This window comes from Saccharicrinis sp. 156 (assembly GCF_050589685.1).
Lineage (GTDB): Bacteria > Bacteroidota > Bacteroidia > Bacteroidales > Marinilabiliaceae > Saccharicrinis.
In genome coordinates this window covers 1-115,343 of record NZ_JBNGOS010000010.1, presented here as the reverse complement: position 1 = coordinate 115,343, position 115,343 = coordinate 1, and the positions used below count along the sequence as shown (strand labels likewise).

The window sequence follows — 115,343 nt, the reverse complement described above, 5'->3', positions numbered from 1 at the left end:
TGAACATCTAAAGGGTAATTTTACCCTGAAGAATATTACAGATGAAAAAAGTGTAGACTTGACCCACCAAACCGTATATCTGTATTTCATTTCAACAAAAGGTAAGTATATTTTAGAACTGGACTACGATCGGTGGGGTAGGTTTGTCACTATTTCTAGGGATGGTAACGAGACACGGATTATTCAACTCGATGATATTTTCAGGTATAATGTGGCGAAATATCTGTGTGACGAAACTGAAGTATATGCCGTTAAGATATCCAGGGATGCCGAATTATACATTGATGAAGAACAGGAAGACAACATTGTACGTAAAATAAAACGGAGCCTTAAAAAAAGGGAAACAGGTCTTCCCAGTCGCCTGCTGTTTAACGAAGACATTCCTTTTAAGCACATTGACTATCTAAGAAAAAAGATCGATGTGGATATGACGGGTCTGTTGCCAGGAGGGAGGTATCACAATTATTACGATTTCTTTAAATTCCCATTTTTCACCAACAAGCCGCACCTTTACAATGAGGATTATCAAACGATACCTTGTGAGAAACTAGAACAAGCAAGGGACTGTTTTGAAGAGATTCGGAATGGGAATGTTTTTTTGAGCTATCCATATCAGGAATTTTCGTATGTTTCACGGGTGTTACACACGGCAGCGTACGACCGCGATGTGGAAGAAATAAACATCACGCTTTATCGTGTAAACAAGACTTCTGAAATTTGTAGGGCAGCAGAAATCGCGGCGCAACAAGGCAAACGAGTGTTCGTATTAACCGAAGTGTTGGCACGTTTTGATGAAGAGTCAAACATATACTGGGGAGAAAGACTGGAAAAAGCCGGGGCAACAGTTAAATATGGCGTGAAAGATTTAAAAGTTCATGCCAAGATATTTACCATTAAACGAAAAGAAAAAGATTCAACGATAACATATGCCTACCTGGGTACCGGTAATTTAAACGAAAAAACGGCCAGAATATATGGAGACCATGGATTGCTGACCACGGATAAAAGGTATACCAAGGATCTGGACGAAGTATTTTCTTATTTAAAGAATGAGAAATACAAACCGGAATTTGAGCATTTGCTGGTCGCTCCATTTGTTTTGCGCAAAGGCGTTTACCAGTTAATAGATGAAGAAATAGTTTGGGCGAAATCAGGTAAGAAGGCTGAAATGCTGATAAAGCTAAACAGCCTCGAAGATCCTAAGATGATTGATAAACTGAGAGAGGCTGCCGATGAAGGGGTAACTATTAATATGGTGGTCAGGGGGATTTGTTGCTATTATCCTTTAACAGAAAAGCAACAAAACAATATTAAAATCGTTAGTGTAATTGACCAATTTCTTGAACATACCAGAATCTATCATTTTAACCATGGTGGATCACCCGTAACGTATTTGGCTTCGGCCGATTGGATGACAAGGAATCTTTCCGGCAGGATTGAGGTAGCATTTCCAGTCTTTGACGACCGAACGCAACAATTCCTGGTTGATGAGATAAACTGTCAACTATCCGATTCCTTGAAAGGGCGATATGTTACGCAAGATGGTGAAAACGCATACGTGGAGGGTAACAATGATAAGCCATCACAACAAATCATGTTCGATTTAGTTAAAAATACATGTAAGATATTAGTATAAAACAATGGTAGAAACGACTTACAGCACATTGGTTAACGAATGCATAGTGATTGCATCTGACGAAATAACAGCTAACCAAAACGGAAAATTGTATCATCATAACCTGGAACATACATTAAATGTGCTTGAAGTTGTGACATTTTTTGCTGAGAACATACCCGAAATATCAGAAAAAGAAAAGGAGCTGTTGCAAATTGCCGCTCTTTTTCATGATGTTTGTTTTTGTAAAGGTGTGGTTGGGCATGAAAAAAATTCTGCCGCATTTGCCCGAAGAATTCTGAAATCAAAAAATATGAACCATATTGATATTCTTACTGTTGAGCGTATCATCATGTCAACCAAACTTGGCTATAAACCAACAGATCTTTTGGAAAAGACCATAAAAGATGCGGATATAGCACACATTGGTAAAAAAGATTATTTTAGGAACCCATTTATAAAACTATATAAGGAAATTAACAGTTTTAAGAAAAAAACGCCTCAAGAATGGATTAACGATTGTATTGTGTTTTTTGAAGAGCACCCGTTTTACACCAAGTTTGCACAGGAAAACCTAAACCCGCAAAAGGAAAAAAATAAAGAAAAACTTAAAGCTCTATCGGAAATGGAAATAAACTCAGAGGAAGAATTAATAGAACAAACAGCAAAGAAAAAGGATAAGAAAAAGAAGAAAAAAGTTGGAGGTGTCGCCGGAAAAACCGAAAAACCAGACAAGGGTATCGAAACAATGTTCAGGGTAAACCTAAGAAATCATGTGAATTTAAGCAGGATTGCCGATGACAAAGCCAATACCTTAATTAGTGTAAACGGTATTATTATTTCCATAGTTCTTTCAACACTTTTTCCTAAGCTGGACAATAACGAGTATTTAATTTGGCCAGCGCTAATTTTAGTTGCTTTTAGTATTGTAACCATTATTATTGCTATTATTTCAACTATACCGCGTACCACGCACGGATTCATTTCTAAAGAGGATATAAGTCATAAACGGGGTAACCTGACTTTTTTTGGCAACTTCCACCGGATGGAACTGGAGGATTTTGAATGGGGTATAGGCGAATTAATGAAGGATAGGGATTACTTGTACAACAGCATGAGTCGTGACCTTTACTTTTTAGGAAAAGTACTTAATAAAAAATATGCCTATTTAAGGTGGGGCTATATTGTTTTTGTCACGGGTCTGGTATTTTCCATCCTTTTCTTTGTAATCGGAATCATGAACTATCAACAATAATAAACCCGCAAGCTATTGTTTATTTAGCTGGCGGGTTATTCTTAATTACGCGTGTCAGTATTTTATTATCTAACCGTTAAATTTACATCTAATGTAAAATCGTCATAAATAACTTTGTCACCTAAATTATCAAAGAATGATTTGGAACCGTATCTCACATCGTATTTGGCACGGTCCACGATAAGTGTGGTTGTGTATTTGTTTCCACTTTTGGTAACTTCAAATTCGATAGGGTGAGTGTTTTCTTTAATGGTCAAATCACCTGTTACCTTGGCAACGTTATTTTTAAAGGTAGTACTGCCAGTTATTTTTAATTGGGCTGTTGGAAATTTCTCTACACCAAAAAAATCATCCGACTTTAAATGGCCAATGAGTTTTTTTCTGTACTCGTCGCTCTCAATATCCGCATTGGTAATCGTGCTCATGTCTATCAAAAAAGTTCCGGCAGTAATTTGGTTTCCTTGGACGGTAAATGAACCCTCTTTCAGTTTAATATCTCCGTTATGGGTGCCTCCTATTTTTTTTCCTTCCCATTTGATACTGGTTCTGCTGGCATCTACCTGATACGTCTGCGCAAAAGTTGAAGAGGCTACTAATAAAGCCGTAACTGCAAATAATAATTTCATTGCTTTCATAATTCTTAGTTTTTGTATTTGTTATTGTTTTAATTTTCAGATGTTAAATATAAGGTGGTGGCATTTGTGTTTTTACCCATGCGCTCATGTCTTACTTCGTATCACTTAGGGCTCTCTTCTACATGCTTCTGACCCCTTGGCTACTATTGTCAAACAATCTATTATAACTTAATAGTTCATTGGAATTTCTATTAACAACAAACTACTGTTGCTTTGGGTTTCCAATTCTATTTTTTGTATTTCAGTAATGCCGATGGCATCCCGTTTGTTAAGTGTTTCTCCTGCAATTTGGATACTACCTTCTATAACCATAAGGTATATGCCATTGTTTGGTTGATGTATCTGATAGTTCACTTTTATCCCCTTATCAAAATCACCCATGTTAAACCAGGCATCCTGATATATCCATACGCCCTGGTCATTTTTATTAGGGCTCAAGACTTGAATAAAATCATTTTTCTTTTTTAGTTTTTTCAGGTTGATTTGATCATATCTGGGTTTAACATTTTTCGTATGTGGAAACAACCAAATTTGAAATAACCTCAGCTCTTCCTCCTCACTGTTATTAAATTCACTGTGGAATATTCCTGAACCTGCGCTCATCACCTGGATTTCTCCTGCATGGATAACTGATGCATTACCCATACTGTCTTTGTGGGCAATGGATCCTGACAAAGGGATTGTAATTATTTCCATATTATCGTGCGGATGTTCCGGGAATCCCGCACCTGGCGCAACGGTGTCATCATTTAATACCCGTAAAGCACCAAAGTGAACCTTTTGAGGGTCGTAGTAATTCGCAAAGCTAAACGAATGCTTTGCATCTAACCAACCATGATTTGCATGCCCCCTCTCGTCTGATCTGTGCAGTACTGTATTCATAGCTTAATTTTTTAGTTTAACCCGCCATATTGCATTAGGAATCCTGTTACACACCTCTAATATATCATCCGGGTTTAATACAAACATACAGCAAATTTTAAGGCGAGGGGTTGCGAAAATTAGTTGAGGTATTGCAATAATCAGATTTATGGATATTTTACTCTTTTAATAATGATCGAACTTCTAAAAGATATTTGATCTTAATAGTAAAAATTTAAAGGGTTACCACAATCTAACAATACTGTGGGATGATTGAATATAATTGAGAACAGTGGCTGATCCGAGGGTGAATATTTCGCTCGCAATTATTTAGTCTCTAACGTTTTTCTCAATATCGAATGCCAGGGCTATTTTCTACTCTCTAATCTAAATGTGCCAGGGGTTTGGCTGGTTAGTTTTTTAAAGAAATTGCTGAAATGTGCGGGCTCCTCAAAGCCTAAATGGTATGCCAACGTTTTGTTGCTTTCTTCGGTGAACAATAGCATTCTTTTGGCTTCTACAATAATCTTTTCCTGTATATATTCCTTAGCCGATTTATTGGTCTGCGATTTTACGTACTTATTCAGGTAGTCCCCGCTAACGGATAGTTCTTTCGCATATTCCGATACTTTATGCCATTGTTTATAATGTTGTTCGATCAATTTTTTAAAATTAACGAATAAATTGTTCACTCCATTGCTATGAACCGATTCTACCTTTGGAACAGAGCACAACGAGCTTACCTGGATGAAAAACAGCTTTAAAACAGCTCCAAGGGCTTCATATTTATAGGGTGTATCATTATTGCTGTAGAATTGAAACTGCCGGATGATGTTTTTAAAACGGTCAAACTCATGGCGGTTTAATTGAAGGGGAGGAGAATCACCAAACGTATTATATAGGTATACCTGATTAATAAGTTCTTGCATAATATGATTTTTTAGCAGAAACTCCCTGGTAAAGTTCATGACCCAACCGGTTGGCCTCTCGGGATTGAAAACATTATGTACCTGACCCGGATAAACAAAGTGTACGGAAAGATCGGATATTGCAAACTCTTTAAAGTCAATCATGTGTGTCCCGCCGCCATTCTCATTGACAATGATGGTATAGTAATCGTGTCTGTGCGGCGAATCGCTGATCCCATTGTTTTGGTCGAAGATTGCCCCTGTATCTTTGATGATAAAATCGACCCGTTCGCCTTCGGGATTGGTGAGCCCGTATGTGACAATATCTTGCATTCGCTTTACTTTTTTACCTGTTTAGTATCTATAAATACCTTAAGAATCAGTGCCAATTTCATGGACGTTCTTTTGTGCCCAATTGTTTGTTCCGACCATGTTGGTTACAAGCTGTAAAATAGTTTAAAAAGCGCACAAAAAAAAGGCCGGCAACGTATCTTATACGCTCCGGCCTTACCATATCCCACACTTCAGTTAAGAAGTACCTTTAATCCCCAGCTGTCGTAACTCCCCAGTATTGACAGCTGGCGTTTCTTTATTCATTATTTTTCGCAGTACCAATTTACCCACCAGCTCTGCTTCTTTTTTGCTGGCAAAATGTTTGTTTCCTGCCATGGCCGGTATACAATCCTGATGAATGTATACCTTGTTGTTTACCTTTATCTCGTAGCCCCAATTCCCGTTTTCATGGAATGTTTCCAGATACGCCTTTTGATTGGAGGACTGGCAAGAAACAAGGCTTGTGAAAACAATGAGTATGGCAACATATTTAATCCTTGCTTTCATATTCATCATCCGGGCTTAATTTCCAAACGTCGTCAAAAGAGTAGCTTCCATTTCCTCCAGTGGCTACATACCCTTCGTTGTTAATTGTAAAAGCAACCGCTCCGTTTCGTGAAGTACCTTCAAAATCGGTTTTTTCTTCCCAACGGTCTGTACTTGGTTCATATTCCCATGTTTCAACGTTGTTACCTCCTCTTATTCCTGTAGTTACGTACGCTTTACCGTCCATAACAAAAGTAACACCACTATATCTGTCAATCGTGTAATCGTCATCGTAACTATCATCTTCATAATCACTGATATGTCCTAGTTCAGTCCAGTTATTTTCCTGGGAATTGTATTTGTACATATCGTCCAGGTATTCGTTATCATAGCCACCTAAAACATAAGCCTCTCCATTTATTACAAAGCTCATGGCATCCCTTCGTTTGGAACCGTTAAAAGTGGCTATCTCTTGCCAAGTGTCTGCCTCAATATCATAACTCCAAAAATCTTTATTGGTAGCACTAATTTCTTCAGAGTTAACCTCTATATCACAATAACCAGTTCCCACATGACCTTTACCATTGATATAAAATGCTGTTGCTCCATATCGGGCATCACCTCCAAAATCATTTTTCTGTGTCCAGGTATTGGTGGTTGGGTTATATTCGTAGAAATCTTTTAGTTTGTCATCTCCATCATAACCGGTGCCTACGTAACCTTTTGTGCTCGAACTAAATGCGATAGCTCCATTTCGGCCAACGCCAGGTAATTCTGCAATTTGTTTCCAATAGCCATTATCGGTATTGTAGGACCAAAAATCCTTTAAGCGAATTTCTTCCTCCGTATAGTACCCCGTGCCTATATAAGCTGTATTCTCAATCGTAAAGCAAACAGCTTCCGTTCTTGGCACTCCGCCAAAGTCTCCCATTTCGACCCAGTTACCCAAATAATCGTCATCGTCGTTGCTACAGCTCACAAATGAAATACTAGTGATAAAAATAGCCGATAGTATAAATAGTGAATGTTTAATCATCTTCTTTAGTAATTGTTTATTGTTTTTGATAATTAATAACCCTGCAAACATACGTTACCGTGTTGCACGATGTGGCATAGCTTAGACACTAGATGGGATTTTATCGACGAATATTGCCTTTTCTTCTACGAATTGGCGCTTAACAGGATTTTTTACTGGAAACCAGTTAGGCACTGGTAGTGTAAGATGCAGATTAACTATGGCAAACGGGATTGGCTATTATAAAACTATTTTAGCAAAAAAATAAATAAACGATAAAATCGCCTATTTCGTCGATAAATAAGTCCAGTTAGCCTTACTTGTTCGTGTTTTAAGTTGAGTATCCTTTTTTTTGCATTTTAAAATTAATTGAAATGTATAAAATATTATTGCTATTAACAATAACTGTTGGATTAGTGCTCTACTCATGCGACGACATGAGTGTCGATGAACTTAAGATGGGACAAGAATACATCAACGATGAATCGGGTATCATGCTTATTGACACATTTTCTTTAGAACTAAGCACTGTTGTCATTGATTCTATCCAAACATCGGGGAGGTCGTCTGTATTGGTGGGAGATTATACAGATGAAACATTTGGTGAAATAATTTCAGAACCGGTATTTAGGTTAGGAATACCTAGCACAAGTAACTTTGATGATGATGATGTTTTCGATTCGCTTACTATTTGCATGTATTACAACAATTATTACTTAGGTGATACAACTGATGTTTTTAATATGAATGTCATGGAATTGGCCACCAATTGGGATGATTTGGACCAAACAACTTTCTATAATATTACTGAGGTGGATGTTAAAGAGGAAAGCCTGGGACAAATAGAATTTTTACCACACCCATATAAGGGTAAGGAGATGGAACAACGGTTAAACGACGCTTTTGGACAGAAGATATTCGATTTATTTATTGAAGATGCCGATGAAATTCTGACAGCTGATGATTTCCAGGATTATTTTTATGGATTGGTGCTTCAAGGCAACCCAGAAAACGGGACGGCCCTCGGTTTTGCGTATAGCGATACCTCACTGTGTTTGAAAATGTATTACCATAGAACGGATCTTGAGAAAGAGGAGCTGGAAGCAACTTTTAGCATCGACAATGCATCGTATATGTTTAACAAAGTGAAAGCGGATAGAAGTGAAACACGGTTTGCGCCATTGGTACAGCAAAAGGAACATATAAGATCCACAGAAACAAATGATGAAACACTGGTACAGGGAAGTTCAGGCCTGATGACCAAGATAAGGTTTCCCGGTTTGAATAATGTTTTACAACTTGTTGAGCTCGACCAGATTATAAAAGTGGAACTGGTTTTGATGCCAACGGATAAAGCAGAGGATATTAATGATTTGCCTTCAGAACTTATGCTGTACGAATCTAACCGGATTAACAGTCTGGTTTCGTATTATACCGATAATTCAGGTAATACTGTTAATTTGGTAATCAATGATGCTGTCGACAATTATGAAAGTAATCCGTACTACAGTGCTGATATTACCGACTATATCATCGAAAATTTATTAACCGGGGAGTTTAATTCTGAATATTCCGATCAATGTATTTTGGTTGGGTTGCCAACGGATTATGAGCGGGAAACGTTTACTACCGTTTTATTGGGAGGCGAAAAGAACAAGGACTATGAGCCTAAATTAAACATCTATACCTATTACTATTAAACCTGGATTAACGTAGCAAGCAATTAATTGTACAAGCTAATTGGTTTAAAGGGTTTTAATAAATATTCAACGCATGAAACAAAGCATAATACACTTATTTACAATAGTTATCATAGTTCTGTTATTCACAGAAACGATTGCGGCCCAAAATGGAGCCCCTTCAGCCTACACAAACTTTGGGGTTGGTAGAATAGAAAGCGCTGCCACGGTTAAATATCAGGGCATGGGTGGTGCAGGCATTGCTTTGCCATCGCAATATTCGGTTAATTCATTAAATCCGGCTTCGCTAAGCAGCATAAAATCTGAGCAGATGCTGATTGATTTCGGAATACGGTCGAGTTACACCAACTATGAGCATGACACAGAGTCGGGCAACGGACTCTCGGGCGGATTAAACAATATTAACCTGGCTTTTAGGTCAGGTAAGCGATGGGTGACTTCATTTAATATTTCACAGTATTCATCGGTGGGCTACAATATTTTATCGACTGATTACATTGAGGGTACCACAATGCAAATATCGAAAAGCTACGAAGGATCCGGGGGGCTGAACAAACTGGCCATGAGTAATTCGTTGACGTTGGGAAAAAACCTTTCGCTGGGATTGGAGTTGTCCTATATTTTCGGGAAACTGACAAAGCAGGAAAACTATTACTCAAGCGTTATTGGAGGTGAATTGGATATAGAATATGCCGATTTCTTACAGCAGATATACCTAGAAGCAGGTTTTCAGTACAAAATTCCTTTGGCGAAAAGCAATGTGTTTGTTGGCGCCACATACAGTCCCGAGGCAAACTTTAAAACCAGCCGCGAGGTAGTGACTTCCAGCACCAGTGGAGCAGGTATCTACGAAGATTTAGATCGGGAAAGTTATAAAATACCCGCTACCTACGGAGGTGGACTGGGATGGATGAATCATCACGGTATACAGGTTGCCGTAGATTATCGGTTTCAGAATTGGGCCAATATAGATTATGGCAATTCGCTGGCAAATTATAAGGATAGTCATCGGTTCAGTGGCGGTTTGGAGTACCAAAGACGGAAAAGCAGAAGGGCAAACCCATACACCTGGCGGTTAGGGGGGTATTACGAAGATTCCTATATAGAAGTTAAAGGGAAAACTATTCTGGACAGAGGGATTACCGCAGGTATCGGAATTCCGATGCGTTCTAAAAATTCATATTTAAATATGAGCATCAATTATGGGCAAAGAGGTACCGCCAATAATACGCTTATCACCGAAAATTATTATGGAATTAGTGTCAGTATGTCGATGCTGGAAGGCTGGTTCCGGAAAAGACAGTTTGAGTAAGCTTTAGAATAAAATTCATCCTGAACAAATTAGTGTTATTAAAGGTTAAACAACAAACCTTGAGATGATGCGAAAAATTAAAAAAGAAGATGTTAAACAGGAGGTGTTTGACTTATACGATGCCTATGCCCATAATAAATTAGATAGAAGGCAGTTTGTTGAAAAACTGGCTGTTTATGCGGTAGGTGGTGTGACCGTATCTGCGCTGCTCAGTTTTATAATGCCCAACTATGTTAAGGCCATTCAAATAAAACCTGATGATGCCAGATTAGATTCAAAAACTATAAGCTATGAATCGACTTTAGGCGGTGGACAGATAAAGGGGTTATTGTCCAAGCCTTCCAGCCCCAAAATAAAATTGCCGGGCATTATTGTGGTGCACGAAAACAGGGGGCTTAACCCGCACATAGAGGATGTAGGAAGAAGAGCCGCCCTCGCCGGATTTATTTCGCTTGCACCTGATGCGCTTTCTCCATTGGGAGGTTATCCGGGAAATGATGACGATGGCAGAACGATGCAGCGCAAACGGGACCGCAACGAAATGTTGGAGGATTTTATCGCTGCGTATGAATATTTGAGAGCGCATAAGGACTGTAACGGAAAAGTAGGGGTTGTCGGATTTTGTTTTGGTGGATGGATTTCGAATATGATGGCGGTTAAAGTTCCTGGTTTGTCTGCGGCCGTGCCGTTTTATGGCGGTCAGCCGGATACAAAATTGGTGCCTCAAATAAAAGCGCCCTTATTGCTTCATTTTGCCAGTCTCGACAATAGGGTGAACGAAGGGTGGCCGGCCTATGAAGAAGCGCTTAAAAAACATGGCAAAGAATATACAGCTTATATTTATCCCAATGTAAACCACGGTTTCCATAATGATACCACACCACGTTACGATAAAAAAGCTGCTCAACTTGCCTGGAGCAGAACCGTTGCTTTTTTTAAGGAAAAGCTAAAATAATTCAATAACTTATAGCAATTAGCTAATAATATTCGGCTAATTGTTATATTTTCCTTTCCACAACCTTTTTAACCTTTCCAAAATTTTATTCTCTTGCGCATTGTTTTGGGGTTGGTACAACCTGGCATTCTTAATTTCATCGGGCATAAAATCCTGTTCTACAAAATTTTCCGGATAGTCGTGCGAATATTTGTATTCCTTACCGTAGCCCAGGTCCTTCATCAATTTGGTTGGCGCATTGCGTAAATGCAAGGGTACCGGCAAGTTACCGGTTCTTCTAACCAATTCCTGTGCTTTTTTAATAGCCAGGTAAGATGCATTACTCTTAGGGCTTGTTGCCAGATAAATAGTGGTTTGGGACAGAATTATCCTTCCTTCCGGCCACCCCACCATCTTGATAGCTTCAAAGCATTGGTTAGCCAACAATAAGGCATTGGGATTGGCCATACCGATGTCTTCCGCCGCTGAAATAACCAATCTACGGGCAATAAATTTGGGATCTTCACCACCCTCCACCATGCGAGCCAGCCAGTACACTGCAGCATCCGGATCGCTGCCTCGGATAGACTTGATAAAGGCCGAGATGATATCATAATGAATCTCTCCGTTTTTATCGTAGGCAGCCGGGTTCGATTGCAGGCACTTGGTGACGCTCTCATTGGTGACTTCAATCTTGTCGCCGTCATTGGCATTCACAACCAACTCTATAATATTAAGCAGTTTACGCGCATCACCCCCGGAAAAACGGAACAGTGCCTCTTCCTCTTTAATGTCGACTTCTTTATTTTTCAGGAGTTCATCCGTGTTCAGGGCTTTTTTTACCAATTCCCGTAAATCTTCAACCTCCAATGATTTAAGCACATACACCTGACTTCGAGATAGGAGGGGAGATATCACTTCAAAAGAAGGGTTTTCGGTAGTAGCTCCAATCAAAGTAACGATTCCTTGTTCCACAGCTCCTAAAAGTGAGTCCTGCTGCGATTTGCTAAAACGATGAATCTCGTCGATAAACAGAATAGGATTGGGGCTATTGAAAAACTTGCTTTTCTTTGCTTTTTCAATCACCTCCCTAACATCCTTTACACCGGAGTTAATAGCTGAGAGGTTATAGAAGGGGCGGTTGAGTTGTTGCGAGATAATTTTTGCCAAGGTGGTTTTTCCTACCCCCGGAGGTCCCCACAAAATAATGGACGATATCACACCCGAGTCAATCATCTTGCGCAAAACAGCATCCTTGCCAACAAGGTGCTTCTGTCCTATATATTGATCCAAAGATGTTGGGCGTTGGCGTTCTGCCAAGGGAGGATATCCGTTACTCATATTTTTGTTTTTAATGCAACAAATTTAATATTTGTCAACGGATTTACCCTGTGTAATGTTATTATAAGTTTTATATTCATCCGATGAGTTTTGTAATAATTGAGTGTAATTAGTGGACGGTGAACCCTTCTGGATAAATATTGTTTCATCTTTAACAATGAAAGCTTATTATTGTACTCCTTTATGTGCATGGTAGGCTTATTAAAGAAGAGGGAAATGAAGGGACTATTTTTAATTTCGATAGTATTATTTTTATTTATGAGTTCAGAAGCAAAAAATAAAGAAAAGGCCACGCTGGGAGCGGGCTGTTTTTGGTGTGTGGAAGCTATTTACGACCAATTGGAAGGCGTTATCTCCGTGGAATCCGGATATTCCGGGGGACACGAGGCAAGTCCTACTTATAAGGAGGTGTGCACCGGTAGCACAGGGCATGCCGAGGTTTGCCAAATAACCTATGACGCCGATGTAATATCCTTTGGCGAATTACTGACCGTGTTTTGGTCCGTCCACGACCCCACGACCCTAAACCGACAAGGAGCCGACGTGGGCACACAATACCGATCTGCCATCTTTTACCATAACCAGGAACAAAAGCGAATAGCCGAGGAGCAGATAAAAGTGGTTAACGCACAAAAATTGTATGATGACCCCATTGTAACAGAAGTAACCGCTTTTACTAAGTTTTACCAGGCCGAGGATTATCATCAGGAATACTTTGCCAACAATCCCAATCAGGGTTATTGCCGAATGGTGGTTGGTCCCAAGGTGGAAAAATTTCAAAAGTTGTTTAAGGATCAGTTGAAGAAATAATCTGATATATATCCTGGAACTTACATAATATGAGAGCAATATGGTCATACGAAGCATGGCTTTAGCAGTCTTTCAATTGATTGGATAGCCTCCCTGACTATAAAAATCCCATCATTCATCTATGAACAAAAATTGTTATCTCTGGTTTTCTAATTGTTAATTTATAAAGACAAAAAAATGAAATCGACTACTAAAATTTTTAGCGTACTTATCTTGACAATTGCACTTGTTAGTGTTTCAAACAAGGTTAAGGCGCACTGCGAAATACCTTGCGGAATTTATGGGGATTCTACCCGTGTTGCACTTTTGTATGAGCATATAGAAACCATTGAAAAATCTATCAATCAGATTGTTAAGTTATCAGAAGAGGATGAGAAAGATTACAATCAGATGGTACGTTGGGTGGTTAACAAAGAGGAGCACGCCACTAAAATTCAGGACATTGCCAGCCAGTATTTTATGCATCAACGAATCAAGGTGAAAGATCCCTCAGAAACGGAGGCTTATGCCAAATATATCAAGCAGCTAACGCTAATGCACAAAATACAGGTATATGCCATGAAGGCCAAACAAGGAACCGATTTAAAGTATATCAAATTGCTTCGGGAAACGCTCCATGATTTTGAGCATGCTTATTTTGGTGGACATTAGCGATTGTAAATTAAGTCGATCAATTATGACAACATAAATGCCGGTTAAGACGAATTATTCTTAATCGGCATTTTCGTTTTGTAAGCGACAGAAGGTATTGGGTATGATACGCTCATTTTAGAATCAGTCATCTTCGATTAGTGCACTTGTTTATTTTCATAAAAAATCAAAAGACTCAGCTAACAAGGAGCTGGCTTTGTATTTGACGTTTTCTTAACAAAAGACATAAGAAAAGTTTCTTTCCTTGCAAACACAAACTAAAGAAAAATGAATTTTTAAAGCTTTTTTAACAGTCTTTTTGCACGGGCTGCAAAAGCAACCGTATTGTTAGGAATTTGTTCTTGGATAACAAGTTTCAGTTCTGGCTTTAGTTCCGGAAATTTTGTTGAAATATTATATACCAGTTGCATCGCATGAACCTTTACTGCGACCGGAATTGTTTGTGAAGTAAGCATATCAAAGCAGATATTAACAAAACTACCATCGACTTTGTCTGTTATATCGTTAAACGACAATAATTTGCCAACAATTCTCTGGATGCTGCCTGATTTTGTAGTTTGGAAAAGTTCGATCATTGGGTCCATGTATGGCAGGAGCAATTCAGGACTTTCCTCAAAAACATGATCCAGTACCCATGCCGCAAGCCAGTATTTTTTGTTTTTGTAGTTCCGCATTAAAACGAAAAGTTCCTCTATAAATACCGGATTTTTAACAATAAAGGAGGAAAGCAGCAGAGCGTCCTGTTTCGACCTGCAATTGAGTACCTTCTCCCTTATTTCTTTCTGGTCCATAAACCAAACGTGCATTTCATTTAAAAAGGCCGGTAATAATGATTTACCGACCCAAAAAAAAATTATATCAAATAGTTGAATAAAGGTGGTCACCCAGGCAGTTCATCTCCAGGATGGTCCAAGGCTACCGATATATGCGATTGTACAATTTTCCATTCGCCATTATTCTTTACCATTACCCCGCTGTGCCTGAATCCCTCCAGCCTGAATGGGTCTCCTTTGGTTTCGATACTGGTATCAATCAGTTGCGTATACCAAGCAGTATCACCAATATCCGATATTTGTATACGGGTGTTGTCCGACATTATTTTTAGGCCTTTCCGCCTATCGACCATATGCTTCATGTGATTCATGAAATTGGACCTGCTTTCCCAATACTCATCCAGGTCTGTACCAATGTGAACCACATCTTCTTGGTTTGCAAAACAACTTGAAAAAAGAGCGAAATCCCCTTTTTCCTGAGACAATAGCAGTGAATCTAATACCAATGCCACATCCTTTTTTTGCTGTGATTTCATAACCTCTTTTGTATTCATTACGTATGTTTATAAGGTTTCTTGATTTAATAGGCGCTTTGTTTGTGAATCCTGTTGTAAGCTATAAAATTACGACACAAACGAGAACTTGTCAAGATACAAGATGCAAACAAATTAAGGGGCTTAGAGAAATATATGTTGATAATATAAATATGTTCGATTATTGAATTGATTTGCACATTTGTCTTATTTTTGCTTGAACAAACTATAATATGGAATCGCTAGTAAACCGAATTATACCAAAATATATAAAGTTTTTGGGATTAATAGCTGTATTAACCCTGTCGTTGATGGCAGATGCCCAGAATTTATCTACCCAATCAAAAAAAGCAGCTACACTTTACAAAAAGGGATTGTCCTTTTACAAATCGCATAAATATGAATTAGCAGAGAGGCCTTTGGTCCAAGCTATAAATAAAGACCCTCAGTTTATCGAAGCTCACCTGTTACTGTCAGAGGTGAGTTTCGAAAAAAAAGACTATTCATCACAAATAGATTACCTGGAGAAAGTGGTTGGCTTGGATTCTACCTTTTTTATTTTTAGTTATTATAATTTGGGAGTAGCCAATTTTAAGATCAAAGAATTTGAAAAGGCCGAGGGTTGGTTTAAGAAGTATTCTGCCAAAACAAAGGATGATGAGCAGAAGAAGAAAGCAGAAGATTGGTTGGCAAGGGTTAGGTTTGCACAAAAAACGATAGAAAAACAGTTGGTCATTGAAGCTGAAAATTTGGGCCCTGCCGTTAACAGCAAAAATAACGAGTATTGGCCAAGTATTACGGCCGATGGGCAAACATTGGTATATACGGTCATGGTGGAACGCGATTCCCTGGTTACAAAAATGCCTTATGCAAATGCCATGGCCAATCGTTATCATGAGGATTTCTTTAGGTCGGTAAAAGATGAATCAGGGGAATGGAGTAACAGGACACAGCTGTCGGCACCCTTAAACAGCATGAGTAACGAAGGCGCCCAAACCTTGTCGTCGGATGGTAACTGGATGTTTTTCACGGCCTGCGGAAGAAGTGATAGTAAAGGGTCTTGCGATATTTATTTTAGCCAAAGAACCGCAACAGGCTGGAGTTCGCCTAAAAATATAGGTGCCCCTGTGAATACACCGTATTGGGAATCGCAACCTTCGTTTGCGTCGGACGGTAAAACCCTGTATTATACCAGCAGCCGGCCCGGAGGCAAGGGGGGCAATGATATTTGGCGGGCATCGTTATTGGGCATAAAGTCGGACGGTACGCCATTCTTTGGAAAGCCGGAAAACCTGGGCGATAAAGTCAATACCCCTTCAAACGAGATATCTCCTTTTATCCACCCCGATAACAAGACTCTGTATTTTGCGTCGGAAGGCTGGCCGGGCATGGGCAAGGCCGATTTGTTTATGTCCCGGATGAAAGATGATAAAATCGATTCAGATCCCATTAATTTGGGAGTTCCCATAAATACCGAGGGCGATGAAGTGGGATTGATCGTAACAGCCAGTGGTGATAAAGCTTATTTTTCATCGGACAGGTTAGGCGAATCTTTTGGTGGAAAGGATATTTATAGTTTCGATATGCCTAAAGAAATCAGACCGTTGTCAGTGTCGTATGTGAAGGGACGGGTGTTCGATATCCGAACCGGGGAAAAGCTGAAAGCATCTTTTGAACTGAAGGACCTTAGCAACGGAAAAATGGTGGTGCAGGCATTGTCTAACGGGTTTTCTGGTGAGTTCCTGGTTTGTTTGCCTGCTGACGGATCCTATGCTTTAAACGTTTCTAAAAAGGGCTATCTGTTTTATTCCGATAATTTTCGGATGGATTCGACGGCCACGGCCAACGATCCCCAAATACTCGATATATATCTAAAACCGTTGGAAGTGGGTGAACAAATAGTGCTCAACAATATCTTCTTCGAGACTGATTCCTATGAACTGAAGCCTGAATCGGAAGTGGAACTAAAAAAGTTGTTGTTGTTCTTGAAGGAAAATGCTCAAACAAATTTTCAATTATTGGGGTATACCGATAATGTGGGCTCTGCGGCCTATAACCAAAAGTTGAGCATGCAAAGGGCGCAACAGGTTTACCAATACCTTGTGGATGCCGGCGTTGATACAAGTAGGTTGTCGTTTAAAGGCGAAGGCATGAACAACCCCGTAGAAAGTAACGAAACCGAGCAGGGTAGGGCTAAAAACCGCAGGACCGAAATGAAGATTGTAGAATAGTCCGATACTCAATTTCCATGAATAAAATACAGCCCATAAAATTTGATTCTATCGAAGATTTTATGGGCTTCCTTCCTGAAGATGAATTAAGGATTGTTCGTTTTTTGTAGGATCTTATTTTTAGTTGTATGCCTTACTGCACGTAAAATTGACTTATAGCGTGCCTTATTTTTATATCCGCAAACGAGTAGTTTTTATCTGGCCGTCGTCGGTACCTGGGGGGAGGGTTGATAAGGATGCTGTGAGAATCGGTTTTTGCAGGGGTAACTTGATTCCCGATGAAATAGTTTTTTGGGAAAAAGGTTATCGCGGGCAAATAAATTCCCAAAAGTACTTTTCGATAAATGATATTGAGTTGATCTTTTGAAAGCTTACTTTTTTTAGCGCCGTCGAAATTGATAAAAAGCATGGTTAGCGGATTCCAAGATATGGCATAAATAATCGCGATTATTATATTCCGAAAACAAACAGTACATCTACAAGATGTTCATTTGTATTTTTATAGTCTTAAAAATCAAGGTTTTTAAGACCCTAATTTTGTCGACATACTGTGGTTAAGGAATAAACAAAACGATTGGATGAATATAAATGTTTTAAACCAAACAAATCCTGCCTTACGATGAAATTTAACTTATTAAGGATACAGAAAAGCATACTATCCAAAAGATATTTCAGAATTTCAGAACCATTTTTACAATTGCTTGTTTATGTATCGAATAACCTAAACAAAATGTTATATGATAACCAAGAGTGTTTGATTATTCCTTCAATATTTAAACAAAACACATTACTTTTTTAGATTCGGTTCAAATAAAAACTGTAGATTTTTGACCGATTCTTATTTAGAACAAATATAAATAAAACAATATGTCAACATTTGAAATTCTTATGCCCAAGATGGGCGAGAGCGTTGAGGAAGCAACAATTACAAAGTGGTTCGTGTCGGTTGGAGATAAAATAGAGGAAGATGATGTGCTGTTGGAAATAGCCACGGACAAAGTAGATTCCGAGATACCATCCCCGGTGTCCGGGATTGTAAAAGAATTATTTTACGAAACAGATGCGCTGGTACCTGTGGGCAAAGCCGTAGCCATTATCGAACTGGAGGGCACGGAATCCGCAGGTGAAGCAAAATCGGAGACGGTTGAAGTGAAGGCTGTAGAGGAAGTAAAAGAACAACCTTCAAGTGCACCTGCGTCATCAATGTCAACATTCGAAATCCTTATGCCCAAAATGGGCGAGAGCGTCGAGGAAGCAACCATCACAAAATGGTTCGTGTCCGTGGGCGACAAAATAGAAGAGGATGATGTGCTGTTGGAAATAGCCACGGACAAAGTGGATTCCGAGATACCTTCTCCCGTAGCCGGAACCGTCCATGAAATCTTGTTCGAAACCGATGCATTGGTTCCGGTTGGAAAAGCAGTGGCAATTATAGCGTTAGAAGGATCTGAAGGAGCCGCAAACAGTTCCTCGTCTGAACCCAAAGAGGCGAAAGAAATAGAGAAAAGCGTTGTGGCTGCGTCGCAAGTATCTGGCGAACATGACTTTAGTGTATCGGATAAGTTTTATTCCCCGCTTGTTAAAAGTATTGCCAAAGAAGAAGGGGTATCTGTACAAGAACTTGATTCGATGAAAGGTACTGGGCAAAACAACCGGGTTACCAAAGCAGATATATTAAACTATATTAAAACCAGAGGAGCGAGTACTCCTGCTCAGGCAGCAAGTAAACCGTCGCCTTCCGCTTCCGCACCTAAAGCTAAGGCTCCTGTTCAAAGTCCCCCTGTTTCGGTCAATGCCGAAGATGAGATTGTTGAAATGGACCGCATGCGGAAGATGATCGCCGATCATATGGTCATGTCAAAACAGGTTTCGCCTCATGTTACTGCTGTTGTGGAAGTGGACATGACGAATATTGTATTGTGGCGCAACAAAAACAAGGCTGCCTATCAGGAGAAATATGGTGAGAAGATTACATTCACACCCATATTCTTTGAGGCAACTGCACGGGCACTTCGCGACTTCCCTGGAGTGAATGCATCAGTGGACGGACATAACATTATTTACCGCAAAAACGTGAATATCGGAATGGCGGTCGCACTCCCTAGTGGCAACTTGATCGTTCCGGTAATCAAGCAGGCCGACCATAAAAACCTGGCCGGACTGACCTCTGACGTAAACCGGTTGGCAGGCCTGGCCCGGGACAACAAACTTTCCCCTGACGATATTCAGGGAGGAACATTCACCATAACCAACTTTGGCTCTTTCAAAAATATCATAGGTACCCCAATAATAAACCAACCTCAGGTGGCTATCCTGGCAGTAGGCTCAATCGAAAAGAAACCTGCCGTCATTGAAACTCCAACGGGTGATATGATCGGTATCCGACACAAGATGTTCTTGTCCCTTTCCTACGACCACCGCATAGTGGATGGAGCTCTGGGAGGGAACTTCCTTCGTAGGATTGGTGATTACCTGGAACAATTTGATATCAATAGAGCAATTTAAAACCTGGACAGACGTATAACAAAAACTAAATCAGTATGAAATCAGAAGTAACAGAAACATATAAGATAAAAACCGCAGAAAAGGATACGCTTTTAAAATGGTACTACCTATTGAAGCTAGGTAGGAGTCTCGACGAACGCGCTCCCAACTATTTGAAACAAGCCATAGGTTGGTCGTACCATGCACCCGCCGCAGGGCACGACGCAATACAATTGGCTATCGGGCAGAATTTTGATAGGAGCAAGGACCACCTTTTTCCGTATTACAGAGATTTACAGACTTGTGTTTCAGCAGGAATGACGGCGGAGGAAATCATTTACAACGGTATATCCAAAGACGCGGATGTTGCCGGTGGTGGCCGCCATATGTCTAACCACTTTGCCAAACCTGAATGGAACATTCATAACGTGTCCTCATGTACCGGCAACCATACCTTGCATGCAACGGGAATAGCCAGGGCCATCAAGACCTATAAGTCAAAGGGGGTAGCTATCAGTTCACAAGGAGAATCTTCTGTGTCGGAGGGGTATGTGTATGAGGCCATAAACGGAGCTTCCAATGAGCAGTTGCCGGTAGTCTTTGTGTTCCAGGACAATGGGTATGGTATCTCGGTGCCCAAGAAAGATCAAACCGCAAACCGAAAAGTCGCCAAGAATTTTGAGGGGCTAAAGCACCTTAGGATATTATATTGCAACGGAAAAGATGTATTCGATTCCATGAACACCATGGCAGAGGCCGTAAAATGGGCCGAGGAAGAACAAAAACCGGTCATCGTGCATGCCAACTGTGTTCGTATTCATTCGCATTCGAATTCCGACAGGCACGAATTATACCGTGATAAAGCAGAATTAAACTACGTACAGGAATACGACCCGATTGCGAAGTTCAGAAGATTGCTGACCCGTTACGAACGTGCGACCGAAGAAGAGCTGAACGAGATTGACGAAAAAGTAAAGGCCGAGGTGAAAGCCGCCCATAAAGCCGGTCTCGCCGCTCCGCATCCGACACCGGAAAGCATCCATGACTTTGTGTTTGCACCGGCTTATGTTCCGAAAAAATATCCCGATGGTTTACATAACGAACAAGGAGAACCCAAAAAACTGATTGAAGCGTTAAACGGGACACTGAAAGAAGAGTTCAGGAAAAACCCGGATACCTATATCTGGGGCCAGGATATGGCCAACAAGGACAAAGGAGGTATCTTTAACGTTTCTAAGGGGATGCAACAAGAGTTTGGCCATCAACGTGTTTTCAATGCACCAATAGCTGAGGATTATATTATGGGAACGGCCAACGGTATGTCCCGTTTTAACAAGAAAATCCGCATAGTTGTGGAAGGGGCCGAATTCGCTGACTATTTTTGGCCGGCCATGGAACAGTTTGTTGAAACTACCCATGAGTACTGGCGGACAAAGGGGCAGTATTCTCCAAATATTACGGTAAGGCTGGCTTCTGGGGGATATATCGGTGGAGGTCTTTATCACTCCCAAAATATTGAAGGCGCCTTAACCACGTTCCCCGGCGTACGGGTGGTATATCCTTCATATGCGGATGATGCAGCTGGCCTGTTACGCACAGCCATGCGTTCCGAAGGGATGACCTTGTTTTTGGAACCCAAGGCCTTATACAATTCTCCTAAGGCCGCAACACCTATTCCCGATGAATTTGAGGTCCCGTATGGAAAAGCCCGTATCAGACGAGAGGGAGCAGATTTGACCATTATTACCTACGGAAACACAACGCATATGTGTGTGGAAGCAGCCGATGCACTGAATGAGGAAGGTAAGGGCAACATAGAGGTGATCGACCTGAGATCCTTAATTCCGTTGGACAAGGAAACGATATTGGAATCTGTCAAAAAAACATCTAAATTGCTTGTTGTGCATGAGGATAAGGTTTTTAGTGGTTTTGGCGGAGAGGTAGTCGCAACAATAGCCGAAATAGGCTTTCAGTACCTGGACGCACCCATCAAACGAGTGGGTTCCACATTTACGCCAGTCGGATTTAACAGAACCTTAGAGGCGGCAACCTTGCCTAACACCCAGAAAATAAAGGATGCAGCGGCAGAATTATTGGCTTATTAATCAAACAGACTACTTATGAAGAAAATAGGATTATTTTACAGTTTTAATTCAGTTAAAACCAGACAGCAGGCTCAAAAAATGAGTAAAGCTTTGGGTGAAAATAATATTGAAGAAGTTAATGTGGAAGAAGCTACACAGAAACAGTTTATGGGCTTCTCAAATTACATATTGGCCGTACCAACGTGGTTCGACGGAGAGCTGCCTAATTATTGGGACGAGTTTTTACCTTCGGTAGAGGATGATTCGTTGGAAGGAAAAACATTTGCCCTTTTTGGAGGCGGAGATCAAAAAGGCTATCCTGAAAATTTTGTGGATGGAATTGGTATCATGGCCGACTTTCTCGAAGCAAGAGGAGGAAAGGTGGTTGGTTTTACATCGACCGAAGGATACGAGTTCGAAAGTTCAAGGGCTCAACGCGGGGACCAGTTTGTGGGACTGGCATTGGATATTGAAAACCAGGCAGCACTTTCTGATGAAAGAATAGAAAAATGGGCGGAAGTACTCAAAAAAGAGTTCAAGTAATAATATTGCTAAAATCTAGTTGAAAGGTCTTGTTTATCACAAGGCCTTTTTTTTGCTTCTTGTTCTAAAATAAACTTAACATAACGAATACGGTGAGAGTCTTTTGTAAAATGATCTGTTTGTCACAGGTTCATAATATAGAACTTAAGCATTAAGTCAAATGCTGTATGACATTATGTATAATATATGGAGAATAAGTATAATTTCGACAGATAATAATAAAGTCTTTACAAAAGTATACTATTTAAGACTGTAACTTGTCACAGACAAAGACATTAGTAGCCAAGAGAAAGAACAGGTAACAGAATACGTTACTACCTGAACAACTAGCTTTGTCTTAATGATTCAGAATTCCAGAATATAGTTACATATGTAACATTCAATGAATTCAGGAATATTAAATATGTTGTATCGAAAAGTTACATATGTAATCTATACTTTTACGAAAATCATCGATGTGATCGTTTCCTGAGTTACATCAAATAACCTTTCATATATTTAAGCGACTATTCAAAAAGGGGAGGGATGTGTTATTGTAAACAATTATGCAACCTTAAAATTTACTGTCCCAATAAGCTGACTTTATGCTTTAGTATTTTTATACAATATACATAATATACTGTATTACAGTCATATATAATGTTTATACAAATTTATACATTAATAAATATAGGCAACAGATGGATAAAGTCCGTTATAAATGTGTATTTGATCGCTCGTAAAACATATAATACCCTGTATACCATTCGTATATGAGGTTTAATTAAACATATGGTTTACAGAACACAAAAAACGTACTTTATTGCATAATAATCAGTGCAATAGATAGGAAAAGCCAGTATAAGCAGAAGCTTTAAAAATGCTTTTAATAACTGGTTAATTTTGGTAAAACTAAATGTTATGTATCTTTTATTGTGCTATTTATGGTATTCGTTTAAAGCTTTAGTTTAATATATTATTAATGAAACATATAGATAGTCTGAAGTTTAGGTATAGAAGTATTTGTACACGACTAATATCATAGGTGTAATAGAATTTTTATGCACATATTAATTTTACAATTTGTAAATTGTTGTTACATTTGTATAGAGATTATTGGAGATTGATATTTACACATGTACGCACCTGCTTTAAATTAAATATTGCAATTAATGTTTACAATGGTCACATATACATTTGTAACACACACAGGTTTTCAATCTAACGTATCGCACATTTGGCAAAAGCCAGTCCCAAACTTGAATCAGGAATTAAATATTCTCGGGAGTTCGGTGCTGGCAACGAATGTCGGGACAGGTAATGACCGTTGAAAGAAAAATACACATATGAAACAAAGACTACAGACATTATTGGCTACAGAAAAGCTCGCATCGTCCAAGTTTGCCGACATTGTGGGCGTAAACAGATCCAGCATATCCCATCTTTTATCGGGAAGAAACAATCCTAGCCTGGAGTTTTTGCAGAAAGTGTTGGTTAAATTCCCCCATATTAATCCAGATTGGCTGCTGCTGGGACAGGGCGCGATGTACAGGAACAGCACGAACAATAATTCCATACCGGTTCCCGATCCTACCTTATTCGAGGAGAAAAAGCCTGAGAAGGAAGTGACGAAAGAAGAAATAAAGCCGATTAAGCAACAAAAAAATAATAATACAGAACAGGCCAAAGAACCCGAAGAAAGGGCACCATATCTATCGCAAAAGGAGCCTAAGGTAATTTCTCCATTAAATTCACGCAAACAACTGGATCATATCGTGTTTTTTTATAACGATGGAACTTTCGATACCTACAGGCCTAATAAAGGTGAGTGACCGGAACGTATGGATTACTTTTTTAATTTTTGAAACTCCAATAGGCCGTAAAACCTTAAATAAAGGGCTTCCTTATGCCGGTACCCCCGGGTGTCCCGCTAAAGGATGGGTGAGTTTACATATGTAACACTTACAATTAGTGCAATGTTTTACATTAAAAATGGTTTAAACAGTCCGATTAAAAAATTGATGTTTCATTAAAAATACCTGAGAAATCTTCCGGTGGTTTTTGGGTACCATTCGATATTGGTTACAATAAAAGACCTTCTTTGGATATCATCCGTAATTACTTACCTTTGTGCGATTTTTAAATAATTGAGCAATGTACAAATATCTTATCCGACCCATTTTTTTCAAATTCGACCCAGAAAAGGTACATCACTTTATAGTAGCTACAATAAAAGTAACCTTTAATTTGCCAGGTATAGGTTTCCTAATTAGAAGATTATATCGATTAGAGGATAAAAGGCTGGAGAAGGTGGTCATGGGATTAAAATTTAAAAACCCTGTTGGTTTAGCTGCCGGTTTAGATAAAAACGCCGAAGTATATAACGAACTTGCAGATTTGGGCTTTGGTTTTATAGAAATTGGAACAGTTACTCCCAACGCTCAAGATGGAAACCCTAAAAAACGTTTATTTAGATTGATTGAAGATGAAGCCATTATAAATAGGATGGGATTTAATAATGATGGTGTTCAAAAAGCGGTTGAGCAATTAAAGAAAAATAAAGGAAAAGTTGTAATTGGAGGCAACATCGGCAAAAATACGGGTATTCCGGAACAACAAATCACCAGCGATTATCTTACATGTTTTAGGGAGTTACATGATTATGTAGATTATTTTGTTGTAAACGTTAGCTGCCCCAATGTTGGGGTTACTGCTAAATTACAGGATAAATCATATTTGATAGAATTATTAAATACATTGCAAAATGATAGCCTACAAAGTACAAAACGTAAACCAATTGTTTTAAAAATTTCCCCAGATCTCAATAATAATCAACTTGATGAAATAATTGAGGTGGTTCAGGAAACAAAAATCGATGGTGTAATAGCTAGTAATACATCCGTAAACAGAACCAATTTAACTACCCCTAGCCAGATGTTAAACAATATTGGAAACGGGGGATTGAGCGGTAGGCCAATTGCCGACAGAAGTAATCATGTGATTAAATACCTGGCTGAACGCTCCGCTAAGTCATTTGCTATCATAGGCGTGGGCGGAATTCACAGTGAGGAAGATGCCAAAAGAAAAATTGAGGCAGGTGCTGATTTAATACAGATTTATACTGGTTTTATATATGAAGGTCCTGGACTCATCAAAAGAATCAATAGATCTTTACTAAACCAATAAAATCAAAATAAATTATTCCCGGATTCGCTTTGGGATTGCAATAACCGGATAATATGATGGGTTGTTACATATGTAATCCAATCTCAAGTGTCCACTTGATGATTGTTGTGTAATGTTATAACCTGAGTTATTGTTTTGCAGATAAACGCCTTGTTTAATACAGTGATAGATGACCAACAGTCTTGGCTGCTCATTTCTGCAAGCAGTCCATGAATCGCTCACCGAACAATCAATTTTATCATATTACTATGGTTGCCTAAGGACACCTTTTTACATCCAACTCCTGGATTGATTGTTAGTGCGAGAGGTCACGTTGATAATGGACTTAAAATTATTTCTGATAAAGCCCCATTTGTTGGGGTATTTCTCAAAGAGGAGGTTGATACGTTCCTTGTTTTTGCCAACATAGTCCGATATAGCCGCTGCTGTTATCGGTTTATCTTCCATGGCGTTACCTATATTTGTCCCTGTAAGGTTAAGTTCCATGCGATCCACCTTGAGACCGGCCGTTTCTAGTCGGTCCAAAAATTCATATACACGTTGCAATCGTAACGAAAGATGTGTTGTCTCATGTAAACCACCTTTGTTTATGGTGTAATTCACATCTGTAACATATTCAATATATTCAGCTTGCACCTTCTTGTTTACTCCTGTAACTATCAATTTTGTATATTCGATGGCTTCTTTTATTGCTTTTTGTAATGATGAGAATTCTCCTTTAAATTCTTTTATCTTATTAATGGCTTCTCTTGAGTAAACATAATTAAGGCCATCAGAATTGCTACAATTGAGCAGGTATTGGTCAGCCCCAGGAGAAAATGATGGCTTCTAGCTCTTCTTTTCTCGCATCACCTTTATTCACAGAACGTTGTTGTTCTAATATCCTGCTTGTTTTTTGGGTAAAAAGGTTAAACTTTTCTTTTTCCTGCCAAAAAAGCTTGCAATATGAATGAACCGATCCGGAAAGTAAATGCCCGATGATGGATTTGTTGTCCGTGCTCAAAGATGATTTTTGGTGTTGCACACCAAAGGCATTGATATCGTCTTTGAAGTAAATCAACAATATATCTTTTTCTTGTCTTATAGCTCCCGGAATTGTAACGAGTAATATCAGGTGGTTCAACTCATCAAATATGTTCAACTGCGATTTCGCCTCGTAATGCGTGTCAAATGGTACCTGGGAATTATCTATCCACCTGTATTTATTGTTTTCGTGTCTGAGGCCGTGAAGTTGGTCTTCTATACCTGAAAAGTTCAGTTCATGCTCCTGCAACCGGTTGTTCCGGTATTGTAAAGTAATACCGCGTACGTCTTCTGTTTCGGGATGTGTGTATATTCCGGTTATCTTTTCCACACCTACCACCATTTCCGAGATATGGTTGATTATGGAAAAAATCAAGTCTTCCGACAGTATGTGCAGGTTCCCGGACATAATAAGACGATTAAGTACAAAGATAAGGTTTTTAAGTTAATATTAAGTTTATAATTAAGTTTAAATTAAGCTGTTAGGTTCGGCTTTATTTGAGCTTACATACAGCTTAAACTGCTTAAAAAACTATGTATCAGTTTATAGCGTTCTTATCTTTGTGAGATGAAATTTTAATCGTCTTAAATTATTAAGTTATGATAGCAATAAAATTAAGTATGGAAGAAGTCCTTATTAAGTGGGCCGAATTTTGTGTAGATTGGTTTATGAACCTGTTTGCCGATCCCGAATATTACTGGGTTGAAGAAACTTATCCTGGTAAAAACGTTTCAACCAATAATGAGGTAGTACATGAGAGTGGGACAAAAACTAAGATCGTTCTTGCTATTAAAGCTATAAAAGAGGCCATTGACCGGGTTCAGGGAATAACTGCGCATACAGGAAACACATTCCATCTGGTGCCGTCAACCTTGCGCGTTAAGTGGAATGTACCCAAAGTGTTCGCCCTTAAAAATTCATGGTTAAAGTATACTGTCATTAATATTTAGTTTTTTTTCCTGAGCTATTCAATTTGTCTATATTTGAGACAAATTGAATATGATGACAAGAATTGTATGTCTGTACGTATTTGTGACGTTTATCGCGCTAAATATTGATGCCCAAAGAATACTGTCGCAGCAATCAAAAATATCTGTCTTGACCTGTTCCCAGGGCGACGAATTATATGCCGCTTTCGGGCATACGGCCCTGCGGGTTAGCGATGCTGAAAACAATATCGACTGGGTTTTTAACTATGGTACTTTTGATTTTAACACGCCTAATTTTTACTTAAAATTTGCCAACGGGAAACTCAATTACATCCTCAGCATAAGCAAATTCGAGCATTTTTTGCCCGAGTATTTCAGGAACAACCGAACCGTTACCGAGCAGATATTAAACTTACCGCTCGAAGACAGGCAAAGCATATTTAATGCCTTGATGGTCAACTACCGTCCCGAAAACCGTAAGTATAAATACGACTTTTTCTACGATAATTGTGCTACGCGTATTGTGGATATGGTTGCAGATAACATCAAAGGTGAGCTTGTCCTTGAAACAGAAAAATCAAAGGAGTTATCGTTTAGGGAATATCTGCATCATTACCTTGTTTATTCACCTTGGATTGAAACCGGTTTAAACCTGTTACTGGGATTGCCTGCCGATAAAAAGGCTTCCCTAAGAGAGTCGACTTATCTACCTGATTTTTTAATGGAAGCTTTCGATCGTGCTACGATTAGTAAAGGCAGCGGGGTTAGCGCTTTGGTCGGCGAAAAACATCTACTGTTGGATCTGGATGCTTCAAGAAGCCAAAAAAAGACTGTTTTAAGTCCCGTACGGGTATGCTGGGCGTTCTTACTGTCAGTGTTAGTTTTAAGCATTGTAATGCAAGGTAATTCGCTGATCTATTTTGATCGTTTTTTGTTTTTAATAAGCGGATTGGTGGGCATGCTCATGGCATATCTGTGGCTCTTTACCGACCATAGTGTGCCTGCGAATAACCTGAATATACTTTGGGCTGTTCCTACGTTTGTCTACCTGGCGTTTTCGAAGTTGGATTCAAAGATTTCCATGTGTTTGATATACTTTAATTTGGCCTGTTTGACGATCTTCTTGTTAGGGTGGAAATACATACCCCAATCTTTTCCGTTGGCAACAATTCCCTTGGCTTTGTTGTTAGTGTTTCGGTTGTACACAAAACTTAACGCGAATACAAAATTTATTTAGGTATGGAAAATGATGGAAAAAAGAAAAAACTTGGGGTACTTGTGGTTTTATTTTGGGTTACAGTGGTATCCTGTGCATTTTCGCAAAATAACGTCCCTAAAGTGATTGACTTCAAGCAACTGAACGAAAGAATTGATTTGGTTGGCCGGGATTCCATATTGGTCGTCAACTTTTGGGCAACATGGTGCAAGCCATGTGTTGAAGAAATGCCTGTTATTGAAAGTATTGCCACCATGCAAAAGGAAGTACCCGTTAAAGTGCTGTTGGTAAGCCTTGACTTTCCGGAGAAAATTGAAAGCAAGCTGGTTCCTTTTATTAAGAAGCGCGCGATTCTCAGCGAAGTTGTTGTTTTGGACGAGAGAAATCCCAACGATTGGATTCCAAAAATAGACGACCAATGGAGCGGCGGCATTCCCGCTTGTTTGTTTATTTATAAAAACAAAACCATTTTCCACGAGGGACAGGTTAGTCCGGAATTCATTGAAAACACATTGAACTCTTTATTGCTTTGAGTGTTTCTATGCTAGTTCTCTTTCCACATTCCATTGTTGAAGGAAAGATTTTTTTACTAACAAAAAGCAATATACATGAAAAAACTAGCATTATCCGCAATTTTTGCATTAGCTGTGCTTACCGCACAAGCACAGCTGAACATTGGCGATGTAGCACCGGGTTTTAAACTGAAAAGTACCGATAACAAAGCTGTGTCCCTGGACCAATATAATTCCCAAAAGGGTGTCGTGTTAATTTTTACCTGTAACCATTGTCCTTATGCCAAGTTGTACGAAGACAGGATTATAGCATTGGACAAGGAATATAAAGCAAAAGGATTCCCGGTTGTTGCCATCAATCCCAACAATCCAGAGGAATTCGAGGATGATTCCTTCGAAAATATGATAATCAGGGCTAAGGACAAAGGGTTTACTTTTCCGTACCTGGTGGATGACGAAGGATTATATGCCAAATATGGCGCCACCAAAACTCCGCATATTTATTTGCTTAAAAACGCGTCTGGTAAGTTTAAGGTAAGTTATATCGGTGCAATAGACGATTCTCCAAGGGATGCCTCGCGGGTTAAGGAGAAATATCTGGCACAGGCTATTGATGCTTTGCTTGCCGGTAAGGAGCCCAAAGTAAAGAATACCAAGGCAATAGGATGTAGCATCAAACCTTATTGAACATTTTTTCAGGTAAGGCTTTAAGTGGTAAATTACTACTTGAAGCCTTAAACACCTGTTATGCTGCCAGTTGAAATAACCTTTTTGACTTTTATGCGTATATAGACGTATTTAATAGAGGTTGGTAATGTTTAAGCATTGATATTTTGTGGTTTAAATTGCTTTTACCTATTTTTACCAACATTAAAGTGAATATTAGATGACATTTATATATAAAGCAAGCATCGCATTGTTGGGGGTTATTTCGCTAAGTGTCGCGAACCTAACTTTTTTCAATTCTGGCGATTCTTTTGGTGGGGACTTTGTTCCACCAGCACCTTCTGTTGCTTCACATAGAATTTCCAACGCTTTTTCCGATCAGGAGAAATTCGAGGTTATCGATTACAATATAAACCGCTTTCTCAGAAGAAATCATTTGGCCGGCGCCTCCGTGTCGGTGGTGAAAGATGGTAAGCTTGTGTTTACCAAGGGATACGGTTATGCCGACAAGGAAAAATCCATTCAGGTACAACCATATAACCTGTTCAGGATCGCCAGTGTTTCCAAATTGGTTACTGCCGTGGCGGTGATGAAACTGGTTGAAAACGGAAATTTAACATTGGATAGTAAAGTGTTTGGAAAAGACGGTATTTTAAACGACTCTATTTTCTTGGGCTATAGGGACCGAAAAGTGGAAAGAATAACTGTAAAACAGTTACTTAATCACTCTGCCGGTTTTACCAACAGGTACGGGGATCCGATGTTTATCCCAAATGTAATCGCAAAAAAAATGAAGGTCGATTACCCGGTTGAGAAAGAGGATATTATTCGTTTTATGTTGACTAAGCGCTTGCATTATCCGCCAGGGACAATGTCTTCTTACAGCAACTTGGGCTATGCCATTCTTGAAGAAGTGATAGAAAAGGCTTCAGGAATGGATTACGAACTTTATGTAAAAACCAACGTGTTGTATCCTTTGGAAATTTTCGATATGCAGATTGGCGGGAGCTATCCTTGGGAACGTTTTGACCTGGAAGTTAAATATTATGAGCCGGACGATGCTTATTTGGTAGACGACCATATGGGGAGCAAAAATATGGTGCCCAGAAGTTATGGAGGCAACGATATAAAAACCTTGGGGGCTGCCGGCGGTTGGATAGCCTCGACAACCGATTTGTTGAGATTGGTAGTTGCCATCGATGGATTCGATACCCCGAACGATATACTCTCTAGCAATAGCATTCACGAAATGAGCTCTACCGAACTTTTAGGTGGAAGCCCGCTGGGATGGCGCGGGGTCAGAAAACATTATTGGTACAGGACAGGTACGCTGGCCGGAACATCTGCATTGGTTGTTCGCCAGGACGATGGTTTGTCATATGCCATCGTGTTCAATACCAATTCCTGGAAAGGTCCTGAATTTGCGAACGATGTAAAGTGGATGATGGACCGTACTTTGGCCAAAGTGGACGAATGGCCCGATTACAACTTGTTTGATCTTAGAAACAAGGAAAAACCACAACGTAAAACTATTATTTTCTAAACATTTGTATTGACCTGATGTTAATATTGCATCAAAAAATGCATTTTAATGGCGTACATTAGGTTAAATAGGGTGATATGGTAGATATTTCAGAATTTAAGATTACAGAATTACCTTTTGGAGAAAGACGTACTAACTTTAAACCGGATATACGTATATACGAATATCTAAAAGAGGAAGGTGTACGCAAAATGATCAACGACCATTACGAACTATTGGTGAAAAGTGAGATCAAAGATATTTTTCCACCAAAGGGAGAGCTGCTTGAAGGTGCCAAAAAACGTTCGGCAGATTTTTTCGTGCAGCGTCTAGGCGGCCCTGAATACTATAAAATGACACGGGGAAATCCCATGTTGGCCAACAGACATTTGCCGTTTAAAATAACACCTAAAACACGTATTGAGTGGCTTAATTGCTACAGGCAAGTTTTATCGCGCATAGAAAATGTACCCGATGATTTAATCTTGTCGTTTTGGCGTTGGCTTGACGAGTTTTCGAACTGGATGGTGAATCAACACGATGAACCTCAGTTCAAAATAGGTTTCCGTATTCCGAAATAATATATTTTAAGCATCTTATGTCAGATGCTTTTTTTTAAGGTATGCTTGTCTTATAGTTGATATTATGTTATTTTAATATATATAAAAATATCCGGGCCAACCGACCCGGATATCTAACTAATTCCCTTCTTATAAAGTCTTAAGTTTTTCATTTACTTCATTATACTTCTCATTCATCTCGAAACGATAGTATAAAGTCTTAAGGCTTTCCAATACTGCAGCCTCTTCAGGTTTGATTTCCGTTGCTCTTTCGAAGTAAGGTAACGACTCTTTAAATGTTGCCTCTGCTATGGCTTTCTTAGTCTCAAACTTTTTAAAGTCTGTTTCCGAATTAGCGTCGTTCATTTGCTCCACACCTTTGTTAAAGTACATTACTCCAAGGTTATATAGCGCATTAAAATATTCTGAATCAATCTCCAAGCATTTCTTGTAGTCAGCTAATGCAGCATCAAAATTCTTGCTGTTATCATTCAATACAGCTCTTGCATAATAGAATGATGGATTATTCTCGTCACTTTCAATCGCTTTGTTTAAGTAATCTAAAGCCTTATCGTTTTGATTCGTTTCAAGGTAAAAGTTGATCAATTGCGTCAAAATCCTCTCGTCTTCAGGATAAGTCTCGAAACCTCTGATCAAGTTAGCTCCCATTTTTACTGAGTCACCTTTCTCGGCATACATCTGGTGCACCAACAAAATAGCATCGCCTCCACCGTATTTTACAGATATTGCTTTATCGAAATACTTTTCTGCCATTGGCCAGTTTTTGCCGTTATAGGCGGCCAAGGCTGTGTTGAAGATGATAGCAGTATCTATTTTTTCACCTTGTAACTCTACCAGATATTCGTTCTGGTTTAACTTTAATAGGCCGTCAAAAGCAGTAACTGCCGTAGCGAAGTCTTCCTTGTTAAACGCCTCAACACCTGCGTTAGTCAATTGGTTTCCAAAGAACAATAAAGCCTGACCGATTTCTTTTTTATACTTACCAATTTTCTTACCCTTAGCATCTCCTTTTTTGTCCAATTCGATAGCCTTTTGATAATACTCATAAGCTTTTATGATTCCTTGATCATCTTTTCCGTTCTGAGCCAATTTTGTATAAACTTTTGCTGCAACGATATACGTTTTAGGATTGTTCATACTTTTTTCATGTGCCATCGCTGCATCAATGGCCTCTTTCGCTTTAACCGCATCACCTTGATCCAGCAAGGTTGTAGCCGTGGTAATTTTTCCAGTTTGCGCAATAGCCGCAGAAAAGGTTAGCACAGCTGCTAAAAATAAAACTGTCTTTTTCATCATATTAATTTTTTTTGTGTGGATTTTCACCTCAAAAATAATATTTTTTTATTCTTGATCGTTGTTAATTGTTTCGTCGTTGTTATTATCTGTTTTTTCGTTCAATGGATTTCCTTTTTCTCCTTCGGTATTTTCTCCATCCTCCTTTGCCGCTTGAATCTCTTCCTCTTTAAAAGCCGAAACTTTTGCAACGGAAGCGATCTGGTCACTGTTCCTTAGATTGATTACCTTGACTCCCTGAGTGGCCCTTCCGGTGGTTCTTAATTCCGATAAGGCCAAACGAATGGTAATACCCGATTTGTTGATAATCATCAAGTCATTGTCGTCGGTCACATTTTTGATGGATATGAGTGCACCTGTTTTGTCGGTAATCTTCATGGTTTTCACACCTTTACCACCGCGGTTGGTTATTCGGTAATCTTCAATTTTAGATCTTTTACCAAACCCGTTTTCAGATACCACAAGTACATCCTCTTGCTCTATATCTTTTACACATATCATGCCAACCACTTCGTCTTTACTTGTATCTAACGCTATACCTCTAACGCCTAATCCAGTACGGCCAATGCTTCTTACCTTGGACTCGTTAAATCGGATAGCTCTACCCGATCGCGTGGCCATCAAAACTTCCGCTTCGCCATGCGTTAATCTGGCTTGGATCAGTTCATCATCTTCTTTAATGGTAATGGCGTTTACTCCATTTACACGTGGACGGGAATAATCCGCCAATAATGATTTCTTGATAATACCCTTTTTGGTACCCATTATAATATAATGGCTGTTGATATAATCTTGATCGTTTAATTTTTTTACTTTAATAAATGCTTTAACCTTGTCATCCGGTTCAATATTCAACAAATTTTGAATAGCTCTACCCTTGGTATTTTTGGCACCTTCTGGAATCTCATACACCTTTAACCAGAAACAACGTCCTTTTGCTGTAAAAAACAACATGGTATTGTGCATGGTAGCAGGATACAGGTGCTCGATAAAGTCCTCGTCGCGTGTGGTACTTCCTTTAGAACCTACTCCCCCTCTTGTTTGGGTTCTAAATTCCGCAAGAGGCGTTCTTTTGATATAACCCATATATGAAATAGTAATTACCATTTCATCATCGGCATAAAAATCTTCAGGATTGAATTCTTCTGATGAGTATACAATTTCTGTTTTTCTCTCGTCACCGTATTTATCCCTGATTTCGATTAATTCATCGGTGATAATTTGCATTCTGCGAGGTTCGTTCTCCAAGATTTCTTTTAAGTCCGCAATTTCCTTTAACAGGTCTTCATATTCGCTACGTAACTTATCTTGTTCCAGTCCTGTCAGCTGGCGCAGGCGCATGTCTACAATTGCCCGAGCCTGGATATCTGAAAGCTCAAAGCGCTCAATCAGTTTCTCGCGTGCTTCATCCGGACTGGATGCACCTCTGATTATCTTGATTACCTCGTCGATATTGTCACTGGCAACAATAAGTCCTTCAAGGATATGGGCACGTTTTTCTGCCTGCTCCAACTCATATTGGGTACGGCGTGTAACCACGTCGTGACGGTGCTCCACAAAATTACTGATCAAACTTTTTAGGTTAAGCATTTGCGGACGGCCTTTTACCAGCGCAATATTATTAACACTAAACGACGACTGTAATGCAGTTAATTTATATAGGTTATTTAAAACTACGTTGGCAATGGCATCGCGTTTTAAATCGACCACGATACGCATACCTTCCCTGTCCGACTCATCGTTCACATTTGAAATACCGTCGATTTTCTTCTCGTTGACAAGGTCGGCAATTTTAATAATCAGTTCAGCTTTGTTTACCAAATAGGGAATCTCGGTAATAACAATCTTGTCCCTTCCGTTCTTATCGGTTTCAACTTCTGCCTTGGCACGCACGACTACTTTGCCTCTGCCCGTTTCAAAAGCGTCTTTTACCCCTTTATAACCGTAAATAATACCTCCCGTTGGAAAATCAGGAGCTTTTACATACTCCAGTAATCCATCAATATCTATATCATTGTTCTCGATATAGGCAATTGTAGCATTGATGATCTCCGTTAAGTTATGTGGTGGCATATTGGTGGCCATACCAACCGCAATACCGGAAGCACCGTTTACCAATAGGTTGGGTATCCTGGTAGGTAAAACTGTGGGTTCCTTCATAGAGTCGTCAAAGTTCAACTGAAAATCGACGGTTCTCTTGTCAATGTCAACCAGCGTTTCTTCCGCTATTTTATTCAAGCGAGCCTCGGTATAACGCATTGCGGCAGGGCTGTCGCCATCTACGGAACCAAAGTTCCCTTGTCCATCGACCAGCGGGTAACGCAACGACCAATCCTGTGCCATACGCACCATCGCAAGATAAACCGATGAATCACCGTGTGGGTGGTACTTACCCAGCACCTCCCCTACAATTCTCGCTGATTTCTTATATGGCTTGGTGGAAGTAACTCCTAAATCGCTCATTCCATAAAGAACACGCCTATGTACCGGTTTAAAGCCGTCCCTAACATCAGGCAATGCCCTGGAAACAATCACCGACATCGAATAATCGATGTAGGCCGATTTCATTTCTTCCTCAATATTTATCTTTATTATTTTCTCTCCTTCAGCCATTTAATATTAAATTATGAATTAGAATATACAAACGAAAACAGGCCTTTCACAGCCTGTTTTTTGGACGGCCTAATTTAGTCATTTATGTGCTAATATTAAAGGGAAAAAGTACACAATTTATTAACAAGCAATAAACATTCTGGAATCCGCATAATTATTACTATTTTTATGCTTTATTGCATGGGAAATTTAAAATAAATTGTACTTTTAAATTAACAATGCATTACATTATTGGCATGAATAACGGAAGATTTGACATAATCAGTAAGTCAGTCTGTTGAAATGTCAGCATTGAACTTAATTGTACGGTAATTGTAATAGAAACTAGAAAAGATGTATCCAATGAATTTGAATTTTTCTCAAAGGATTAATGATGTGATAGGTTTTTCCAAAGAAGAAGCCGAGCGTTTGGGCAACCCTTATATTTCACCGGAACACCTTTTACTTGGCCTTTTAAGGGAAGGTGAAGGTACGGCCATAGAAATACTGGAACAATTGCAGGTTGATCTGGATAACCTAAAAAGAAGCATCGAATCAAAGCTGAAAACAAATGTTGTATTAGAACATACTGAACATATTCCCCTACTAAAATCATCGGAAAGAATTTTACGGTTGATTTATCTGGAGGCCCGTTCGGTAAAAAGCGAGAATATTAATACCGGGCATTTGCTTTTGGCATTATTAAAGGACAACAATGGATTTATACCTGAACTTATGGCAGAAGAAAAGATTAATTACGAAAAAGTAAAAGGATTGATGACAAACAACGAGCCTTTGGCCAAGGCAGACTTGCCGGAGGACGATGATCAAGACAGTCCTTTTTCCTCGGGAGGCGGTTCAGACGCGCCTCGTTCAACCAGTGGCTCCAAAGGGTCCGACACACCTGTGTTAGACAATTTTGGTATCGACATTACCCAGGCTGCCGAAGACGGGAAGCTGGATCCCATTGTGGGTCGCGAAGGGGAAATTGAAAGATTGGCGCAAATTTTAAGCCGACGTAAAAAGAACAACCCCATTTTAATTGGCGAGCCGGGTGTAGGTAAGTCTGCTATTGCGGAAGGATTGGCTATCCGCATCCACCAAAAGAAAGTATCACGCGTGCTATTCGATAAAAGAGTGGTGACGCTTGACCTGGCCTCGATTGTGGCTGGCACAAAATATAGAGGTCAGTTTGAGGAAAGAATGAAAGCCATATTAAATGAGCTTTCAAAAAATCCGAATATTATCTTATTTATCGACGAGATACATACCATTGTAGGCGCGGGTGGTGCAACAGGTTCTCTGGACGCCGCCAACATGCTTAAGCCTGCCCTGGCCCGCGGCGATATTCAATGTATTGGTGCAACCACTTTAGATGAGTACCGACAGCATATCGAAAAAGACGGTGCCCTGGAAAGACGTTTCCAGAAAGTAATGGTGGAACCGACAACTATTGAGGAAACGATAGAAATACTTAACAATATTAAAGAGAAATACGAAGACCATCACAACGTATCTTTTACCGAAGAGGCAATTGATGCCTGTGTAAAGCTAACTGAAAGATATATCACCGACCGTCATTTACCAGACAAAGCTATTGATGCTTTGGACGAAGCGGGCTCTCGTGTTCATATTTCTAATATCATTGTTCCTGAAACTATTTTAAAGCTGGAAGAGCAAATCGAGGAAACCAAGGAAAACAAGATTAAAGCGGTAAAAGCACAGAACTTTGAATTGGCAGCCAGCTTCAGGGATAAGGAAAAGACCTATTTGGAAGAACTGAACATTGCCAAGTCGAAATGGGAACAGGAACTTCAGCAACACCGAGAAACCGTTGATATTGAGAAAGTGGCAGAAGTGGTTGCCATGATGACAGGTATCCCGGTTCAAAGAGTGGCACAAGCAGAAGGGTTCAGGCTTCTTCAGATGGGAGATCAATTGAAGGGTAGTGTTATCGGACAGGAAGAGGCTATTCAGAAGATTGTTAAAGCCATACAACGGAACCGCGCAGGGCTTAAAGATCCGAACAGACCGATTGGCTCATTTGTGTTCCTGGGACCTACAGGGGTTGGTAAAACACATTTGGCCAAGGTGTTGGCGAAATACCTGTTCGATTCAACAGATGCGCTGATCCGTATCGACATGAGTGAATATATGGAGAAATTCTCGGTTTCCCGTTTGGTTGGAGCGCCTCCGGGGTACGTGGGTTACGAAGAAGGCGGTCAGCTGACTGAGAAGGTAAGAAGAAGGCCATACTCCGTGATTCTGCTGGACGAGATTGAAAAGGCTCACCCTGACGTTTTTAACTTGTTGCTACAAGTATTAGACGAAGGTAGATTGACAGACAGCTTGGGACGTAGGGTGGATTTTAAAAATACCATAATCATCATGACTTCCAATATCGGTAGTCGCGAATTGAAAGATTTCGGTAGAGGTGTCGGTTTTCAGCCCAGCAGTAGGGAATCCGATTCGGACCATGCCCGACATGTTATTCAAAAAGCGTTGAAAAAAGCGTTTGCCCCTGAGTTTATCAACCGTATAGATGACGTTGTTGTATTCAACACGCTTGACAAAGAACATATCTTCAAAATCATTGACATCGAGCTTAAAGGTTTATATGACCGTGTAGAATCGTTAGGATATAAATTGCAACTGACGGATAAGGCGAAAGATTATATCGCGTCCAAAGGTTTTGACACTAACTTTGGTGCCCGTCCGCTGAAAAGAGCTATCCAAAAATACCTGGAAGACGAGATGGCGGAAGTAATTATTCAAGCTTCCGTCACAGAAGGTGATATCATCAAAGTAGACTTTAACGAAAAGGATGAAAAGATATTCTCGTCCATAGAAAAAAACGTTGAGGCAATTAAAGATTCGGATGCGAGTGAAAACTAGCAAGGTGTATCCTGCATGGATCGAAACCAATAAATGAAAAAAGCTGTCTCAAACATAAATGATGAGACAGCTTTTTTTGTGATTGATGGTCTGTAATTTGGTTATATTCAAATCACTCTTTAATATCTACCAATGTAATCTTAAATTTCAATACATCATCGGCTAAAGGGCTATAGGTTCCCCTGTAAGCATAACTGCTTGGAATATATAAATTTGCTTCTCCACCCTCACTCATATGCGGGATTCCAATTTGCCAACCGGTGATGAGATCTGAAAGTTTAAAGGTTACCGGATCGGCGGATGCTTCGATTAAATTATTATCAGGAATAGTGTATAAGCTATAATTAACCGTAACGCTATCGTTTATTGTCGGGTTATCGCCCGTTCCCTCCAACAAATGCTCTATATATACACCATATGGAGTTGCAATGGTATCTATTATGTTGTTGGCAATAAAATAATCCTGGATTATTTGTTCATCCCGCTCTGCATAATCAACCGATTCAAAAATATCTGAATCGTCGGAACAGCTAATAAGCCCTATGGCAACAATAATGGCAACTAAAACTTTTTTCATCATAAATTTTAATAATTTGTATTTAAATCAATGAGACAACTTAACTCAACCGGTTGCCTCCTCTCTTTAGGTTATTCCTCGTACTTTTCGGGTTTCTCTTTATCGTAGGCCTCCACGATCTTTTTCACCAAAGGATGGCGTACAATATCCCTGACATCAAAATTGATTATCTTTATACCTTTCACTTTGTTTAAGATTCGCATGGCTTGCACCAGTCCGGACATGGATTTACGGGGAAGATCTATTTGGGTTATGTCTCCCGTGACCACATATTTGGTGCTTTGACCCATGCGGGTCAGGAACATCTTTATCTGGTTTACCGTTGTGTTTTGGGCTTCGTCCAAAATCACAAATGCCTCGTTTAAAGTCCTGCCGCGCATAAAAGCCAACGGGGCAATCTGTATGGTCCCGTTCTCCATATAGTCCTTTAGTTTGGCAGCCGGAATCATGTCCTGCAAAGCATCGTACAACGGTTGCAAATATGGATCAATTTTTTCCTTCATGTCGCCAGGTAAAAAGCCGAGCTTCTCCCCTGCTTCCACTGCCGGCCGGCTTAAAATAATCCTGCGTACCTCCCTTCTCTTCAATGCCCTAACTGCCAATGCGATGGCCGTATATGTTTTGCCCGAACCTGCTGGCCCCACCGCAAAAATAAGGTCATTTTTTTCGTATTCCCGCACAAAGAGCTGTTGGTTGGTAGTTCTGCCTTTGATGGGTTTTCCATTAATCCCATATAATATAACATCATCAACCTCTTTGGTTTTTCCAACCGTGCCACTATCTATAATTTCAAATATGGAATGTTCGCTCAACACATTGTATTCGTTATAATGATCGAGTAGCAGGTGAACTTTCTCTTCAAAGAAAGCGACTTCCTCCTCTTCTCCCATTGCCTTGAGCCAATCGCCGCGCGCAATAATACGCAGCTTAGGAAATTTGCTCCTAATCAATTCGAGCTTTACGTTCTTCACGCCCAAAAACTCAATTAAATCTACAGAATCAAGGTATATCAGTTTTTCTATCATATATATATATGGGTAATAAAGAATACAAATTAACAACAAATATTAATAAAGTGGATGGATATTTTTACATTTGAACTTAATAAAATATCAATTCCAAAATAAAACTGATGCAAGAAAAATTAACTGCTTTTGAAGAGTTATTAATAATAATGGACGAACTCAGGGAAAAATGCCCCTGGGACAAACAACAGACCAATGAAACACTCAGGACCCTTACCATTGAAGAAACCTACGAATTGGCGGATGCCATCATAAAAAACGATGCGACCCTGATAAAGAAAGAATTAGGCGACTTATTACTGCATATAGTGTTTTATGCGAAAATTGGTGAGGAAAAACAACAGTTCACCATTAAAGATGTCATCAAATCATTGAACGAAAAACTGGTTTACCGGCACCCCCATATCTTTGGCGACACCAAGGTAAATGATGCCAAAGAGGTTGAAGAAAACTGGGAGCGTTTAAAGTTAAAGGAAAAAGGAGGCAACAAATCCGTTTTGGAAGGAGTTCCGGATTCGTTGCCTGCCTTGGTTAAAGCCAACAGGATACAGGACAAAGCCCGCGGCGTTGGTTTTGACTGGGAAAACCGCGAACAAGTTTGGGACAAGGTTCAAGAAGAACTGCAGGAAGTAAAAGAAGAAATTGCTAGAGGAGACCAAGATAAGATTGAAGCTGAATTTGGTGATTTGTTATTTTCCATTATTAACACCGCTCGATTATATGGTGTAAACCCCGAAAACGCGTTAGAAAGAACCAACCGTAAGTTTATTCAACGCTTTAATTATTTGGAAGACAAAACCATAAAACAAGGATTGGATTTAAAAGCAATGTCGTTGGAAGAAATGGACAAGATTTGGGAAGAAGCAAAAAAAGAGAGTATGTAGTAGGTAGCTGTTTAATTAAAGTAATGTATTCGGGCAAAATAAAAGAGGTTTTTTGATTTAAGCATGCTAAATAAAACAAATCTTATCCACCCGCTTAATGTTTAGTCTATATCATGTGCTATATTTCTTTCATTATCCTTCCAATTCATTTTTTTGTGGACTATTCCATTATCTGTGCCTTGGAGAATATGATAATTGACAGAAAACAGATGTTAAATTTTAAATGGGATAGTGCTTTACTTTCCGAATCATTTTTTGTAAATTATTAAAATTAAATTTCTTCCTAAAACATCACATTATGAAAGCACTAAAAATCCTATTAATCTTAGCATTTGGAATACTAATAGTTACTAGCTGTAAAAACAAACCCAAAGTAGGTCTGCTGATGGACACCTTAGAACGAGAACGTTGGAAAAAAGATATGAAGCTGATTGAAGAAAAGGTTGTTGAGCTTGGCGGAACCTGTGTTGTGGCAATAGCTGATTCAGATCCAGACAAACAAGAGGACCAGGCCAAAGAGATGATCGCAAACGGAGTAGAAGTACTAATTGTTGTTCCGGTTGACTCGAAAAAAGCAGGTAACATAGTCAGATATGCGCACAAAAATTACGTGCCGGTTATTTCCTATGACCGCTTAATAAAGGATTGTAACCTAGATTATTATATATCGACCGACAATATTGCGGTTGGAGAATTGCAAGCCAATTACCTCACTAAAATAAAGCCCAAAGGCAAATACGGAATTGTGGGCGGTTCTGTAATCGACAATAACGCATACTTGCTTAACCTGGGGCAAATGAATGTATTACAGCCTCTTGTTGAAAGAGGTGATATTGAAATTGTATTTAGTAAATTTTCCGATACATGGTCGTTGCATGAGGGCTATAAAATCACCAACGATTATTTAACCAACGTTGATACTGCTTTAGATGCCGTAATTGCGGGCAATGACGCTATTGCTGCAGGTGTTATCAGTGCGCTGAAAGAACACAATATGGATGGCAGGGTGTTGGTTGCAGGTCAGGATGCCGATATTGAAGCAATACGTAATATTGCGGGCGGTATACAAACCATGACCATTTACAAACCCATTGAATCGATGGCTTTTGCCGCTGCCAACGCTGCCATAAAAATTGCCGATGGAGAAGCTCCTTCGAACATGAATCTAACCGTTAACAATGGTAAAAGGCTTGTACCTGCTATCTTGTTGCCGGCACAAATTGTGCACCGCCAAAACATTAAAATGACAGTTGTTTCGGAAGGTTTTATCGCAGCAGAGGATATCGAATAACGCGAACATACCAAGACAGTATGCCTTCATAATTTTAATAAATAGACCTTGATTGGTTTTGGCTTGCTTACCTGATCTATTCATATTTAATTACAAAAATTCATGAATTAATCAGGCTCGATAGTGATAGTTAAAAAAGGCGGGCAGTATTTTTTAAATAGTGTTTTATTTAGTAAGACTGGAATTATTAGCTCATTCGGTTTAGAATAAATTGGGATGGTTTGGGACTGCCTGTCTTTTTTAGAAAACTATTGCTATTTTAGCGATAAAATAGCAATAGTACATGTCAAAACTTAAAATATATAAGGCCTCAGCCGGTTCTGGAAAAACCTTTACGCTCACCAAAGAATTTCTGTTCCTTCTGTTTAAAAACCCAACAAACTACATACATACCCTGGCCGTAACTTTTACCAACAAGGCTACCGGCGAAATGAAAAGCCGCATACTTGAAAAACTGTATGAAATATCTGCCAGCAAAACAGATGATTATGTGAGCGATCTGATTGTGGAATTTAAACTAAGCGACAAACAGGTAAGACATAGAGCGAAAGTGCTTTTGAGTTACTTGCTACATGACTTCTCTTTTTTTTCGGTAAGTACCATAGATAGTTTTTTCCAGAAAATAATACGTTCGTTTGCGCGGGAAGCCGGTTTGGAAAGTGGTTTCAAAATAGAATTAAACACGCCCAAAATTCTTCAAAAAGCCGTTGACCACCTGCTAATGAAAGTGGATCTGCCTGAAAATTCTCATCTGAAGGATTGGTTAGTACAATTCGCCGAACAAAAGCTAAACCAAGGTAAGAGCTGGAACTTAGGTAACGATTTACATAAACTGGGTTCCGAAATTTTCAATGAACTTTTTCAGTTAGAGAGCCGTGATATTTTCAACGTTATCAGCAACAAGGAACAGATGCAAGATTACCTGAACCGAATTCAGGCAATCATAAACGGTTTTGAATCAAAAATAAAAACCCTTGGCGAAGAAGGAAGCACGGCGATAAAGAGAAGTGGGTTAAATTACGACCTGTTTACAGGCAAAAGCCGTACTCCCGTTAAATATTTCGAAAAACTTAAAATCCTGGATAAACTGGAACCGGGGTCTACCCTACTTAAAATTATTGATGAACCGGAAAAATGGGGGCGCAAGGATAATCCCCCTGCTGTTAATCAGCAGATATCGGAATTATATCCCTTACTCAACATGCTGGTAAAAAAAGCCGTTGATTTGATGGAACGGGAATATGAAAACTACGTCACGGCAAAGGTGATCAGCCAGAATTATTTTGCACTGGGTATTATTGCAGACATCTCCAATGAAGTCCAGGCTATATGTCGCGACGAAAACATGTTTTTGATTGCAGACTCGTCGCACTTTTTAAACAAGATTATTGACCAAAACGATACGCCTTTTATATACGAAAAGATCGGCACGCGCTTCCAAAATTTTATGATCGATGAGTTTCAGGATACCTCAAAACTGCAATGGCTTAACTTCAAACCTCTTGTCGACAACTCGCTGTCAAGCGGTGAAACCAGTTTAATTGTTGGCGATGTAAAACAGTCGATTTACCGATGGCGTAACTCGGACTGGAACCTGTTGGCCGGCAAAGTTGAGCACGATTTTAAACAACATGGCAGTGAGGGGCTTACCCTCAACAAAAACTGGCGAAGTCTTTCTAATATCGTTGGGTTTAATAACGCTCTGTTTGTATCGGGTGCCGGATACATCCAAAACGATTTTAACCGATTGTTTTCCGATTTTATAAAAGATGAAGAAACGATATCGGAATTTGGCTCTAAGATTTCCCGGGCATATGCCGATGCATTTCAGGAACTGCCCGAGAAACAAGAACCCGACCAAGGACATATTAAATCGAAATTTTTAGCTCCTGACAAAGAGCTGAGTTACGATGAGCGAATGCTCGCAGAAATGGTGGAAAACATCGAAACATTGGTGGAGAAAGGTTATCAATATAGTGATTTTTGTATCCTGGTAAGGAAGAAAGGTGAAGGGGAAACCGTTGCCAATGCTTTGCTCTCAGGTGCTTATTCCGAAGAAGGTAGGGTCATACCTGTTATCTCCAACGAATCGTTGTTTCTGTCGGGATCTTCGGCTGTAAACTTTATGATGGCTCAAATAAAGTTCCTGCAAAACCCCAATAATCTGATCCTCAAAGCCGAAATGGTATTAAGCCGTGCGATATTAGAGAGAAAGGAAAAAACGGGTACTGTTGAAGTGGGTAAGCACTTTGATTTTGATGAGGAAATCGGGTTTGCAAAAAAAGAATTTGATTGGATTAACGAGCTGTTGACACAACGTCAGAAACCTTTACTTGAACTGGTTGAACTGTTGGCTCATAAATTACCAGGGGAGATAAAAGAAAAACAAGGCGTTTTTATTCAGGCGTTGATTAATTGCACCAACCAATTTATCAAAGATCACTACCCTGATTTAACCGCTTTTATCGATTGGTGGGACGATAAGGGCATTCGTGAGGCAGTTGCCGTACCCGACGACCAGGATGCCATTAAAATAATGACCATACACAAGTCCAAAGGCTTGGAATTTAAGGTGGTAATTGTACCTTACTGCAATTGGAAACTGGATTCCGAAATTAAAAGTAATATTATTTGGTGCAGGCCCAATAAGGCACCATTCGATCAGATAAAATTATTGCCTGTTACCTATACATCCCAGTTACGGAATACCATTTTTAAAGAAGAATATTTTCAGGAACGTTTATACCAATATGTCGATAGCTTGAATTTACTGTATGTAGCCCTAACGCGCTGTTGCGAGGTTTTGGTGACTTTTGGCAACACACCGTCGAAAAACAGCAAAGGTGAGCTTAAGAGTGTATCAGATTTAATGTATTACGCCATTAACCATCATCAAATGACAGAAAAAAATGGCTACATAGATCTGGCCGGTTCTTGGGATGGAGAAAATGGATTGTTTAGTTATGGCAAAATTCCGGAACAAGTATTAAACGATAAAAAGGAACAAGAAATCCTCAGTGAAACGCTTAAACCTTTTTCCAATAAGCTGTTGAGCGATGAAAACATAGCCATTAAAACAGATAGTGACGGCTATTTTTCGAGCGATGGCGGGCAAAGCAAGGTTAATTACGGAAAGGTAATGCACGAGGCCTTTGAGTTTATTCAGACCATTGATGATATTGACATTGCCTTGACCAGAATGATTTTTGAAGGCAAAATATCTAAATCGGATAAGGAAATACTAAAAGAACAAATAGCTGAATTAGTTTCAAAACCCGACACGAAAGAATGGTTTAACCCGGAACACCGAGCCAAGGCCGAAAATGCCATTTTAACAAAAAATGGTACCTATCGCCCCGATCGGGTTGTGTTTTTAAACAATGAAGTTCATATCATCGACTATAAGTTTGGTGATATTGAGGAGCCAAAATACGAAAAGCAGGTTTCGCAATATATCCGGCATGTAAAAAAGATGGGGCATCCTAATGTCAAAGGATTTATTTGGTATGTTTCGCTGGACAAGATTGTTCCTGTTTCAACTGAAGCTATTCAGGGAAGTTTATTTTAAACCCGGATTATGTATTGGGGGTTCGTCCTGAGCATTGCAAATACAATAAAACAAGGCATTACTGAAACAAGGCATCACTTGTCCCGATTACTTTCGGGAGCATCGTTCTGGTGAGTTGAAGTGATGCAACGAAGTGCCTTGTTTTAAAGTAATTTCAATGTGTAATAGAATTTCTAATGCATATTGCGGGTTAAATATTCACCCGGGGAATCAAACCATGGCCACGTCTTTACAAATGAATAGGTTCATTAGGATAAATGGTGGTTCATACTAGCTGGATTTTAATTGACCTCTTCAATTCGTAATTTAACAGCGTAGTCTTCAGGCTTAATGTCTTCACCATATACAGGAGCAGGATTGCACTCTAGCAATACAAACTTAATGGTATCTATTATTGTATCTGTTTGAAAACCTGCATGCGTGTGTAAAATAAAATTTTGGTGGTCCTTTATTTCCAAATCAAACAAAATGGCAGCATCGCCTTCCCAAACGCATTCTACCCCAGTAGGACATCTGGAATCACTGACCACCTTAATCATCTGTAAACGGAAGTTATTAACCTGATTGTGATGCACCTGTCCATTTTTTATCACTACTTCATAGGGCAAGTTAAACTCATCTGTATTTACACAACTTAATGATGACAAGATAAGTGGTAGCAAACAAATAAAATATACCATAACTTTGTTCATAACCTTTTTTAATATGATGAATATAAATTGCTTGGGTTGCGTGTAAAGTTAGTGTTGCTTTCCGTTGGCCAAGTACGCTTTCAAAAACTCAAACTCATGTTCAAAGTTGGGTGTAAAATATCCCTTACCCAGGCCAGCATTAATCTCCTCCATAGTCCAAAACTTACCTTCACTCACCTCCGACGGGTGAGGTTTTAAAGGATAATCCGTAACCGAAACAAAAGCAAAAACCAATTCCTTTTCGATATTGCTCTCCCACTTGTATTGTTTAAAAGGCGTGGCAGAAAACTCTTGCAAGGCTATTTCCTCCATTGCTTCCCTTTTTAGTGATATATCGATTGATTCATCGACCGCAACATGTCCTCCTACGGCGGTATCCCATTTTCCGGGCTGCACCAATTTATGGTCTGCCCGCTTTTGAAGGTACAACTCGCCTTTTGAATTCAGCACTTGCAAATGCACCACGGGATGTAAAATCATAGAACCTTTGTGAGCTATACTACGGGGCATTTTACCCGATACTTTGCCATCATCGTTAACTATGGGCAGCCATTCCTCCCCTTGATATTTGTTTTGCGCCCGGCGTTTTTTATATAACTCAAAAATAAAATACCCACCAAAGAACACATAAAAACCTGGGCCACTAATACTAACCCACACCTCCTTGCTCATAGCAACAGCCGAAACAAAAACCAGGATAGTATGTACTGTAAAAATCCAGAACAAAACTTTGATACTTTGAAGCATTTCGTATTGTTGCCAGGGGTTTATTGAAATATCCTTTAAATATCGACCGCTTATCGCCATCATGATATTGTGCCTGCCATAGGCCGAAATACCCAGCAATACACACAATATTGTACCGATTACCCCGGGTTTAAGTTTAAAGAACAAATCGTTTTCCAACAATAAAGAAACTCCCCCCATTGCCACCAGAAGCCCCACATCAAACAGGATGAATTTATCCGGTTTTTGCTTCCGGAATAAGCTGTAGGTTATTTCTATGAACCCAAAAGCGATAGCTATAAGTAAACCAACTTCTGTCCCCCATATACTATCTGCAATTACGAATATAATCAGGGGAGCCAAACCTGGCAATAGTTTTTTGATAAGTCCAATAGCGTTCATGCAATATTTTTAATTGAACGCCAAAAATAATTAAATTAACCCAAATAAATCAGAAGTATAACCATATCCAATGTTTCTCAGTTTAAAGTACCGGATTGTTCCCTGATTTTAAAGGGTTATTAATAAAACGAGCGGCAACCGTTAATACAGCACCTACCGAAATAAGGATCGACTGTATTCCGTTTAGGAACTCTTGTTGTGTAATAAATAAAAAAATTAATATGGCCGCTGCCAATAATTTAATCGGCATATTATACTGACTCCAACCACTCTTATATGATTCCCTTAAACTTCTGTTAATAACCTCTATTTGTTTTTGTTGGTGCAAGACAAATTGGGTAAAGCTCAAGTTAAACAAGGACAGGTATCTTTCCTTTTTGATAAGACCTTTGTTGATTAGTTCATTAACCACCCCTTCTTTGTTAAGGTTAATCATATGATCTTCTGCAATATCAAACAGTACCGACTTTTCCTGTTGGGTACAGTTATCCCATATTTTCCGATAATAATTCTTAAACGTAACATACACCACGTAAACATTGTCGTCATTGATATCGCCTTCTATTTGATTAACTGAGAAAGAGGACTTAATCGTATCGAGCTCTTCGAACTGAGAGCGCAAGTAGGCATTATTTCCCATTTCGTTATTTAACCAGTTGAGTTGCCCTTCAAAAGATTTCTGAAGAAGCTCTTTTGGAAGGGCTTGCGACAAGATTGGTGAGTACCTTACCGCAAATTCGGACAAAATATTTTGCAGGCGGTTAATGACGGCGTCAAGTTTGGCGAAATGTTTGTCATCTTCGGTACGTAAACGGTCATGTAACCCTTCTATAAAAGCACCCGGTGTTTTAAAACAGACAAAGGTGATGCTTCGCTGAAGGTTATCGTTCATTAATTTCTCCAACCTAAACACAAAGGCATCAAGCGCTTTCAAACTATCAAAAGCCCTTTCCTGACAAAACAGATATATATCTTTACCGCTTTTGTTGTAATTAACAAAATCGTTTTGTTGCGAAACCTCTTCCAGCGCAAACAATTCAGCATTATCTGTTTTTAACACATGATCGAACAATTCTTTGTCAGGTAGGCAAACCATATATCGTTTTGCCCCCTGTTTAGGAATGAATACGACTGGGTTTCCGGTAAATAAGTCCCTGGAATATTTTAACCGTGGAAACAAATAGTAACCGATTTTCGGGAAGTAAAAGGCATATAAGAGAAACGCCAGAAGCAAGCCAATTCCAAATCCATAGTACCTTTTTGGCAGGTCGAAAACGCCAAAACTTTCCATCTCCAAGGTCAAAGCTTTTTGGTAATAGGGATAACCTCCGGCCCGAACTTTTAGGAAAAGGGTTTTATCATTGATGGCATATGTATAAAGTCCATCCGCAGAGTTGGTATAATTGGGTTTAATTAAGTTGCCTCTGTCCTCAATTTTATTGTTAACAAAGTATAAGCCCGAACGAATATCGCCAAACATTTTTACATAATTTAGCGTCGACAATAAATTACCGGGTGCTCCAATTGAATCAAGATCATCGTTTTGCTCCAGGCCATGAATGATATCAAAGTATCTCCCTTTTTTATCCAACTCCCTGGTTACCGAAGGTTTGTGGCTGACCATAAACCGATTGTCCCGTTGGATGAGTTTATCCGCAACGTGACGTTGCTGATGCATAAAGTGCATTATACTTTCTTGATGATAAACAACGGTATAAACCGTAAACAAAGGCAAAAAGATAGTTGCAATACCAAGAGTGAAGATATAGGCAAAATAAATATTGAAACACCATTTTTTAGACACCTTTCCATAGTGCTTAATCCTGAATCCGATAAAAAAGAAAAGATTGAGTACAATCAGTAACAGAACCGAAATTCCCATCGACCTGGATGCCTGGTTTCCGCCCAATAAATATTCAATAAAGAAAAAAGCTACAATTTCGGTAAATAAAAACTTAGCAAAAGAAAAGAAGCTAAAATTATTATTGGATTCTCTGACTTCCCTGATATTCAATATGAGCAGGACAGCTCCTGTAAGCCCAATCAATCGTACCCAATGATTCACATAAACTTGTTCGTAAAACACCAGGGTTATGGCAATAAATATCACCAAATACAAAACGTTAACCACAATCAATCGCAGATAACTGTTTATACTATCATTTTCCGGAAAAAAATACAACAGACTATGAGGTCGATACCTGGAACTATTGCGGACTTTTTGATACCAACGATATACCAGGGCGAGTAAAAACCAAAAGGCAAAAATCAACAAGGCGCTACCCAAGATCATGTAGCCGCTTTGATGAAATATCTGGTAATAATCGTTTACGCCACACATTGTCACCAAAAACAAGCCCATATCTGCGTCTAACGGATCAATTCGCATCAATGTTGATTTCATCTTATAATCGCAGCTTATGGTGTTACTTCGCCTGCTTTTCACAACCGCCTCGAGCAGCGGGAAATGATCTGTTTCTTCAAATAAATTCTCGCGTAGGTTGTTTCTTGGGTTCTCGTGAAACCAAACCTTGCCTGTTTTATCGATGATGCAGAAGGAATAGCCATAGGGCAAAACAACATCATTCACCGTATGCATCTCGGCCGAAATACAAACGGCATATTCTGTGGTATCTATTTCCTGTGAAACCACCACCTGCGGTTTGGCGGTGTTAAGCGAAAAAATAGATTGAAAACCAAAATACTTGCCATTTTTATTAAATCTACGTGTATTCTGAATATAGTCCCTCTTACTGATATCTATACCCCATGGGCTTTCTTTCCACTCCTTACCGTTTTCCACCACGAAAACGGTCTTTTTATCCTTGGTAGACGCTGTAAAAGCCTCAAGCCATGTGGGATATGGACCGCTATCGATTTTCTGAACCACCTGTTCCTTTATTTTCCTTTGAACCATTTCATCAATGGCATTAAAACTTTCGCCGTGCGTTAAAAGATTTGCACCTTTCTTCAACTTTGTGTTACGCAACAGGTTGGTATCAGAAAGGATATTCGTAAAAGTATCCAACTGGTTGAGCATGGAACTGATTTCGTTGTCAAAAGCATCTTTAATAGATAATGAAAGGCTTTGCAAATGCTCACCATCTGCATTAATATGCGACCTGATAAATATTTTATTACTTATATAAACACTAAAAAACAATATCAGGAACATAATACCGGCAACACTAAACAATAATGTAACCAAGCTTTTTATGGTAAAAGCCTCACCAGGGGTTATGACCATTAACTTAACCACCGGAATGCTTAAAAGCAACAACACAATAAAAACGGTGATAGCGGATATTACCCCCCTATCGAACCCCCTTTTCATGGAAGCATACTTATTGTTGGGCACCAGACCTACCAAATGGCTCATTCCAACCGATTGTACCGGAACAATAAAGGCTTGGTAATCTTCGCCAGCAATATTTATTTTTACCTGGTTTTCGGAGGGGTTTGTAATTCCGTGGCCTCCGTATTGTGTTTTTTTTGCAAAAGTAAACGCGCTCAAACCTTTATCCTGAATGGAATCCTGCACCAGGCCTTTATCTTCGTCCATGATCAATTGCAAATCATTTAACGCCTCAAGTGTTTTAAAAACGATACTGTCGTTATTAAAAACAACAAAATTTTCAAATAAATCGATATTAAAGACGTCACCGAACAATTGTTCACTCCTGATATAAACAAATTCAGAGGTATCCTCTTCCCATACCTGGTAAGGAATTCTTTTTAACAAATACCAGTCTTCTTTATTGATAAGTTTGGACGGATGGGTGCGAAAAGCGGCTTCCAGTTCTTCTTTTCTTCGGAGTAACTCCTTTAAGTCGTTCGACAGTGGTGCAAATTTCTGCCTAACACTTTGCATCTGATGTTTGATGGCTAATTGTTGCTGTTTAAGATCTTCGCTGTTAAATTCAACCTGCAGCTTTAACATGTTATTTCGAATACTGTTTTTACGCCTGGTTTTATCATGGATAGCTTTGTTTATTCCTGATAACTCAATCATAATAGGCTCTTGATATTGCGCACGTATCGCCTTTTCCTTTTCCGACAAGTCACTGGCATATCTATATAACACTTTAAAAGCTTGGCGCTTCACCTTGGTTTCCTTAACATTTTGCGTGTAAATATAATACAGGGTCATTGCCAGAATAATAAACAATGACGTAGTTAACAAAATACCAAACCGTTTACTTGGTGCTTTAGCCATATCTTTAATTTATTGTACAATCACTAATTTCCCCATTCGGTAAAGACTAGTAACAGATACAAATATCTGATATATAATATGCGATGTCAAGTAATTATGTAATTATCAAAGGTTTTATTTTTATTAATGATGAAGTAGCCGGATATAAAATAATGTGCCAATTTATTTAATGGGTACTTAGGCCGTTTATTTTTAATATATTCTTTTTCTTTGGCACTGGTCTATATGGGATAGTAAAGAAAAACGTTGAACCTTTGTCCGGAGTTGAAATAAACCATACCTTACCTCCAAGATGTTCGATCGAAGCTTTTGATATGGCCAGGCCTAAACCGCTTCCTTCGTATTTTCTGGAATAACAATCATCATCGCCCTGACGGAAACAATCGAATATAATATCCTTGTACTGGGGAGAAATCCCTATACCGGTGTCCTCCACCTTAAACATTAATTCAGTATTGTCCTTGATCTGATACGATATTTTCACATAACCTTCTTGGGTAAATTTAATGGCGTTATCTATAAAAACACTCAATATCTGTGTTAGCCGGATTCTATCGGCCAAAATACAGTCCTCCCCTTCGTTCAGTTCCATGGGCATCATTAATTCAACGCCGGTTTTATGCTTCAGCTTTAAACAGAAACTCGCATAAAGCTCTTGCATTAAATCTCTTAAAGAAAACTCCGATTCCATTAAGGGGGGCTGACTCGCCATCAAGTCAGACATTTTAATATAACCATCTATTTGTTGCATTAAACGGTTTCCCGACTGTTCTATATTCTTGAAAAAGTCTTGTTTTTCTTCTTCTTTAATATCTGGTTCCAGCAGTAGGTGCGAAAAGCCAATAATGGCATTTAAGGGGGTACGTATTTCATGGCTAATATTTGCTATAAACGTAGATTTTAACCTTTCGCTCTCTTCCGCTTTATTTTTAGTAATGATCAACTCCGTGTTTTGTAATATTAATTTACGTTCTACTGCTTTCAGTTTCTTATTTATGGTATGTAAATAATTAACGGTAAACAACAACACAAAATTAAGGCAAGTACCTAGTATGGTTCCGAAGGACAGCATTATATCACAATCCACCCCTAAAATTTTTAAAGCCACAAACCGGTGTGCTATTAGAAAAAACTGAATTAAAATTGAATAGTATAAGCTAAAGGCCCAATATATCAGCAACACAGGTACTATCGAAACAATTAGCATCGCATTGCCCAATACAGGATAAATAGTATAATAAGAAGCAATGTATAAGCATAATGTCATCGTTGACAATAACTTACCCCACGCCTTTTTAGTCTTGAATATCATACTAACCGCCATAAAATTAAATAGTTTTCCAGACTCTCTCTTATAAGTAAAAATTATTACGGGTTAAATACAATAATGTTATACTTTATTCTACATTTATTCCATATTATTTTTTTAACAACATTATAGTCAACAGCATACATAAATAAATATTTCTTTTAAATCAGAGAATGAAAATATTTTTTTCGAACATATTATTTATTTGTTCAACGCTATATTATTTAACGCTGTTACGTTTCACGATTCTTTTTACCAAATAAAAAAAAGGTGCACCAGCCAAAGCCAATGCACCTGATTTTTCAGAAATGATAATTCTCTAATATTAATTCAGTTTACTCCAGATCATAAATCCGCCGGATAAATTTTTAAGATGAGTAAAACCTTTATCTGCTAAAATCAAATACCCTAAATATCCTCTTAGCCCTTTGGCACAGTAAATATAAGTGGGTTTGGAAGGATCAATTCCGTCCAAGCTATCTTTTCGTAATTGCTCCAAGGGAATATTTGTAGCATGAGCAATCTTACCGGCCATTTCCAGCTCCAATGGATCACGTACGTCGATTAAGTTATATTCTTCTTCCGGCGTATTTTCTATTAATTCTTTTAACGTTAAGGCATCCACTTCGGTATAGTTTCCGTTTAAAACGTTTGAACCTACGTAACCCGATACAATTACCGGATCTTTTGCAGGCGAAAATGGAGGTGCATAAGCCAGGTCCAGGTTTGGCAAATCGCTCATTTTAAGTTTGGCATATATGGCTGTACTCATAATATCGATACGTTTGTCAACACCTTTCTCACCAAAAACTTCACATCCTAATATAGTGCCATCTTTGGGATCATAGTACGTTTCTACAATCATATCTTTTTGATTGGGATAATAACCCGGTGTGGAACCAGCTACAATAAGGTTAACCGCAAATTCAATGTTATTTTTTGTCATGAAGGCAGGATTCATGCCTGTACGCCCCATAGTATTCTCAAACACCTTGATAATAGCCGTTTTATATCCTCCGCTAAACTCCTCGTCCCCACCAGCGGCATTTACCCCAGCAGTACGACCTCCTTTATTGGAGTGCGTTCCCAAAGGCAAATAATCGTACTCCCCGGTTTGTGTGTTTTTTATACTGGCACAATCCCCTGCTGCATAAATGTCGGGCAGGTTGGTCTCCATCTTTTCGTTGACTTTAACCGCACCGTTCGCGATATATTCGGCACCTTTCGATGTCAACAGGTGAGCATTAGGTTTAATACCTACGCTCATAATAACAAAGTCGGTGGATTGCGTTTCAGCATTACTGATTTGCACACCGTTTATTTTACCGTCTTCAACATCAAACTCCCTAACAAAGGTATTCGTGATCACCCTAATTCCGTGCTTTTCCAATGTGGCTTTTGCAAACTGACGAAACTTACCTTCCCACATCGGCAATATACCTTCACTACCTTCTATTAACGTTACCTCTTTCCCGGCTTCGCGAAGGTTCTCTGCCACTTCAACACCAATCAGCCCTGCTCCCATCACAGTAATGTGCTTGGCTTCCTCCAACATATCTTTTTGCATGATACGGTCGTAATCTTCCAATGTACGGCATGCCGACCAGTTTGAAGCTTGATCTAAATTTTTGATAGGTGGAATAAAGGTACTTGCCCCGGCAGTGTATACCAGTTTATCGTATCCATACTCACCCATGTTTGTTTTAACGATATGTTTTTCCGGGTCGATATCCAATACTTCTTCTTCCAGATGAACATCTATATTAAATCGGTTACGAAGCAAGTCAGCCTCTACAACGATTAAGTTATCTCTATCATTTATTACGCCTGATAGTGCATATGGGATTCCACATGTCGCATAACTAACATTCTTTGTTTTTTCAAATAATATGATTTCCGCATCTTCGTTTTGTCTGCGTGCTTTTGCTGCAGCAGATGGCCCTGCAGAAAGACCTCCAATTACAATAATTTTCTTACTCATATTTTATAAGGCGAACGATTTGAATTTATGTTTTTATGGCTGCTTTTTTGTGAGACTAACGCCATTTTTCTTTTGTTTTGTTGGCTGCATAATTGAGCCATGATCGTTTATAGGTTATCGCACGTTAGATATGTACCCTGTTAATCCCCATCCCTAAATTTGAGGTTCAGTAATTCCCCTTTGTCCAGACAAAAAAAGGGAAGAACCAACTTCATGAAAGGAAATCCTACATAATAATAGCTAATTACCGATAACTGATTACTGACTGCCTACTGCTGACCGGTTAACCTATCCACTTTTGACCAACGGCCACCGTTATACACATCAGCGATGTTATTGTTTTTCAAATAATGTGTTGCATTGGCACTTCTTATTCCAGAAGCACAACATAACACCAAGGGCATTTTCATTTTCCTTATCCTTTTCATTTTGTGTTCGATCTGATCTAACGGAATATTGATAGATCCGTCCACGTGCCCATACTTAAACTCATCGGGAGTTCTTACATCAATGATCGTAGCACCTTGTTGTATAATTTCTTTAAGCGGGTTGTTTTTACCGCCGAATAAAAAATTTAATAGTCCCATAAAAAAAGATTGTAGCTAATAGCTTGTGGCCACCGGCAGTATTGATAGTTTTAGATATTAATTGAAATTTTTCTGAAGTCTATGTTATCAGTTCTGTTCTTCCATTTCGGTCACGGTAAACCAAGGGCCACCATCGCTTACGTTGGTCATCCCGTTTTGCTGAAGAAATTGCAGCGCCGAAAAACTCCGCATCCCTGATGCGCAGCACAGAACTATCTTACCTTCAATAGCCTTTAACTCATCCAATCGCTGTACAATTTGATCGACAGGTATATTGATGGATCCTTCCACTTTACCACCTGCAAATTCTATAGGGGTACGTACGTCTATTATCGTTATTTTTTTTTCCATTTTAGTTATTTTATTCTACAAGTGTTTAAATTTGATCTGGCCATGCCAGCTTTGTTTTATGGTGACAAAAAAACAACGACAAAAAAAATTGTACAGTAACTTTTGTCACACAAGGGAAATAATTTCCACATTATTACGATGAAGTTTAATTCTACCCAGTTTCTCCAACTGCTTTAAGAGCCTGGACACCACTTCTCTTGAAGTATTCAGGTCACTGGCGATTTCCTGATGGGTAAGACTTAATATATTTTGATTTAATTCTTTAGATCGTTCCAACAGGTACCTAGACAGCCGTTCATCCATTTTCATAAAGGCAATACTGTCTATGGTCTGTAGCATTTCCTCAAAACGTATCCGATAGGCTCGAAATATAAAGTTCTTCCATGAATCATATTTCTTAATCCATTCATCCATTTTGGTGACCGGTAGCATAATTATTTCGGCTTCTTCAATAGCCGTAGCCCTTACATTGCTTTTTGCGTCTCCCATACAACAAGTTAAGCTCATGGCGCAAGTTTCTCCGCTATTCAGGTAATAAAGCAATAACTCATTACCCTCCGAATCTTCCCTTGAAATTTTTATGGTACCGTCAATCAACAACGGCATTTGCTTAATATAAGCCCCAATTTCAATGAGTTTGTCTCCCGGCAAGAACTCTATTATCCTGCCATGTTCCTGAATTTCGTCAAGCAATCCTTCTTCGTACAAGGATGGGAATTTAGCGTTAATTATTTCTTTTATGTTATGTGTCATCGGTATCGAGATTCAGGTTGCAAGATAGTAAAAGGGCTGCGAATGTGGTTCACAGCCTCTGAAATTATCGTTAAACAACTCCTATCTGGGTACCTGTAACATATTACAAGTTCCCTCTTAACTCAATCAACTTATCTACAACTCCCGGATCGGCCAAGGTAGATATATCACCTAATTCTTCCGTTTGATTGGCGGCTATCTTACGCAATATCCTGCGCATAATTTTTCCCGACCTGGTTTTAGGAAGTCCAGGAGCAATCAATATTTGATCCGGTGTTGCGATAGGGCCAATATGATGTCGAACTTCGTTTCGCAATTCACCGACCAGCTCATTGTTTGAGGTATAGCCTTCTTTCAACAGCACGTAGGCAAAGATACCTTCTCCTTTAATTTCGTGCGGGAAACCAACTACAGCCGCCTCGGCACAGAAAGGATGTGATACCAGAGCTCCTTCTATTTCTGCGGAACCAATTCTGTGACCAGAAACATTCATCACATCGTCAATTCTTCCTGTTAACCAGTAATAACCATCTTTGTCGCGCATGGCGCCATCTCCGGTAAGGTAATATCCTTTATACGAATTCAAATAGGTTTCCATAAAACGCTGATGGTCACCCTGTATGGTACGTGCCATGCTAGGCCATGGTTTTTTGATGGCCAACAAACCCGAAACATCATTGCCTTCCACCTCTTCGCCTTCGGGCGTTAGCAGCACAGGTTCTATTCCAAAGAAGGGAAGTGTGGCCGAACCCGGCTTAGTTGGTGTAGCTGCAGGTAACGGGGAAATCAGGATTCCTCCGGTCTCTGTTTGCCACCAGGTATCTACAATAGAGCACCTGCTTTCCCCAACCACTTCGTAATACCATTTCCAGGTATCAGGGTTGATGGGTTCCCCAACGGTTCCCAGAACACGGAGACTGCTCCTGTCATATTTTTTCACGAACCCGTCACCATCGCGCTGAATGGCACGAATAGCGGTTGGAGCTGTGTAAAACTGTGTGATCTTCAATCGTTCCACCATTTCCCAGTAACGGCCCGAATCGGGATAATTGGGTACACTTTCGAAAATAACCGTAGTTGCCCCGTTTACCAGTGGGCCATAAACAACGTATGAATGCCCCGTTACCCAACCTATATCGGCTACACAGGCAAAAATATCGCCCGGTTGATAATCGAATACATATTTATGTGTTAAGGCCGTATATAACAAATAACCGGCTGTTGTGTGGGCCAATCCTTTAGGTTTCCCGGTACTCCCCGAAGTGTAAAGCAAAAATAAGGTATCTTCGGAATCCATGTGCTCTATGGGACAATATGGGCGTTCCGCTTCCATGGCCTCATTTAACCAAACGTCGCGAGGTTCAAAAAATGGCACCTTACTGTCTGTTCTTTTTGCCACAAATATATGCTGAACCGTTGGACAGGCAATCACCGCTTCGTCCACGATTCTTTTCAGGGGGATAAGACGTCTGCCACGCAAGCCTTCGTTGGCAGTAATCACAGCCTTGCATTTAGCATCGTTAATCCTGTCGCGCAATGCTTCGGCACTAAATCCGGCAAATACAACCGAGTGAACAGCTCCTATACGCGCACAGGCCAGCATAGCATAAACCGCTTCCGGAATCATGGGCATATAAAGCGCCACCCTGTCCCCTTTTCTTATTCCATGGTGGCGAAGAACATTGGCCAGCCTGGAAACCTCACGCAACAACTCTTTATAGGTAACCTGTTTGCCTTCGCCCGGTTCATCTGCTTCCCAAATCAAAGCGACTTTATCCCCGTCTTCCTTGGCGTGACGGTCAACGCAATTTTCACATGCATTCAGCTTACCTCCCAGAAACCATGATATCATCCCCTCCTCGAAATCGTTGTTGCATACCTCCTCGAAGTCGTGCTGCCAACGCAATACTTTTTTTGCTTGATGTTCCCAAAAGGCCTCATTGTCATCCATACTTTCCTGATACAAGGCTTTGTACTCGTCGAGATGTGAAATTTCCGGGTTCTTGAAATATTCGTTTACGGGGTTGTAAACGTTCCTGTCGTTTTCCATAGAGGTGCGTTTTAAGGATTAATATTTATTGCGTTCTAATATTTAACAGAAAAACTAAGATAATGTTGAAAGATTTAGAATTCAAATAATTTATTTACAGCAGGATAAAGTAAAAACAGTGTTCAACGATTAAAAGCATATTTTATTTGAGCCCATTTTTTATGCATAAAGTTTAGAATGGATCTAATTATTTAATTAGAGAAATATTTCTATATTTAACCATTAATCTATCTACAAATATATATTTATACACTTAAAATCATTGGTATGAAGAAAATCTATGTAATAACACTATTTATTGGGCTAATGTTAACGAACAAGGTGAGTGCGACTGACGGTTATTTTGGGGTTGGATATGGAGCTCAAAACAAAGGATTGGCAGGTGCAGGAATTGCCTGGTATAAAAACTCATTAATGAACGGAAATCCAGCCGGTCATGTATTTTTAGGAAAGCAATATCAAATCGGTGTTGGTTTATTTAATCCCAATCGTCAATACACAATTACAGGAACCCCTTCGGGAATGGATGGCACATTTGGACTAATGCCAGGGACTGTTGAAAGTGATTCGAAACTTTTTTTAATGCCAAGTATGGGAGCCAATTGGATGATAAATGAGCAAAGTAGCTTTTCCGCTACTGTTTTTGGTAATGGGGGAATGAACACCGATTATCCGACAAACACATTTCACGATCCGAATTCATCAACTACCGGAGTAGATTTAGCGCAGTTGTTTTTAGGATTAACCTATTCACGCAAAATAGCTGATAACCATAGTATCGGAATCACCGGTGTATTGGCATATCAATATTTTGAGGCTAACGGATTAGGTGCATTCAGCCAGATGTCGAGCAATGCAAACGCTTTAACCGGTAACGATCATGATGGGGCGTTTGGGTACGGCGTTAAAATTGGTTACTTAGGGAAAATTACAGAAAAACTGACCTTAGGAGCAAGCTATCAAACAAAAACTATGATGAGTGAGTTTGATGATTATGCCGGTCTTTTTGCAGAACAAGGAGACTTTGATATTCCTTCAAACTGGACCATAGGACTTGCTTATGAATTAACCGATGATTGGGCTGTGATGGCAGATTATAAAATGATTAATTACACAGACGTTGCTTCTGTATCAAATCCTATGGATCCTGCAGCATTCGCTGAAGCTCCCTTAGGGTCAGATAACGGAGCTGGTTTTGGATGGGAAGATATCTCTGTGATAAAACTCGGTACCGAATTTTCCGGTATTGACAATTGGATTTTTAGAGCGGGATACTCAAACACCCAGCAACCTGTTCCTTCTTCAGAAGTAATGTTTAATATTTTAGCTCCTGGTGTGGTAGAAAATCACATCACCCTTGGTTGCTCAAAATTCCTGGGTGAATCAGGGAAAGCGCTTCATATAGCCCTGGTATATGCTCCAACATCAACTGTTAAAGGATATAACCCTATGGATTTTGATGCAACACAAGCAATGGAAGGTAATATGGTACCTAATCAAACTATTGAATTGGAAATGAATCAGTTTGAGTTAGAAATTGCATTTTCTTTTTAGTGTTAAGCGAAATGTTAGGTTTTATTTAGAATTTAACAGTCCAAATACAAATACTCAATTGTTACAAAACGATGCGTTCACTTACCAATTGTAGGTGAACGCATTTTTATATTATGCCTTTAATCTTGATTTTTTGATTGTTGAATACTCCTACTTCGTCTTTTTTCATCCCTTGTAATATTTTTCCAATGGGAGAAATCAATGAAACAGAATAAAACTCACCAGCCTGAACCAACACCTTTCCTATTGCGACAGATATAAAATATTTACCTTTATTTGTAATAACCACACTTCCAAACCCCACCTTATCACTTCTATTATTGACATCAATTTTCGATAGCTCGTTCTTTAGCCTAAGCATGTTGTTGAGTTGAGCTTCGTTTTTACCAATCTCAATATGCATCATCGCCCTGCTGGTTTCATATTTATCGCCAACACTGCTTTTGGTATCACTGTCACGAGATTCCTTGGCCGAAGCTAATTCCGAGTTGAGCAAAGAAATTTTATTATCCAGGATTTCTTCGACCTTTTTACAAAGCTGCTTTTTTATATCAAATGGTTCGTTCATATTTTATCAATACATCTTTAACAAATGTAATGAATTAAGCGACTTTCAGAAAAATAAAAATCTTTACCCAAGTTTAAAATATCGCTTCACTGGCTTGTAATGGTGTGTTTTATCCAGTTCGAGTTTTTTTTCGGGAAGTGCCAACACGTATTCTTTGCACGATTCGGAACAGGTCCGGTGATTTTTGGAAGCGCATTCTTGGCACTGTATAAAAAGCAGGTTACATCTTACATTAGAACAATTAACATGCTTATCGCAAGGTTTGCCGCACTGATGACAACTACTGATTATATCATTGCTTATTCTTTCTCCCAAACGGTTATCAAAAACAAAATTCACCCCTTTGAACCTGCTTTCTTCGCGACTTTGATCTATTTGTCTTTTATAATCGATGATACCACCATGTAACTGGTTGACATCATTGAAACCATGATGCTTTAGATAAGCGCTTGTCTTTTCACATCTAACGCCACCTGTGCAGTACAGCAATACTTTTTCATCTTCTTTTCCTTTTAAGAGATCCAGCACCTCGGGCAATTCGTCGGAAAATGTTGCCGACCTCGGTGTAATTGCCCCTTCAAACTTGCCCACTTCACTCTCATAATGATTTCGCATATCGACCACAATTGCACCATGCTCCATGGCATTGTTCCATTCTTTGGCATCTAAATGTTTGCCTACGTTGGTCACGTCAAAATCACTATCCTTTAAACCATCTGCCACAATTTTGTTTCTGACTTTAATTTGAAGTTTCAGGAATGATTTACCATCATCTTCAATGGCTATTTTAAAAGGAATATCTTTTAAGTACCGATTGTTTTGAATAATTTCCACAAACTTTTCCCAATGATGATCAGGCACATTCATTTGAGCATTAACACCTTCCCTGGCCACATATATCCTTCCCAAACAATCCAGTTCTTTCCATTTCATGTATAGCTGGTTACGTAATTGAACCGGATCATCTACGATGACATACCTGTAAAACGAAAGGGTGGTTCGTTTAAAAGTCTCATTTTCCAATTTTTTCTTTAGCGCCTCCGGGCTTAATCTATTTATCAGATTGGTGTTACCTTTATTGGGATCCATATATTATAAATTTGTGCAAATATAATAAAGATATAAAGGTCTTAAATGGATATATAAAGGAATTACAATTCTTGCGTTTAATTTAAATAAACAGGACGTTTGGTATTCGTGATTTATTTTATACTGGAATTTTTATATAAAAAAATACCTAAAATAAAGATATACCGATGCCAACGCTACCGATACCAACATCAGCGGAATACCTACTTTCAAATACTCTTTGAAGCGCAAAGGATGATCTGTTTTTTGCGTAAATCCGGCGACAATAATATTGGCCGCAGCACCGATCAACGTCCCATTACCTCCAAAACAAGCACCCAAGGATAAGGCCCACCATAGCGAATCAATATTACCTCCTGCTGCTTCTCCCATATTTTCGATTACGGAAATCATGGTAGCGGTATAGGGAATACTATTGATAAAGGTTGTAGCTACGGCTGACATCCATAAAATCAGCTGTGATGCTTTGAGCGCTTCCCCTCCGGTGGCAACAACCATCTGATCGGCCAGATAGTTTATCACTCCTGTTTTTTCGAGACCTCCGACTATGACAAACAAACCGATAAAAAAGAATAAGGTAGGCCACTCTACTTCTTTTAATATCTCTTCAGGATCTTCTTTGGTAATCATCATCAGTAGAAACCCTCCCCCCAATGCAACGGAAGCCAAACTTACATGATGAATATGGTGGGTCATAAAAGCGCCAATAATCAACCCAAAAACAATTAAGTTTTTAATCAGGAATTTTTTATTCTTAATAGCCCGTTTCTCATCAAACGCATCCACTTTACTTGTGTCTACTTCCACAGCGTTAAGTTTTTTATAATAGATCATTCGTAACAAAGCGAAAGTAACAATGGAAACGATTAGAACGATAGGCAGATTATTGTTGATGAAATCCATAAAATCGAGATGCGTGGCTCCACCTATCATTATATTGGGCGGATCGCCAATTAAAGTGGCTGCTCCACCGATATTTGAAAATATAATTTCTGAAATCAGCAACGGCAATGGACTTATTTTAATGGTATCTGCAACTGCAAAAGTTAACGGAACGATGATAAGAACGGTTGTCACATTATCAAGAAATGCAGATAATACAGCAGTTACAATAGATAGAACCACCAATATCCTCCACGGGTTACCTCCAGTTATTTTTATACCTTTGATAGCAATATATTCAAATAACCCTGACTTACGCATGATGGCAACCGTCATCATCATGCCACAGAGCAATCCTATGGTATCAAAATCGATATATTCGACGGCCTCATCCTGACTTATTATATGAAAGGCAACAAACAGAAAACCACCTAACATGGCAGCAATGGCATTGGGTAGTTTTTCCGTGGTAATCAATGTAAAAGTCAGTATAAATACGACTAGCGCAACAACTACATGGAAAGAGTTTATTTGACTTGTTATGAGCAACAACATGTCCTAATAATTTATATCCAACGATAATGAAAGAATCTCAATTCGAGTCAACAATCCTATGAGCGTTTTACCTTCAACGACGGGTAAAATGGTTCCTTTCTGGCGGTATAATAGATCTGCCGCATACGACATTGAATCATCAGGCGATACACAAGGGTATTTTTCGTCGATAAAATCAATAATTTTATGATCCAATTTTTTTATTAAATGGATAGTAATTTGATCCAGCCCTGCCATAAACGAAGTATCGTACATCTTTTTCATATAAGCAGGTATGGCTTCATTTAAAATATCCTGTTCACTAATACATCCCACATACTCGCCCAATTTATTTACCACCGGCAGTGCACTCAGCCGGTGCAGTTTCATCGTATTGATCACTCTTCGCAAACTGGAGTTTTCGTTTACGCAGGTAATATCTTTATGAATATATTCTTGAACTTTTTTCATAGTTTCCTTAAAATTTAACTACTTCTATATCAATTCTGGACAAATTATTCCCAATTTTATCAATATCTGATATTTCCTTATAAATATCCTCCACATCAGTTAATCCGGCCGCTGACGCAAAGCGTAATACTTCCACCTCTTTTTCACTTTTTGTATATGCATGAATAAAACCTGCTAAATACGCATCGGCATAACCCAGCATATTAACTATATTCATATCCCGAGGTCGCAACACAAAAGCCTTTGTTTGAGAGACCGCAACTACATTCTCCAATCGATGTGTAAAAATGATATATTCAGTATTCGGACATTTTTCTAATATCTCCCGTCCCGACCTAATAAATTGATCTACTCCGTCTACCCTTTTCCCAAGAATAGAATGATCTGATCTCATATCGGGATTAATTAGAAAAGGTTGCGCCTCCAATAAAACCGGCAAATATTTTGGTGATGTATGCACCATTACCCTTTTGTCCTGTTTGCGCGCCAAATCAACCATCTGAATATAAACATCTGGCAATACGCCTTGAGGTAATGATCCCGCAATAGCTATTAACTCTACTCTGGACAATAACCGTTCGTAATTCTCCATAAAAAACTCAATATCCTCTTTAGGAATCTCTTGTCCAAAATCATTAATCTCTGTTAAGGTTTCATTTTTTCTATCCAGAATGGAGATGTTTGTACGGGTGGAGCCCTGAGTGAATATAAAATTTGTGGTGATACCTTCCTTTCTGATGGCATCACATAACATATGGCCGGCATGTCCGCCTGCAAAACCCGAAGCAATTACCTCATCACCCATTTTACTGAGTGTATTAGCGATATTTACCCCTTTCCCTCCGGCAGAAACCATGCTCATTTCTCCCTTTGTTAGACGATGTAGCTTATGGACTTCAAAAGAATCAACAACAAGTATTTTATCGATGGCCGGGTTTAAAGTAACTGTTAACACCATAACTCAATCTTTTTTGATTAAAAGCAACGTATCGAGAAAAAACAAACACTTACTTAAGGTATATAAATGAAGTGGTTAATAAAAGAAAAGAAACGTTTTTTATCGAGAAGAATAAAAATAAAAAAGCCTTTCCAAGAATAAATTCCGGAAAGGCTTTCATATTTTTATATTAATGGTAGTTACTTATGACGGGTTTCAAACACTAGTAAATCTCCTTTTTGGATGCTTTTAGGGTGTTTTGCAGCAAGGATGCAATAGTCATGGGCCCAACACCACCGGGAACCGGTGTAATCCAACTGCATTTGGGAGCCACTTCATCGTAGGCCACGTCCCCTTTTAATTTCCAGCCCGATTTAGTTTTGTCGCTCTTCACACGAGTTGTTCCCACATCAATTACCACAGCACCTTCCTTCACCATATCTTTTTTAACAAACTCAGGAGAACCGATTGCGGCGATAATAATATCCGCTGACTGGCACACTTCTTTTAAGTTGGCAGTTCGGCTATGACAAACCGTTACCGTTGCATCCCCGGGATAACCTTTTTGAGAAAGCAGAATACTCATTGGACGACCCACAATATTGCTTCTGCCAATTACTACCACATGCTTACCTGATGTTTCAATTTCGTAACGTTTTATCAGCTCCATGATACCTTGTGGTGTGGCAGAAACAAATGCAGGGGAGCCAATACTCATCCTACCCACATTTTGAGGATGGAAACCATCCACATCTTTACGGTAATCCACTGCATCAGTAACTTTTTGTTCGGAAATATGCTTAGGTAATGGCAGCTGAACGATAAAACCGTCGATATCCGCATCGTTATTTAATTCTTCTACTTTGGCCAACAACTCCTCCTCTGTAACATCATCTTCAAATCTGATTAGAGACGACTTAAAACCGACATATTCGCATGCTTTAATTTTGGCTGCAACATAGGTTTCGCTGCCCCCATCATGGCCAACGAGTATGGCGGCCAGGTGAGGCACTTTTCCTCCGTTAGAATTTATGACAGCAACTTCTGCTGCAATTTCATCTTTTACTTTTTGCGATGTCGCTTTTCCGTCGATTATTTGCATTTTCGATTTTTATGTTGTTCATATTTTGTTGCTGGATATAAGATAACCTGATATTGGTCACTTTAACTTAAAAAAGAGGTTGACCATATAGGTATTTCAAATCCCCATCTATCCGTCTACTGTGGAGTTCTTCCCCTTTTACTTTGGCAAAAAGGGAAGAACCTAAACTGTTAAGTTCTGCAAATACTAAGAACTGTCTGTGTTAACGTATTACCGTCTTCCGAATGGCATATTTTGCATCATACGTCCCATGTTTTTTCCCTGGGTCATCATCCGCATTACTTTGCGTGTATCTTCAAATTGCTTGATCAGCCTGTTTACTTCCTGAATGTTGGTACCGCTACCGTTGGCAATTCTTTTACGGCGGCTGCCATTCAGTATCTGAGGGTTTTCGCGTTCATTCGGTGTCATTGAGTAAATGATTGCTTCGATTCCTTTGAAAGCATCATCATCAAAGTCCATGTTTTTAAGTGCCTTGCCCATACCCGGGATCATTCCAGCCAAATCTTTCAGGTTACCCATCTTTTTGATTTGCTGTATCTGGCTTAAGAAGTCGTTAAAGCTAAACTGGTTTTTGGCGATTTTCTTTTGAAGCTTACGGGCTTCCTCCGCATCAAACTGCTCCTGCGCCCGTTCCACAAGTGATACGATATCACCCATACCCAAAATACGGTCGGCCATACGGTTGGGATGGAAAACATCTAGCGCTTCCATCTTCTCGCCCATACCTACGAACTTAATTGGTTTTTCAACCACACTGCGTATAGAAAGTGCGGCTCCACCTCGTGTATCACCATCAAGCTTGGTAAGGATTACACCGTCAAAGTTCAAACGGTCGTTAAATTCCTTGGCCGTATTCACAGCATCCTGACCCGTCATGGAATCCACCACAAACAAAATCTCCTCAGGGGTAACCGCTTTTTTGATAGCAGCAATCTCGTTCATCATCTGCTCATCAATCGCCAAACGCCCCGCGGTATCCACAATCACTACGTCGTGTCCGTTAGCTTTTGCATGCTTTACACCATCTTTGGCTAATTTAACGGGATCGTTGTTACCTTCCTCGGTATAAACGGGTACGTCAATCTGTTCTCCCAATACCTGCAACTGGTTTATCGCGGCAGGTCGGTACACGTCGCCCGCCACTAATAATGGTTTTTTACCTTTCTTGGTTTTTAGCAAATTGGCCAATTTACCGGCATGCGTTGTTTTACCCGAACCTTGAAGACCTGCCATCAAAATAACAGCAGGATTACCGTTCATGTTAATATCAACCGATTCTCCACCCATTAACTGTGCCAACTCATCGTGCACAATCTTCACCATCATCTGACCTGGCTGTACCGCGTTCAGTACGTCAGAACCCAGTGCTTTCTCCTTTACTTTTTCAGTAAAAGTTTTAGCTGTTTTATAGTTAACATCAGCGTTCAAGAGCGCTCTGCGTACATCTTTTAAAGTTTCGGCTATATTTATTTCGGTAATTTTGCCTTGCCCTTTTAAAAGCTTAAAGGAACGCTCCAGTTTTTCCGACAGATTATCAAACATTCTTTCTAATTTTTAATTTCAGAGTGCAAAAATATAAAATATTTGCTAATTCCTCTCACTTATAAAGAGCTCCTTGTAATACTCTACCGTATTTAGTATAAAAGCTTCTTTTTCCACTTCCGTAGCAGTAATAATTTCGGGGTAAAAAAAGTGCTGCATCACATCCATATCGCAAAACCCAAATACTTCGTGGCCTTGAATAACGGTTAAGTTAGGCAATAAATCATCTTCTTCGTCGTCGGAAATGGCATTGCCCATAGAAGTATGCAAAATCACAGCCCTGCCGGTCAGCAAGCCTTCAATTCCCTTTTCTCCGGCCTGATATGCAAAACCGTATGAAAACACCCTGTCGATATATCCCTTTAAAATAGCCGGAAAAGAAGCCCACCACAAAGGATATACCACAGAAATAATATCGGCATCTTCAATATATTCCTGCTCCTTGTCCACATCCTCCGCAATAACCCCTTTTTTCAGATTATCCAGTTCTTCCTTTTTTAATACTGGATTGAAATCCATCGCATACAAATCTCTGACAATAACAGTATTCAATGTCTCCGAGTATTGTTTTATCCTATCTACAAGTTGTCGCGAAAAACTATCCTCTGATGGATGCGCATATATTATTAAATGTGTCATTCAAATCATGTGTTAGTTATAAAAATGTTAACACCAATACTTAAAATAAGTTTTTAAAGTACGATTTTAACCTAATCTTCCGTAAAAAAACAAAATATTATGGTTCTTTTTCGTTCAAGTGAATTATTTTTACCCTCTTATTTTGCAAAACACAACACGAATAGAGGGCAGATCGAATGGAGAAATTTATTGTTGTATTAACCGAAAACAGAAATCTTGGAATGCTTGCGGTTCCTTATTTTGTAATGGATAAGGACAACTCACCATCGCTAATATTAAACGAAATGGTGAATACGGAAAACCCTTCGGTGCATGATTATAATTTCACGGCCAAGGAACTGGAGTTATTGGAGATCATGAAAAAGCTTAGTGACAGGTATTTGTTTAGAATATTCTCCAAAGAGAAGACCATCAAGTTATTTTATGACAATCTCGACCAAAAGAAATTCAACGACCATGTACGTCCGCATATCGAAAAATATATGTATGCCTGTTTCGACAAATTGGTTCAATGCCCCTATGTTCCCATATATTTCAAGGATGCAAAGTACAGTAATTTGTATAAAACAGATGTTATATCGGTGTACGAAAAAGATGTAGAACCGGTTTTTTACTTCGATTTGTCGGAACAAGGGATTGATTACTCTTTAAAATTAAAACTTTCGGGCGAAGACCTTTCTATCACCCATAAAAAACCTGTGGTGATAACAAATTCTCCTTGTTCAATCCTGATAAGGGAAAAACTTTATCGCATACCAGATACCGACAGCAAAAAGTTCTTGCCGTTTTTCGACAAGCAACATATCAAAATCCAAGCACGAAGCGTACCCACCTACATGGATACCTTTGTTGCGAATGCAGTTAGAAACAACCATGTTGTGGCATCCGGTTTTGAAATAAAAGAAGACAAAACAGAACCAACAGCCATTCTTTCTCTGGAACAAGATATTAGACAACAACCCACCCTGGTGTTGAAGCTTAAATATGCCAATAAAGAATATTTGTCGCATAGTCAACCTAATGCTTTGGTTCAGCTGAGCAACGAAAAGGGTAATTATGTATTTACCAAGTACCAGCGACACCTAGAATGGGAGAATAGGATAATTAAAATACTAATATCTAACGGTTTAAAAGCAAGAAACGGAGCCAACTTTTCACCCATCAATGAGCAGGATGATGAGAATACCATTTATACCATTATACATTGGTTAAATAACAACAAGGATACTCTGCAGGAAAATAACATTGCGTTTATTCAAAAGAATTTAGAGAACAATTATTTTATTGGAGAATTCAGCTGCAGCTTTAAATCGGATAAAGGACAGGATTGGTTCGACTTGCAAATGAAAGTACAAGTAGGCGACTATGAAATACCGTTTATAAAGCTCCGGAAATTTATTCTAGCTGGTAAAAACGAATACACGCTGCCTAACGGCGATATTTTTATTATTCCGCAAGAATGGTTCACAAAATATGGAGATATATTATTATATGCCGAAGAAAAAAAAGGTAAAGTCAAGCTGAACAGGATGTATTACACTTTGTTGGAAAAGTCATCAAACGGCAAATACAAAGAAGCTAAAAACATTCCCCTTGAAAATGGTAAAAAGGTGCCCGACACATTAAACGCCTTGCTCCGCCCCTATCAACTGCGTGGTTTCAATTGGATGCATTATTTGCACGACAATAGTTTTGGTGGAATTTTAGCAGATGACATGGGTTTGGGTAAAACGTTGCAAATTATTGCCCTTCTTTTAAAAATTTACGATACCCAGGGACTCCAAGAAGAAACAACACAGCCTGCTCAGCTGAATCTTTTTGAACCATCTACAATAGAGGGGTTTAACACCAGTGGGCTAGCTACCAGCTTAATTGCCATGCCAACTTCACTTATTCATAACTGGTTGAACGAATTTAAGAAGTTTGCGCCGACATTAAAGATTTACATATATTCCGGAACCAGGAGATTGAAATCGAGAGAGATAGGAAAAATAATTCGACATTACCATGTGGTATTGACCTCGTACGGCGTGGTCAGAAACGATATTGATTACCTAAAGCATTATAAGTTTCATTATTTTATTCTTGATGAGAGTCAGTATATAAAAAACCCCAACTCAAAAATTTACGAGGCCATATCGCAGGTTGAATGCACAAAAAAGATGGTCTTAACGGGAACCCCAATAGAGAATTCGCTTACAGATTTATGGGCACAGATGAACTTTGTTAACAAGGGTTTGCTGGGTAACCTCACATTTTTCAAACGCCAGTTTGTGGTGCCCATTTCAAAAAACAATAACGAGGAACAGGAAGAAAAATTGCAAAACCTAATTGAGCCTTTCGTCCTCAGAAGAACCAAGGAAAAAGTAGCCAAAGAGCTGCCCCCTGTCAACGAACAGGTATTGTATTGCGACATGACAGCAGAGCAGAAGAAGGTATATGATTCGGAAAAATCCGGTATCCGAAACGAGTTGCTCAAAACTTTTGAAAATAAAGGTGTTGAAAAATCAACATTTTTAGCACTTCAAGGGCTCACCCGTTTGCGCCAAATAGCCAACCATCCCAAGCTGGTAAATCCGGAATTCCAGGGGGAGTCGGGAAAATTCAACCTTATTATCAACAATCTGGAAAATATTACCAACGAAAAGCATAAAGTATTAATATTTTCTTCGTTTGTGAAGGATTTGAAGTTGATAGAAGGTGTGCTGAACTCACGGAAAATAAAATATAGCAAATTAACAGGCAGTACGACCAACCGCCAGCAAGTTGTCGACGATTTCGAGAAAAAGGAAGATTGCAGGGTATTTCTGATTTCTTTAAAAGCGGGAGGTGTTGGATTAAACCTGATTAGCGCCGATTATGTGTTTTTACTCAACCCCTGGTGGAACCCGGCAGCCGAAGCGCAAGCCATAAACAGGGCGCACAGAATTGGTCAAACCAAGAACGTTTTTGTATACCGGTTTATTTCCATTGATACCATTGAGGAAAAAATCATGAAATTGCAAGAACACAAATCTAAATTGGCAGATACGTTTATTAATTCCAACAATCCATTTAAAAACATGAACGAAACTGAAATAAAAGAATTATTTTCATAAAATATATATTCGCATGGTACGGATTTTGTTTAGCAAGCAAAAACTAGTGTCAAAAAAAATAAAAGTCAATTAAGCAGTTTAAAATTATATTAGAATGAAAAAGTTATTTCTAGCCCTGGTTCTGTTTGGAACCATTACAGCAGCATTCGCGCAAGACAGGAAAAGCCAGCAGCGCAACATAGGAACTTTTAACGAAATTTATGCCGGGAAAGGTATAAACGTAACCTTGATTGAAGGCGACAAAGAAAGTTTAAAGGTTGAAATCGAAAACGGAGAGTTGACCGATGTGATCACCAATTTAAAAGGAAGAAAACTGGAGATAAAACTGAAGACAAAAATATATAAAAACGTCGGTGTTCAGGTTTATGTTACCTATAAAACGATTAAGGCCATACATACGGGGACCGGAAGTTTTGTCGACGCCAACAACACTATTTATGCAGAAAACCTTGATTTAAAGGCAGGCACTGGCTCCACGATCATCTTAGATATCGATACCAAAACGGTTTCCTCTAACCTTTCTTCTTCTAAAATAGAGCTGGTGGGCAAGACCGGGTATCAGGACGTGACCACAAATACTGGAGGTAAGTACATTGCAGACAAACTTGAAAGCAAGGAAACCTTTGTAAAGGCTTCTACTGGCGGAACTGCATGGGTAACGGCTACCGATAAATTGGAAGCTAAAACCTCTACAGGAGGAAAAGTCACTTATTCTGGTGAACCAGAAAAATTGATTATAAAAGGGAACGTAAAACCGGAGTAAATCAGTACGAAGTTAACAGTTAGCAGTTGTTCATACTGCTAACTGTAACTGAATACGGATTAACGTTTCTCCAAATAAGTAGAAGAAGTCACTTTCATGGGAATTTCCATTCCTTGTGGCATTTGAGGATTACCTTTCATGGAAACCGTGCCTTCAATCTTTTGGTTCTGTTTGCCGCTCACAAACCAACCATCTTCTTGGTTTACCACAAATTCTGAATCCTGATTTCCTTTAAGGTTAAAGCTCATTTTCATCCCGTTCATTTCCGCTTCCTCACCTAAAGTTGTGATACTTCCGTTTCCCTTTAGTTTCCATTGTTTATTGGACGCATCCGCCAAAGTCCAGTTATTATTTAAGTTAGCTTTTAACGCAGAGGTTAATTTTGTATCCGTACTCCAGGTATCCCCCACTTTTTTACTTTCAGCAGGGTAAATGGAAAGCAACATAGCCATATTTCCGGTCAGTGCTTCTTCCCCAAAGTGCCCGTTTAGCGTTTTTCTCATTTGCAAGGCTGCTTGTGGCTGAAGATTTCCCATACCATTTACAGCATCGTTTATCAACTTGTCAATACCATCGATCCGAACCACGTTGCCCTGAGGGGTAATCACCATTTTAAAATCTTTTCCGATAACGCCATTATAAATATTAGCTACCTTATCATCAGGTTTAACCGGTTTCGAAGAATCGTAATTAATATTGAACATTATGCTTTCAATGTTAATAATCATGGTTTCAAACGAAGCGTTTAATACAATATTTGCACCTTCATTTCCTATTGGCGTAAACCGGGTAACGCCCTTAAATTCATTTTTTATTTCCTGTTCTATGATGCCTAAAGATTGTGTAATATTCATCTTGGTTTCTTGATAGAAACGATATTCCTGACCTTTTTTTAATTTGTATTTAAGGTTATGTGATTGGGCATTTATTCCCAAAGCAATTATTACAAGCATCAATAATGATACAATAGATTTTTTTTTCATGCGCATAAAAAATTAGCAAAACCCCATAACCATTTCCAATGGGCTTCCTGAAATATCAGAGCTGCCTCCTTGTTGCCAATTAAATACCTTGGTTATGGCAGTTTCTTATGATTTGATTTTATCAGCTATTTATTGACCGTATAAAAATACATCTTATTTGGTAACTGATAGCCTTGTTAATTAAATATTTCCTCATTTATAATAAATCTTCATGAATCTAATATGGTGCCAGGATTAAATAAGCAACCTTTTTACTACTTTTGCCCAAAATTGAAAGCATGAACGGTTTCTTATATTTAATTCCCACAACTTTAGGAGATTCATCTATTAGCAGTGTAATACCGGCAGATGTTGGGATATTGCTGAAGCAAATCAAGCATTTTATTGTTGAGGATATTCGCACAGCAAGACGCTACCTTAAAAAGGTTGACAGATCAATTGATATTGATGAACTTACTTTTTACGAATTAAATAAACGCACCACTCCTCAGCAAAAAAGCAGTTTCCTGAATGCCGCTAAAAAAGGCCATCATATTGGGGTGATTTCTGAAGCTGGTTGTCCCGGAGTTGCCGATCCCGGTGCCGATATAGTGGCTGCCGCACACCAACAAAACATGAAGGTTGTACCGTTGGTGGGGCCATCCTCCATCCTGCTTTCGTTGATGGCCTCGGGCATGAACGGCCAGAGCTTTGCATTTCATGGTTATATCCCAATTAAATCCGAAGAAAGAGCCAAAGCTATCAAGCATCTGGAAGGACTGTCTATCCGCGAAAAACAAACGCAAATATTCATCGAGGCACCTTATCGAAACAATCACCTATTAAAGGATATCCTGAGTAATTGTAATACGAAAACCAGGGTTTGTGTGGCTTGCGATATAACTTTAGAAACAGAATTCATTAAAACAAAAACCGTTGCTCAGTGGAAAGGTAAATTACCGGAGCTGCATAAAAAGCCGACCATCTTTTTAATACAGGGATAAAAAAGGTGACTCGTTCAAACCCAAATTATGTATTAGGGGTACGCAATAAGTATTTAATATTCCATAAAACAAGGAGTTGCTGACACGGGGCATAGCAACGCTATGGTGTAAGTTGAAGCAACTCAGTGAAACACTTGTTTCGAATAGTTAAATGCCGAAACGGGATTTCTAATGCATATTGACGGTTAAAGTCACCTATATATGGATTATTTAATTCCTATATTAGCTTGAGTACTTCGGCAGACTAATATAAAACTCAGCACCACCTTTAGGGGCATTCTTTACTGAAACCTCACCTTTATGTATATTAACGGCGTGTTTTACAATTGCCAATCCCAGTCCTGTACCTCCCATTTTTCTTGATCTACCTGGATCAACGCGATAGAAGCGTTCAAAAATTCGAGAAAGATGTTCTTCCGGAATGCCAACACCATTATCAATGACTGAGAAGTAGTAAAACTCATCATCCTCATGATACATGTCAATATCTATATTAACACCTTCGCCCGCATAGCTTATCGAATTGTCCAATAAATTTTGGAATACAGAACAAACTAAAGCCCTATTCCCTTTAATCTTAACATCCTCTGCAATATTATAATTAACAGTTAGCTGATGTTCCCTTATTAAGTTTTCACAATTGTCAATTGTATCCTTTACTATACTACTAACCGATAATTCCTCGAATTCATAAGAGTCAACCCCTTCTTCAATTCTATTTAACACTACAATATCTTCAATTAAAGCAGTTAGCCTGTTCGATTGTCGAAAAGCCTTTTCTATAAAGTAATCTTTTTTATCTTCTTCCATATCCTTGTTATTCAAGATAGTTTCAAGGAACCCGCTTACAGAAGCTACAGGAGTCTTTAGCTCGTGTGCAATATTCGAGGTCATTTGTTGCTTCAGCAATCTTCGTTTCTCCAGTTTTGTTACATCATTAATATAAATCTCGAAACTTTGGTCCTGGAATACAATACACTTAATTTCGAAGAAATATCCGCTCTTTTTAACTTTAAACTCCAACCTTGGCAGCTCATGAGGATTGATGGTTAAATTTTTCTTTTCAACATGTTTTTTTAAAAACTTCTGTAAATCTTTTAAATCAGCAATTTCAAATATATGTTCGGGATTAATAGAAGACTTTTCTGCGATTAAATTGAGGTACTGAACAAAGTGAGTGTTAGTTAAAACCACCTTCTTATCCGGAGAAAAGAATCCAACCCCCTCATTCAGTACAAATAGGTGTTTAATCAACTTTTCTTTTTCCAGGCTCAACGCATTTGTGGTTTGAGTAAGTTTTTTATACATCGAGATAATCTGTTTGCTAATCACCCCTAATTCGTTTTGAGGAAACTCATAATCTTCGTAAACCGGCTTATTTTGTCGAAGCTGCACAGCAAAATCCTTTAATTTCGTGATACTCTCGCTCATTTTGCGGGTTACATACGAAAGGATAAACCAGGTTACAATAAATATAAATGCGATAAAGAATAAGAATAGCCTTTCTGCTTTCAAAAAGTTCTGCACCTTAATATCGTACACTACGGCTACTCTAACAAAAAAATCATTGTAATTACGCGCATAATAATAAAACTCCTGACCTGTAGTAACCGACCTTCGGATATTGGAACCTTTACCTTCGTCTGAGTATTTGGCTTTCTGGACCTCTGAACGCTGCAGATGGTTTTCCATTCCATCATAGTCTTCAACAAAACTATCGAACAACACATTACCTTTTAGGTCGATTATTGTGATTCGGGTATCTTCTGCCGGAATAATTTGTACTAAGGAGTCTAATAATGAGATATTATTATTACTTAGCAGGTTATTTTTGCTAATATAGTTGCTGGTTAAATCGGTTATTGTATTTAAAGTATTCTCTAATTGTGCAATCCTGAAGTGCTTTTCCCTGTTAAACTGAAATGCAATAAATGATGATGTGATAATAAAAAATATAGAGAAATAGTATAGAAACAATTTTCTCTTGTAATTAAAATTAAATGACATGACCAGGTTTTATTAAACGTTAAACTTCAAAATAATATCCCAAGCCGGGACGGTTTTTTAGATATTCTCCATACGGTCCTATCTTTTTTCTAAGTCGTGTAATATTAACATCAACGGTTCGGTCTGTTACAACAACATCGTACCCCCAAATCTGATGCAATATCTCATCTCTCGAAAACACCTTGGTTTGGTTTTCGAAAAACAACTTTAATATTTCAAACTCTTTACGAGTTAGCTCTATTCGGTTGTCCATTATGGTGAAATTTTTCTTATTAAGATCTAAAACCATATTTTCAACCTTAATGATTTTTTTATCAACAGCATTATCAACGCCAGCATTTCGTCTGAGTACCACTTTAACCCTTGCAATCAGTTCCTTTAACGAATAAGGTTTACTGATATAATCATCTGCACCAAGATTAAATCCTGTTAATAAATCATTTTCAGTACTTTTGGCGGTTAAAAATATAACCGGCACTTTAATCTTTAATTCTTTACGAATAGTGTCTATCAGTTTAAAACCCGACATTTTGCCCATCATCACATCTAGCAACAGCAGGTCGAATGACTTTAAGTCTTTTCCTAAGGCCTCTTCGGCAGAGTATGCTATCTCGGTTATATAACCCTCACTTTCAAGATTAAACTGCAATATTTCGCAAAGATCTTCCTCGTCGTCAACAATTAAAATACGTTTACTTTCCTGTGTCATAAATTTTGGAGTTTGCACGAATATACGAGAAAATCCAAAAAAATTATTTTTCATCCACGTTTTGATGGCGAATATCCCTTCCCTCCTGGGCAAAAATTGATGCCTCTGCAATATGACCGGCGTGATCCCCTATTCGTTCAATCTTCGAAATAACGCTCTTAAAGTTGATTAAATGCAAAAGAACCTCCCGTGCTTCTTCCTGAAGGTTAGCTTTTTTTATTCCCTTCTTCATCAGCTTCTTATTCATCTCATCAATTACCTCGTCATTTTTTATAGTCCATATTGCCGAGTCTCTGTCCTCATTGATAAATGAAAGCAATGCCTTTTCAACCATTCCACTACTTGATGTAATCATATTAAATATCACATCCGAAAGTTCTTCGTATAACTTAGTATCTTCGATTTTTCTGATGAAGAATACAATATCCTTTACTAAATCTCCAATACGTTCCATACTAATTACGATGCGGTAACAGGCCATTAATCCGCGTAACTCGGATGCAACAGGGTGATGTAAACTGATGGTGCTAATTATTTTCTCACTAATTTTTACCTCATATTTATTCAGCTGCTTTTCGGCGATCTCAATCTTTTTAATTTCCTTATCTGAGATGGAGTTGGACCCACTTTGCACAATATTCTCTAACTCACTAAGCTGCTGAATCATCAGGTTAGAATAGTCTTTAAAACTATCCTGTATTTCTTTTATTGCCTTTTCTTTTTGTATCATTGTTTTTTTGGCTTAAGTCTTTAATTATCAATTGTACAATAAAATCAACCAAATTTACCCGTTAAATATTCTTCTGTTTTTTTGTCTCGGGGGTTGGTAAACATCATCTTGGTTTTGCCATATTCAACCAAATCGCCGAGATACATAAACATAGAATACTCTGAAATACGTGCTGCCTGCGACATGTTATGTGTTACCATCACAATGGTATAATTTTTCTTCAGTTGTATTAAAAGGTCTTCAACTTTCGACGTTGCTATTGGGTCTAGTGCAGATGTAGGCTCATCTAATAAAATCACATCAGGTTTAAAGGCTATTGCACGGGCAATACATAAACGTTGTTGCTGTCCTCCTGATAAGAAGGTACCCTTTTTATGCAATGAATCTTTTACTTCATCCCACAAGGCCACACTGCGTAACGAATCTTCAACAATCTGGTCTCTTGCACTTTTTTTTATACGAATACCATTAAGCTTATAACCTGCAATAACATTATCATATATGCTCATGGTAGGAAATGGATTCGGACGTTGAAAAACCATTCCTATTTTTCTACGGAGGTGTATAGGCGACATCTTCATGATATTTTCTTCATTCAGGTAAATATCACCTTCTGTTTTGATATCAGGATATAACTCATGCATACGGTTTATTGCACGCAGCATGGTACTTTTCCCGCATCCCGATGGTCCCATAATAGCAGTAATGGTATTTTTTTTAATGGTGACATTAACATCCTTAACCGCATATTTATCCGATTTGTTATAGGCTATATGTAGTTTATCGACCTTCAAGACCGGATTTTCTATTATGTCTATATTTTTATTCATTCGTATCATTTTGTTTCCAATGGGCTCAGGAAATTAGCATTTATTTTATGGCTCGTTTTATGTTTCTTTTACCTTTTATCGTTTGGCGATTATTCTTTTAGAGATAATGTTCAGGGTTAATACAAAACCCATCAAAAATAAGGATGAGCTCCATATTAGATTAACCATATTGGGATCGTTGTAAAAGTCCCAAATTAATAATGGCACTGCACTTGTTGGGGCGGTAGCGTCCCAGTTGATCAATGGGTTTCCCAGCGCGGTCAGCATCAAAGGCGCCGTTTCGCCCAGTATTCTGGATATGGCTAAGAGGATACCTGTTGACAATCCGCTGAAACCACTGGGAATTAATACCCTAAGTATAACCTTGTAATAGGGTACGCCCAATGCCAACCCTGCTTCTTTTAATGTTCCGGGAATCATTTTCATGGTTTCCTCGGTGGAACGAATAATTAAAGGAAGCATCATTATAGCTAAAGCTACACTACCTGCCAGTGCCGAATAACCATGGGTTATACCTTTTACAATCCATAGGTATGCTATTAAACCTAAAACAATAGAGGGAACCCCTTGTAATATATCGGATAAATTACGAATCAGGGTTGCGTAAGTTTTTTGTCCGTTTTCAAATAAAAATAAACCAATAAGTATGCCTATGGGTATGGCCATTAACGAAGCTATTCCTACAATGAGCAGCGTACCTGTAATACCGTTCACTATACCTCCGGGTATAATTTCATTGTTTGCAACAGCAGTCATTGCTTCATAGGTACTTGGGGTAATTTCTGTAAAAAAAGAGAAATTAATTTGCGCTATCCCTTTCCATACAAGTTTGCCTATAATCAATACAATCGGAGATATTGTAATAATTGATACCACTATAACGCCTGCCAAGAACAACTTATCTTTTAAGTTTCGATAACGGCTATTATCTTTTAATTTAACGGTATTATTTTCTGTTCCCATGCTATTCTTATCAGGACATTTTTTTAATCACTAACTTACCAACTGCATTGATGATGCCCGTAATTACAAATAGCAATAATCCAATAGCAATTAATGCACTCATTTTTAACCCATCTGCCTCACCAAATTGATTGGCAATTACACTAGCCATACTATTCCCGGTGCTAAACAAACCCGTGGGAATAATATTGGCGTTACCAATTAACATAGTTACTGCCATGGTTTCTCCCAATGCTCTGCCAAAAGCCAGTATGAAACTGGCAACAATTCCCGAACGCGCATTCGGTAAAACCACATATTTAATAACCTCTAACCTGGTTGCTCCTAAAGAATAAGCCGCTTCCTTTAGCTCATTTGGCACCATACTAATGATCTCGCTGCTAATTGAAGTGGCATATGGAATAATCATGATCGCCAATATTAATCCTGAAGTAAATATTCCATATCCCTGCGGGTCGAGACCTATAGAAACGATAAATGGTCGTAAGGTATAAAAGCCCCACAATCCATAAACTATGGAAGGAACTCCTGCCAACAAATCTACCATTGAACCTAATACCGATGAGAATGAAGATTTACGGAAATATTCCGCAATAAACAAAGAGGTGGCAAATGCCATGGGCAAACATATAAGCAAGGCTAATAAAGAAGTGCTTAAAGTACCCGCGATAAAAGGTAATGCTCCATAACTTTCTCTACCCTCGGTAGGATTCCAATCGGTTGAAGTAATAAAACGCCACCCAAATTTTTCGAACACAGGAACGGCATCTCCAATCAATGAGTACACCATTCCTGCCGATACCAATAAGATTACGAGAGATGAAATAAGTAATACGTACTTAGTGATAGTATCGCTCTTCATGTTTTATATGATTCAATGCAAATAAGTACTTAAGGGTATAATTATAAAAAACAAAAATCAAGTCGATTGTGAACTTGATTTTTGATGTTTTTTACAAGCCCCACTCTAATATCGGCTGGTCTAGTTTAACAAAGCCTCGCCATTATAAGTTACTGAACGAAGAATTGCTTTTGCTTGTTTAGCTGCTTTTTCAGGCAGCGGTGCATAATTAACTTTGGAAGCCACACCCTGCGCATCTGCGCTAATCAGCCAATCCAAAAACGCTAATGTAGCCTGAGCCTGAGCTTTACTTCTGCCATCATAAGCTTGATCTTTGTATAATATTAACCAGGTAAAACCACTGATAGGATAAGCATTTTCATCATCAGAGTCGGTTAACATTACGCGAGTATCCGCAGGCAAAGCACCTTGAGCAGAAGCACTAATTGATTCGATAGTGGGTTCGATGTAATTACCGCTTTGGTTTTGTAATAGAGCCACCGGAATTTTCTGAGCCAAGGCATACTCACTTCCCACATAACCAATTGATCCCACGGTAGACTTAATTGTTCCGGCAACACCGGGATTACCTTTAGCTCCCATTCCAACAGGCCATTGTAACGATTTACCAGTACCTACCTGATCAGCCCACACAGAACTGATTTTACTCATATAATCACTAAAAATAAAGGTGGTACCACTACCGTCTGAACGATGCACGAATGTTATAGTCTGGTCTGGTAACGCCAGGCCTTCGTTATTTGCTTTAATACGGCTATCGTTCCACTTGGTTATTTTTCCCATAAAAATACCCTCAAGCAACTCGTTGGTAAGCTTTAGCCCTTCAACTCCTGGAAGGTTATAAGCAATTACAACTGCTCCCAGACATGTTGGGATATGCACTATTTCGGCGGGCATATCTGTTAATTTCTCATCCGATAGAAAAGCATCCGTAGCACCAAAGTCCACTACTTTATCCTTGAGACTTTTGATACCACCTCCTGAACCAATTCCTCCGTAAGTTACCAATACACCTTTTTCCTTGATGTAATTTTTAATAACCATGTTGTAATAAGGCATTGGGAAAGTTGCACCTGCAGCAGATATACTTGAAGCTTTTTCTGAACTCCCTGCGGATCCTTTTTTTCCGTTCTGACATGCAGCAAACATGGTTCCTATCAACAGTACAAACAATATCTTCTTCATTTTTCTTCTAATTAATTTAGATTGTTATTATTCTAATCCAAGAACTTGCGACGCGTATTTATCAATAACCAACCGCAGCCTTAGAACTGGAATTCCATCTGTAATCTGGTAATAATCTGATTTTGGTCGCCAAGTTTCTCCCGGAAAGTGACATCTCCTTGCAATTTAAAATTATGACCAAGGATATACTTACTTAAACCTAAAGTAAAGTCTTTTATTTCAGAATTGAACTGTGTCTCATTTGGCTTAGTAAATGCGTAACGTCCTGATAATTCCCAGTTATTTTTAAAAACATATCCAGTTTGAACATTGGCTCCATATCCTGTGTAGTACGCATCTGCAACGACTCCGTTATCATCATAAATAAATTCATTATCATCAGTTACCGATCTGGTACCAGCTTCAGCCATAAAAGAGTATCCGCGATATTTAAGAACGAAGTCTCCTCCGATATTTAATAAGTCAGCCTCTCCACCAATTATACTACCTACCTGCCCTTGGTCTTTATACGCATCAACGTTATAATTTGCATAGACTGCAAAAGCTACCTTAGGTGTTTCTTCCCGACTTAAATCAGCCGACTTGTAATGCCCCTTGGACTTAAACTCACCCATTGGAAGCATCTCAAGTTTTCCGGTTAAACTAACTCCCGGTGCATCATCATTATCCACGATACCATCACCCGAACTAACGGCCCAACGATCGTATACAATAGCATTCCCTATTTTAAATTTATGGTGAAGTTGCAGACCTGCATCTCTGTCAAGCGTATAATATTTATTAAAAACAGAACGGTCCACCATCTGCAAATTACCTGAAGATACTACACGTTCTCTGTTACCTGGCAGTTTCCCTTGACCAAACCAAATCTCAAGATTATTCATTTTGTATTTCACCAAAGCATCTCTCACATAACCACCAGCAAGATCATATTCAATTTTATAAACCAGGTTTTTATTAAGGAAGTATCCGTCAAATTTCAAACGTGAACGTTTTACCCAGGCTTTATTGTCAAAAGCTGCTGCTGCAGATGAAGAACTCAGGGTGTTGTTGAAGTCCCATCTGGTTTGGATTCTTGTGGTAAGTTTTAGAAAAAAAAGATCATTCTCTGTTTTGAACTGAATGCCCTTCCCAACATTGGCAGATACATCCACCGGTGCTTGTGCCTTCATGCTGCTAAACCATAGCCCAACTATTAATGCACTTAAAAATACAATTCTTCTCATTTTATTCCTGTTTTATTCCTGTGTGTGCAATCTATCAAATGCTTTAGTCATTTTCCCAACATAACTAACTCATTTGTTCTGATTGATTAATATTCAACATTTTTCCTGCTACAAAAATACGGCGGGGTTATTACAGTGCAGTTAAGCCATTGTTACATTCCTGTTACATTTTTAAAAATTAGCATCTCTCCGCTTGATAGATATATTTGACACAAACAATACCTCAACTTTATTTCATCTTTTCTACTATTTTCTTTTTGTTACTTTTGTGCAAATTTTACACCTTAATAATATATGCCCGCTCAAATAAAAACTGTGACAACGGATACCCACGGCAACCTTAAAGATGAAGAAGGTTACCAAATTACCCCTCCTGCCCACTGGGGTTTCCTCCCTGCTGGCGATGCAGGGGTTACCCGAAAAGTAACTTCCAGAAGTGAATGTTGGCGGGTTGTTTTTAAAAAAGGTCGTCGTACCATGTCTAAAGGAGTTTGGGCACCAAAAGCAGCGATAATAAGAGCCAAACAAGAAATGGAAGCCACGCGTTCCACAGCCAGTTATCAGAAACAAAAAGTTTACAATGCAGAACGCAGAGAAAAGAAACAGCAGGCATATGAAGTTGAGTTCTGTGAAGAGGTAGGGAAATTCTTGAACTTTCATCCCAGTTATCAACCTGTTGCTAAAGCCATGTCTATTATGGTTACCCAGCATGCCATACCTGTGGGAAGCGGCACCGTTGCACGGACCGAGATGATACCTATTAAAGAACGAGCATCAAGGGCAGTTATAGCATGGATGCGTCATCAGACCACTGCTTACGATAACATGCGAATAGCTAAAATCAAAGGTGAAAGAAGAGCGGTAAGAAGAATGTTGGCAGAACAATCCACAAGGCTTTTAAATAATTATCGCAAAGGTTTACCAATAGACTCTAGTTGCCCATTAAAAATAGCCTTGGAAAAAGTTATTCAAAATCAATCAAAATAAACCTGTTCATGAACTCGATTTGCCCATGTGGTTCAAATAAAGCGGCCAATATATGTTGCTTACCTATTATTAAAGGGTACAAAAATGCACAAACTGCCGAAGAATTAATGCGATCCAGATATACGGCTTTTACTTTTGCCGATGTTGAGTATTTGATGGCCAGCCAGCATAGTAAAACCAGAAACATAAAAGAAAAGAAGGAGATAAAGAAATGGGCTCAATCGGTTAGCTGGATTGGATTAAGCATTTTAAGTAGGAAAAACGGATTGCCTAACGATGATAGTGCTAGCGTTGAGTTTAAGGCGGTTTTTATGGAAAGCGGACTGTTAAATCACATCCATGAAATATCTATATTCGAAAAGGAAGCAGGAAAGTGGGTTTACAAAAACGGTAAGCAACTACCATAATTTAGTGCTTTTATCACGATTACTGCACATTCAGGAATTAAATATTTGGATCAAGGATAACCTTTTTTATTTAATGACAAAGGTGCATAAACATTACGTCCAACCATTGAAGAAGATAATTTGTCCATACCCGGTTTTTCGGACAACGTCACAACACAGTAGATAAGTTGAAAGCCCGTCCTTAAAATTTGGCAACGGGCTTTCTGTATTCAATCCAGATATTTAAAACTTCATGGACACACCAAGCTTTGTACTAAAAGTATTCCCGCCCCCAAATTCAAGGTTTATACCCCATTTGTTGTCCCAGTAGTATCTCCCTCCTATCTGAAGGCCTAATTCCAAGGTGTTATTTGTTTCGATGCCCAACCCGGCGTTTGCTCCTGCATAAACATCCCAGTCTGATGTAATTTCTAATAAACGGTTAAAATGATAATCCCCCCGAAAGCCAAGTGACAACGAAGAATCGTCGCCAAAAACCATATTTACCTGTGGCCCAATTGTAATCTCGTCATGCACAGCAAAGTCAACCCCACCATACACCGGAAAACCGTCGGTATTAAATCCCAAACCAAAATTCAATTGCTTATCCCCTTTTGATAACGGGGCTCTAAATTTTTGCCCAAACATTGCTCCACACAGCAATATTAGTACAACAACAACTTTAACTCTTAACATATATCTTATATTTTTTATTTAATGATGCTTATCTACAAAAAGGATGCAAATTTAATAAAGCATCTAAAATATTATAGCATTCTTCAAACAATACTATGGGTGCGGTATTCTTTCTTCTCAATTTAATACAGGTATAACTATTTATCGCTCAGCCGTAAAAATCATTCCATCTTAAATATTAAAAATTGTTATAAAATGTTTTTAGCCTAGTTTTTAATCGTTCTTTTTAGTAATTTGTATGTTACACACATATAATGTCTTACGCTACAAAACTATAATAAAATGAGAGTTAAATACAGTTGCCAAATCCTTCTACTGGGGCTTTTTATTATCGGGGGAAGCATATTAAGGGCACAAACAAAAAGGGAGGTTCAATTTTCCCTTGACACTTTAATGAGAACCCACAAAACCTTGCAACAGGACCTTAAGGTCATGAAGTTAGCCTGGAAAAAGCAGAACACCTTTTTTGAGCATGTCAAGAGTGCCTATTTTGATCCGGCAGACGTGAATACTTCAATCGATGATGGAGTTTCAAAATTTGATGAGATGTATAAGTTTTCACTTAAGGAAATGGAAGTTCTTAGAGATTCAATCCAAGGGATAAATGATTCCCTTAATAAATGTTTGGGCCAAAGTGAATTATTGGATTCGCAAAACAAAGCCTACAAAGAATTACTTCTATCATCCATTAACCCAGCCTCTTTCCCGCAATCGGAGGCCGAATTTATTGGGGAATGGGATTTGTTCCTTCATCCGGTGCAATTGACCGGTGAACCCTTCGAGTCAGGTATTGTTAGCTTTAACCCTTTTGTTCAGGATGATTCGTTAACAGTACATAATGTTTATAAAATTGAATTTGCCGAGGATGAAATTGCAACCCTTTATTTTAGGGGAGGTAATGTCCAAAAGAGTTTTTACTCCGTAAAAAATTTTAGCATGAACTCTCCTTATGTCATCAAATTTTCTAAAAACGAAGAATTTAAACTAGCTATCCTCGTATCGCCAATACCCACCGGATTAATGGTATCGTACGAAGTTCCGTTAAAATCGGAAAAGGTATATTACTACCATGGTTTGATGAAAAAATAAAAGATAACCGATATAAACCGGTTTTTCCATAAAAACATTCTTCTTTATTTTGAAGAATGTTTTTATGGATTAAATAATATATTTTTGTGCCTAAAATTATATTATGGCTTCGCAAAACTACGACATATTACTGGAGAAACTTAAGGAGAACAATAAATGGCCGTTACTATATATGTTTAAGTTTATTGTTCCAAACGAAGACGGCAAAGTTAAACAAGTGGTTTCACTACTTCCTAAAAAAGGGGAAATTTTATATAAACACACCAAAAACCTTAAGTTTGTTTCCATCACATGCACAGTAAAAATGTCTTCGCCTCAAAGTATCGTAGATGTCACATCCGAAGTAAACAAAATCAAAGGGATAATTGCATTGTAGATATTAATTTGACATTTTTTTGCATGTTTTAATTACAATTCGCATTTAAAACAACCCAAGTATGTATTTATTTAATACTTTTGTAATAAGCCCGTACATTGTACAGGGGTCAATTGTAAAATATTAGATTATGGGAACAAAACCTAAGTTTTGGCAAGATGCCGAGAAAGATTGGAAATTCTATTTCGATGAAGGTAAATCGTACTTAAACACTTGTGAAAAACTAATCGTTAACCGTGGACCTTTCGATAATGAGTTTCTCTATAACTTAGCCGTATTAGCGGGCGAGAGATTGGCTTTAGGCATGTTGTTGAGTTACGATTATATACCTGCTTCCACTTCATTATCAGGAATGCTGCAAGAAGGAAACGAGTTTTATGAACTTAGCGAAGACATTACCAAAGGCGCCAGGTTTATGAATAAATTTCAAACTTTTTGCTCCCTGGAGGTGGTTCCGTTTACCCCGCCTACCGATGAAGAATTGGAAAGCATCGTTAATTTCATTTCTAAAGTTGGCCGGTTTTGCACCAATAATTTAAACAAAACGGTTCCTGTGTCATAAGAAGAGATCTTGTAAGCTCGACAAAAAAAATTACTTTTGCGCAAAATTCTTCAAAATGGATTTATTGGGTTTTGCGGATTATGCAGGAACTTGTGCTTTCGCCATTAGTGGCACTTTATCAGCATCCGAAAAGAAGCTGGATTTGTTTGGTGCGGCTTTTATTGGTTTTGTTACTGCTGTAGGTGGAGGAACAATTCGGGATTTGCTATTGGGCAACACTCCGGTTACATGGATTATGGGTTGGGAATATTTTGTTCTAATCCTTTGTTCTATAGCTTTCACCTTTATTTTTTACAAGCAAATAATTAAGCTAAAGCAAACCCTGTTTCTTTTTGACACCATTGGAATTGGCGTTTTTACCATAATTGGGGTAGAAAAAGCACTGGTTTTCGGTCTTACCCCTCCGCTATCTTTGGTAATGGGCTTATCATCAGCAGTTGTTGGAGGAGTGTTACGCGATACCTTATGCAATGACGTACCCTTAATCTTTCATAAGGAAATATATGCCACAGCTTGTATTTTTGGAGGAACGATATATCTGCTGTTGCATTATTTCCAGGTTGATATTCATTTTTCGCAAATTGCCACTATTGTAGCTATTATAACTATTCGGCTATTAGCTATTAAATTCAACTTTAGCCTGCCTAAAATTACCAATGCGCAGCAGGATTAAAACTTTTCCAAAGTTTAAAACTTTGGAAAAGTCAAACGATAAACCGGGTATTTTCCTAATTATTAAACACCAGTTTATTATTTACATAATCTACCAATATGGGCTTGTCTTTTACAATTGTATCGGCAAGTATACGTTTCGATAACTCGTTTAATACTTCTTTTTGGAGAACTCTCTTAATAGGTCTTGCCCCAAAAAGTGGATCAAAGCCAGCATTGGCGATAAACTGAACAGCCTCGTCCGAGATATCTATTCGCACCTGTTTCGATTCCAGCGTTTTCTTTATCGAATTAAATTGCAGTAACACTATCTCTTTAATTTCCTTCCGCGTTAAAGGCGCAAACATTACAATATCGTCAATGCGGTTTAGAAACTCGGGTCTAATTGTATTGCGGAGCAGGCCGAATACCTCCGTCTTGGTTTTCTCCATAACTTCGGATTGATTATTGGGACCCAGGGAATCAAAATTCTGCTGTATGATATGACTTCCTGCATTCGAGGTCATAATGATAATCGTATTCTTAAAATCGACCACCCGTCCCTTATTATCCGTTAATCTGCCGTCGTCAAGCACCTGCAACAAAACGTTGAAAACATCTGGATGAGCCTTCTCAATTTCATCCAGCAACACCACCGAGTATGGTTTTCTGCGCACCGCTTCGGTCAATTGTCCGCCTTCGTCGTAACCAATATATCCAGGAGGGGCACCAATAAGTCGCGAAACCGAATGTCTTTCCTGGAATTCGGACATGTCGATTCTTGTCATCTTATTTTCATCATCAAACAAGAATGAAGCGAGGGCCTTGGCCAACTCGGTTTTGCCGACCCCTGACATACCAAGAAAGATAAAAGAGCCTACGGGTCGCTTATCATCCTGTAAACCGGCCCTACTGCGCCTGATAGCATCCGATACCGCAGCAATAGCCTCCTCCTGTCCCACGACTCTTTGGTGGAGTTCTTTTTCTAATGTCAGCAATTTTTCTTTTTCGCTCTTAAGCATTTTAGTGACAGGAATTCCGGTCCATCTGCTTACCACCGAGGCCACATCCTCAGAGTCCACCTCCTCCTTGATCAAGGCATGCTCGGATTGTCTTTCCTTAAGTTTGGACTTCAGTTGTTCAATGCGTTCTTCCGCAGCTTTTATTTTCCCGTAGCGAAGTTCGGCCACTTGTTCAAACAACCCTTCTCTTTCTGCCTTCTCCGCCTCAAACTTAAAGTGTTCGATGTCGGATTTGTACTTTTGAATTTCATCAACAATGGACTTCTCCTCTTGCCATTTAGCGCTCAAGTTAGTCCTTTCGTCTTTGAGCTCGGAGAGAGCTTTACTCAAGTACTGCAGCTTTTTTTCATCCCCTTCCCTTTTTATTGCCTCCCGCTCAATCTCCAGTTGTTTAACTTTTCTGTCCAGCTCATCCAATTCCTCCGGTACAGAATTCATTTCTAACCTAAGTTTGGCCGCCGCCTCGTCAATTAAATCAATGGCTTTATCTGGCAGAAACCTGTCCGCTATATATTTCGACGATAAGGTAACAGCAGCAATAATAGCATCATCTTTGATCCTAACCTTATGGTATGTTTCGTACCTTTCTTTTAAGCCACGTAAAATGGATATGGCGCTGGGCGTGTCCGGTTCGTCCACCATAACCAGTTGAAAACGACGTTCCAGTGCTTTATCTTTTTCAAAGTATTTTTGATACTCGTTTAAGGTGGTCGCCCCAACAGCTCTTAAATCACCTCTCGCCAGTGCCGGTTTTAATATATTGGCTGCATCCATGGCACCCTCACTTTTTCCTGCGCCAACCAAGGTGTGTATCTCATCAATAAACAGGACAATTCCTCCATCGCTGGCAACCACTTCTTTAACAACAGCTTTTAAGCGTTCTTCAAATTCACCCTTGTACTTTGCCCCTGCGATCAAGGCTCCCATATCCAAAGCATAAATAAGCTTGGATTTTAAATTATCCGGGACATCCCCATTTACTATCCGCATAGCAATACCTTCTGCTATGGCAGTCTTTCCCACTCCAGGTTCACCAATCAGTATAGGATTATTTTTAGTACGACGAGACAATATTTGCAAAACCCTTCTGATCTCTTCGTCGCGGCCAATAACAGGGTCAAGCTTTCCCGACCTGGCACTTTCGATTAAATTTACTCCATAACGATTTAAAGCATTGTAGCTGTCTTCTGCCGAGGGAGAGTCAACTTTCGCCCCTTTTCTGAGTTCTTTTACCGACATAATCAAAGCTTTCTCGGCTACTCCGGCATCTTTTAACAGGTTGGATACCGGATCCTTTGATTTTATAAGTCCTAACAATAAGTGTTCGATACTCACATACTGGTCTTCAAAAGTTTTGAGATATTCCTTGGCTTTTAACAGGACCTCGTTTGTGTTCCTGGATAAAAATGGTTCTCCACCGGACACTTTGGGGTAGCTATCGATAATAGCCTGTAAAGGAGAGTTGATATTCCTGGCCTCCAACTTATTAAACAAGTACGGAATGACATTTTCGTCTACTTCAATCATTCCTTTTAACAAATGCCCCGGTTCAATGGCTTGATGACTAAAACCTCGCGCGATTTCAACCGCTTGCTGAATGGCTTCTTGCGATTTGATGGTATATTCATTTAAATTCATCTTATTATTTTTTATAATTAAGTGATAAAGAGGCAACAAATCATTTGCCAGTATGCAGAATAAGTCATTTTGTCTAAATATTCAACAAAAACATGTCAATTTTACAGGTTGCGATGCTTTTTACTTTACAACCCAGACAGCTTTTCAATGCAGTTTACTTGTTTTATCTCGGTTTGTTGGATACGAATTATCATTCCGGAAAGCACAATCGTTTTCAAAAGCAGCGCTGGTTGTTTATTTTAGCAGGTATCATGCTACTGCTTATTATTTTCTTTATATATTAGTGTTTCATAAAACAACGATAAACCATGTTTGGCCTTGAGAAAGCACTTTTCATACTTGTTTTGCATTCCAATAAAGATATTTTTGGTGAACATTGTTTTTTTGTTTACAGGTTACCACGTCTGTTCACAGAATATTCCAACAACTTTAGATACTGCGGCTCAAAACGAAATTTCGATCCAAAAATATCTGAAGCAACAATCTAGTAACAGCTTTGTATATAAAAAGTTATATGAATGGTTAGTCGTTTCCCAGGATTCGAACATATCGAAAAATGATATTTTTGCTGCATTTGAAAAAGAGAATGCTAAATATAACAATAAGGTTATCCGTTCTATAAAAATCAAACAAATATCTCCTTTCGCTAAAAATATCCTCGACACAATTGGTTTTTCAACCAATAGAATTGAAAAGCACCTGAGTGATCTCCGTTTTAAAACCAAGCCCAGCATTATTAAAAGTAATTTGACCTTTAAAAACGGTGAGTTTGTAAAAATGAGGAAACTCAAGGATAGTGAACGTATCTTGCGTTCTTTAAATTTCATTACCGATGCCTTAATTGTTGTTGAACCTGCCATAATAGACACTTCACTTGTAAATGTTTTGGTAATCACTCAGGATAGCTACCCATATGGTGCCCGACTTTCATTTTCGGGAAGTAACGCTCAATTCGGACTATATAGTAAAAATGCATTAGGATACGGACTGGAACTCGAACATAAAATTAACACCCAGAAAACCGAAAAAGGCAACATTGGTTTTTATGAACATTTAAGATGGGAGAATATTTACGGCACCTTCATCACCTTTGATACGGAGATCAACAACACATATAAATCTAACTTCCAAAGTGTTGGTGCCAGGAAAGATTTTTTTATTCCGGAAATAAAATACGCTGCCGGTTTTAATATATATAGAAATTTCAAGATCAATCATTTAACAGGATCACTTGACAATAACAATATCTATAACCACGATTATCTTCTACAAGATTATTGGGTGGGCAAATCATACTTGATAAATGCCGAAAATTTCTTCGACCGGTCTAACCTGGCTTTCTTGGGCCAAACTTTGTTCTCGGAATATTTTAATATGCACGATACATTAATGATGCTTGCCAATTACAAACCTAACTTTTCTGTGTTTGGTTCGGTTTCGTTTTCTAAAAGAGATTTTTACAAAAACCAACTGATTTATAACTACGGCAGAACCGAGGACGTTCCTTATGGATTCCTTGGCTCTATAAGCTTTGGTTATAACCACAATACGTTAAAAAACAGATATTATTCAGCTGCACACTTTTCATTTGGCAAAGCACTGATTCCCAACAAAGGTTATTTGTACATCAGTAGCGATATTCAGTCTTATTTCTACCATGGCGAACCCGAAGATTCCCGGGTAAAATTGCAAGCACAGTATATATCATCATTAAACCATATTGGAATACACCGGTTGCGTTCCTTTTTTTCCGTTAATTATGTAAAGGGTTATCACAATAGTTATCCGAACTATTTATACATCAACGAAGCAAATAATGGAATAAGAGGTTATGGAAGCCACCGTCTTCGTGGAACCAAAAAAATTGTTTTTAGTAACGAGAACATACTTTTTTCAAGCAAGGAATTGTTGGGTTTTAAAATGGCTTTTTTCTCCTTTTGTGATGTGGCCTGGATTTCGAACCGTAAAACAACATTTAACAATAAACCATATTACTCCATCGGTGGCGGGTTTAGAATACGTAACGATCATTTGGTTTTTAACACTATTCAGGTACAATTGGCCTATTTTCCGAGGGTACCCGCTGGTGGTAATGAATTCGATTTTAGACTTACCAGCGAACAAACAAACAAATTTAATAGATTTGCCCCGCGAAAACCTTATGTTGACATATATAAATAAAAAAGTTTATGGTGTTTCAAGAATCTAATGATGTAACCCATCCCCATACTTACCTTGCATTACTTCCCCCAGCCGGATAGCCAGGGGAAGAGCTTAAGCCAGAGCTGGCTTCACAACTTTTACAGATTTCTCTTTGTTCAGACTACAAAAAGTCATTAAAATAATTGATCACCTTTTGCATAAGATGCACACGATCAGCACCCCTGACGTTGTGTTCGTGCCTTGGATAAACAAAATAATCTATTTGCTTTCTGTTTTTTATACATTGTTCTACAAAATAAAGACTATGCTGCCACACTACGGTAGGGTCGATAGCTCCATGAATTACCAATAGACGTCCGTTGATGTTTTGTGTACGCTTATTGAGGTTTGTCAGCTCGTATCCCTCTTTATTTTCTTCCGGCAAATCCATATACCGCTCTCCATACATGATTTCATAATATTTCCAGTCCGTAACCGGACCACCAGAAACACCTACCTTAAAAACATCCGGATATTTTTCCATTAAATTGATGGTCATAAAACCTCCATAACTCCATCCGTGAACCCCGATTCTGTTTTCATCCACATATGGAAGCGATTTCAGGAATTTAATTCCTTCCATTTGATCGGCCGCCTCGGCTTCCCCAAGGCGGCGGTGAATTACCTTTTCAAAGTCACACCCTCTATCCGGCGAACCCCTGTTATCCATGGTAAATGCAATATATCCCTGCTGAGCCATGTAAAGCTGCCACATTCTGGCCGCCCCCAGCCAACTGTTTTTAACCAATTGGGCATGTGGCCCTCCATACACATAAACAACCACCGGGTATTTTTTTGTTGTGTCAAAGTTCGGAGGTAAAATCATACGGCTATACAAATCTGTTTTACCGTTGGCCGACTTAATAGTATCCAAAACAATTTCACCCACCTTGTAACCTTGGAAAGGGTTTTCGGCTTCATGCAATTTCATTGAAGTACGCTTATTAACATCAACCAATTGAATAACCCTTGGTGTGTTAAGGTTAGAATACATATCTATTACTTTGTTTCCCGATTTGCTTATACTTATCGCATGCGTTCCCTCACCGGAAGTTATCCTGCTTACTTTGCCGTTACCTAATGCAACTTTATATAAATTTCGGTTAAGCACGCCTCCATCTTTTGTAGCTTCAAAAAACAAATTTTTACTTTTGGCATCAAAACCCAGTGCTTTGGTCACCACCCATTGACCTTTGGTGAGCTGTTTAATCAGGCCTTTGTTTAAGTCGTACAAATACAAATGATTGTAACCATCTCTTTCGCTTTGCCATATAAATAGATTTGAGGTAGCCGGCACAAACAAGGCCGGGTTTTCAGGTTCTACCCACGTATCGCTTTTTTCTTCAAACAACTCCCTAACCAGGTTTCCGGATTTGGAATCGTATATATTCATTTTCATATGATCCTGCCCCCTGTTTAACTCAGCGATCAATATTTTTTGCTCATCATTGCTCCATGAAATATTCGTTAAATATTTTTCTCTGGGTTCGCCGGTTTGCATATAAACCAATTTACCTGTGCGCAGGTCATAGACCCCAACGGTTACCTCATGGCTTTTCATTCCAGCCATTGGATATTTGATATTTTCTGTTTTGGCTACCCGCGCGTTAACGTTGACCAATGGGTAATCGGTAACCATGGTTTCGTCCATCCTGTAAAAAGCCACCGAATTGCCTGATGGCGACCAGAATATTCCATCCGTAATCCCAAATTCACTTCTATGAACAGACTGCCCCAAGACAATTCCCTCTTTTGAACCGCTTTCTATTTTTTGGGGCTGTTTGTTTAGCTCAGAAATATATAAATCAAAATCTTTCAGGTAAACGATAGCTGACGTTTTGTAATTAAAATGAACATGTTTTGCACCTTTAGGATAATATAAAATATACTCTATGCTTTTCGATTCTATATTATATACAACTATACCTTCATTATTATCAATCCAAAATGTGTTATTATCGATCCAATTGATATTCCATAAAGTATTAAGTTCATTTAAATCAAGCCTTTTAAACTCTTTATTTACTTTTTCTAAATTTAAGAGGAAGGATTTTTTGCCTTTCCCGGTAACCAGAAACAAGCTATCCGATTGGTTTAACACCACATTATCGGAATTTCCTAAGAATTTATAATTCTTATATGATGGTAGAAATTTTCTGTAATTTTTACCTCCGACAATCACGTCCTCCAAACTCAATTCTTTAATTCCCTGGGATTGAGCCCATAATCCTGCCAAAATTAATGACAGTAAAAAGATCCACCTTTTCATAAACATTATTATCCTTTTTAAATTGATTATTTTTGAATAAATATGAATGATTTTTTTAAGAAAAAGAATAATATTCTACCGGAACATTGCAATTTGTGGTGTATTTTAATAAAAATAGCTATTTTAGACATCGAAAAAATAAGCATCACACGCAATTTATAATTTATATTGAACGTTTGTAGTTTAGCAATTACAAGTATAATTGCTTGAGAAGATAATGGCATTCAATAGATAAAAAATACTCTTACTCATGAAAAAAGGAATTGTTTTAACCTTAATTATTATTCTAGCATGTAGCTTTTTTGCTCCATCACCGGTTAATTCGCAAGATGAAAAGCGTAAAGATTGCTCTAGTTTAATTAAAGCCCCGTTTATACCCAACGGTCAACCATTGAGGGCTTTTTTAACAGGAGACGAAGTAGCTGAATTCCATACTACATTTTTAAATGGCAGTATTTATAGGTTGGCGGCATGCTCGGCTAACAATCAATCCATCATATTCTCGGTATACGACACCAACAGAAACCTGCTTTTTACAAACGACGAGTATAATAAAACCAACATGTGGGACTTTAAAATTGCAGGTTCCGTTGAATGTATCATCGAAGCCAAACTGGATAGCAATCAAGCTTCTTCAGGAATGGCACTGATGTACATTGGTTTTAAAAGCCTTGAAGAAAACTAAGCGCACACTAGATTAACACCTTGCAGGTTACTTTAATTAAACTAATAAAATGAGCGAAGGAATATTAAAAGCCTTAATACAACTTTTTGCTCTAATAGCCTTTCCTCATAAGGATAACAAGTCACGTAGGCAGATTGTCAGAAACTTTTTGAATCAGCAGTTGAATCAACAAATGGTGGATGAGTATCTGGACATTTATGAATCTTATTACCAAGAACATGTATCAAAGCTTGCGAAGCTGCAACAAAGCGAAATATCCAGATCGACCCTAACGGCTAATTCGGTTAAGGCCTTGCGTATCTCCAATGCCATCAATAAAGAACTTACGCACTACCAAAAGCTGATAGTAATTATACAGCTAATCGAATTCCTCAAGTCCGGGGTTGAAATAAGTCATTTCGAAAAAGATTTTGTGAGTACCATAGCACAAACTTTTCATATCAACGACAAGGAGTATGCTCTAACCGAAAAGTTTATGCTCAATGGTTCCCCCAAAGCCATTGATAGCGAGAATATTTTAATAGTCGATAGTAAACCGGAAAACAAATATAATAAGGCACGTCACCTAATCTGGGAACACGTTGATAACGAAATCCGTATTCTGCGCATTAAATCGGGCGGGTTATATTTGTTAAAGATCTACAACCAAAACGATATTCACATAAATGGTCAGCTACTGAATCCGAAACGAATTCATGTTTTAACACCTGGCTGTTCGATTCGAAATAACCGTATCAACCCCATTTATTACAGCGATATTGTTGGAACATTCACGAGTGATAACATTGCAGCACCCATATCTTTCAAGGCCGAAAGTATTTCCTACAAGTTTAAGAATAAGACGTTGGGTGTTCAGCCTTTGTCTTTTAACAGCGAATCGGGTAAGCTGGTGGGAATTATGGGTTCAAGCGGTGCGGGGAAGAGCACGCTGAGCAATATATTAAGTGGCATTTACAAACCTTATTCCGGTAAAGTATTCATCAACGACATCAATATTCATGAGGAATCCCAAAAAACAGAAGGCCTTATAGGCTATGTTTCACAGGACGACTTGTTGATGGAGAATCTTACGGTATACCAAAACCTGCTCTACAACGCTAAGTTATGTTTTGGTGACTATAGCGATTTTAAGATTAAACGAAGGGTGCTGGATTTATTAACATCCCTTGGTTTAAATGACATTAAAGACATGAAGGTGGGTTCGCCCCTCAACAAAAAAATTAGTGGCGGACAACGTAAAAGACTGAATATTGCACTGGAGCTGATCCGGGAACCGGCCGTATTATTTTTAGACGAGCCAACATCCGGGCTTTCTTCGAGGGATTCGGCCAATATTATGGACTTGCTAAAAGAACTGGCACAAAAAGGGAAACTTGTGTTTGTGGTTATCCACCAGCCTTCCAGTGATATTTTTAAAATGTTCAACCAACTTTTGGTATTGGACCATGGTGGTTATCTGATCTACGATGGGGATCCTGTGGAGAGTATCACCTATTTTAAATCGAGTATTAAGCAGGCCAATCGCCGCGAGAGTGAATGTAACACCTGCGGTAATGTAAATCCGGAGCAAGTACTTAACATTGTTACTTCGCAGGTTATTGATGAGTACGGCACATTCACAAGGAACAGAAAAATTTCTCCGCAGGAATGGTACGAACGTTTTCAAACCAAAAAGAGAACGGAAACTTCCGTGGCCCCAAAACAACATAGGGAACTGCCTACCATTAACTTTAAAGTACCCAATAAGCTTAAACAATTTAGCGTTTTCGTAAAGCGCGATCTGCTTTCAAAATTGTCAAACCGTCAATATTTGTTGATCAACCTGCTCGAGACACCCGTCTTAGCCTTATTACTGGCCTCAATCATTAAGTTTTACAACGTAGATGCTGTCAACAACGAGGGGTATATATTCCAGAACAATCCTAATATTGTTATTTACCTCATTATGTGTGTCATCATAGCGTTGTTTGTTGGGCTGACCGTAAGTGCGGAAGAAATAATTAGCGATCGGAAAATATTAAAGCGAGAAGAGTTTCTAAACTTAAGCAGATTTAGTTACTTGATATCAAAAGTTTTTATCTTAACTATAATATCGGCCATTCAAACTTTTCTTTTAGTTATTATTGGCAACAGCATCATCGAGCTAAAAGGTATGTTTTTTGAATATTGGCTGGTTTTGTTTAGTGTATCAGTCTTTGCCAATCTACTGGGTCTTAATATATCAGACAGCTTTAAACAGGCCGTAAATATTTATATTTTGATCCCGTTTTTGATCATACCGCAAATCATTCTATCCGGTGTATTTATCAGCTACGACCATCTAAACCCCAAATATTCCAATCCGAATACAGTTCCCTGGTATGGAGAGATTATTACGGCTCGCTGGGCTTTTGAAGCGCTAACCGTTCATCAGTTTAAAGACAATGATTTTGAAAGAAATTTTTATCTGTATGATAAAATAAAAAGCGAAGCGCATTTTAAAAAGGAATATTGGGTGCCAGCATTGCAAGCTAAATTAAATCAGTGCCAAAAGTTAATTAACACACCACGTTCTGAAGAAAAAGTTAAAGACGCGCTTAAATTGTTAAAAGATGAAATTAGCATTGAAAATACGCAAGGTTTATTAAAACTAAGCATTCCTTTTATTAACCAGTTGTCCTACAACAAGGTTGATAATTACACATTTAACCAGGTTAAAGAATATTTGAGCAGTAAGAAATTGGCCTACCGTAAGCTTTTTAACAATACGGATAACAAACTGGATTTGAAAAAGAAAGAGTTAACCAATTCAGATATCAAGCGAGAGCAGTTCAACCAATTAAAGAAAGACTACCACAACCTGGAGCTTGAACGGTTTGTCAAAAATTCAAACAACATTTTCTCCAACAAAATCATTGAATACAATGGTAAGCTGGTTCAAAAAGCGGATCCTATATTCAAAGAACCGGATAGCAAGCTATTAAAAGCACACTTTTTAAGCCCATATAAAAGACTTGGTAAATATACAATAGATACCATTTGGGCAAACCTTACTGTAATTTGGTTCTACAACCTATTGCTATTTATTATACTGCAGTCTTCCCTGTTAAAGAAAGTGATGTTTAACCTATCGGAGCTTTATAACAGAATAAAAAAAGAGTAATGAATATGCAATATACTTAAATCATTACTCCTTTAAACTCTTATTGAAATCACCAGAGGTTACTACTCTTCCATTTCAATCATTTTAAAAGGTATATTAATAATGGACTGGTAATCTTCTCCGGCTTCGAACATATCTTCGTCATCCTCTTCGTAATACCAGTTCACTTCAACCTTTTGTCCTTTCTTGAACAAAACCTCAAGCTTCTTAAAAATATCCAGTATACACTTGGACGAACTGGTATTAAAATACTCGAGTTGCACATTAACAGCAGTTTCATCCTTTCCGACACTGCCGTATTCTTCAAGCCAATCAATCAATGGCTTATAAAATTCGATAGAATTTTCGGGTATAGATCTACCTTTAATCTCAATTATGCCCTTTTGACCGTCAAACCTAACAAATGGGGTTTTAGGTGTTCCTTCTCTTACTATTGTTTCCATATTGGTAAAACTATATGGTGTTTTTAACTAATATAAACGTCTAATGAAAAAAATATATGATTGTCGTTGTACTTATAAAAATAGTACTCCAACTTATTTCCGGTTTTCCGGACAATATCCAGCATTCCTAATCCTCCTCCACCTTTGTCGGAAAATTCACCGTTACTCATAATGTCCAAATAAAGCATGCGAATCTCCTTATCCGTTAAAGAGTTCACTTGATCAATCCTGTCTTTAATTACGCTAATTTTGTTTTTGTCGACAAAGTTGCCGGTAGAGATTCTATAAAAAGAGCCATCCTTACTCAGAATAATAACGCCGAAGTTATCTTTTTGAACCAAGTCCAAATCTATGGGTGGTTTATCTACGTGATGGTAAAGGTTTTGCAGGCATTCAACAAAAACATTGTACACCTTTTTCCTAACCTTGTTTTTTTCGTTTTTAAGGTTAAGACTCTTCTCAATAGTTTCGAGCGCCTCAGTTATTAGGTCAGGAGTAATGCTACCATTGAAGTTTAAAACCACTTCTCCCTCCAATTTTTCGTTATACCACTCCTTAATGTTAAATGCCATTTTCTATTCTAATATTGCTTATCACAAATATATAAAAATTGACTATTGTACAAACCCATTCGAACATCAATTTTTTAAATAACTTATTCACCATGACTGATGAACGATAATATGGTATGAACAGCCAATTTCCCCTTTTATATTCCACCTCCTTCTGCAAAAAGAATATCTCGCGGTTTAAATTGAACTATTTTCGATCCGGGCGGAACGTCGTTGGTTACCCAAACATTACCACCAATAACCGATCCTTTGCCCACTGTAATCCTTCCTAATATGGTGGCTTGCGAGTAAATAACAACATCGTCCTCAACAATTGGGTGACGGGGTATACCTTTAATTGGGTTTCCGTTTTCATCTAAAGGAAAACTTTTTGCACCCAAGGTAACCCCTTGAAAAAGTTTTACGTTTTTACCAATAATGGATGTGGCTCCAATCACCACTCCCGTGCCGTGATCAATGGTGAAAGATTTATCTATTTTCGCTTTTGGATGAATATCAATCCCAGTTTCCGAATGCGCCATTTCCGATATCATTCTGGGGATGATTGGCACTTCCAAATTGACCAAGGCATGTGCAATTCGATAACTGGAAATAGCCCTTATTGCCGGATAACAGAATATGACTTCTCCTTTGCTCTTTGCGGCGGGATCGCCCACGAATGCGGCATCCACATCTGTTGTGAGTGCTCTTCGCAGCTCAGGGAGTAACGCCACAAACTTTTTTGTTAGCTCAAATGCCCTTTCCTTATGCAACCGGAGTTTGTCTGAATTGCTGTCTTCGCACTGAAAACATAGGCCAGCCAATATTTGTTTATTCAACAGTTCAAACAACCGCTCCGTGTTCACCCCCAGGTAATAATAAATACTTTCGGAGCGAACGGGAGAATCTCCAAAATAACCCGGAAATATGATCTCCCTGGCCAGGTTTACAATTTCTGCCAGCGTCTCGCTAGAGGGCATCGGATATTCAAAAAAGTGGGTATGGCAAACCGCTTTGTACGATTCTTCATTTGCCAATTTTTTAATAGTTTCCTGAAGTACGCCAGGATACTTAAATGTGGTCATATCTTATTTTTTTAATTTCTCATCTATAGCATCAACTGCCTTTAAAAGCCTTTGTTCACCACTTCCCTCTATTATTTTATATGCAAAACCATAATCGTCGAGTTGTTGCTTGTATTTTTCAAACAAAAGGCTTCTAATAGCTTTATTCTCCCTTACCAAATCCGGTTTCCAGTCAATATCGTCCTTGCATAACAGATATAAATCAACCGGTCGTTGGGCAAATTCACCCTCAAACCATTCGGGCAATTTATGGAATACATGTAAAAACCATATCTTTGATATGACAAGGTAAGTATCAAAAAAACAAAAACCATCATATTTTTGCATTTCATCGTACTCTTTTAACTGTTGTTTAGTTATATTAACAACATCCTGATAGCCGTATGGCACATCAAGCTTTTCAATATATTTTCGTGCAAACTCCTCGGTATATACCCCGTCGTAAATATAAGCCAGTTGTTTGGTTAGTACTGATTTACCAACAGATTCCGGCCCTGTTAAAACTACTTTCATTTGAATTATACGCTATTTATCTTTTATGTAAGGCTATGCTCGTATTGTTTATAGTCGCGCCACCACGAAAGGTATCCCCAGATGGCCATAATTGTGTAAACAAAAAACAAGATAGCTGTAACATACAATCCCTTATAAATATACATACCCATTGACACAAAATCAACTACGATCCAAATCAACCATTGGTCGATGAGTTTTTTTGCCAACATCCAGGTGGCCACAAAGCTTGCTGCTGTTGTAAACGCGTCCCAATAAGGTAAATCGGAGGATGCAATACCTACCCATGGAGGTACTTCAATTAAAACGTACGCTAATACTACGTACAAAACCCCAAATGACAACAGCAATTTTAATGTCATGTTTTTATCCAGCTTATTGATCTGGATTTTGGACGCATGTTCTTCTACTTGTCTTCTTCTCCACATAATCCATCCCAGTATACTTACCACCAAATAATATACTTGTAATACCATATCGGCATACAATCGGGCATCGAAAAAAACGGCTATATAAAAAGCCGATGACAATATTCCCATCGGCCAAAGCCATATTCTTTGATTTATTGAAAAGTACAAATACACCAGGGCAGTTACAAAACCGAACCACTCGACCCAGGAAAACTGAATTTCGATCATCAATTTAATAAGTTTGTATATTCATTTCCCCCTGAAAGTATCTCAATTGCTTTATTATAGACATCAGTAGTAGGGTTTATTGTTTGAAAGTACTCGCTCGAAGTCCACATGTTACGTGCGATGAGTGCTTTTATCTGTGATTTTATTAGGGGTAGAGAGACTTTCCTGAACTCCTCCACATCGGATTTAAGCTTCTCTTTATCCCCTTCTGCAATTAATTCCTCCACAATTTGTTCGTTTACCACAAAACCTTTGCTGAATTGATCGTAGTTTGCATACATACGTTCCATTTTTTTACGGTGGGTATCCACATAATTCAAAACAAAACGATTAAATATACCATAAGCCACCAAATCGCGATAGTAGTCGGAATAACCGCTTGTATCTGCCGGCACAAAAAGATCGGGCATCACTCCTCCTCCACCATAAACCAGTCTTTGCTTGGTTTTGGTATAAAACTTTTCTTCCGTGTTCAGGTGGACACTGTCTTTGTTTAACGCTTCGCCGGTATCATACCTTTTGTAGATTTCTTTTTGATAAGCCTCAAGACCTTCTTCGTAAGGTTTTTGAATGCATCTTCCGGAAGGCGTATAATATTTGGCTATTGTCAATCTGATCATGGATCCATCCTGCAAATTTAACGGACGTTGAACCAGTCCTTTTCCGTAACTGCGGCGGCCTAGCACCAAACCTCTGTCCCAATCCTGCACCGCACCGGAAACAATTTCGCTGGCTGAGGCAGAACCTTCGTTAATCAGAACCACCACTTTGCCAGACTCAAACAAACCTTTATTGGAAGATTTATATTCACGACGAGGATTGGTAAGACCTTCGGTGTACACAATCAGTTTCTTTTCGGATAACAACTCATCGGCAATATCAATAGCAGCTTTTAAATAACCTCCGGGGTTTCCCCTTAAATCCAGAATTAAGTTTTGCATTCCTTGTTCGTTTAGCTTTTCCAAGGCATTTTCCACCTCGGAATGCGTTGTGGCAGAGAATTGATTAATCTTGACGTAACCAATGTCGGGCGTTGCCATATAGGAGGCTTCAACACTATATATTGGAATTGTATCGCGAGTAACCGTAAACGAAATCAAGCCTTTAACATTCTTTCTTTGAACTTGCAATTTAACTTTGGTACCTTTTTTCCCTTTCAACTTTGAAAATACATCCGTGTTCTTAAGTCCTACACCAGCTACGTTTTCACCATCAATTACCAGTATCCGATCTCCCGCTTGTAAGCCAACTTTCTCCGATGGCCCGCCCGAAATTGGAGAAACCACCATCAATGTATCTTTAAAAATATTGAACTGTATCCCGATACCTTCGAAACTACCATCCAACGGTTCATTCATTCGGCTTACCTCATCTTTTGAAATATAAACGGAATGAGGATCCAATTTGGTCAACATGCCGGTAATAGCATCCTCCACTAATTTTTCGTCGTTGGTGCTATCAACATAAAACGTGGATATCAACTTGTAAGCCAGCTGAAGTTTTTGTAAGTCTCTATCAAATTTCTGAGCGTTAATAGCAACACTTACCACCATTAACAAAATACAGATACTAATATATCGAGGCAACATACCCTTTAAATTCTTCATGACAAATTTATAAAGTGAGTAATAATGTTGTGTGTAACAAACAAAGATAGAAACAAAACAATGATTCAGGTAAATATTGAACAAAAAAAGACCGGAAAAGTTCCGGTCTTTGGTATGCTATCTAACATGATTTTATTCCCACTCGATGGTTGCAGGCGGTTTTGAGCTAATGTCGTATACCACACGGTTGACACCTTTAACCTTGTTGATAATATCGTTTGAAACCTTAGCCAGGAACTCGTATGGCAAATGCACCCAATCTGCCGTCATGCCATCTGTTGATGAAACGGCCCTAAGTGCCACTACGCTCTCGTAAGTGCGCTCATCGCCCATTACTCCTACCGACTGCACAGGTAACAACATTACTCCTGCTTGCCAAACATCATCGTAAAGTTCATTGTCTTTTAATCCCTGAATAAAGATGTGATCCACCTCCTGGAGGATTTTAATCTTCTCCTCGGTGATATCTCCCAAAATTCGGATAGCCAAACCTGGCCCCGGGAATGGGTGACGCCCCAACAAAGCAGGGGAAATACCCATGGCCTTACCTACCCTGCGCACTTCATCCTTAAACAATAGGTTAAGTGGCTCAACCACTTTAAGGTTCATCTTTTCGGGCAGTCCACCCACATTATGGTGCGACTTAATGGTGGCCGACGGTCCGTTTACCGAAACCGACTCGATCACATCAGGATAAATGGTTCCCTGTGCCAACCACTTTACATTCTGTATTTTGTGCGCTTCCCTATCAAAAACCTCGATAAATACGCGTCCTATAATTTTTCTTTTTGTTTCAGGATCTGAAACTCCGGTCAATTCGTCCAAGAAATCTTTTTTGGCATCCACACCAATAACGTTTAGGCCCATATGTTCATATGAGTCCAACACATTCTGGTATTCGTTCTTACGCAACAATCCGTTATCTACGAAAATACATGTTAAATTCTCGCCGATTGCCTTATTTAATAGCACACCTGCTACGGAGGAATCAACTCCACCCGACAGACCAAGAACAACTTTATCGTCGCCTAATTTAGCTTTTAACTCTGCCACGGTCGAATCAACGAACGAATTCGGTGTCCAATCCTGGCTACAACCACATATAGAAACTATATAATTGAACAGAATGGTTTTACCATCGGTTGAATGATAAACCTCAGGATGGAACTGAAGCCCCCAGGTAGATTCATCTTTTATTTCGTAGGCTGCAACACCAACATCTTCGGTACTGGCTATAACCGAATAGTTATCAGGCAAATTAACAATAGTATCGCCATGTGACATCCACACCTGGGACTGCTCTGGCACACCAGTCATCAAATCGTTTCCCCTATCGATAAAACCCAAATTAGCACGACCATACTCACGTGTGTTGGACGGCTTTACCTCTCCTCCAAACTGCTGGGCTAAAAACTGCGCTCCATAACAAATGCCCAACAAAGGCAATTTGCCTTTAAAACTGCTTAAATCCGGTACAGGCGCATTTTCATCCCTTACACTGTATGGACTTCCAGAAAGGATTACACCCTTAACACCCTCGTCCAGTTCCGGAATCGAATGGTATGGATGAATTTCACAATAAACATTTAACTCTCGCACCCTTCTGGCGATCAACTGGGTATATTGAGACCCAAAATCAAGAATAAGTATTTTCTCTTGCATTAAACAGTGGCTTAATGGGTTTATAATAATAGTATTAAATTTTGCGCAAAGATAGTTATTACCCCCGAATAATCATGATTTTGCATTCACATTAACAAAGCTTAAGGTATTATGTAAGTCAGCACCCTGTCAAATGGGCTTGATGGTAGATGATACAATCATGAACCGGGGTGTTCTATTCGGTAAATTCGATTGTAACGTCAACTTGCCGTCCATCCAGATACTTTTAAAAATTGCCAAGGTGTATTACGTTTCGATTGATTACCTGGTCAGCAATGGCAAGCTCTCCAACCACGAAAAAGAGGTACTAAAAAGGATTGAGGACATTGAGCAGCTCGACAGCTACACTCGCAAGAAACTGTTTTTACTAATTGACAACAACGTGGTGCAAAACTTTAAAGCCAAACAGGCCAGTTAGCGCGGATATTCATCCGTGCAATAACCACCATGTAAATCTAATAAAATCTATCAAACCATAAGCTGCTTCTCTTTACACTACAGCTAAGGATTTGCAATCCGCATATTAAATAGTTTATCATAACCGGGTTACAAACCCTCACAAAACAAATCAAGCGCCACACTTTTTACTATGTGGCGCTTGTTGTTTTTATGCTCTTAACGCTTATTGCACGGTTTGCAAAACCGCGCTAACAGCCGTCTTTAGTGATTTACATATCCGAGCCTACTAGGGTCGAAGATCCGCGCCTACGGGATTACATATCCGAGCCTACTGGGGAATATCACAGAGATGTTGATAAATTCAGAAAACGCACAAAACCTAAGGTGTTGAAAAACAACAGGAACATAATATGAGTTTTCTTAACTTAATGACATTGATCGTGCGATAGCGGGTTTACATATCCCAGCCTACAGGATGGCTATCTTGAATATCTTCTAATCCACTTTTCTTTATCTACTTTTTTGTCAATATAAAAGATTAGTAACAAAAAGAATGAAAATGCAATAAAGGACATTTTATAATAGTCTTTGATTTCCCAACCTTCTATATGGCTAACATTTGGAAGTGTCTTATTGTAATACACAAATATATCCCCTGAATTATCCTCAATTTTACTTAAAGCACTTTTAAATGCGGTGGTCTCATCCTTATATTGTATTGAATCCACTATATAAAGGTATTCAACGTGGTATATGTTTTTACTTTCTGATTTAAGCTTACTCTCAAATTTAGATACTTTAACCTTATCTATTGTAAAGAAATCAAACCAAATGTTTCTTGTTATAATATCATAAGATGATATTAACCAAAAAGTACCAAACAAAATATACCCAATAAGAATGCAAACATTAAAAAAAATCTTCATTTGACTACCAATATTTTTTTATCTCCTCAATAAAATTAACTGTGGAATTAGCAGCACTCTGAACTGGACTAGACCGAACAGTAGATTCTGTCACTCCAGTTAGCGCGGATATTCATCCGTGCAATAACCACCATGTAAATCTAATAAAATCTATCAAACCATAAGCTGCTTCTCTTTACACTACAGCTAAGGATTTGCAATCCGCATATTAAATAGTTTACCCCAGTTAGCGCGGATATTCATCCGTGCAATAACCACCATATAAATCTAATCAAGCCATAATTTGTTGCCCTGCAATCAACCGCTAAGGATTTGAAATCCGAACTTGAAAACATATTTTAGAACCAGAATACAATTCCTACCAAACACAACAAAGAGCCACAACCTTTTAAAGTTGTAGCTCTTTATTATTTACAGTTTGCATATTGCACGGTTTGCAAAACCGCGCTAACAGCCGTCTTTAGTGATTTACATATCCGAGCCTACTAGGGTAACAACCGTCTTTATTAATTTATATATACGAGCGAGCAGGAGAAGACAAAGGCTTTCTGCAAAAGCAAGTAGCCTCTGAGATTGGTTTAAAACCTGCGCACTATAATAAACTTGAAAAAGGTATTGTAGAACCATCTGTAGATATCTTGGATAAAATGGCCAAATTTTACGGCTTAACCATTGACCAGATTGTAAACCTTGAAGGCGATGTGCCCAAAGAAGTAACCATAGAGGACAAAGGGTTGATTGAACAGGTTAAGTTAATTCAGGAGCTGGACGAGAAGGACAAGGACACCGTTTTTAATATCATTGATACCATGCTTACTAAACGTAAATTTAAAGACTTCTTTAATGAAAATATTGCTGCACTGTAAACAAGCTAAAAATCCATTTAAAACAAAAAGCTGTACTATATTCTAATGCAGCCTTTGTTTTATGTAGCTAAATCACTATGTCACACGATGCAATCGTGCGACAGCGGGGGGACATGAGTTAGTTGAGCTTTAAAAAGTACATATAGGGTTACAAACTTCCGCATGCTACAAAAACTAAACTGCTAGCATTATTATAAATCAAAACCCGGTCAATGCCGGGTTTTGTTGTTATCTCTTAAAAGACCTAATTTGGGCTTACTGTTAAATCTGGTACTTCAACCGAAGGAACCTTCTCTTTATTCTTTTTTCTTCTATTTTTTTTCTTGGCTTTACTATTCACATCGAACTTTTTTTTCAGTTCTTCTCTACTAACTTTTATACCTTTTAAATTCGCTACCGTTACCTCTCTCTTAAAAAAAACATGGTAAGCAGGATCTTTTTTGCTATATACTATAAGGTATTTGCCGCCTGGGATTTTCAACTCGCTAACGTTATCTACAGCACTAATACCTTTAAATACTTCTCCGTTAACTCTATATTCATAAACAACAGATGTACTTAAATGTTGATGTCCGTAGCCTTTACCTGTTGTTAAGCAAAAAGTATAATCATATTCTTCAAACAAAACAGGAAACTCTGTTTTGTTCCTAAATAGTGTGATTCCCACATACAATACAGAAATCACAACAAACACAATAAAACCTATATTCTTTCTCATCTATTATTGATTTGGTGCATTTCCTAATATAATACCAAAGAGAACAGTATAACCTGATCCAAAACCTTTATTGATGTTTCCTATTTGACCACTTGTATATATTGAGAATCCTGAACTAACACCTCTTGAAACAACTCCTGCATGCATGTTCTGCATTGTTACTCCATTTTGTATATTTGATTGATTTATAAACATACTTGATAGCAATGAACCCCATTTGCCATACTTACCGGCTAATAGTGAAGTAAAATTAAAATTCTTTGCAGCATCTAATGGGTTACCTGTTTTTATAAGTTGATTAACATACTCAGATACACCTCCTTCCCAACCTATAAAGTCTTTTAAATACGCAGAGTTACGTAATAAAAAGGGTGCAGCCTCAATTGCCCCAATAATGCTAGCTGGCACAGCTAAGGTAGCCAAAGCAGTAGCCGTACCGTCGGTATTTATTGCATGATTTACAGCCTGAGCAAAAAGAACATTTGCATATTTTCCGTCTAAACTATTTAGAAGTTGATTGGTAGTACTCTGGTTGCCTAAAACCAAATCCATTACATTTATTTCTCTTGCTGAGCTTCCAACCATGTAATTCTGATAATAATGGAAATATCGGTCTCCATATTTGAGACTCATTGTATTACCTTGATTTGTATAAGTAGTACCATCAATATCAGTAGTTTCATCTTGGCTATCTACCCATACATATTGATATGAAGAATCAGTTTCTGTCATATACCAGTCCATTCCGTTAGGGTCGAATCTGTTTATTGGGTTGCCACCTACATAATCATAAGTGGACAAGCTCGCATACTTTTCCGCCATAGGGTCGATAACATGCCACCTTCCCAAACTAGGGTCATAAAATCGTGCCCCGTAATCATACCAATCTAAACTTAAACCTCCAAGATCGTCATCCTGGAGCTCTTTGCCGTTATAAAGATACTTGTTTAGTTGGTAGTTTGTACCTCCGGTGTTAAAATTACTCCAGTTAGCGCGGATATTCATCCGTGCAATAACCACCATATAAATCTAATCAAGCCATAATTTGTTGCCCTGCAATCAACCGCTAAGGATTTGAAATCCGAACTTGAAAACATATTTTAGAACCAGAATACAATTCCTACCAAACACAACAAAGAGCCACAACCTTTTAAGTTGCAGCTCTTTATTATTTACAGCTTGCCTATTGCACGGTTTGCAAAACCGCGCTAACAGCCGTGTTGCTTAATTTATATATCCGAGCGAGCTGGGAAAATGGTTTTTACCTTTTTAGATGCCTTTATTACTAAAACTAAACTGCAAGCATTACTATAAAACAAACGGGTTACAAACCCTCACAAAATAAAGCAAGCGCCACACTTTTTAAAATGTGGCGCTTGTTGTTTTTATGCTCATGCTGCTTATTGCACAGCCTGCACCGCCCTAGCAGAGGTTTACAATTTAGCGCTAACAACCGGGGTGCTTAATTTACATGTCCGAGCCTACAGTAGTTGTCAATAGCTATTACATTTATTAAGAATAAACGTTATAAAAATCACTAACTCATTACCCTCCGGCTGGAATTCGCAAGCCTACCGGCTATTTCTTTGTCCTCCGCTTGTTTCTTTGGCTCCTCCCAATTTTCACTGTTCCCTCCCGACATTTTATTATATCCTCCTTTAGTTTTTTGCCATCATCCCAAGGAGGACGCTGTTTTATATTGGGAGGACACCCTTATTGATAGAGAGAACGCTGTTTGTTTGCGGGAGCTAAAGTATATTTAACTGAGCAGGTAAGGGTGCAGGAACCGTTCTAATTACTTAACCTTTCATTTTATCAGGGTCTTGCCTTGAGTCAAAAACATCTGTGATGTAAATATATTCCTTGATAATCCGGTAAATTATTTTATAATGGCTTACTATTAAACGACGATGTTCTAAGCCTAAATGTTCCAAAAGTGGTTCCTTTTGTCCTTGCTGTGGTTGTAAAAGAAGGGTTTCTGCTGCATCCAGGATATTATTCTTGATTTCATTCAGTTTTTGATAAGATACCCTTGGTGCGATAAAACCTAACGCTTCTTCAAGGCTGGCAAGAGCCTGTTCGGTATAGACAAGCTTCATTAATGTCCGGTATTATCTATTCTTTGCTCTATTTCTTCGCGAGAAAAAACTCTTCCTAATTGGATATCTTTTTCTGATTTTAAGGCTCTACTTTCTAATTTTTCCTGTAAAACTTCCTCTTTACGAAGTTTCTCATAAAACTCATTAATAGTTCTTTCGTTTGCCCGGTGCAAATGACTGTGAATAAAATCTCTTTTCTCAACTACATTCATAACTTCTATTGTTTATATCCTTTACAAAGTTAACGATTAATATTCAGTTTTGGTTTTCGTTGAGTGGTGGTATTTATTTAGTTAAGCCTTAAAAATGGATTACCCTGTTGATAATCCAGTTAGCGCGGATATTCATCCGTGCAATAACCACCATGTAAATCTAATGAAACCTGGCAGTTAAAGAACTATAACAAATGAATTCGGGTATAAGGATTTGTAATCCTTCATTTTAAGCATAGGTAACCATCTGTTGCGATTCCAATATAACTTCTAACAAATAAGGCAACTCAGCATAATTACGGGCTGAGCTAAACAGATAATCTTCAGGATAGGCAACCATCATATCTTCAACCGGGTTTTGGTGGATATAATTCAATTTTTGGTCGAAGAACTTATTGCTGTATATAATCTCTGCGTGATTGCCATCTTGCCATAGTTTGTACTTTTGGTCACGTTTTAAGTCTATACAGTATTGTTTTAACAATGGCAGCAACCATTCTCTTCTGCTTTCTGGTTCGTCTTTAATTTGTTGCACAATCTTTTTACTTGTGTACTTTTTAAAATCTCTAAGTATATCACTTAACACAAAACCTTCAGCTGCGCTAACAATGGCATGTAAATGACTTGGCATTAGGCACCATCCATAAATTTCCAATCCTTTGTGTTTTTGACAATACTTTAACGAGTCAACAATTGCCATTTTATGGTTTTTACGAGTAAATACATCAATCCAACCTACCGTTGTCATTGTAATAAAGTAAGCTGACTGGTTATCAAATATTTTGTATTTGTCGGACATGGCTTAAGTTTTAAGGTTAATTTGTAGTATAAAAGTAAACATGTTAGCGACAATGTACAATCAGGGAAGTGAAACCATTAAGTTATTCGGAATACCCGTCTGCCGACAGGCAGGCAATTACTAAGCTATAAAACAAAGAGCCACAACTTTTTATAATTGCAGCTCTTGTTGTTATTTACAACTTGCTTATTACACGGTTTGCAAAACCGCACTAACAGCCGTGGTGCTTAATTTACATATCCGAGCGAGCGGGGGGCTGCAACTTACCAAATTGCAGCTCTTCTTAATTTTAATTTAAATCTCGCTTATTGCACGGATCACAGATCCGCGCTAGCTGGGGTTCCCTTGTTGGCGCGGATATCCATCCGTGCAATAAGCATCATATAAATTTAACAAAATATACCACTCAAAAAACTCTTGCTCGTATAGTAACAGCTAAGGATTTGCAATCCGTACTTGAAAACGGTTTATCATAACCGGGTTACAAACCCTCACAAAATAAAAGAGAGCTGCACTATTTCTAAATGCAGCTTTCATGGTTTTGATTTCCTTAAGGCTTATTGCACTGAATACAATTCAGCGCTAACAGCCGTCTTTCGTGATTTACCTCTTAATCACACGAAAAATTCGTGCGATAGCAGGGCCTTAGTTATTGGATAATATACCAATGTAAAACAAACTTATTGAAACTAACACAAATAAGATAGATAAAATTTTAACTCCAATTCGGAATTGGATTGGTTTATTAATGTATTTCCTAATGTACTTTTTCACATCCCTTTTAAACACAAAAACAAAATACAACATTATATTACAAAACAATAATACAGGTAGTATAAATAAAAATCCACCTAACCATCCATTTATGTGGATATTTGGATTTATCATTTCTGTTAGATTAAAATATAAAGGCAGTATATTCATTAAAATAAAAAAAGATATTATAACGAAAGAAAACTTGTTCGGAAACTCGTGATATCCACGTTTCTCAATGAACTTAACTATTTCCCAATATATCCCATAAAAAAGTACCATATTATAATATCTACATTATTTTGAACCCCTATTTCTAAACCGACTATTATTATATCTGCTATCTCCTCTACCAATTCTTTCTTCGTAAGGAGTATTAAACTCATATGTACTTTTTACCCCGGGTTTATAAAAACCGAAATATAAACCAGAAGCTACCGTTCCTACTGGAAAGAAAAACGCAGCAACACCAAAAGAGGTATCTAATGCCAATTCGTTGTCTTTGCCTCCCAAAGCGTAACCATAGTTAGGATCATATTTATATTGAACTCCTGCTACGACTATGCTTGCAACAGATAATACTCCCCCTGTATATTTAGTGATAAGTTTTACGGTACCCAACCTGCCATTTCTCGCCCCTGACTGTAAAGCAATTTCGATGAAATCATCAGAAGTTGAACCCACAGGAACATCAAACGCTATTGGATCACTAACAACTAACAAAGTATTTCCTTTGAGCTGATCCACCATTACTGTAAGTTTCCCTGCTGACAATAGATTTTGTATAGAATTATAAAGCTGGTAAACCACAAAAACACTTATATCCCCTGAATAATGTTTTGGGAACTAAAAAATACAAAGCCATATTATTAAAACATGGCTTTGTAAATCTTTTGCAGCACTAGTATTGCTTAATGCACTAAATAGAATTCTACATAAACAGATATCTTGGATCGTTTACATTTCCTTTTGAATAGGAAACACTCTTCTAAAATTCCGTAAACAGTTAAACTCTTTGATAAAGAGAAAAACCAAGCTTATCAATACAAGAACAAAAGAAAAGAAAAAAAATCCTGTATATGGTTTATTTTTATCTGAACTTTATTACCAAATTAATATCCAATAAAGTAAAGTCTTAGATTTATTTTCTACAAAAACGCCACTTGAAAAACCATGTTTTTTTGTAGTTTCCTTATCTACTTCATAAAATTCATTATCAATATATTTTCCATCACCCGAATTAAAAATATGAATATTTGATGTATTTATTGTAATTAAACTATCAAGGTCGATAGTACTATCCGAAATATTTGGGACAATATAATTAATGGTACAAAATTCAGGCTTATTTATGCTTGACGGGAATTTAATAACACAACTAGTATCTAGATTAGCAACACTACTCTTACTTAGTTTATTCATCTCCTTAAAAGTCACTGAATCAACTTTGTAACACATAAACAAACCACAATGGCCTAACGAAGTAAAAGAAGTCGGAAAGTTAACCAACTGAACATAGCTGTCATTTATTATCTTTTTCTTATCAATTGGAAAATTCTTAAAAACCTCAGGTGAAACAGACTTTTTGAATGTTTCATATCCTTTAAAGTTATTTGTAACAGTACACCCAGTTAAAAAGAATCCTATAATCAAACTGTACATTACAAACCTCACATAAATATTATGATTCATAGTTTTTTCTAGAGTTTATCTTTAAAGTTATAAAGCTTACTACTTTTGGGTATTTTATTCTTACCTATTTTCACACTAGGTTTTTTAAATCCACCAGGTATTACCATATTCATTACCGTATTTAAACTTTTTTGAAATTTTGTTGGAGAGTAGTAAGAGCGTTCTTCATAAAAATAATCTCGACTACCATCTCGTATTCCAACTTGAGCTAAATGTTCTGTTTCACTTTTTTCTAATTTATCATTCTTAACGTAGGTTAAATCGCCCCAAAATTCAGTTTTTGAAACATCACGTACTTTAACTGTTCCTGATGGTGTTACCATTCCTTTTGTTTGTACGGATATTTCTGTTAGCACTTTCTCAGGTTTAAGTTCATATCCATTTTCTTCTGCCAAATCAACCGATTTACCCAACGATAATGTTGTCTCTGTATTATTTTTCCCATCACTTTCCTCTACCTCTGCCCCTTCACTCCCAAACATTCCATCTTCACCAAGGTATTTCATTTTTTCACTATCAGTATTAGGTTTGGCATCACCATTTGTATGTGTCAATTCACCAGTATCTCCATTAACCCACCAATCTTCCAACATCCCATCAGGGTCAATAAATCTTAGCGGATTGTTATAGGCATAGCGGTAAGGAGACCACTTACGATTAACTTCCGCCAACGGATCCACGCAGTGCCACCTCCCCAGACTAGGGTCATAGAACCGTGCGCCGTAATCGTAACAGTCCAAACTCACCCCTCCAAGATCGTCATCCTGGAGTTCTTTACCGTTATAAATATACTTGTTTAGTTGGTAGTTTGTACCTCCGGTGTTAAAATTATTTTGGGCCATTACCATACCAAACGGGTAATAAGAGCTGGCTTGTACCAGGTCAACAGCCCCGCCCAGGTTGCTTCCGCCAAAGGTAACACGTGTGTTTCCAAGGTGGTCTTTCAGATTGTACTCAAAGTGCCAGTTGATACTACCACTTTCACCAACAGGTATGGCTCTGCCTTCCTCGGTGGAGAAAAAACTGATTTTATCGTTGGTGTAAACCAGGTTAGCAATGTATTCTGTGGTGGTGTTGCTACCATCAATCCATTTAGCCAGTTTGTTACCGGCAGCATCCCTCCACTGTCGCACGATTGTATCGTGTGACTCAACTAATATACAACTATCACCCCTGCTATTAATCCTACTTCTCCAGCATAATCTTTAGCACTACTGTAAACATACTCTTCTGGTTTATAAACTAACCCCTCCTCAACAGGATTATTATGGATATAGTTGATTTTTTCATCTATCACCTTATTGCTCCATAATTCAATTGGTTTATTATCATGTCTCCAAAATTGATATTTGTTTACATTAGATGATTCTTTTCCAGCCTTTTCAAACTGTTCCAACAACCATTCTCTTCTACTTTCTCTTGGGTTGTCAATAATTGCCTTAACAATTTCTTTGCTTGTAAAACGCTTAAAATCCCCTAAAAGTAATTCTGGTTTTTGTTGATTTATGCCTCTGAAAATCAAATGCACGTGGTTAGTCATAATGCACCATGCAAAAATTTCCATGCCTTTTTTTCTTTGACAAAATTGCAGACTGTCAACTACAATATTTTTGTAATCGATTCTGGTTAGAAAAAACGGTCTATACCCACCCAGTGAAAACGGCCATACCCGTTCACTTTTTTCTTAATCAGCCATGAATTTAC

98 protein-coding genes (1 of these 98 running past the window's edge) are annotated in these 115,343 nt (G+C 38.5%); 38 read left to right on the top strand and 60 right to left on the bottom strand.

What is annotated here, in order from left to right:
• Together ppk1 and ACRD64_RS07995 are read left to right on the top strand one after the other, a co-directional pair.
• A protein-coding gene (gene ppk1, locus ACRD64_RS08000; protein WP_430932772.1) for a polyphosphate kinase 1 crosses the window boundary here: on the top strand, nucleotides 1-1,636 show its 3' portion. The gene continues 377 nt to the left of window position 1, outside the view; the window shows 1,636 of its 2,013 coding nt (coding positions 378-2,013); the start codon falls outside the window, past its left edge; it ends in the stop codon at nucleotides 1,634-1,636.
• A gap of 4 nt (nucleotides 1,637-1,640) precedes the next feature.
• Nucleotides 1,641-2,870 (top strand): Pycsar system effector family protein, encoded by a 1,230-nt coding sequence (locus tag ACRD64_RS07995; protein ID WP_430932771.1) that lies wholly within the window; start codon nucleotides 1,641-1,643, stop codon nucleotides 2,868-2,870.
• Between the two features lie 65 nt (nucleotides 2,871-2,935).
• On the opposite strand, the gene ACRD64_RS07990 is transcribed toward ACRD64_RS07995, so the two are convergent.
• The 5 genes from ACRD64_RS07990 to ACRD64_RS07970 form a co-directional block, all read right to left on the bottom strand.
• Complete coding sequence (locus ACRD64_RS07990) at nucleotides 2,936-3,505, bottom strand: YceI family protein (RefSeq protein WP_430932770.1); 570 nt, start codon at nucleotides 3,503-3,505, stop codon at nucleotides 2,936-2,938.
• 168 nt (nucleotides 3,506-3,673) lie between these two features.
• Nucleotides 3,674-4,387 (bottom strand): pirin family protein, encoded by a 714-nt coding sequence (locus tag ACRD64_RS07985; protein WP_430932769.1) that lies wholly within the window; start codon nucleotides 4,385-4,387, stop codon nucleotides 3,674-3,676.
• 347 nt (nucleotides 4,388-4,734) lie between these two features.
• Nucleotides 4,735-5,607 (bottom strand): AraC family transcriptional regulator, encoded by an 873-nt coding sequence (locus ACRD64_RS07980; RefSeq protein ID WP_430932768.1) that lies wholly within the window; start codon nucleotides 5,605-5,607, stop codon nucleotides 4,735-4,737.
• A 195-nt stretch (nucleotides 5,608-5,802) separates the two neighbouring features.
• On the bottom strand, nucleotides 5,803-6,114 hold the full coding sequence (locus ACRD64_RS07975; RefSeq protein ID WP_430932767.1) for a DUF4907 domain-containing protein: 312 nt from the start codon (nucleotides 6,112-6,114) through the stop codon (nucleotides 5,803-5,805).
• Entirely contained in the window at nucleotides 6,098-7,129 is a 1,032-nt protein-coding gene (locus ACRD64_RS07970) for a Kelch repeat-containing protein (RefSeq protein WP_430932766.1), read from the bottom strand. The genes ACRD64_RS07975 and ACRD64_RS07970 overlap by 17 nt, the downstream gene beginning before the upstream one ends.
• A gap of 353 nt (nucleotides 7,130-7,482) precedes the next feature.
• Between ACRD64_RS07970 and ACRD64_RS07965 the strand changes: the two genes are divergently transcribed.
• The 3 genes from ACRD64_RS07965 (at nucleotide 7,483) to ACRD64_RS07955 (ending at nucleotide 11,075) form a co-directional block, all read left to right on the top strand.
• Entirely contained in the window at nucleotides 7,483-8,808 is a 1,326-nt protein-coding gene (locus tag ACRD64_RS07965) for a DUF4270 family protein (protein ID WP_430932765.1), read from the top strand.
• Between the two features lie 73 nt (nucleotides 8,809-8,881).
• Entirely contained in the window at nucleotides 8,882-10,120 is a 1,239-nt protein-coding gene (locus ACRD64_RS07960) for a hypothetical protein (protein ID WP_430932764.1), read from the top strand.
• Between the two features lie 64 nt (nucleotides 10,121-10,184).
• Nucleotides 10,185-11,075: a dienelactone hydrolase family protein gene (locus ACRD64_RS07955; protein ID WP_430932762.1), complete on the top strand. Its 891-nt coding sequence runs from the start codon at nucleotides 10,185-10,187 to the stop codon at nucleotides 11,073-11,075.
• A 36-nt stretch (nucleotides 11,076-11,111) separates the two neighbouring features.
• Here ACRD64_RS07955 and ACRD64_RS07950 read toward each other — a convergent pair whose 3' ends face one another.
• Nucleotides 11,112-12,395 (bottom strand): replication-associated recombination protein A, encoded by a 1,284-nt coding sequence (locus ACRD64_RS07950; RefSeq protein ID WP_430932760.1) that lies wholly within the window; start codon nucleotides 12,393-12,395, stop codon nucleotides 11,112-11,114.
• A 216-nt stretch (nucleotides 12,396-12,611) separates the two neighbouring features.
• Between ACRD64_RS07950 and msrA the strand changes: the two genes are divergently transcribed.
• Together msrA and ACRD64_RS07940 are read left to right on the top strand one after the other, a co-directional pair.
• Nucleotides 12,612-13,205 (top strand): peptide-methionine (S)-S-oxide reductase MsrA, encoded by a 594-nt coding sequence (gene msrA, locus ACRD64_RS07945; RefSeq protein WP_430932759.1) that lies wholly within the window; start codon nucleotides 12,612-12,614, stop codon nucleotides 13,203-13,205.
• 177 nt (nucleotides 13,206-13,382) lie between these two features.
• Nucleotides 13,383-13,856 carry a superoxide dismutase [Ni] gene (locus tag ACRD64_RS07940; RefSeq protein WP_430932758.1) on the top strand — a complete coding sequence of 158 codons (474 nt, stop codon included), beginning with the start codon at nucleotides 13,383-13,385 and terminating at the stop codon, nucleotides 13,854-13,856.
• Nucleotides 13,857-14,131: 275 nt separating this feature from the next.
• Here ACRD64_RS07940 and ACRD64_RS07935 read toward each other — a convergent pair whose 3' ends face one another.
• Both ACRD64_RS07935 and ACRD64_RS07930 read right to left on the bottom strand, forming a co-directional pair.
• Nucleotides 14,132-14,647, bottom strand: coding sequence for a hypothetical protein (locus tag ACRD64_RS07935; protein WP_430932756.1), 516 nt, complete (start codon nucleotides 14,645-14,647; stop codon nucleotides 14,132-14,134).
• An 89-nt stretch (nucleotides 14,648-14,736) separates the two neighbouring features.
• Nucleotides 14,737-15,183, bottom strand: a complete 447-nt coding sequence (locus ACRD64_RS07930; protein ID WP_430932755.1) for a nuclear transport factor 2 family protein — start codon at nucleotides 15,181-15,183, stop codon at nucleotides 14,737-14,739.
• Nucleotides 15,184-15,395: 212 nt separating this feature from the next.
• Between ACRD64_RS07930 and ACRD64_RS07925 the strand changes: the two genes are divergently transcribed.
• From ACRD64_RS07925 to ACRD64_RS07900, 6 genes are all read left to right on the top strand, one after another.
• A complete protein-coding gene (locus ACRD64_RS07925; RefSeq protein ID WP_430932754.1) occupies nucleotides 15,396-17,393 on the top strand; it encodes an OmpA family protein in 1,998 nt (665 codons plus the stop codon).
• 867 nt (nucleotides 17,394-18,260) lie between these two features.
• Entirely contained in the window at nucleotides 18,261-19,898 is a 1,638-nt protein-coding gene (sucB, locus tag ACRD64_RS07920; protein WP_430932753.1) for a 2-oxoglutarate dehydrogenase, E2 component, dihydrolipoamide succinyltransferase, read from the top strand.
• Nucleotides 19,899-19,933: 35 nt separating this feature from the next.
• Nucleotides 19,934-21,982 carry an alpha-ketoacid dehydrogenase subunit alpha/beta gene (locus tag ACRD64_RS07915; protein ID WP_430932752.1) on the top strand — a complete coding sequence of 683 codons (2,049 nt, stop codon included), beginning with the start codon at nucleotides 19,934-19,936 and terminating at the stop codon, nucleotides 21,980-21,982.
• Between the two features lie 15 nt (nucleotides 21,983-21,997).
• The gene (locus ACRD64_RS07910) at nucleotides 21,998-22,504 is read left to right on the top strand and encodes a flavodoxin (RefSeq protein WP_430932751.1); all 507 of its coding nucleotides are present in this window, start codon (nucleotides 21,998-22,000) and stop codon (nucleotides 22,502-22,504) included.
• Between the two features lie 1,325 nt (nucleotides 22,505-23,829).
• Nucleotides 23,830-24,315, top strand: a complete 486-nt coding sequence (locus tag ACRD64_RS07905; RefSeq protein WP_430932750.1) for a helix-turn-helix domain-containing protein — start codon at nucleotides 23,830-23,832, stop codon at nucleotides 24,313-24,315.
• Nucleotides 24,316-24,637: 322 nt separating this feature from the next.
• On the top strand, nucleotides 24,638-25,669 hold the full coding sequence (locus ACRD64_RS07900) for a quinone-dependent dihydroorotate dehydrogenase (protein ID WP_430932749.1): 1,032 nt from the start codon (nucleotides 24,638-24,640) through the stop codon (nucleotides 25,667-25,669).
• Nucleotides 25,670-25,939: 270 nt separating this feature from the next.
• On the opposite strand, the gene ACRD64_RS07895 is transcribed toward ACRD64_RS07900, so the two are convergent.
• Together ACRD64_RS07895 and ACRD64_RS07890 are read right to left on the bottom strand one after the other, a co-directional pair.
• Entirely contained in the window at nucleotides 25,940-26,332 is a 393-nt protein-coding gene (locus ACRD64_RS07895) for a hypothetical protein (protein WP_430932747.1), read from the bottom strand.
• 139 nt (nucleotides 26,333-26,471) lie between these two features.
• Nucleotides 26,472-27,101, bottom strand: a complete 630-nt coding sequence (locus ACRD64_RS07890; RefSeq protein ID WP_430932746.1) for a hypothetical protein — start codon at nucleotides 27,099-27,101, stop codon at nucleotides 26,472-26,474.
• Nucleotides 27,102-27,292: 191 nt separating this feature from the next.
• On the opposite strand from ACRD64_RS07890, the gene ACRD64_RS07885 reads away from it, so the two are divergent.
• From ACRD64_RS07885 to ACRD64_RS07860, 6 genes are all read left to right on the top strand, one after another.
• Nucleotides 27,293-27,643 (top strand): hypothetical protein, encoded by a 351-nt coding sequence (locus tag ACRD64_RS07885; RefSeq protein ID WP_430932745.1) that lies wholly within the window; start codon nucleotides 27,293-27,295, stop codon nucleotides 27,641-27,643.
• 49 nt (nucleotides 27,644-27,692) lie between these two features.
• The gene (locus ACRD64_RS07880; RefSeq protein ID WP_430932744.1) at nucleotides 27,693-28,859 is read left to right on the top strand and encodes a DUF4105 domain-containing protein; all 1,167 of its coding nucleotides are present in this window, start codon (nucleotides 27,693-27,695) and stop codon (nucleotides 28,857-28,859) included.
• Nucleotides 28,860-28,861: 2 nt separating this feature from the next.
• Nucleotides 28,862-29,371: a TlpA family protein disulfide reductase gene (locus ACRD64_RS07875; RefSeq protein WP_430932743.1), complete on the top strand. Its 510-nt coding sequence runs from the start codon at nucleotides 28,862-28,864 to the stop codon at nucleotides 29,369-29,371.
• Nucleotides 29,372-29,446: 75 nt separating this feature from the next.
• Nucleotides 29,447-30,037 (top strand): thioredoxin family protein, encoded by a 591-nt coding sequence (locus tag ACRD64_RS07870; protein WP_430932741.1) that lies wholly within the window; start codon nucleotides 29,447-29,449, stop codon nucleotides 30,035-30,037.
• Nucleotides 30,038-30,236: 199 nt separating this feature from the next.
• On the top strand, nucleotides 30,237-31,559 hold the full coding sequence (locus ACRD64_RS07865) for a serine hydrolase domain-containing protein (RefSeq protein WP_430932740.1): 1,323 nt from the start codon (nucleotides 30,237-30,239) through the stop codon (nucleotides 31,557-31,559).
• A 77-nt stretch (nucleotides 31,560-31,636) separates the two neighbouring features.
• Complete coding sequence (locus ACRD64_RS07860) at nucleotides 31,637-32,119, top strand: hypothetical protein (RefSeq protein ID WP_430932739.1); 483 nt, start codon at nucleotides 31,637-31,639, stop codon at nucleotides 32,117-32,119.
• A 129-nt stretch (nucleotides 32,120-32,248) separates the two neighbouring features.
• Here the strand turns inward: ACRD64_RS07860 and ACRD64_RS07855 are convergent, their stop codons facing one another.
• A complete protein-coding gene (locus tag ACRD64_RS07855; RefSeq protein ID WP_430932738.1) occupies nucleotides 32,249-33,415 on the bottom strand; it encodes a tetratricopeptide repeat protein in 1,167 nt (388 codons plus the stop codon).
• A 45-nt stretch (nucleotides 33,416-33,460) separates the two neighbouring features.
• Entirely contained in the window at nucleotides 33,461-36,025 is a 2,565-nt protein-coding gene (gene gyrA / locus ACRD64_RS07850; protein ID WP_430932737.1) for a DNA gyrase subunit A, read from the bottom strand.
• A gap of 342 nt (nucleotides 36,026-36,367) precedes the next feature.
• Here gyrA and ACRD64_RS07845 point away from each other — a divergent pair, with 342 nt between their 5' ends.
• A complete protein-coding gene (locus tag ACRD64_RS07845; RefSeq protein ID WP_430932736.1) occupies nucleotides 36,368-38,899 on the top strand; it encodes an ATP-dependent Clp protease ATP-binding subunit in 2,532 nt (843 codons plus the stop codon).
• A gap of 112 nt (nucleotides 38,900-39,011) precedes the next feature.
• Here the strand turns inward: ACRD64_RS07845 and ACRD64_RS07840 are convergent, their stop codons facing one another.
• On the bottom strand, nucleotides 39,012-39,479 hold the full coding sequence (locus ACRD64_RS07840; protein WP_430932735.1) for an FKBP-type peptidyl-prolyl cis-trans isomerase: 468 nt from the start codon (nucleotides 39,477-39,479) through the stop codon (nucleotides 39,012-39,014).
• Nucleotides 39,480-39,547: 68 nt separating this feature from the next.
• Nucleotides 39,548-40,501, bottom strand: a complete 954-nt coding sequence (locus ACRD64_RS07835) for a PhoH family protein (protein WP_430932734.1) — start codon at nucleotides 40,499-40,501, stop codon at nucleotides 39,548-39,550.
• Nucleotides 40,502-40,608: 107 nt separating this feature from the next.
• Here ACRD64_RS07835 and mazG point away from each other — a divergent pair, with 107 nt between their 5' ends.
• The 3 genes from mazG (at nucleotide 40,609) to ACRD64_RS07820 (ending at nucleotide 46,244) form a co-directional block, all read left to right on the top strand.
• Entirely contained in the window at nucleotides 40,609-41,385 is a 777-nt protein-coding gene (gene mazG / locus ACRD64_RS07830; RefSeq protein WP_430932733.1) for a nucleoside triphosphate pyrophosphohydrolase, read from the top strand.
• Between the two features lie 298 nt (nucleotides 41,386-41,683).
• Nucleotides 41,684-42,676, top strand: coding sequence for a sugar ABC transporter substrate-binding protein (locus ACRD64_RS07825; protein WP_430932732.1), 993 nt, complete (start codon nucleotides 41,684-41,686; stop codon nucleotides 42,674-42,676).
• A 283-nt stretch (nucleotides 42,677-42,959) separates the two neighbouring features.
• Nucleotides 42,960-46,244 (top strand): UvrD-helicase domain-containing protein, encoded by a 3,285-nt coding sequence (locus ACRD64_RS07820; protein WP_430932731.1) that lies wholly within the window; start codon nucleotides 42,960-42,962, stop codon nucleotides 46,242-46,244.
• Nucleotides 46,245-46,525: 281 nt separating this feature from the next.
• Here ACRD64_RS07820 and ACRD64_RS07815 read toward each other — a convergent pair whose 3' ends face one another.
• The 9 genes from ACRD64_RS07815 to acs form a co-directional block, all read right to left on the bottom strand.
• Complete coding sequence (locus ACRD64_RS07815) at nucleotides 46,526-46,936, bottom strand: hypothetical protein (RefSeq protein ID WP_430932730.1); 411 nt, start codon at nucleotides 46,934-46,936, stop codon at nucleotides 46,526-46,528.
• 48 nt (nucleotides 46,937-46,984) lie between these two features.
• Nucleotides 46,985-48,064 (bottom strand): septation protein IspZ, encoded by a 1,080-nt coding sequence (locus ACRD64_RS07810; RefSeq protein WP_430932728.1) that lies wholly within the window; start codon nucleotides 48,062-48,064, stop codon nucleotides 46,985-46,987.
• 82 nt (nucleotides 48,065-48,146) lie between these two features.
• Entirely contained in the window at nucleotides 48,147-52,280 is a 4,134-nt protein-coding gene (locus ACRD64_RS07805) for a hypothetical protein (RefSeq protein ID WP_430932727.1), read from the bottom strand.
• 166 nt (nucleotides 52,281-52,446) lie between these two features.
• The gene (locus ACRD64_RS07800) at nucleotides 52,447-53,592 is read right to left on the bottom strand and encodes a sensor histidine kinase (RefSeq protein WP_430932726.1); all 1,146 of its coding nucleotides are present in this window, start codon (nucleotides 53,590-53,592) and stop codon (nucleotides 52,447-52,449) included.
• Nucleotides 53,593-53,914: 322 nt separating this feature from the next.
• Nucleotides 53,915-55,570 (bottom strand): FAD-dependent oxidoreductase, encoded by a 1,656-nt coding sequence (locus ACRD64_RS07795; protein WP_430932725.1) that lies wholly within the window; start codon nucleotides 55,568-55,570, stop codon nucleotides 53,915-53,917.
• Nucleotides 55,571-55,839: 269 nt separating this feature from the next.
• Entirely contained in the window at nucleotides 55,840-56,157 is a 318-nt protein-coding gene (locus ACRD64_RS07790) for a rhodanese-like domain-containing protein (RefSeq protein ID WP_430932724.1), read from the bottom strand.
• A gap of 87 nt (nucleotides 56,158-56,244) precedes the next feature.
• Nucleotides 56,245-56,508, bottom strand: a complete 264-nt coding sequence (locus ACRD64_RS07785; RefSeq protein WP_430932723.1) for a rhodanese-like domain-containing protein — start codon at nucleotides 56,506-56,508, stop codon at nucleotides 56,245-56,247.
• Nucleotides 56,509-56,613: 105 nt separating this feature from the next.
• Entirely contained in the window at nucleotides 56,614-57,261 is a 648-nt protein-coding gene (locus ACRD64_RS07780; RefSeq protein ID WP_430932722.1) for a Crp/Fnr family transcriptional regulator, read from the bottom strand.
• A gap of 103 nt (nucleotides 57,262-57,364) precedes the next feature.
• Nucleotides 57,365-59,311 carry an acetate--CoA ligase gene (gene acs, locus ACRD64_RS07775; protein ID WP_430932721.1) on the bottom strand — a complete coding sequence of 649 codons (1,947 nt, stop codon included), beginning with the start codon at nucleotides 59,309-59,311 and terminating at the stop codon, nucleotides 57,365-57,367.
• Between the two features lie 267 nt (nucleotides 59,312-59,578).
• Between acs and ACRD64_RS07770 the strand changes: the two genes are divergently transcribed.
• Nucleotides 59,579-60,865 carry an OmpP1/FadL family transporter gene (locus tag ACRD64_RS07770; protein ID WP_430932720.1) on the top strand — a complete coding sequence of 429 codons (1,287 nt, stop codon included), beginning with the start codon at nucleotides 59,579-59,581 and terminating at the stop codon, nucleotides 60,863-60,865.
• Between the two features lie 106 nt (nucleotides 60,866-60,971).
• Here ACRD64_RS07770 and ACRD64_RS07765 read toward each other — a convergent pair whose 3' ends face one another.
• The 8 genes from ACRD64_RS07765 to ACRD64_RS07730 all read right to left on the bottom strand — a co-directional run bounded on the left by ACRD64_RS07765 (nucleotide 60,972) and on the right by ACRD64_RS07730 (nucleotide 68,632).
• Complete coding sequence (locus ACRD64_RS07765) at nucleotides 60,972-61,433, bottom strand: hypothetical protein (RefSeq protein WP_430932719.1); 462 nt, start codon at nucleotides 61,431-61,433, stop codon at nucleotides 60,972-60,974.
• A 63-nt stretch (nucleotides 61,434-61,496) separates the two neighbouring features.
• Nucleotides 61,497-62,522, bottom strand: coding sequence for a rhodanese-related sulfurtransferase (locus ACRD64_RS07760; protein ID WP_430932718.1), 1,026 nt, complete (start codon nucleotides 62,520-62,522; stop codon nucleotides 61,497-61,499).
• A gap of 132 nt (nucleotides 62,523-62,654) precedes the next feature.
• The gene (locus tag ACRD64_RS07755) at nucleotides 62,655-63,959 is read right to left on the bottom strand and encodes an ArsB/NhaD family transporter (RefSeq protein WP_430932717.1); all 1,305 of its coding nucleotides are present in this window, start codon (nucleotides 63,957-63,959) and stop codon (nucleotides 62,655-62,657) included.
• Nucleotides 63,960-63,962: 3 nt separating this feature from the next.
• Nucleotides 63,963-64,409, bottom strand: a complete 447-nt coding sequence (locus ACRD64_RS07750) for a CBS domain-containing protein (RefSeq protein ID WP_430932716.1) — start codon at nucleotides 64,407-64,409, stop codon at nucleotides 63,963-63,965.
• A 7-nt stretch (nucleotides 64,410-64,416) separates the two neighbouring features.
• Nucleotides 64,417-65,367: a 1-phosphofructokinase family hexose kinase gene (locus ACRD64_RS07745; protein ID WP_430932715.1), complete on the bottom strand. Its 951-nt coding sequence runs from the start codon at nucleotides 65,365-65,367 to the stop codon at nucleotides 64,417-64,419.
• Nucleotides 65,368-65,569: 202 nt separating this feature from the next.
• The gene (folD, locus tag ACRD64_RS07740; protein ID WP_430932714.1) at nucleotides 65,570-66,448 is read right to left on the bottom strand and encodes a bifunctional methylenetetrahydrofolate dehydrogenase/methenyltetrahydrofolate cyclohydrolase FolD; all 879 of its coding nucleotides are present in this window, start codon (nucleotides 66,446-66,448) and stop codon (nucleotides 65,570-65,572) included.
• Between the two features lie 210 nt (nucleotides 66,449-66,658).
• The gene (gene ffh / locus ACRD64_RS07735) at nucleotides 66,659-67,993 is read right to left on the bottom strand and encodes a signal recognition particle protein (RefSeq protein ID WP_430932712.1); all 1,335 of its coding nucleotides are present in this window, start codon (nucleotides 67,991-67,993) and stop codon (nucleotides 66,659-66,661) included.
• Between the two features lie 45 nt (nucleotides 67,994-68,038).
• Nucleotides 68,039-68,632 carry an NAD(P)H-dependent oxidoreductase gene (locus ACRD64_RS07730; protein WP_430932711.1) on the bottom strand — a complete coding sequence of 198 codons (594 nt, stop codon included), beginning with the start codon at nucleotides 68,630-68,632 and terminating at the stop codon, nucleotides 68,039-68,041.
• 176 nt (nucleotides 68,633-68,808) lie between these two features.
• On the opposite strand from ACRD64_RS07730, the gene ACRD64_RS07725 reads away from it, so the two are divergent.
• Entirely contained in the window at nucleotides 68,809-71,730 is a 2,922-nt protein-coding gene (locus ACRD64_RS07725; protein ID WP_430932710.1) for an SNF2-related protein, read from the top strand.
• Between the two features lie 94 nt (nucleotides 71,731-71,824).
• Nucleotides 71,825-72,493: a head GIN domain-containing protein gene (locus ACRD64_RS07720; protein ID WP_430932709.1), complete on the top strand. Its 669-nt coding sequence runs from the start codon at nucleotides 71,825-71,827 to the stop codon at nucleotides 72,491-72,493.
• Between the two features lie 59 nt (nucleotides 72,494-72,552).
• On the opposite strand, the gene ACRD64_RS07715 is transcribed toward ACRD64_RS07720, so the two are convergent.
• The gene (locus ACRD64_RS07715; protein WP_430932708.1) at nucleotides 72,553-73,476 is read right to left on the bottom strand and encodes a DUF6263 family protein; all 924 of its coding nucleotides are present in this window, start codon (nucleotides 73,474-73,476) and stop codon (nucleotides 72,553-72,555) included.
• Nucleotides 73,477-73,754: 278 nt separating this feature from the next.
• On the opposite strand from ACRD64_RS07715, the gene ACRD64_RS07710 reads away from it, so the two are divergent.
• Nucleotides 73,755-74,459, top strand: coding sequence for an SAM-dependent methyltransferase (locus ACRD64_RS07710; protein WP_430932707.1), 705 nt, complete (start codon nucleotides 73,755-73,757; stop codon nucleotides 74,457-74,459).
• A 222-nt stretch (nucleotides 74,460-74,681) separates the two neighbouring features.
• Here ACRD64_RS07710 and ACRD64_RS07705 read toward each other — a convergent pair whose 3' ends face one another.
• From ACRD64_RS07705 to ACRD64_RS07670, 8 genes are all read right to left on the bottom strand, one after another.
• Complete coding sequence (locus ACRD64_RS07705) at nucleotides 74,682-76,466, bottom strand: ATP-binding protein (RefSeq protein ID WP_430932706.1); 1,785 nt, start codon at nucleotides 76,464-76,466, stop codon at nucleotides 74,682-74,684.
• Nucleotides 76,467-76,485: 19 nt separating this feature from the next.
• Nucleotides 76,486-77,175, bottom strand: coding sequence for a response regulator transcription factor (locus ACRD64_RS07700; protein WP_430932705.1), 690 nt, complete (start codon nucleotides 77,173-77,175; stop codon nucleotides 76,486-76,488).
• A gap of 43 nt (nucleotides 77,176-77,218) precedes the next feature.
• A complete protein-coding gene (locus ACRD64_RS07695; RefSeq protein ID WP_430932704.1) occupies nucleotides 77,219-77,905 on the bottom strand; it encodes a phosphate signaling complex PhoU family protein in 687 nt (228 codons plus the stop codon).
• A 44-nt stretch (nucleotides 77,906-77,949) separates the two neighbouring features.
• Complete coding sequence (pstB, locus tag ACRD64_RS07690) at nucleotides 77,950-78,735, bottom strand: phosphate ABC transporter ATP-binding protein PstB (protein ID WP_430932702.1); 786 nt, start codon at nucleotides 78,733-78,735, stop codon at nucleotides 77,950-77,952.
• 75 nt (nucleotides 78,736-78,810) lie between these two features.
• Nucleotides 78,811-79,698 (bottom strand): phosphate ABC transporter permease PstA, encoded by an 888-nt coding sequence (gene pstA / locus ACRD64_RS07685; protein WP_430932701.1) that lies wholly within the window; start codon nucleotides 79,696-79,698, stop codon nucleotides 78,811-78,813.
• A gap of 10 nt (nucleotides 79,699-79,708) precedes the next feature.
• Nucleotides 79,709-80,560: a phosphate ABC transporter permease subunit PstC gene (gene pstC, locus ACRD64_RS07680; protein ID WP_430932700.1), complete on the bottom strand. Its 852-nt coding sequence runs from the start codon at nucleotides 80,558-80,560 to the stop codon at nucleotides 79,709-79,711.
• Between the two features lie 120 nt (nucleotides 80,561-80,680).
• Nucleotides 80,681-81,745, bottom strand: coding sequence for a phosphate ABC transporter substrate-binding protein PstS (gene pstS / locus ACRD64_RS07675; protein WP_430932699.1), 1,065 nt, complete (start codon nucleotides 81,743-81,745; stop codon nucleotides 80,681-80,683).
• 80 nt (nucleotides 81,746-81,825) lie between these two features.
• Nucleotides 81,826-82,971 carry a hypothetical protein gene (locus ACRD64_RS07670; protein WP_430932698.1) on the bottom strand — a complete coding sequence of 382 codons (1,146 nt, stop codon included), beginning with the start codon at nucleotides 82,969-82,971 and terminating at the stop codon, nucleotides 81,826-81,828.
• 294 nt (nucleotides 82,972-83,265) lie between these two features.
• On the opposite strand from ACRD64_RS07670, the gene ACRD64_RS07665 reads away from it, so the two are divergent.
• Together ACRD64_RS07665 and ACRD64_RS07660 are read left to right on the top strand one after the other, a co-directional pair.
• A complete protein-coding gene (locus tag ACRD64_RS07665) occupies nucleotides 83,266-83,958 on the top strand; it encodes a DUF2293 domain-containing protein (RefSeq protein ID WP_430932697.1) in 693 nt (230 codons plus the stop codon).
• A gap of 8 nt (nucleotides 83,959-83,966) precedes the next feature.
• Entirely contained in the window at nucleotides 83,967-84,365 is a 399-nt protein-coding gene (locus ACRD64_RS07660) for a YchJ family protein (RefSeq protein ID WP_430932696.1), read from the top strand.
• 222 nt (nucleotides 84,366-84,587) lie between these two features.
• On the opposite strand, the gene ACRD64_RS07655 is transcribed toward ACRD64_RS07660, so the two are convergent.
• A complete protein-coding gene (locus tag ACRD64_RS07655; RefSeq protein ID WP_430932695.1) occupies nucleotides 84,588-85,040 on the bottom strand; it encodes a hypothetical protein in 453 nt (150 codons plus the stop codon).
• Between the two features lie 282 nt (nucleotides 85,041-85,322).
• Between ACRD64_RS07655 and ACRD64_RS07650 the strand changes: the two genes are divergently transcribed.
• From ACRD64_RS07650 to ACRD64_RS07635, 4 genes are all read left to right on the top strand, one after another.
• On the top strand, nucleotides 85,323-86,129 hold the full coding sequence (locus ACRD64_RS07650) for a hypothetical protein (RefSeq protein WP_430932694.1): 807 nt from the start codon (nucleotides 85,323-85,325) through the stop codon (nucleotides 86,127-86,129).
• Between the two features lie 103 nt (nucleotides 86,130-86,232).
• The gene (locus tag ACRD64_RS07645) at nucleotides 86,233-86,505 is read left to right on the top strand and encodes a DUF493 family protein (protein ID WP_430932693.1); all 273 of its coding nucleotides are present in this window, start codon (nucleotides 86,233-86,235) and stop codon (nucleotides 86,503-86,505) included.
• A gap of 130 nt (nucleotides 86,506-86,635) precedes the next feature.
• Nucleotides 86,636-87,067 (top strand): hypothetical protein, encoded by a 432-nt coding sequence (locus ACRD64_RS07640; protein WP_430932692.1) that lies wholly within the window; start codon nucleotides 86,636-86,638, stop codon nucleotides 87,065-87,067.
• 55 nt (nucleotides 87,068-87,122) lie between these two features.
• On the top strand, nucleotides 87,123-87,740 hold the full coding sequence (locus tag ACRD64_RS07635; RefSeq protein WP_430932691.1) for a trimeric intracellular cation channel family protein: 618 nt from the start codon (nucleotides 87,123-87,125) through the stop codon (nucleotides 87,738-87,740).
• A 55-nt stretch (nucleotides 87,741-87,795) separates the two neighbouring features.
• On the opposite strand, the gene clpB is transcribed toward ACRD64_RS07635, so the two are convergent.
• The gene (gene clpB, locus ACRD64_RS07630) at nucleotides 87,796-90,378 is read right to left on the bottom strand and encodes an ATP-dependent chaperone ClpB (protein ID WP_430932689.1); all 2,583 of its coding nucleotides are present in this window, start codon (nucleotides 90,376-90,378) and stop codon (nucleotides 87,796-87,798) included.
• Between the two features lie 369 nt (nucleotides 90,379-90,747).
• On the opposite strand from clpB, the gene ACRD64_RS07625 reads away from it, so the two are divergent.
• On the top strand, nucleotides 90,748-92,559 hold the full coding sequence (locus ACRD64_RS07625) for a hypothetical protein (RefSeq protein WP_430932688.1): 1,812 nt from the start codon (nucleotides 90,748-90,750) through the stop codon (nucleotides 92,557-92,559).
• Nucleotides 92,560-92,701: 142 nt separating this feature from the next.
• On the opposite strand, the gene ACRD64_RS07620 is transcribed toward ACRD64_RS07625, so the two are convergent.
• Nucleotides 92,702-94,849, bottom strand: coding sequence for a DPP IV N-terminal domain-containing protein (locus tag ACRD64_RS07620; RefSeq protein WP_430932687.1), 2,148 nt, complete (start codon nucleotides 94,847-94,849; stop codon nucleotides 92,702-92,704).
• A gap of 250 nt (nucleotides 94,850-95,099) precedes the next feature.
• Here ACRD64_RS07620 and ACRD64_RS07615 point away from each other — a divergent pair, with 250 nt between their 5' ends.
• Complete coding sequence (locus tag ACRD64_RS07615) at nucleotides 95,100-95,534, top strand: hypothetical protein (RefSeq protein ID WP_430932686.1); 435 nt, start codon at nucleotides 95,100-95,102, stop codon at nucleotides 95,532-95,534.
• 49 nt (nucleotides 95,535-95,583) lie between these two features.
• The gene (locus ACRD64_RS07610; RefSeq protein WP_430932685.1) at nucleotides 95,584-98,676 is read left to right on the top strand and encodes an ATP-binding cassette domain-containing protein; all 3,093 of its coding nucleotides are present in this window, start codon (nucleotides 95,584-95,586) and stop codon (nucleotides 98,674-98,676) included.
• A 62-nt stretch (nucleotides 98,677-98,738) separates the two neighbouring features.
• Here ACRD64_RS07610 and ACRD64_RS07605 read toward each other — a convergent pair whose 3' ends face one another.
• The 7 genes from ACRD64_RS07605 to guaA form a co-directional block, all read right to left on the bottom strand.
• Nucleotides 98,739-99,119, bottom strand: a complete 381-nt coding sequence (locus tag ACRD64_RS07605) for a DUF1987 domain-containing protein (RefSeq protein ID WP_430932684.1) — start codon at nucleotides 99,117-99,119, stop codon at nucleotides 98,739-98,741.
• A 23-nt stretch (nucleotides 99,120-99,142) separates the two neighbouring features.
• Nucleotides 99,143-99,691: a SiaB family protein kinase gene (locus ACRD64_RS07600; RefSeq protein ID WP_430932683.1), complete on the bottom strand. Its 549-nt coding sequence runs from the start codon at nucleotides 99,689-99,691 to the stop codon at nucleotides 99,143-99,145.
• A gap of 137 nt (nucleotides 99,692-99,828) precedes the next feature.
• Nucleotides 99,829-100,755 carry a serine O-acetyltransferase EpsC gene (gene epsC / locus ACRD64_RS07595; RefSeq protein WP_430932682.1) on the bottom strand — a complete coding sequence of 309 codons (927 nt, stop codon included), beginning with the start codon at nucleotides 100,753-100,755 and terminating at the stop codon, nucleotides 99,829-99,831.
• Between the two features lie 3 nt (nucleotides 100,756-100,758).
• On the bottom strand, nucleotides 100,759-101,268 hold the full coding sequence (locus ACRD64_RS07590; protein WP_430932681.1) for an AAA family ATPase: 510 nt from the start codon (nucleotides 101,266-101,268) through the stop codon (nucleotides 100,759-100,761).
• Between the two features lie 23 nt (nucleotides 101,269-101,291).
• The gene (pnuC, locus tag ACRD64_RS07585; protein ID WP_430932680.1) at nucleotides 101,292-101,906 is read right to left on the bottom strand and encodes a nicotinamide riboside transporter PnuC; all 615 of its coding nucleotides are present in this window, start codon (nucleotides 101,904-101,906) and stop codon (nucleotides 101,292-101,294) included.
• Nucleotides 101,906-103,513, bottom strand: a complete 1,608-nt coding sequence (locus ACRD64_RS07580; protein ID WP_430932679.1) for a S41 family peptidase — start codon at nucleotides 103,511-103,513, stop codon at nucleotides 101,906-101,908. The genes pnuC and ACRD64_RS07580 overlap by 1 nt, the downstream gene beginning before the upstream one ends.
• Nucleotides 103,514-103,645: 132 nt before the next feature.
• A complete protein-coding gene (guaA, locus tag ACRD64_RS07575) occupies nucleotides 103,646-105,175 on the bottom strand; it encodes a glutamine-hydrolyzing GMP synthase (protein WP_430932678.1) in 1,530 nt (509 codons plus the stop codon).
• Between the two features lie 142 nt (nucleotides 105,176-105,317).
• Between guaA and ACRD64_RS07570 the strand changes: the two genes are divergently transcribed.
• Nucleotides 105,318-105,593, top strand: a complete 276-nt coding sequence (locus tag ACRD64_RS07570; protein ID WP_430932677.1) for a hypothetical protein — start codon at nucleotides 105,318-105,320, stop codon at nucleotides 105,591-105,593.
• Nucleotides 105,594-106,053: 460 nt separating this feature from the next.
• On the opposite strand, the gene ACRD64_RS07565 is transcribed toward ACRD64_RS07570, so the two are convergent.
• Nucleotides 106,054-106,500, bottom strand: a complete 447-nt coding sequence (locus ACRD64_RS07565; protein WP_430932676.1) for a hypothetical protein — start codon at nucleotides 106,498-106,500, stop codon at nucleotides 106,054-106,056.
• A 509-nt stretch (nucleotides 106,501-107,009) separates the two neighbouring features.
• Between ACRD64_RS07565 and ACRD64_RS07560 the strand changes: the two genes are divergently transcribed.
• Entirely contained in the window at nucleotides 107,010-107,366 is a 357-nt protein-coding gene (locus tag ACRD64_RS07560; RefSeq protein ID WP_430932832.1) for a helix-turn-helix domain-containing protein, read from the top strand.
• A 244-nt stretch (nucleotides 107,367-107,610) separates the two neighbouring features.
• Here ACRD64_RS07560 and ACRD64_RS07555 read toward each other — a convergent pair whose 3' ends face one another.
• From ACRD64_RS07555 to ACRD64_RS07515, 9 genes are all read right to left on the bottom strand, one after another.
• Nucleotides 107,611-108,084 (bottom strand): hypothetical protein, encoded by a 474-nt coding sequence (locus tag ACRD64_RS07555; protein ID WP_430932675.1) that lies wholly within the window; start codon nucleotides 108,082-108,084, stop codon nucleotides 107,611-107,613.
• Nucleotides 108,085-108,087: 3 nt separating this feature from the next.
• On the bottom strand, nucleotides 108,088-109,107 hold the full coding sequence (locus ACRD64_RS07550) for an RHS repeat-associated core domain-containing protein (protein WP_430932674.1): 1,020 nt from the start codon (nucleotides 109,105-109,107) through the stop codon (nucleotides 108,088-108,090).
• A gap of 776 nt (nucleotides 109,108-109,883) precedes the next feature.
• Nucleotides 109,884-110,183, bottom strand: a complete 300-nt coding sequence (locus tag ACRD64_RS07545; RefSeq protein WP_430932673.1) for a type II toxin-antitoxin system RelE/ParE family toxin — start codon at nucleotides 110,181-110,183, stop codon at nucleotides 109,884-109,886.
• Nucleotides 110,183-110,395, bottom strand: coding sequence for a hypothetical protein (locus tag ACRD64_RS07540; RefSeq protein WP_430932672.1), 213 nt, complete (start codon nucleotides 110,393-110,395; stop codon nucleotides 110,183-110,185). The genes ACRD64_RS07545 and ACRD64_RS07540 overlap by 1 nt, the downstream gene beginning before the upstream one ends.
• Nucleotides 110,396-110,624: 229 nt before the next feature.
• Nucleotides 110,625-111,194 carry an REP-associated tyrosine transposase gene (locus ACRD64_RS07535; RefSeq protein ID WP_430932671.1) on the bottom strand — a complete coding sequence of 190 codons (570 nt, stop codon included), beginning with the start codon at nucleotides 111,192-111,194 and terminating at the stop codon, nucleotides 110,625-110,627.
• 1,050 nt (nucleotides 111,195-112,244) lie between these two features.
• Nucleotides 112,245-112,721: a hypothetical protein gene (locus ACRD64_RS07530; RefSeq protein WP_430932670.1), complete on the bottom strand. Its 477-nt coding sequence runs from the start codon at nucleotides 112,719-112,721 to the stop codon at nucleotides 112,245-112,247.
• Between the two features lie 330 nt (nucleotides 112,722-113,051).
• Entirely contained in the window at nucleotides 113,052-113,639 is a 588-nt protein-coding gene (locus tag ACRD64_RS07525) for a hypothetical protein (protein ID WP_430932669.1), read from the bottom strand.
• 8 nt (nucleotides 113,640-113,647) lie between these two features.
• Nucleotides 113,648-114,772 (bottom strand): RHS repeat domain-containing protein, encoded by a 1,125-nt coding sequence (locus tag ACRD64_RS07520; protein WP_430932668.1) that lies wholly within the window; start codon nucleotides 114,770-114,772, stop codon nucleotides 113,648-113,650.
• Nucleotides 114,773-114,792: 20 nt separating this feature from the next.
• Nucleotides 114,793-115,245 carry a transposase gene (locus tag ACRD64_RS07515; RefSeq protein WP_430932831.1) on the bottom strand — a complete coding sequence of 151 codons (453 nt, stop codon included), beginning with the start codon at nucleotides 115,243-115,245 and terminating at the stop codon, nucleotides 114,793-114,795.
• Nucleotides 115,246-115,343: the final 98 nt, after the last annotated feature.

Excerpts from the sequence above, each read along its gene's own strand:
- ACRD64_RS07995 (WP_430932771.1), top strand. The coding sequence starts at position 1,641 with ATGGTAGAAACGACTTACAGCACATTGGTTAACGAATGCATAGTGATT.
- ACRD64_RS07990 (WP_430932770.1), bottom strand. The coding sequence starts at position 3,505 with ATGAAAGCAATGAAATTATTATTTGCAGTTACGGCTTTATTAGTAGCC.
- ACRD64_RS07985 (WP_430932769.1), bottom strand. The coding sequence starts at position 4,387 with ATGAATACAGTACTGCACAGATCAGACGAGAGGGGGCATGCAAATCAT.
- ACRD64_RS07980 (WP_430932768.1), bottom strand. The coding sequence starts at position 5,607 with ATGCAAGATATTGTCACATACGGGCTCACCAATCCCGAAGGCGAACGG.
- ACRD64_RS07975 (WP_430932767.1), bottom strand. The coding sequence starts at position 6,114 with ATGAAAGCAAGGATTAAATATGTTGCCATACTCATTGTTTTCACAAGC.
- ACRD64_RS07970 (WP_430932766.1), bottom strand. The coding sequence starts at position 7,129 with ATGATTAAACATTCACTATTTATACTATCGGCTATTTTTATCACTAGT.
- ACRD64_RS07965 (WP_430932765.1), top strand. The coding sequence starts at position 7,483 with ATGTATAAAATATTATTGCTATTAACAATAACTGTTGGATTAGTGCTC.
- ACRD64_RS07960 (WP_430932764.1), top strand. The coding sequence starts at position 8,882 with ATGAAACAAAGCATAATACACTTATTTACAATAGTTATCATAGTTCTG.
- ACRD64_RS07955 (WP_430932762.1), top strand. The coding sequence starts at position 10,185 with ATGATGCGAAAAATTAAAAAAGAAGATGTTAAACAGGAGGTGTTTGAC.
- ACRD64_RS07950 (WP_430932760.1), bottom strand. The coding sequence starts at position 12,395 with ATGAGTAACGGATATCCTCCCTTGGCAGAACGCCAACGCCCAACATCT.
- msrA (WP_430932759.1), top strand. The coding sequence starts at position 12,612 with ATGAAGGGACTATTTTTAATTTCGATAGTATTATTTTTATTTATGAGT.
- ACRD64_RS07940 (WP_430932758.1), top strand. The coding sequence starts at position 13,383 with ATGAAATCGACTACTAAAATTTTTAGCGTACTTATCTTGACAATTGCA.
- ACRD64_RS07935 (WP_430932756.1), bottom strand. The coding sequence starts at position 14,647 with ATGGACCAGAAAGAAATAAGGGAGAAGGTACTCAATTGCAGGTCGAAA.
- ACRD64_RS07930 (WP_430932755.1), bottom strand. The coding sequence starts at position 15,183 with ATGAATACAAAAGAGGTTATGAAATCACAGCAAAAAAAGGATGTGGCA.
- ACRD64_RS07925 (WP_430932754.1), top strand. The coding sequence starts at position 15,396 with ATGGAATCGCTAGTAAACCGAATTATACCAAAATATATAAAGTTTTTG.
- sucB (WP_430932753.1), top strand. The coding sequence starts at position 18,261 with ATGTCAACATTTGAAATTCTTATGCCCAAGATGGGCGAGAGCGTTGAG.
- ACRD64_RS07915 (WP_430932752.1), top strand. The coding sequence starts at position 19,934 with ATGAAATCAGAAGTAACAGAAACATATAAGATAAAAACCGCAGAAAAG.
- ACRD64_RS07910 (WP_430932751.1), top strand. The coding sequence starts at position 21,998 with ATGAAGAAAATAGGATTATTTTACAGTTTTAATTCAGTTAAAACCAGA.
- ACRD64_RS07905 (WP_430932750.1), top strand. The coding sequence starts at position 23,830 with ATGAAACAAAGACTACAGACATTATTGGCTACAGAAAAGCTCGCATCG.
- ACRD64_RS07900 (WP_430932749.1), top strand. The coding sequence starts at position 24,638 with ATGTACAAATATCTTATCCGACCCATTTTTTTCAAATTCGACCCAGAA.
- ACRD64_RS07890 (WP_430932746.1), bottom strand. The coding sequence starts at position 27,101 with ATGTCCGGGAACCTGCACATACTGTCGGAAGACTTGATTTTTTCCATA.
- ACRD64_RS07885 (WP_430932745.1), top strand. The coding sequence starts at position 27,293 with ATGATAGCAATAAAATTAAGTATGGAAGAAGTCCTTATTAAGTGGGCC.
- ACRD64_RS07880 (WP_430932744.1), top strand. The coding sequence starts at position 27,693 with ATGATGACAAGAATTGTATGTCTGTACGTATTTGTGACGTTTATCGCG.
- ACRD64_RS07875 (WP_430932743.1), top strand. The coding sequence starts at position 28,862 with ATGGAAAATGATGGAAAAAAGAAAAAACTTGGGGTACTTGTGGTTTTA.
- ACRD64_RS07870 (WP_430932741.1), top strand. The coding sequence starts at position 29,447 with ATGAAAAAACTAGCATTATCCGCAATTTTTGCATTAGCTGTGCTTACC.
- ACRD64_RS07865 (WP_430932740.1), top strand. The coding sequence starts at position 30,237 with ATGACATTTATATATAAAGCAAGCATCGCATTGTTGGGGGTTATTTCG.
- ACRD64_RS07860 (WP_430932739.1), top strand. The coding sequence starts at position 31,637 with ATGGTAGATATTTCAGAATTTAAGATTACAGAATTACCTTTTGGAGAA.
- ACRD64_RS07855 (WP_430932738.1), bottom strand. The coding sequence starts at position 33,415 with ATGATGAAAAAGACAGTTTTATTTTTAGCAGCTGTGCTAACCTTTTCT.
- gyrA (WP_430932737.1), bottom strand. The coding sequence starts at position 36,025 with ATGGCTGAAGGAGAGAAAATAATAAAGATAAATATTGAGGAAGAAATG.
- ACRD64_RS07845 (WP_430932736.1), top strand. The coding sequence starts at position 36,368 with ATGAATTTGAATTTTTCTCAAAGGATTAATGATGTGATAGGTTTTTCC.
- ACRD64_RS07840 (WP_430932735.1), bottom strand. The coding sequence starts at position 39,479 with ATGATGAAAAAAGTTTTAGTTGCCATTATTGTTGCCATAGGGCTTATT.
- ACRD64_RS07835 (WP_430932734.1), bottom strand. The coding sequence starts at position 40,501 with ATGATAGAAAAACTGATATACCTTGATTCTGTAGATTTAATTGAGTTT.
- mazG (WP_430932733.1), top strand. The coding sequence starts at position 40,609 with ATGCAAGAAAAATTAACTGCTTTTGAAGAGTTATTAATAATAATGGAC.
- ACRD64_RS07825 (WP_430932732.1), top strand. The coding sequence starts at position 41,684 with ATGAAAGCACTAAAAATCCTATTAATCTTAGCATTTGGAATACTAATA.
- ACRD64_RS07820 (WP_430932731.1), top strand. The coding sequence starts at position 42,960 with ATGTCAAAACTTAAAATATATAAGGCCTCAGCCGGTTCTGGAAAAACC.
- ACRD64_RS07815 (WP_430932730.1), bottom strand. The coding sequence starts at position 46,936 with ATGAACAAAGTTATGGTATATTTTATTTGTTTGCTACCACTTATCTTG.
- ACRD64_RS07810 (WP_430932728.1), bottom strand. The coding sequence starts at position 48,064 with ATGAACGCTATTGGACTTATCAAAAAACTATTGCCAGGTTTGGCTCCC.
- ACRD64_RS07805 (WP_430932727.1), bottom strand. The coding sequence starts at position 52,280 with ATGGCTAAAGCACCAAGTAAACGGTTTGGTATTTTGTTAACTACGTCA.
- ACRD64_RS07800 (WP_430932726.1), bottom strand. The coding sequence starts at position 53,592 with ATGATATTCAAGACTAAAAAGGCGTGGGGTAAGTTATTGTCAACGATG.
- ACRD64_RS07795 (WP_430932725.1), bottom strand. The coding sequence starts at position 55,570 with ATGAGTAAGAAAATTATTGTAATTGGAGGTCTTTCTGCAGGGCCATCT.
- ACRD64_RS07790 (WP_430932724.1), bottom strand. The coding sequence starts at position 56,157 with ATGGGACTATTAAATTTTTTATTCGGCGGTAAAAACAACCCGCTTAAA.
- ACRD64_RS07785 (WP_430932723.1), bottom strand. The coding sequence starts at position 56,508 with ATGGAAAAAAAAATAACGATAATAGACGTACGTACCCCTATAGAATTT.
- ACRD64_RS07780 (WP_430932722.1), bottom strand. The coding sequence starts at position 57,261 with ATGACACATAACATAAAAGAAATAATTAACGCTAAATTCCCATCCTTG.
- acs (WP_430932721.1), bottom strand. The coding sequence starts at position 59,311 with ATGGAAAACGACAGGAACGTTTACAACCCCGTAAACGAATATTTCAAG.
- ACRD64_RS07770 (WP_430932720.1), top strand. The coding sequence starts at position 59,579 with ATGAAGAAAATCTATGTAATAACACTATTTATTGGGCTAATGTTAACG.
- ACRD64_RS07765 (WP_430932719.1), bottom strand. The coding sequence starts at position 61,433 with ATGAACGAACCATTTGATATAAAAAAGCAGCTTTGTAAAAAGGTCGAA.
- ACRD64_RS07760 (WP_430932718.1), bottom strand. The coding sequence starts at position 62,522 with ATGGATCCCAATAAAGGTAACACCAATCTGATAAATAGATTAAGCCCG.
- ACRD64_RS07755 (WP_430932717.1), bottom strand. The coding sequence starts at position 63,959 with ATGTTGTTGCTCATAACAAGTCAAATAAACTCTTTCCATGTAGTTGTT.
- ACRD64_RS07750 (WP_430932716.1), bottom strand. The coding sequence starts at position 64,409 with ATGAAAAAAGTTCAAGAATATATTCATAAAGATATTACCTGCGTAAAC.
- ACRD64_RS07745 (WP_430932715.1), bottom strand. The coding sequence starts at position 65,367 with ATGGTGTTAACAGTTACTTTAAACCCGGCCATCGATAAAATACTTGTT.
- folD (WP_430932714.1), bottom strand. The coding sequence starts at position 66,448 with ATGCAAATAATCGACGGAAAAGCGACATCGCAAAAAGTAAAAGATGAA.
- ffh (WP_430932712.1), bottom strand. The coding sequence starts at position 67,993 with ATGTTTGATAATCTGTCGGAAAAACTGGAGCGTTCCTTTAAGCTTTTA.
- ACRD64_RS07730 (WP_430932711.1), bottom strand. The coding sequence starts at position 68,632 with ATGACACATTTAATAATATATGCGCATCCATCAGAGGATAGTTTTTCG.
- ACRD64_RS07725 (WP_430932710.1), top strand. The coding sequence starts at position 68,809 with ATGGAGAAATTTATTGTTGTATTAACCGAAAACAGAAATCTTGGAATG.
- ACRD64_RS07720 (WP_430932709.1), top strand. The coding sequence starts at position 71,825 with ATGAAAAAGTTATTTCTAGCCCTGGTTCTGTTTGGAACCATTACAGCA.
- ACRD64_RS07715 (WP_430932708.1), bottom strand. The coding sequence starts at position 73,476 with ATGAAAAAAAAATCTATTGTATCATTATTGATGCTTGTAATAATTGCT.
- ACRD64_RS07710 (WP_430932707.1), top strand. The coding sequence starts at position 73,755 with ATGAACGGTTTCTTATATTTAATTCCCACAACTTTAGGAGATTCATCT.
- ACRD64_RS07705 (WP_430932706.1), bottom strand. The coding sequence starts at position 76,466 with ATGTCATTTAATTTTAATTACAAGAGAAAATTGTTTCTATACTATTTC.
- ACRD64_RS07700 (WP_430932705.1), bottom strand. The coding sequence starts at position 77,175 with ATGACACAGGAAAGTAAACGTATTTTAATTGTTGACGACGAGGAAGAT.
- ACRD64_RS07695 (WP_430932704.1), bottom strand. The coding sequence starts at position 77,905 with ATGATACAAAAAGAAAAGGCAATAAAAGAAATACAGGATAGTTTTAAA.
- pstB (WP_430932702.1), bottom strand. The coding sequence starts at position 78,735 with ATGAATAAAAATATAGACATAATAGAAAATCCGGTCTTGAAGGTCGAT.
- pstA (WP_430932701.1), bottom strand. The coding sequence starts at position 79,698 with ATGGGAACAGAAAATAATACCGTTAAATTAAAAGATAATAGCCGTTAT.
- pstC (WP_430932700.1), bottom strand. The coding sequence starts at position 80,560 with ATGAAGAGCGATACTATCACTAAGTACGTATTACTTATTTCATCTCTC.
- pstS (WP_430932699.1), bottom strand. The coding sequence starts at position 81,745 with ATGAAGAAGATATTGTTTGTACTGTTGATAGGAACCATGTTTGCTGCA.
- ACRD64_RS07670 (WP_430932698.1), bottom strand. The coding sequence starts at position 82,971 with ATGAGAAGAATTGTATTTTTAAGTGCATTAATAGTTGGGCTATGGTTT.
- ACRD64_RS07665 (WP_430932697.1), top strand. The coding sequence starts at position 83,266 with ATGCCCGCTCAAATAAAAACTGTGACAACGGATACCCACGGCAACCTT.
- ACRD64_RS07660 (WP_430932696.1), top strand. The coding sequence starts at position 83,967 with ATGAACTCGATTTGCCCATGTGGTTCAAATAAAGCGGCCAATATATGT.
- ACRD64_RS07655 (WP_430932695.1), bottom strand. The coding sequence starts at position 85,040 with ATGTTAAGAGTTAAAGTTGTTGTTGTACTAATATTGCTGTGTGGAGCA.
- ACRD64_RS07650 (WP_430932694.1), top strand. The coding sequence starts at position 85,323 with ATGAGAGTTAAATACAGTTGCCAAATCCTTCTACTGGGGCTTTTTATT.
- ACRD64_RS07645 (WP_430932693.1), top strand. The coding sequence starts at position 86,233 with ATGGCTTCGCAAAACTACGACATATTACTGGAGAAACTTAAGGAGAAC.
- ACRD64_RS07640 (WP_430932692.1), top strand. The coding sequence starts at position 86,636 with ATGGGAACAAAACCTAAGTTTTGGCAAGATGCCGAGAAAGATTGGAAA.
- ACRD64_RS07635 (WP_430932691.1), top strand. The coding sequence starts at position 87,123 with ATGGATTTATTGGGTTTTGCGGATTATGCAGGAACTTGTGCTTTCGCC.
- clpB (WP_430932689.1), bottom strand. The coding sequence starts at position 90,378 with ATGAATTTAAATGAATATACCATCAAATCGCAAGAAGCCATTCAGCAA.
- ACRD64_RS07620 (WP_430932687.1), bottom strand. The coding sequence starts at position 94,849 with ATGAAAAGGTGGATCTTTTTACTGTCATTAATTTTGGCAGGATTATGG.
- ACRD64_RS07615 (WP_430932686.1), top strand. The coding sequence starts at position 95,100 with ATGAAAAAAGGAATTGTTTTAACCTTAATTATTATTCTAGCATGTAGC.
- ACRD64_RS07610 (WP_430932685.1), top strand. The coding sequence starts at position 95,584 with ATGAGCGAAGGAATATTAAAAGCCTTAATACAACTTTTTGCTCTAATA.
- ACRD64_RS07605 (WP_430932684.1), bottom strand. The coding sequence starts at position 99,119 with ATGGAAACAATAGTAAGAGAAGGAACACCTAAAACCCCATTTGTTAGG.
- ACRD64_RS07600 (WP_430932683.1), bottom strand. The coding sequence starts at position 99,691 with ATGGCATTTAACATTAAGGAGTGGTATAACGAAAAATTGGAGGGAGAA.
- epsC (WP_430932682.1), bottom strand. The coding sequence starts at position 100,755 with ATGACCACATTTAAGTATCCTGGCGTACTTCAGGAAACTATTAAAAAA.
- ACRD64_RS07590 (WP_430932681.1), bottom strand. The coding sequence starts at position 101,268 with ATGAAAGTAGTTTTAACAGGGCCGGAATCTGTTGGTAAATCAGTACTA.
- pnuC (WP_430932680.1), bottom strand. The coding sequence starts at position 101,906 with ATGATCGAAATTCAGTTTTCCTGGGTCGAGTGGTTCGGTTTTGTAACT.
- ACRD64_RS07580 (WP_430932679.1), bottom strand. The coding sequence starts at position 103,513 with ATGAAGAATTTAAAGGGTATGTTGCCTCGATATATTAGTATCTGTATT.
- guaA (WP_430932678.1), bottom strand. The coding sequence starts at position 105,175 with ATGCAAGAGAAAATACTTATTCTTGATTTTGGGTCTCAATATACCCAG.
- ACRD64_RS07570 (WP_430932677.1), top strand. The coding sequence starts at position 105,318 with ATGGTAGATGATACAATCATGAACCGGGGTGTTCTATTCGGTAAATTC.
- ACRD64_RS07565 (WP_430932676.1), bottom strand. The coding sequence starts at position 106,500 with ATGAAGATTTTTTTTAATGTTTGCATTCTTATTGGGTATATTTTGTTT.
- ACRD64_RS07555 (WP_430932675.1), bottom strand. The coding sequence starts at position 108,084 with ATGAGAAAGAATATAGGTTTTATTGTGTTTGTTGTGATTTCTGTATTG.
- ACRD64_RS07550 (WP_430932674.1), bottom strand. The coding sequence starts at position 109,107 with ATGGTGGTTATTGCACGGATGAATATCCGCGCTAACTGGAGTAATTTT.
- ACRD64_RS07545 (WP_430932673.1), bottom strand. The coding sequence starts at position 110,183 with ATGAAGCTTGTCTATACCGAACAGGCTCTTGCCAGCCTTGAAGAAGCG.
- ACRD64_RS07540 (WP_430932672.1), bottom strand. The coding sequence starts at position 110,395 with ATGAATGTAGTTGAGAAAAGAGATTTTATTCACAGTCATTTGCACCGG.
- ACRD64_RS07535 (WP_430932671.1), bottom strand. The coding sequence starts at position 111,194 with ATGTCCGACAAATACAAAATATTTGATAACCAGTCAGCTTACTTTATT.
- ACRD64_RS07525 (WP_430932669.1), bottom strand. The coding sequence starts at position 113,639 with ATGAATCATAATATTTATGTGAGGTTTGTAATGTACAGTTTGATTATA.